The 114,777-nt window shown below is 71.1% G+C and carries 102 protein-coding genes and 1 pseudogene (2 of these 103 only partly in view); 63 read left to right on the plus strand and 40 right to left on the minus strand.

Going from position 1 to position 114,777, the window contains the following annotated elements:
• From C8E87_RS31160 to C8E87_RS31175, 4 genes are all read left to right on the plus strand, one after another.
• On the plus strand, nt 1–908 hold the 3' portion of the coding sequence (locus tag C8E87_RS31160; RefSeq protein ID WP_133876381.1) for a LolA family protein. The gene continues 223 nt to the left of window position 1, outside the view; only the last 908 of its 1,131 coding nucleotides appear in the window; the start codon falls outside the window, past its left edge; the stop codon is at nt 906–908.
• Between the two features lie 79 nt (nt 909–987).
• Nucleotides 988–2,139, plus strand: coding sequence for a tryptophan synthase subunit beta (gene trpB, locus C8E87_RS31165; protein ID WP_133876382.1), 1,152 nt, complete (start codon nt 988–990; stop codon nt 2,137–2,139).
• Between the two features lie 194 nt (nt 2,140–2,333).
• Entirely contained in the window at nt 2,334–3,122 is a 789-nt protein-coding gene (gene trpA, locus C8E87_RS31170) for a tryptophan synthase subunit alpha (protein ID WP_133876383.1), read from the plus strand.
• Nucleotides 3,123–3,150: 28 nt separating this feature from the next.
• A complete protein-coding gene (locus C8E87_RS31175; RefSeq protein ID WP_239080537.1) occupies nt 3,151–3,813 on the plus strand; it encodes a GntR family transcriptional regulator in 663 nt (220 codons plus the stop codon).
• Here the strand turns inward: C8E87_RS31175 and C8E87_RS31180 are convergent.
• Entirely contained in the window at nt 3,801–4,070 is a 270-nt protein-coding gene (locus C8E87_RS31180) for a DUF2277 domain-containing protein (RefSeq protein ID WP_133876385.1), read from the minus strand. The genes C8E87_RS31175 and C8E87_RS31180 overlap by 13 nt on opposite strands.
• A gap of 74 nt (nt 4,071–4,144) precedes the next feature.
• Between C8E87_RS31180 and C8E87_RS31185 the strand changes: the two genes are divergently transcribed.
• Nucleotides 4,145–4,528, plus strand: a complete 384-nt coding sequence (locus C8E87_RS31185) for a DnaJ family domain-containing protein (RefSeq protein WP_133876386.1) — start codon at nt 4,145–4,147, stop codon at nt 4,526–4,528.
• On the opposite strand, the gene C8E87_RS31190 is transcribed toward C8E87_RS31185, so the two are convergent.
• The 7 genes from C8E87_RS31190 to C8E87_RS31220 all read right to left on the minus strand — a co-directional run bounded on the left by C8E87_RS31190 (nt 4,517) and on the right by C8E87_RS31220 (nt 15,135).
• Nucleotides 4,517–5,947, minus strand: coding sequence for a DUF6114 domain-containing protein (locus tag C8E87_RS31190; protein WP_133876387.1), 1,431 nt, complete (start codon nt 5,945–5,947; stop codon nt 4,517–4,519). The genes C8E87_RS31185 and C8E87_RS31190 overlap by 12 nt on opposite strands.
• A gap of 5 nt (nt 5,948–5,952) precedes the next feature.
• Nucleotides 5,953–6,591, minus strand: a complete 639-nt coding sequence (locus C8E87_RS31195) for a DUF6230 family protein (protein ID WP_133876388.1) — start codon at nt 6,589–6,591, stop codon at nt 5,953–5,955.
• 313 nt (nt 6,592–6,904) lie between these two features.
• Nucleotides 6,905–9,517: a molybdopterin-dependent oxidoreductase gene (locus tag C8E87_RS31200; RefSeq protein WP_133876389.1), complete on the minus strand. Its 2,613-nt coding sequence runs from the start codon at nt 9,515–9,517 to the stop codon at nt 6,905–6,907.
• The gene (locus tag C8E87_RS31205) at nt 9,514–10,293 is read right to left on the minus strand and encodes an FAD binding domain-containing protein (RefSeq protein WP_133876390.1); all 780 of its coding nucleotides are present in this window, start codon (nt 10,291–10,293) and stop codon (nt 9,514–9,516) included. Before C8E87_RS31205 ends, C8E87_RS31200 begins: the two co-directional genes overlap by 4 nt.
• Nucleotides 10,294–10,322: 29 nt before the next feature.
• Nucleotides 10,323–11,753 (minus strand): hypothetical protein, encoded by a 1,431-nt coding sequence (locus C8E87_RS31210; RefSeq protein WP_133876391.1) that lies wholly within the window; start codon nt 11,751–11,753, stop codon nt 10,323–10,325.
• A 48-nt stretch (nt 11,754–11,801) separates the two neighbouring features.
• Nucleotides 11,802–13,949, minus strand: a complete 2,148-nt coding sequence (locus C8E87_RS31215) for an RICIN domain-containing protein (protein WP_239080536.1) — start codon at nt 13,947–13,949, stop codon at nt 11,802–11,804.
• Nucleotides 13,950–14,256: 307 nt separating this feature from the next.
• Nucleotides 14,257–15,135, minus strand: a complete 879-nt coding sequence (locus C8E87_RS31220) for an SDR family oxidoreductase (RefSeq protein WP_133876393.1) — start codon at nt 15,133–15,135, stop codon at nt 14,257–14,259.
• Nucleotides 15,136–15,254: 119 nt separating this feature from the next.
• Between C8E87_RS31220 and C8E87_RS31225 the strand changes: the two genes are divergently transcribed.
• Together C8E87_RS31225 and C8E87_RS31230 are read left to right on the plus strand one after the other, a co-directional pair.
• Nucleotides 15,255–15,833 (plus strand): TetR family transcriptional regulator, encoded by a 579-nt coding sequence (locus C8E87_RS31225; protein ID WP_133876394.1) that lies wholly within the window; start codon nt 15,255–15,257, stop codon nt 15,831–15,833.
• Nucleotides 15,834–16,356: 523 nt separating this feature from the next.
• Nucleotides 16,357–18,027: an FAD-binding dehydrogenase gene (locus tag C8E87_RS31230; RefSeq protein WP_133876395.1), complete on the plus strand. Its 1,671-nt coding sequence runs from the start codon at nt 16,357–16,359 to the stop codon at nt 18,025–18,027.
• A 181-nt stretch (nt 18,028–18,208) separates the two neighbouring features.
• Here the strand turns inward: C8E87_RS31230 and C8E87_RS31235 are convergent, their stop codons facing one another.
• On the minus strand, nt 18,209–19,207 hold the full coding sequence (locus C8E87_RS31235) for a ricin-type beta-trefoil lectin domain protein (RefSeq protein ID WP_133876396.1): 999 nt from the start codon (nt 19,205–19,207) through the stop codon (nt 18,209–18,211).
• 267 nt (nt 19,208–19,474) lie between these two features.
• On the opposite strand from C8E87_RS31235, the gene C8E87_RS31240 reads away from it, so the two are divergent.
• Entirely contained in the window at nt 19,475–21,328 is a 1,854-nt protein-coding gene (locus C8E87_RS31240) for an alpha/beta fold hydrolase (protein WP_239080535.1), read from the plus strand.
• A gap of 88 nt (nt 21,329–21,416) precedes the next feature.
• On the opposite strand, the gene C8E87_RS31245 is transcribed toward C8E87_RS31240, so the two are convergent.
• Both C8E87_RS31245 and C8E87_RS31250 read right to left on the minus strand, forming a co-directional pair.
• Nucleotides 21,417–23,843, minus strand: coding sequence for a VIT domain-containing protein (locus C8E87_RS31245; protein WP_133876397.1), 2,427 nt, complete (start codon nt 23,841–23,843; stop codon nt 21,417–21,419).
• Complete coding sequence (locus C8E87_RS31250; RefSeq protein ID WP_133876398.1) at nt 23,840–24,550, minus strand: helix-turn-helix domain-containing protein; 711 nt, start codon at nt 24,548–24,550, stop codon at nt 23,840–23,842. Before C8E87_RS31250 ends, C8E87_RS31245 begins: the two co-directional genes overlap by 4 nt.
• A 55-nt stretch (nt 24,551–24,605) precedes the next feature.
• Here C8E87_RS31250 and C8E87_RS31255 point away from each other — a divergent pair, with 55 nt between their 5' ends.
• Nucleotides 24,606–25,301 carry a cyclase family protein gene (locus C8E87_RS31255; RefSeq protein WP_133876399.1) on the plus strand — a complete coding sequence of 232 codons (696 nt, stop codon included), beginning with the start codon at nt 24,606–24,608 and terminating at the stop codon, nt 25,299–25,301.
• On the opposite strand, the gene C8E87_RS31260 is transcribed toward C8E87_RS31255, so the two are convergent.
• The 4 genes from C8E87_RS31260 to C8E87_RS31275 are packed head-to-tail and all read right to left on the minus strand — an operon-like array spanning nt 25,249 to nt 29,619.
• Nucleotides 25,249–27,597 carry an immune inhibitor A domain-containing protein gene (locus C8E87_RS31260; RefSeq protein ID WP_203720876.1) on the minus strand — a complete coding sequence of 783 codons (2,349 nt, stop codon included), beginning with the start codon at nt 27,595–27,597 and terminating at the stop codon, nt 25,249–25,251. The genes C8E87_RS31255 and C8E87_RS31260 overlap by 53 nt on opposite strands.
• Before the next feature lie 39 nt (nt 27,598–27,636).
• The gene (locus C8E87_RS31265; RefSeq protein ID WP_133876400.1) at nt 27,637–27,903 is read right to left on the minus strand and encodes a hypothetical protein; all 267 of its coding nucleotides are present in this window, start codon (nt 27,901–27,903) and stop codon (nt 27,637–27,639) included.
• Between the two features lie 37 nt (nt 27,904–27,940).
• On the minus strand, nt 27,941–28,723 hold the full coding sequence (locus C8E87_RS31270; protein WP_133876401.1) for an ABC transporter permease: 783 nt from the start codon (nt 28,721–28,723) through the stop codon (nt 27,941–27,943).
• The gene (locus C8E87_RS31275; RefSeq protein ID WP_133876402.1) at nt 28,720–29,619 is read right to left on the minus strand and encodes an ABC transporter ATP-binding protein; all 900 of its coding nucleotides are present in this window, start codon (nt 29,617–29,619) and stop codon (nt 28,720–28,722) included. The genes C8E87_RS31270 and C8E87_RS31275 overlap by 4 nt, the downstream gene beginning before the upstream one ends.
• Nucleotides 29,620–29,751: 132 nt before the next feature.
• Here C8E87_RS31275 and C8E87_RS31280 point away from each other — a divergent pair, with 132 nt between their 5' ends.
• Nucleotides 29,752–30,984: a sensor histidine kinase gene (locus C8E87_RS31280; protein WP_133876403.1), complete on the plus strand. Its 1,233-nt coding sequence runs from the start codon at nt 29,752–29,754 to the stop codon at nt 30,982–30,984.
• A complete protein-coding gene (locus tag C8E87_RS31285; RefSeq protein ID WP_133876404.1) occupies nt 30,963–31,652 on the plus strand; it encodes a response regulator in 690 nt (229 codons plus the stop codon). The genes C8E87_RS31280 and C8E87_RS31285 overlap by 22 nt, the downstream gene beginning before the upstream one ends.
• Before the next feature lie 49 nt (nt 31,653–31,701).
• Here C8E87_RS31285 and C8E87_RS31290 read toward each other — a convergent pair whose 3' ends face one another.
• On the minus strand, nt 31,702–32,880 hold the full coding sequence (locus tag C8E87_RS31290) for a dipeptidase (protein ID WP_133876405.1): 1,179 nt from the start codon (nt 32,878–32,880) through the stop codon (nt 31,702–31,704).
• A gap of 163 nt (nt 32,881–33,043) precedes the next feature.
• Here C8E87_RS31290 and C8E87_RS31295 point away from each other — a divergent pair, with 163 nt between their 5' ends.
• From C8E87_RS31295 to C8E87_RS31315, 5 genes are all read left to right on the plus strand, one after another.
• Nucleotides 33,044–34,564, plus strand: coding sequence for a CBM96 family carbohydrate-binding protein (locus tag C8E87_RS31295; protein WP_133876406.1), 1,521 nt, complete (start codon nt 33,044–33,046; stop codon nt 34,562–34,564).
• Nucleotides 34,565–34,695: 131 nt separating this feature from the next.
• Entirely contained in the window at nt 34,696–37,197 is a 2,502-nt protein-coding gene (locus C8E87_RS31300; RefSeq protein WP_133876407.1) for a putative bifunctional diguanylate cyclase/phosphodiesterase, read from the plus strand.
• Nucleotides 37,198–37,280: 83 nt separating this feature from the next.
• Complete coding sequence (gene pgi, locus C8E87_RS31305; protein ID WP_133876408.1) at nt 37,281–38,918, plus strand: glucose-6-phosphate isomerase; 1,638 nt, start codon at nt 37,281–37,283, stop codon at nt 38,916–38,918.
• 33 nt (nt 38,919–38,951) lie between these two features.
• Nucleotides 38,952–40,022, plus strand: a complete 1,071-nt coding sequence (locus C8E87_RS31310; protein ID WP_133876409.1) for a winged helix DNA-binding domain-containing protein — start codon at nt 38,952–38,954, stop codon at nt 40,020–40,022.
• Nucleotides 40,023–40,085: 63 nt separating this feature from the next.
• Nucleotides 40,086–41,408, plus strand: a complete 1,323-nt coding sequence (locus tag C8E87_RS31315; RefSeq protein WP_133876410.1) for a carbohydrate-binding protein — start codon at nt 40,086–40,088, stop codon at nt 41,406–41,408.
• 39 nt (nt 41,409–41,447) lie between these two features.
• Here C8E87_RS31315 and C8E87_RS31320 read toward each other — a convergent pair whose 3' ends face one another.
• Nucleotides 41,448–42,413, minus strand: a complete 966-nt coding sequence (locus tag C8E87_RS31320; RefSeq protein ID WP_133876411.1) for an FAD-dependent oxidoreductase — start codon at nt 42,411–42,413, stop codon at nt 41,448–41,450.
• Between the two features lie 306 nt (nt 42,414–42,719).
• Here C8E87_RS31320 and C8E87_RS31325 point away from each other — a divergent pair, with 306 nt between their 5' ends.
• Nucleotides 42,720–43,640 (plus strand): SCO2521 family protein, encoded by a 921-nt coding sequence (locus tag C8E87_RS31325; RefSeq protein WP_239080533.1) that lies wholly within the window; start codon nt 42,720–42,722, stop codon nt 43,638–43,640.
• On the plus strand, nt 43,637–44,605 hold the full coding sequence (locus C8E87_RS31330; protein WP_133876413.1) for a DUF6879 family protein: 969 nt from the start codon (nt 43,637–43,639) through the stop codon (nt 44,603–44,605). The genes C8E87_RS31325 and C8E87_RS31330 overlap by 4 nt, the downstream gene beginning before the upstream one ends.
• Here C8E87_RS31330 and C8E87_RS31335 read toward each other — a convergent pair.
• From C8E87_RS31335 to C8E87_RS31350, 4 genes are read right to left on the minus strand one after another with little or no spacing between them, the layout of a single operon-like run.
• The gene (locus C8E87_RS31335; RefSeq protein ID WP_133876414.1) at nt 44,602–45,561 is read right to left on the minus strand and encodes an SCO2522 family protein; all 960 of its coding nucleotides are present in this window, start codon (nt 45,559–45,561) and stop codon (nt 44,602–44,604) included. The genes C8E87_RS31330 and C8E87_RS31335 overlap by 4 nt on opposite strands.
• The gene (locus C8E87_RS31340; protein WP_133876415.1) at nt 45,558–46,478 is read right to left on the minus strand and encodes an SCO2523 family variant P-loop protein; all 921 of its coding nucleotides are present in this window, start codon (nt 46,476–46,478) and stop codon (nt 45,558–45,560) included. Before C8E87_RS31340 ends, C8E87_RS31335 begins: the two co-directional genes overlap by 4 nt.
• Nucleotides 46,478–48,322: an SCO2524 family protein gene (locus C8E87_RS31345; protein ID WP_133876416.1), complete on the minus strand. Its 1,845-nt coding sequence runs from the start codon at nt 48,320–48,322 to the stop codon at nt 46,478–46,480. The genes C8E87_RS31340 and C8E87_RS31345 overlap by 1 nt, the downstream gene beginning before the upstream one ends.
• A 31-nt stretch (nt 48,323–48,353) precedes the next feature.
• Nucleotides 48,354–49,133, minus strand: a complete 780-nt coding sequence (locus C8E87_RS31350; RefSeq protein ID WP_133876417.1) for an SCO2525 family SAM-dependent methyltransferase — start codon at nt 49,131–49,133, stop codon at nt 48,354–48,356.
• A gap of 682 nt (nt 49,134–49,815) precedes the next feature.
• Here C8E87_RS31350 and C8E87_RS31355 point away from each other — a divergent pair.
• The 4 genes from C8E87_RS31355 (at nt 49,816) to C8E87_RS31375 (ending at nt 54,415) form a co-directional block, all read left to right on the plus strand.
• Nucleotides 49,816–50,901 carry an LLM class flavin-dependent oxidoreductase gene (locus C8E87_RS31355; protein WP_133876418.1) on the plus strand — a complete coding sequence of 362 codons (1,086 nt, stop codon included), beginning with the start codon at nt 49,816–49,818 and terminating at the stop codon, nt 50,899–50,901.
• On the plus strand, nt 50,898–51,494 hold the full coding sequence (locus tag C8E87_RS31360; RefSeq protein WP_133876419.1) for an FMN reductase: 597 nt from the start codon (nt 50,898–50,900) through the stop codon (nt 51,492–51,494). Before C8E87_RS31355 ends, C8E87_RS31360 begins: the two co-directional genes overlap by 4 nt.
• A gap of 451 nt (nt 51,495–51,945) precedes the next feature.
• Complete coding sequence (locus tag C8E87_RS31370) at nt 51,946–52,518, plus strand: histidine phosphatase family protein (RefSeq protein WP_133876421.1); 573 nt, start codon at nt 51,946–51,948, stop codon at nt 52,516–52,518.
• A gap of 100 nt (nt 52,519–52,618) precedes the next feature.
• Complete coding sequence (locus tag C8E87_RS31375; protein ID WP_133876422.1) at nt 52,619–54,415, plus strand: laminin G domain-containing metallophosphoesterase family protein; 1,797 nt, start codon at nt 52,619–52,621, stop codon at nt 54,413–54,415.
• Here C8E87_RS31375 and C8E87_RS31380 read toward each other — a convergent pair.
• On the minus strand, nt 54,412–55,077 hold the full coding sequence (locus C8E87_RS31380; RefSeq protein ID WP_203720875.1) for a DUF3662 and FHA domain-containing protein: 666 nt from the start codon (nt 55,075–55,077) through the stop codon (nt 54,412–54,414). The two genes, C8E87_RS31375 and C8E87_RS31380, sit on opposite strands and share 4 nt — an antisense overlap.
• A gap of 267 nt (nt 55,078–55,344) precedes the next feature.
• Here C8E87_RS31380 and C8E87_RS31385 point away from each other — a divergent pair, with 267 nt between their 5' ends.
• Nucleotides 55,345–56,337, plus strand: a complete 993-nt coding sequence (locus C8E87_RS31385) for a LacI family DNA-binding transcriptional regulator (RefSeq protein ID WP_133876423.1) — start codon at nt 55,345–55,347, stop codon at nt 56,335–56,337.
• A gap of 157 nt (nt 56,338–56,494) precedes the next feature.
• The gene (locus C8E87_RS31390; protein WP_133876424.1) at nt 56,495–56,965 is read left to right on the plus strand and encodes a hypothetical protein; all 471 of its coding nucleotides are present in this window, start codon (nt 56,495–56,497) and stop codon (nt 56,963–56,965) included.
• 54 nt (nt 56,966–57,019) lie between these two features.
• Here C8E87_RS31390 and C8E87_RS43925 read toward each other — a convergent pair whose 3' ends face one another.
• Nucleotides 57,020–57,571 (minus strand): hypothetical protein, encoded by a 552-nt coding sequence (locus C8E87_RS43925; protein ID WP_166661000.1) that lies wholly within the window; start codon nt 57,569–57,571, stop codon nt 57,020–57,022.
• A gap of 179 nt (nt 57,572–57,750) precedes the next feature.
• On the opposite strand from C8E87_RS43925, the gene C8E87_RS31405 reads away from it, so the two are divergent.
• The 11 genes from C8E87_RS31405 (at nt 57,751) to C8E87_RS31455 (ending at nt 69,252) form a co-directional block, all read left to right on the plus strand.
• Complete coding sequence (locus C8E87_RS31405; protein ID WP_133876427.1) at nt 57,751–58,242, plus strand: pyridoxamine 5'-phosphate oxidase family protein; 492 nt, start codon at nt 57,751–57,753, stop codon at nt 58,240–58,242.
• Between the two features lie 104 nt (nt 58,243–58,346).
• Nucleotides 58,347–59,555, plus strand: a complete 1,209-nt coding sequence (locus C8E87_RS31410; protein ID WP_133876428.1) for an efflux RND transporter periplasmic adaptor subunit — start codon at nt 58,347–58,349, stop codon at nt 59,553–59,555.
• An 80-nt stretch (nt 59,556–59,635) separates the two neighbouring features.
• Entirely contained in the window at nt 59,636–60,388 is a 753-nt protein-coding gene (locus C8E87_RS31415) for a response regulator transcription factor (protein ID WP_133876429.1), read from the plus strand.
• A gap of 1 nt (nt 60,389) precedes the next feature.
• Nucleotides 60,390–61,928 (plus strand): sensor histidine kinase, encoded by a 1,539-nt coding sequence (locus C8E87_RS31420; protein ID WP_203720874.1) that lies wholly within the window; start codon nt 60,390–60,392, stop codon nt 61,926–61,928.
• Nucleotides 61,929–61,991: 63 nt separating this feature from the next.
• Nucleotides 61,992–63,173, plus strand: coding sequence for an efflux RND transporter periplasmic adaptor subunit (locus C8E87_RS31425; RefSeq protein WP_133876430.1), 1,182 nt, complete (start codon nt 61,992–61,994; stop codon nt 63,171–63,173).
• Complete coding sequence (locus C8E87_RS31430) at nt 63,170–63,892, plus strand: ABC transporter ATP-binding protein (RefSeq protein WP_133876431.1); 723 nt, start codon at nt 63,170–63,172, stop codon at nt 63,890–63,892. The genes C8E87_RS31425 and C8E87_RS31430 overlap by 4 nt, the downstream gene beginning before the upstream one ends.
• Nucleotides 63,889–65,088 (plus strand): ABC transporter permease, encoded by a 1,200-nt coding sequence (locus C8E87_RS31435; RefSeq protein WP_133876432.1) that lies wholly within the window; start codon nt 63,889–63,891, stop codon nt 65,086–65,088. The genes C8E87_RS31430 and C8E87_RS31435 overlap by 4 nt, the downstream gene beginning before the upstream one ends.
• A gap of 11 nt (nt 65,089–65,099) precedes the next feature.
• Complete coding sequence (locus tag C8E87_RS31440; protein ID WP_133876433.1) at nt 65,100–65,690, plus strand: hypothetical protein; 591 nt, start codon at nt 65,100–65,102, stop codon at nt 65,688–65,690.
• Between the two features lie 13 nt (nt 65,691–65,703).
• Entirely contained in the window at nt 65,704–65,883 is a 180-nt protein-coding gene (locus C8E87_RS31445) for a hypothetical protein (protein ID WP_133876434.1), read from the plus strand.
• A gap of 116 nt (nt 65,884–65,999) precedes the next feature.
• Nucleotides 66,000–68,852 carry a helix-turn-helix transcriptional regulator gene (locus tag C8E87_RS31450; protein WP_133876435.1) on the plus strand — a complete coding sequence of 951 codons (2,853 nt, stop codon included), beginning with the start codon at nt 66,000–66,002 and terminating at the stop codon, nt 68,850–68,852.
• A gap of 142 nt (nt 68,853–68,994) precedes the next feature.
• Nucleotides 68,995–69,252, plus strand: coding sequence for a hypothetical protein (locus C8E87_RS31455; protein WP_133876436.1), 258 nt, complete (start codon nt 68,995–68,997; stop codon nt 69,250–69,252).
• An 86-nt stretch (nt 69,253–69,338) separates the two neighbouring features.
• Here C8E87_RS31455 and C8E87_RS31460 read toward each other — a convergent pair whose 3' ends face one another.
• The gene (locus C8E87_RS31460; RefSeq protein ID WP_133876437.1) at nt 69,339–70,337 is read right to left on the minus strand and encodes a TerC family protein; all 999 of its coding nucleotides are present in this window, start codon (nt 70,335–70,337) and stop codon (nt 69,339–69,341) included.
• Nucleotides 70,338–70,906: 569 nt separating this feature from the next.
• On the opposite strand from C8E87_RS31460, the gene C8E87_RS31465 reads away from it, so the two are divergent.
• Genes C8E87_RS31465 through C8E87_RS31475 form a run of 3 tightly spaced genes read left to right on the plus strand, consistent with a single transcriptional unit; the run spans nt 70,907 to nt 73,718 of the window.
• Nucleotides 70,907–71,557 (plus strand): GOLPH3/VPS74 family protein, encoded by a 651-nt coding sequence (locus C8E87_RS31465; protein WP_133876438.1) that lies wholly within the window; start codon nt 70,907–70,909, stop codon nt 71,555–71,557.
• A 50-nt stretch (nt 71,558–71,607) separates the two neighbouring features.
• Nucleotides 71,608–73,122, plus strand: coding sequence for an APC family permease (locus C8E87_RS31470; RefSeq protein WP_239080532.1), 1,515 nt, complete (start codon nt 71,608–71,610; stop codon nt 73,120–73,122).
• The gene (locus C8E87_RS31475) at nt 73,119–73,718 is read left to right on the plus strand and encodes a GNAT family N-acetyltransferase (protein ID WP_133876439.1); all 600 of its coding nucleotides are present in this window, start codon (nt 73,119–73,121) and stop codon (nt 73,716–73,718) included. The genes C8E87_RS31470 and C8E87_RS31475 overlap by 4 nt, the downstream gene beginning before the upstream one ends.
• Before the next feature lie 45 nt (nt 73,719–73,763).
• On the opposite strand, the gene C8E87_RS31480 is transcribed toward C8E87_RS31475, so the two are convergent.
• The 5 genes from C8E87_RS31480 to C8E87_RS31500 all read right to left on the minus strand — a co-directional run bounded on the left by C8E87_RS31480 (nt 73,764) and on the right by C8E87_RS31500 (nt 77,672).
• Nucleotides 73,764–75,500, minus strand: a complete 1,737-nt coding sequence (locus C8E87_RS31480) for a serine/threonine-protein kinase (protein ID WP_133876440.1) — start codon at nt 75,498–75,500, stop codon at nt 73,764–73,766.
• Nucleotides 75,501–75,670: 170 nt separating this feature from the next.
• Nucleotides 75,671–76,060, minus strand: coding sequence for a VOC family protein (locus tag C8E87_RS31485; protein ID WP_133876441.1), 390 nt, complete (start codon nt 76,058–76,060; stop codon nt 75,671–75,673).
• Complete coding sequence (locus tag C8E87_RS31490; RefSeq protein ID WP_133876442.1) at nt 76,060–76,365, minus strand: ArsR/SmtB family transcription factor; 306 nt, start codon at nt 76,363–76,365, stop codon at nt 76,060–76,062. The genes C8E87_RS31485 and C8E87_RS31490 overlap by 1 nt, the downstream gene beginning before the upstream one ends.
• Nucleotides 76,366–76,410: 45 nt before the next feature.
• Nucleotides 76,411–77,226: an NAD-dependent epimerase/dehydratase family protein gene (locus tag C8E87_RS31495; protein ID WP_133876443.1), complete on the minus strand. Its 816-nt coding sequence runs from the start codon at nt 77,224–77,226 to the stop codon at nt 76,411–76,413.
• Nucleotides 77,223–77,672, minus strand: a complete 450-nt coding sequence (locus C8E87_RS31500) for a MarR family winged helix-turn-helix transcriptional regulator (protein ID WP_133876444.1) — start codon at nt 77,670–77,672, stop codon at nt 77,223–77,225. The genes C8E87_RS31495 and C8E87_RS31500 overlap by 4 nt, the downstream gene beginning before the upstream one ends.
• Nucleotides 77,673–77,895: 223 nt before the next feature.
• Between C8E87_RS31500 and iolC the strand changes: the two genes are divergently transcribed.
• The 8 genes from iolC (at nt 77,896) to C8E87_RS31545 (ending at nt 86,499) form a co-directional block, all read left to right on the plus strand.
• Entirely contained in the window at nt 77,896–78,861 is a 966-nt protein-coding gene (iolC, locus tag C8E87_RS31505) for a 5-dehydro-2-deoxygluconokinase (RefSeq protein ID WP_133876445.1), read from the plus strand.
• A 102-nt stretch (nt 78,862–78,963) separates the two neighbouring features.
• A complete protein-coding gene (gene iolB, locus C8E87_RS31515; protein WP_239080531.1) occupies nt 78,964–79,854 on the plus strand; it encodes a 5-deoxy-glucuronate isomerase in 891 nt (296 codons plus the stop codon).
• The gene (gene iolD, locus C8E87_RS31520; RefSeq protein ID WP_133876446.1) at nt 79,851–81,704 is read left to right on the plus strand and encodes a 3D-(3,5/4)-trihydroxycyclohexane-1,2-dione acylhydrolase (decyclizing); all 1,854 of its coding nucleotides are present in this window, start codon (nt 79,851–79,853) and stop codon (nt 81,702–81,704) included. Before iolB ends, iolD begins: the two co-directional genes overlap by 4 nt.
• A gap of 10 nt (nt 81,705–81,714) precedes the next feature.
• Complete coding sequence (locus C8E87_RS31525; protein ID WP_133876447.1) at nt 81,715–82,644, plus strand: TIM barrel protein; 930 nt, start codon at nt 81,715–81,717, stop codon at nt 82,642–82,644.
• Nucleotides 82,641–83,633, plus strand: coding sequence for a sugar ABC transporter substrate-binding protein (locus C8E87_RS31530; protein WP_133876448.1), 993 nt, complete (start codon nt 82,641–82,643; stop codon nt 83,631–83,633). The genes C8E87_RS31525 and C8E87_RS31530 overlap by 4 nt, the downstream gene beginning before the upstream one ends.
• 7 nt (nt 83,634–83,640) lie before the next feature.
• The gene (locus C8E87_RS31535; RefSeq protein ID WP_133876449.1) at nt 83,641–84,708 is read left to right on the plus strand and encodes an ABC transporter permease; all 1,068 of its coding nucleotides are present in this window, start codon (nt 83,641–83,643) and stop codon (nt 84,706–84,708) included.
• Complete coding sequence (locus C8E87_RS31540; protein WP_133876450.1) at nt 84,705–85,478, plus strand: ATP-binding cassette domain-containing protein; 774 nt, start codon at nt 84,705–84,707, stop codon at nt 85,476–85,478. The genes C8E87_RS31535 and C8E87_RS31540 overlap by 4 nt, the downstream gene beginning before the upstream one ends.
• 4 nt (nt 85,479–85,482) lie before the next feature.
• A complete protein-coding gene (locus C8E87_RS31545) occupies nt 85,483–86,499 on the plus strand; it encodes a Gfo/Idh/MocA family protein (RefSeq protein WP_133876451.1) in 1,017 nt (338 codons plus the stop codon).
• 2 nt (nt 86,500–86,501) lie between these two features.
• Here C8E87_RS31545 and C8E87_RS31550 read toward each other — a convergent pair whose 3' ends face one another.
• Nucleotides 86,502–86,981, minus strand: a complete 480-nt coding sequence (locus tag C8E87_RS31550; RefSeq protein ID WP_133876452.1) for an SRPBCC family protein — start codon at nt 86,979–86,981, stop codon at nt 86,502–86,504.
• Complete coding sequence (locus C8E87_RS45855) at nt 86,978–87,295, minus strand: ArsR/SmtB family transcription factor (protein WP_133876453.1); 318 nt, start codon at nt 87,293–87,295, stop codon at nt 86,978–86,980. Before C8E87_RS45855 ends, C8E87_RS31550 begins: the two co-directional genes overlap by 4 nt.
• Nucleotides 87,296–87,376: 81 nt before the next feature.
• Here C8E87_RS45855 and C8E87_RS45860 point away from each other — a divergent pair, with 81 nt between their 5' ends.
• Nucleotides 87,377–87,841, plus strand: coding sequence for a hypothetical protein (locus tag C8E87_RS45860; RefSeq protein ID WP_239080530.1), 465 nt, complete (start codon nt 87,377–87,379; stop codon nt 87,839–87,841).
• 323 nt (nt 87,842–88,164) lie between these two features.
• Entirely contained in the window at nt 88,165–91,278 is a 3,114-nt protein-coding gene (gene ileS, locus C8E87_RS31565) for an isoleucine--tRNA ligase (protein WP_133876455.1), read from the plus strand.
• Here the strand turns inward: ileS and C8E87_RS31570 are convergent, their stop codons facing one another.
• Together C8E87_RS31570 and C8E87_RS31575 are read right to left on the minus strand one after the other, a co-directional pair.
• Nucleotides 91,279–92,493: a glycoside hydrolase family 3 N-terminal domain-containing protein gene (locus C8E87_RS31570; RefSeq protein WP_239080529.1), complete on the minus strand. Its 1,215-nt coding sequence runs from the start codon at nt 92,491–92,493 to the stop codon at nt 91,279–91,281.
• Nucleotides 92,494–92,660: 167 nt separating this feature from the next.
• Nucleotides 92,661–93,257, minus strand: a complete 597-nt coding sequence (locus C8E87_RS31575; RefSeq protein WP_133876456.1) for a TetR/AcrR family transcriptional regulator — start codon at nt 93,255–93,257, stop codon at nt 92,661–92,663.
• A 73-nt stretch (nt 93,258–93,330) separates the two neighbouring features.
• On the opposite strand from C8E87_RS31575, the gene paaN reads away from it, so the two are divergent.
• From paaN to paaE, 9 genes are all read left to right on the plus strand, one after another.
• Nucleotides 93,331–95,001, plus strand: coding sequence for a phenylacetic acid degradation protein PaaN (gene paaN / locus C8E87_RS31580; RefSeq protein WP_133876457.1), 1,671 nt, complete (start codon nt 93,331–93,333; stop codon nt 94,999–95,001).
• A gap of 16 nt (nt 95,002–95,017) precedes the next feature.
• Nucleotides 95,018–96,220 carry a thiolase family protein gene (locus C8E87_RS31585; RefSeq protein WP_133876458.1) on the plus strand — a complete coding sequence of 401 codons (1,203 nt, stop codon included), beginning with the start codon at nt 95,018–95,020 and terminating at the stop codon, nt 96,218–96,220.
• The gene (locus C8E87_RS31590; RefSeq protein WP_203720871.1) at nt 96,217–96,945 is read left to right on the plus strand and encodes an enoyl-CoA hydratase/isomerase family protein; all 729 of its coding nucleotides are present in this window, start codon (nt 96,217–96,219) and stop codon (nt 96,943–96,945) included. The genes C8E87_RS31585 and C8E87_RS31590 overlap by 4 nt, the downstream gene beginning before the upstream one ends.
• Before the next feature lie 141 nt (nt 96,946–97,086).
• Nucleotides 97,087–97,950, plus strand: coding sequence for a 3-hydroxyacyl-CoA dehydrogenase family protein (locus C8E87_RS31595; protein WP_133876459.1), 864 nt, complete (start codon nt 97,087–97,089; stop codon nt 97,948–97,950).
• Between the two features lie 347 nt (nt 97,951–98,297).
• On the plus strand, nt 98,298–99,188 hold the full coding sequence (gene paaA / locus C8E87_RS31600) for a 1,2-phenylacetyl-CoA epoxidase subunit PaaA (protein ID WP_307870768.1): 891 nt from the start codon (nt 98,298–98,300) through the stop codon (nt 99,186–99,188).
• Entirely contained in the window at nt 99,185–99,481 is a 297-nt protein-coding gene (paaB, locus tag C8E87_RS31605; protein ID WP_203720870.1) for a 1,2-phenylacetyl-CoA epoxidase subunit PaaB, read from the plus strand. The genes paaA and paaB overlap by 4 nt, the downstream gene beginning before the upstream one ends.
• Nucleotides 99,482–99,488: 7 nt before the next feature.
• Nucleotides 99,489–100,400: a 1,2-phenylacetyl-CoA epoxidase subunit PaaC gene (paaC, locus tag C8E87_RS31610; RefSeq protein ID WP_133876460.1), complete on the plus strand. Its 912-nt coding sequence runs from the start codon at nt 99,489–99,491 to the stop codon at nt 100,398–100,400.
• Nucleotides 100,397–100,888: a 1,2-phenylacetyl-CoA epoxidase subunit PaaD gene (gene paaD, locus C8E87_RS31615; protein ID WP_133876461.1), complete on the plus strand. Its 492-nt coding sequence runs from the start codon at nt 100,397–100,399 to the stop codon at nt 100,886–100,888. The genes paaC and paaD overlap by 4 nt, the downstream gene beginning before the upstream one ends.
• Before the next feature lies 1 nt (nt 100,889).
• Nucleotides 100,890–101,936, plus strand: a complete 1,047-nt coding sequence (gene paaE / locus C8E87_RS31620; RefSeq protein ID WP_133876462.1) for a 1,2-phenylacetyl-CoA epoxidase subunit PaaE — start codon at nt 100,890–100,892, stop codon at nt 101,934–101,936.
• Nucleotides 101,937–101,970: 34 nt separating this feature from the next.
• Here paaE and C8E87_RS31625 read toward each other — a convergent pair whose 3' ends face one another.
• Nucleotides 101,971–102,678, minus strand: a complete 708-nt coding sequence (locus tag C8E87_RS31625) for a TIGR03089 family protein (protein WP_133876463.1) — start codon at nt 102,676–102,678, stop codon at nt 101,971–101,973.
• Between the two features lie 9 nt (nt 102,679–102,687).
• The gene (locus C8E87_RS31630) at nt 102,688–102,957 is read right to left on the minus strand and encodes a peptidoglycan-binding protein (protein ID WP_133876464.1); all 270 of its coding nucleotides are present in this window, start codon (nt 102,955–102,957) and stop codon (nt 102,688–102,690) included.
• 437 nt (nt 102,958–103,394) lie between these two features.
• Between C8E87_RS31630 and C8E87_RS31635 the strand changes: the two genes are divergently transcribed.
• Both C8E87_RS31635 and C8E87_RS31640 read left to right on the plus strand, forming a co-directional pair.
• Nucleotides 103,395–104,135 (plus strand): S1C family serine protease, encoded by a 741-nt coding sequence (locus C8E87_RS31635; RefSeq protein WP_239080527.1) that lies wholly within the window; start codon nt 103,395–103,397, stop codon nt 104,133–104,135.
• Nucleotides 104,136–104,196: 61 nt separating this feature from the next.
• Nucleotides 104,197–105,555: a hypothetical protein gene (locus C8E87_RS31640; protein WP_133876466.1), complete on the plus strand. Its 1,359-nt coding sequence runs from the start codon at nt 104,197–104,199 to the stop codon at nt 105,553–105,555.
• A gap of 231 nt (nt 105,556–105,786) precedes the next feature.
• Here the strand turns inward: C8E87_RS31640 and C8E87_RS31645 are convergent, their stop codons facing one another.
• Nucleotides 105,787–109,269 (minus strand): ATP-binding cassette domain-containing protein, encoded by a 3,483-nt coding sequence (locus C8E87_RS31645; protein WP_133876467.1) that lies wholly within the window; start codon nt 109,267–109,269, stop codon nt 105,787–105,789.
• A 2-nt stretch (nt 109,270–109,271) separates the two neighbouring features.
• Between C8E87_RS31645 and C8E87_RS46840 the strand changes: the two are divergent.
• Both C8E87_RS46840 and C8E87_RS45865 read left to right on the plus strand, forming a co-directional pair.
• A pseudogene (locus tag C8E87_RS46840) lies at nt 109,272–109,799 on the plus strand (aminoglycoside phosphotransferase family protein); the annotation flags it as partial.
• Between the two features lie 513 nt (nt 109,800–110,312).
• Complete coding sequence (locus C8E87_RS45865; RefSeq protein ID WP_341771752.1) at nt 110,313–110,615, plus strand: hypothetical protein; 303 nt, start codon at nt 110,313–110,315, stop codon at nt 110,613–110,615.
• Between the two features lie 403 nt (nt 110,616–111,018).
• Here C8E87_RS45865 and C8E87_RS31665 read toward each other — a convergent pair whose 3' ends face one another.
• The gene (locus tag C8E87_RS31665) at nt 111,019–112,203 is read right to left on the minus strand and encodes a metallophosphoesterase (RefSeq protein WP_133876468.1); all 1,185 of its coding nucleotides are present in this window, start codon (nt 112,201–112,203) and stop codon (nt 111,019–111,021) included.
• An 18-nt stretch (nt 112,204–112,221) separates the two neighbouring features.
• Nucleotides 112,222–112,902 (minus strand): nucleoside/nucleotide kinase family protein, encoded by a 681-nt coding sequence (locus C8E87_RS31670; protein ID WP_133876469.1) that lies wholly within the window; start codon nt 112,900–112,902, stop codon nt 112,222–112,224.
• 96 nt (nt 112,903–112,998) lie between these two features.
• Between C8E87_RS31670 and C8E87_RS31675 the strand changes: the two genes are divergently transcribed.
• Nucleotides 112,999–113,685: a ScyD/ScyE family protein gene (locus tag C8E87_RS31675; protein ID WP_133876470.1), complete on the plus strand. Its 687-nt coding sequence runs from the start codon at nt 112,999–113,001 to the stop codon at nt 113,683–113,685.
• On the opposite strand, the gene C8E87_RS31680 is transcribed toward C8E87_RS31675, so the two are convergent.
• Nucleotides 113,638–114,297 (minus strand): hypothetical protein, encoded by a 660-nt coding sequence (locus C8E87_RS31680; RefSeq protein WP_133876471.1) that lies wholly within the window; start codon nt 114,295–114,297, stop codon nt 113,638–113,640. The two genes, C8E87_RS31675 and C8E87_RS31680, sit on opposite strands and share 48 nt — an antisense overlap.
• Nucleotides 114,298–114,364: 67 nt before the next feature.
• Nucleotides 114,365–114,604 (minus strand): hypothetical protein, encoded by a 240-nt coding sequence (locus C8E87_RS31685; protein ID WP_133876472.1) that lies wholly within the window; start codon nt 114,602–114,604, stop codon nt 114,365–114,367.
• A 161-nt stretch (nt 114,605–114,765) separates the two neighbouring features.
• Here C8E87_RS31685 and C8E87_RS31690 point away from each other — a divergent pair, with 161 nt between their 5' ends.
• Nucleotides 114,766–114,777 carry the 5' portion of a polysaccharide deacetylase family protein gene (locus C8E87_RS31690; RefSeq protein ID WP_133876473.1) on the plus strand. 801 nt of this gene lie beyond the right edge of the window, so only the first 12 of its 813 coding nucleotides appear in the window; its start codon is at nt 114,766–114,768; its stop codon lies off the right edge, out of view.

Below are 114,777 nucleotides of genomic sequence, written 5' to 3' on the forward strand. Positions count from 1 at the left end.
TCGCCGGGCTGACCGACGACGCGTCCGGTCAGCTGGGCCTGGCCGGCCTTGTCGCGGGCAGCAACACCGCGCGGGTCTGGTACGCTGGCGAGGACAAGGCGCGGATCGCGCTGCTGGGCACCCAGGGTGAGACGGACGTCATCCGCAACGGCCCGGACGTGTGGTTCTGGCAGTCGCAGGAGAACGCGGCCACGCACCTGAAGGTGCCGGCGGGCGCCGAGAACAAGAAGCCGGAGGCGTTGCCGTCCGGCATTCCGTCCTCGCCGCAGGAGGCCGCGGACGCGGCGCTGGCGGCGATCGACGAGAGCACCGCGGTGACGACGACCGGCGCGGCCAAGGTGGCCGACCGGGACGCGTACGAGCTGGTGCTCAGCCCCAAGGCGCAGGAGTCGCTGATCGGCCAGGTGCGCCTGGCGATCGACGCCGAGAAGCACATTCCGCTCCGCGTGGACGTGTACGCCAAGCACGCCACCAGCCCGGCCGTCCGGGTGGCGTTCCAGCAGATCAGCTTCGACACGCCCGACCCGCAGCAGTTCGTCTTCAACCCGCCGCCGGGCACCAAGGTGACCGAGGCGAACAGCGCACAGCTCGAGAAGGACGCCGAGAAGGCGGGCAAGCCGACGCCCGAGCAGCAGAAGGCCCGGGCCGAGGACGCCGGTGTGAAGGTGATCGGCGAGGGCTGGGCATCGGTCGTGACGGCCAAGCTGCCGAAGGCCGACGCGGCCGCCGGTGAGGAGGCCAAGCAGGCCGACGACATGCTGGGCATGCTGCCCGAGGCCAGCGGGGCGTGGGGCAAGGGCCGGATCTTCTCCGGGTCGCTGTTCAGCGTGCTGCTGACCGACGACGGCCGGGTCTTCGCGGGCGCTGTCGCGCCGGAGACGCTGTACCAGGCGGCGGCCAAGAAGTAAGCGGTCTCCAATAGTTCTAGAACTCTCCCCGGCATCTGTGTCACACTGCCGAAGAGAGTTCTAGAACTTTGGAGGCGTGATGCCCATCCTCATGACGGAACCGGCCGCCGGTCGCTTCGGCGACTTCGGCGGCCGGTTCGTCCCCGAATCGCTCGTCCCGGCCTGCGACGCCCTGGCCGTGGCCTTCCGGGACGCCTGGGCCGACCCCGCGTTCCGGGCCGAGCTCGACGACCTGCTCGCCGTCTACGCCGGCCGCCCCACCCCGCTCACCCCGGCCCGCAACCTCTCGGCCGCCCTCGGTGTCGAACTGCTGCTGAAGCGGGAAGACCTCGCCCACACCGGCTCCCACAAAATCAACAACGTGCTGGGGCAGGGGCTGCTGGCCCGCCGCACGGGCAAGCGCCGGATCATCGCCGAGACCGGCGCCGGCCAGCACGGGGTCGCCGCGGCCACCGCCGCCGCCCTGCTCGGTCTCGAGGCCACCATTTTCATGGGGGAGCGGGACATCGAGCGGCAGCAGCTCAACGTCCTGCGCATGACCACGCTCGGCGCCACCGTCGTCCCGGTCACCACCGGCAGCCGTACGCTCTCCGACGCCACCAACGAGGCGATGCGCGCGTGGGTGGCCGACGTGGACGACGCCCACTTCCTGCTCGGCTCGGTCGGCGGACCCCACCCGTACCCGTGGATGGTGCGGGAACTGCAGCGGGTCATCGGCGACGAGGCCCGGCGGCAGGCCCCGTACGTCCCCGACGTCGTCGTGGCGTGCGTCGGCGGCGGCTCCAACGCGGCCGGGACGTTCGCCGGGTTCGAGGACACGACGGCGCGGCTGGTCGGGGTCGAGGCCGCGGGCGGCGCGGCGATGTCGTGCGGCCGCCCCGGTGTGGTGCACGGCTCCCGCTCGATGGTGCTGCAGGACCCCGACGGGCAGGTCGCCGAGGCCACCTCGATCGCCGCGGGCCTGGACTACCCGGGCATCGGGCCCGAACACGCCTTCCTGGGCTCGGCCGGCCGCGCCGAATACCACTCGGTCAAGGACGACGAGGTGATCGCGGCGGTGCGGCGGCTGGCCCGCGCCGAGGGCATCATCTGCGCCCTGGAGTCGGCGCACGCGGTGGCCTGGGTGCTGCGTGAGGCGGGCGGACCGCTGCTGCCCACCGGCTCGCGGGTGGTGCTGACCCTCTCGGGGCGCGGCGACAAGGACATGGCGACGCTGGGGGAGACGGCATGACCGACTGCACCGGAGTCAGCGCAGTGTCCGTAGGGCCAGGAGGGCATGCCCATACGCACAGCATGACCGACTGCACCGGAGTCAGCGCAGTGTCCGTAGGGCCAGGAGGGCATGCCCATACGCACGGCATGACCGACTGCACCGGAGTCAGCGCAGTGTCCGTAGGGCCAGGAGGGCATGCCCAGACGCACAGCATGACGCTCTTGGTGCCCTACCTGACCGCCGGTGTCACCGAGAACTGGATCGACCACCTGCTCGCGCTGCAGGAGGCGGGGGCGGACGCGATCGAGGTGGGGCTGCCGTTCTCCGACCCGATGCTTGACGGCGCCACGATCCAGCAGGCCTCGGGCCGGGCTCTCGCCCGCGGTGTCACTGTCGCCTCGGTCCTCGCCGAGATCAAAGACGCCCCCGTACGCGTTCCGCTGATCGCTTTCACGTACGCGAACCTGGTGTTCCGGCCGGGCGCCGCCACGTTCTGCCGCCGGCTCGCCGAGGCCGGCTTCCGCGGGCTGATCGTGCCCGACCTGCCGCTCGACGAGGCCGCCGGTGTCGAACGGGCCGCCGCCGACGCCGGTATCGAGCTGACGCTGCTGGTCGCCCCGGTGACGCCGGACGACCGGCTGGCCGAGATCGTGGCCCGCAGCCGTGGGTACGTCTACGCGGTCAGCCGCATGGGCACGACCGGCGAACGCGACTCGCTCGCCTCGTCGGCCGGCGCCCTGGCCGCCCGGATCAAGGCCGTCTCGACGCTGCCGGTGCTGGTCGGTTTCGGGGTGTCGGGGCCCGAGCAGGCGGTCGAGGCGGGACGCGCCGGGGACGGTGTCGTGATCGGATCGGCGCTGATGCGTAGGGTTCTCGACGGAGCCACGCCCGCCGACCTGGGAGCCGAGGTCGCGGCGGTGCGCGCCGCCCTCGACCACGCCGACCAGGAGGCCAGCGCTGACCACGCCTCGCACGCCGAAGTATCAGGTCATCGCGGCTGACCTGAGCGCCAAGATCCGTAGCGGGGAGTTGCCGCCCGGATCGGCCCTGCCGCCGCAGAAGGAGCTGAGCGGGTCGTACGGCGTCACGCTGGCGACGCTGCGGCAGGCGCTGCAGCAGCTCGAGGCCGACGGCCTGCTCTCGCAGCAGCCGGGCCGGGGCACGTTCGTCGCCGAGCCGCGCGCCGCCTACCGTCTGGACTCGCTGCGCGGCTTCGCCGAGGATCTGCGCGCTCAGGGGCACCTGGTGACCACGCAGATCCTCGGGCAGGCGGTGGGCACGCCCCCGGCCTGGGCCGCCGCGCACCTGGGGGAGCAGCCGCCCGCCGTACGTCTGGAGCGGCTGCGCCTGCTGGCCGGGCGCCCGGCCGTGCACCAGGTGTCGTGGATCCGCGGGGCCGCGCTGGCCGAGTCGGATCTGAGCGACACCTCGCTGTATCAGGCGCTGGCCGGCCACGGCATCGTCGTGCAGCGGGCGAGCGAGGCCGTGCGTCCGGGCTCGCTCGATCAGGCCACGGCCGCCCTGCTGCGCCAGCCGGCGGGCACCCCCGCGTTCCTGTCCGAGCGGGTCACCTATGGCCTGGACGACCGCGCGCTGGTGGCCGACCGGGCGACGATCCTCGGCACGATGATGGAGATCCGCACCGAGCGGGCCGTCACCGGGCTGTCGGTGAGCTGGGCTCAGCTGGCGTAGCGTTTCTCGGCCCGCGCCCGCGCCTTGGCCGCCTCGGCCTCGCGGTTTTTCGGCGGCGCGGTGGTGACCAGCTCGCCCAGCAGCTCGGCGGTGGCGGCGGCCACGGCGGCCACCGCCCGGTCGAACGCGGCCTGGTTGGCCTGCGACGGCCGGGTGCTGCCGGCGACCTTGCGCACGTACTGCAGGGCGGCGGCGTGGATCTCGTCGCCCGTCGCGGGCGGTTCGAAGTTGTGCAGCTGGTGGATGTTACGGCACACGGCGGGACCTCCGGGTGACGGGAACGCGACGTCAGCCAAGTTACGCCACCGGTACGACGAAATACGATGGACGCATGACGCACTGGTACGAGTCCTCCATCGACCGGCAGCTGCGTGAGGCCACCGAGCGCGGCGAGTTCGACAACCTGCCCGGCCTGGGCAAACCGCTGCCCGATCACGGCAAGGACTACGAGGAGGACTGGTGGGTCAAGGACTGGCTGGAGCGCGAGGGCGCGACCGCCGGGGTCATCCCGCCGACGCTCGCCCTGCGCCGCGAGACCGAGGAGCTTGAGGCCCGGGTCGACCGCCTGCGCAGCGAACGCGAGGTGCGCGACTACGTGGAGGACCTGAACGAGCGGATCCACCGGGCCACGGTCGGGCGGATGGACGGCCCTCCGGTGGTCCTGCGCAAGCTCCACGCCGACCGGGTGGTCGACGCGTGGCGGTCACGCCACTGAGCGGATGTTCAGCGGGTCCGCGGTCAGCGTGTCGCAGCGGACGTACGCCAGCTTGATCGTCACCTTGGTGAACCAGAGCACCGGCAGTGTCAGGGGTGGCGGCGACTCCGGTGTGAAGGTCACCGGGATCAGGCCGAACAGGTTGCCCTTGAACTCGGGCGTGTAGAACTTCACGTCGCCGTCGGTCACCAGCTCGTTGCTCTTGATGACCGTCTGTGCCCGGCCCGGCTCGTCCATGGTCAGCGTGAAGGGTTTGTTCACGGCCTTGTCCATGCTGAACTTGAGCGCCTTGAAGGTGCCCTTGGCCGTCGGCATGTCGACGACGCCGTCGTAGGTCGAGTCGTACATGGTCAGCGAGTCGACCTTCATGACCCCGGGTGTCGCCGCGACCCGCGGGATGTCGTCGGCGCTCGCCGTCCTGCCCAGCACCCGCGGGCCCAGGCAGGGGATCTCCTCGGCCGAGACGGTGGGGGTGGGGCTTTCCGTCCGGGCCGGGCTCGTCGTGGCGGCGGTCGCCGGGGCCGGGGCCGCGGGGGAGGCGGTGGGCGACGGCGTCGGCGACTCGCTCGGTGAAGGCGACGGCGACTCCTTGCCGCCGATGCCGAGCAGATCGCCCACGCCGTCGAAGAAGTCGCCGATCCCGTCGAGGAACTCGTTGCCGGCGCCCTCGTCGTCCTCCCCGCCCTCCGCGCCCGCCGGAGCGGACGCGGAGGGGGTGGGCTGCGGACTGCCGGAAACCGTGGGGGGCGGTTTCGGCGTCGCGGAGCCCGAGGGGGAGGCCGGCGCGGAGGACGTCTGCGAGGTGCGGGACGGGAGCCCCTCGGGACATTCCTCGGCGCGGGCCGGGGAACCGCTGCCTGCCACCAGCACGCCGCCGGTCACCGCCGTCGCCAGCAGGACCGCGGCGAGCGCGCGGGGGTTGTCGAACCGGCCGTCGTTCAGGCCGGGCACGATCGTGGTGTCGCCCTCCGCGCCGGCCGGGCGCAGGGGCTGGGTCGGCTCGGGGTCGCTGTTGTCCGGCGCGTCGGGGGTGGGGGCGCCGGACGGCGGGGCTGCCTTGGCGCGCGGCGGCCCCCACGCGATGACCAGCGCGCCGCCGACGATGCCGAGCAGCATGCCCACGAAGAACCCGCCGAGGTTGAGCCCGACGAACGTGTAGAGCGCGGTGAGCAGGCCGATGATGCCGTAGAAGACGCGCTGGGCCGGGCTGAACCAGGCCAGCACGCCGCACAGCAGGAGCAGCAGCGGCAGCAGGTAGGACAGGAAGCCCTGCGGGCCGAGGTGGACCTCGAGGTTGCCGAGGTTCATGTTGGCGGTGTACAGCAGCTCCAGGGCCGCCAGCACCAGGAAGAAGCCGCCCCAGAACGGCCGCGTGCGCCGCCACGTCCGGAACCTGCTCCAGAAATTGTCCTGCGGCATGATGATCAGCCCTGGTAGCACTCTTTGCCGCTGTCACCGAGGAAGAGCTTGAGGCTCATCCCGGTCAGCTTGAACGTCGACGCCGAGGTCATGTACGCCTTCTGCTTGAGCCCCACGATGGTCACGTCGGTGGCCTGCTGGCCGAACGCGCCGGCCTCGCCGTGCTGCTTCTGCCCGTCGGCGTCGAGGGTGGAGGCGTCCTGGCCGATGTCGATGTTTCCGAAGGTGGCGTCGCCGCTCAGCTCGGACATGCCGATCAGCAGGTCCTCGGCCTGGGCGGGCTTGTCCGGGTCGGTGCCGGCCTCGATGCGCAGCACGACCGGCCCGGCCGCCACCGACTGGCACAGCTTGTGGATGTCGGCCGACTTGATGCCCGACATGGCGGCCACCACGTACTTCTCGCCGGTGCTCTTCTGCACCTGCTCGGTCGGCAGCTTCTTGCTGTACTGGGTGAAGCCCTTGCCCTCGAGCCGGTCGGCGGTCAGCTTGAACTGGGTGCCCGAGACCGAGAAGCTGGCTGCCAGCGCGCCGTTGGCCAGGGCGATGACCAGACCCCCGGCGACCAGCGCGGGCACCCCCACCGCGACGGCGAAACGGCGCCAGTCGGTGCGTCCGAACTGCGGATCGCTCTGCGCGTCCTCCACGGGTCCTCCTCGTGACCTCGGGCCGGTTCGCATCGAGGGCCGCCGCTGTGGTCGCGGGCGTCGTCAGTGAGCTCCGTCGATGCCGTCCGTTAACGTCCGGGAAATGTTGCCGTCCGGGAACGTCCCCGACAAGGGGTCGGCTACTAGTCGGTAACCTAACTTGCCGGATCCATGTGACGCTGCGTGACGGCGGGCTCGGCAGCCGTACGAATTGCCTGGTGTGACGGTCACCACGCGTGAGAATCCATTGATTGTCACGGATCGGTCACAAAACCCAGCAAGTTCCCAGGAACGGGCGCCACCGGCGGTCCCGTCACTGAGCGTGGCGCAATGCCCACCAGATCCGGTCCCGTGTGAAGGGCAACTCGGTCAGCCGTACGCCGGTGGCGTCGCGCACGGCGTTGGCCAGCGCCGGGGCCACCGGGTTGAACGGGCTCTCGCTCATCGACTTCGCGCCCAGCGGCCCGATCGCGTCGTCGGTGCCGGCGAACAACACCTCCGTGCGCGGGACGTCCGCGAACGTCGGCAGGTGGTACTGCCGGAACCCGGTCGTGGTGACATGCCCGTCCGGCCCGATGTCGACGTGCTCGGCCAGGGCCGCCCCGAGCGCCTGGGCCACCCCGCCCTCGACCTGCCCCCGGCACTGCAGCGGGTTCATCACCGTGCCCGCGTCGGCGCTGTGCACGCTACGCAGGATCCGCAGCTCGCCGGTGTCCGGGTCGACCGCCACCCGGAACCACTGCACGTTGAACGCCACCGACCGCGGGCTGCCGCCCCAGTGCCCCTCGGCGGTGAAGGGGGCCGGGCGGGCGGCCAGTTCCTCCAGCACCGCCTCGGTCAGCTCGGCGTCCCCGGCCTCGGCCCGCAGCAGCGCGTGCAGGCCGCGAGCCGCGTGCAGCACCGCCTTGCCGGCCACGACCACCCCCGTCGACGCGAACGCCCCGGTGTCGTGGCGCACCACGTCGGTGTCGGACTGCCGTATCGTGACCTTCTCCGGCGTCGTGTCCAGCGCGTCCGCGGCGATCTGGGTGTGCACGGTCGTGCTGCCGTTGCCGAATTCCGCCGTGCCGACCGCGATCTCGAACCGCCCGCCGGGCAGCAGCGTCGCCGTCGCGTCCGCGTAGTGCCCGCCGGGCGGCCCGGCCGCGATCATCGCCACTGCCATGCCGTCGCCCACCAGCCATCCCTCGGGCGCCGGCTCCCCGGGCCGGGCGGCGGCTTCGCGGACGTGATCGAGGCACTGGTCCAACCCGTACGAGGCAATGGTCAGGTCCTCGGCATGGTCGCCGGGCGCCGTCAGGTGGTCGCCCGGCCGCACGATGTTGCGTTCCCGCAGCACGATCGGGTCGACGCCGAGCCGCCGGGCCAGCTCGTCGAGCGCCGACTCGACAGCGAACGAGACCTGCCCCAGCCCGTACCCGCGGAAGGCGCCCGCCGGGACAGTGTTGGTGTGGACGCACCAGGCGTCGACGCGCATGTTGGCGCAACGGTAGACCGCGATCGACTCGTGGCAGCCGTGGAACATGACGGCGGGCCCGTGATTCCCGTACGCCCCGGTGTCCGAGACCACCCGCAGCTGCAGCGCGGTGAGGGTCCCGTCGGCCCGCGCGCCCACCTTGATCCCGACCGTGAACGGGTGCCGGGTGGTGGCCGACGTGAACTGCTCGGCCCGCGTGTACTCGTGCCGCACCGGCTTGCCCGTACGCAGCACCGCCAGCGCCACGAGATCCTCGACCAGCATCTCCTGCTTGCCGCCGAACCCGCCGCCGACCCGGCCCGCGATCACCCGCACCCGATCCTCGGGCAGGTCGTAGAGCTTGGCCAGGGCACGGCGGGTCAGGAACGGCGTCTGCGTGCTGGCGCGCACCACGAGCCGGCCGTCCTCGTCGAGCCACCCCACCGCGCCGTGCGTCTCGAGGCTGGCGTGCTGCACGCGCGGGGTCCGGAACGTCTCCTCGTAGATCTCGTCGGCCTCGGCGAACCCGGCCTCCGGATCACCCAGGTCGGCGTGCCGCTCGGCGACCACGTTGCGCTCGGCCCCCGGGTGCAGCTGCGGGGCGCCCTCGGCCATGGCCGCCTCGGGCGTGAGCACAGCGGGCAGCACCTCGTAGTCGACGGCGAGCGCACGGACGCCTTCCTCGGCGGCGGCCTCGCTGGTGGCGACGACGGCGGCCACCCGCTGCCCGGCGAAGCGCACGACGTCGTCGAGCACCCGGGTGTCCCACGGGTCCTCCGAGGCGTGCTCGTGCTGGGCGGTCGAGAACCGGGCGGCGGGCGCGTCGGCGTGGGTGAGCACCAGCTCGACCCCGGGCACGGCGAGCGCGGCCTCGGTGCGTACGGCAATGACCCGGGCATGCGGATGGGGTGAGCGCAGCACCTTGAGATGCCGCACGCCGGGCACGTCCAGGTCGAAGGTGTAGCGGGCGGCGCCGGTGACGACCTGGGGGCCGGCCGGGGCGCCGAGGCTCGCGCCGACCGCTTTCCCGGCGACCGGTTCGGCCACGTTGACCACTCCGGCCACGGCGTCGGCGATCGCGCGATATCCCGTACAGCGGCAGAGGTTGCCTTTGAAGGCGCGCGGCAGGTCGGTGAGCTGATCGTCGGTCAGGGCCGCGGTCGTCATGATCAGGCCGGCCGTGCAGAACCCGCACTGGAACCCCTGCGCGTCGAGGAACCGCCGTTGCACCGGATGCAGTTCCCCGTCGGCGGCCAGTCCCTCGACCGTGGTGATCTCGCGATCGGCCGCGCGGAACGCCGGATACACGCACGAGTGCACCGGCTTGCCGTCCACATGCACCGTGCAGGCGCCGCAGTCCCCGGTGTCACAACCCTTCTTGACCCCGTACGCCCCCTCCTCGCGCAGATAGGTGCGCAGGCACTGGCCGGGGCGGGGCGGCCGGTCGTGCTCGCTTCCGTTGATCCTCATGCCAGCTCCGCCCGGATCTGCTCGGCGTACAACCGCGTGAGGTGCCGGCGCCACGCGGGCAGCCCGTGCACGTCGTCGATGTAGGCGTCCTCTCCGATCCGCTCGGTCAGCGCCACCGACACCAGCTCGGCCGAGGGCGGCTCGGGGAACCGCAAAACGTACGGCCGCCGGGTCGCCGCCGTCACGGTCAGTGTCGTGGTCGCGTCCGCGTCGCGCCGCCCGATCACCAGCACGCCCGAGCGCCCATGGGCGTGCAAAGACCCTTGCCTGTACGCCGTCACGGCGGCCAGCGCCGAAGCGGGCAGGAACATCGAGCGCAACAGTTCGCCGTCGCGCAGCACGGTGGCGCCCTCACCGGTCACGAACTCGGCGACACCGACCGTTCGTCCGCCCTCGGGGCCCTGCAGCAGCACTGTGCCGTCGAGCGCGGCGCCCAGCGCGATCATCGGCCCGGCCGGGAGCGCGGCACACAGGTTGCCGCCGACGGTCGCCACGTTCCAGATCTTGAAGGAGGCCAGGAACGCGTGGCAGCAGCGTTCGGCGATGTCGTAACCGCTCGCCGCCAGCTCGGCGATCGTGCAGGTGGCGGCGATCTCGAGGCCGTCTTCGCGCAAGGTCAGCGCGGGCCAGCCGGCCGTGGTCAGATCGAGCAGGCGGGTCACGTGCGGGCGGGGCTCGCCGAACAGCGCCGTGCCCCCGCCCAGCCACGCGTCACCCGGGCGCCACTGGCCCGGGCCGGCCGGGCTGACGACCTCGACGACGGTGTTCAGGTCCACGCACGTACGTTACGCGTGTCGTGTTTCGGTTACCGCACGATCAGGGTTGTGACGGCCACCGTGGCTGCCCACAGTGTCAACAACAACAGAGGCCGGCGCGGGGTCTCGATGTAGGGCGGTGGAGGCAGCGGGCTGAGCGCGAGGGCCCGGATCCGGGTGTCGCGCAGTGCGGCCACCAGCTGATCGGCCGTGCGCTGCTGCGACCGGGCCGGCCAGGGCGGCGGCACCGGCACGTTGAGCACGGCCTCACCCGCGGTCAGCACCACCGTGCCCTCGTCGTCGTGCACGACCGCGCTGTCGGTGGCCCACGGCTCCCGGCTGAGCCCGCGGAAGCCGACCGCCGCGACGCCGCCCGCGTGCCAGCGCAGGCGGGGCCGCAGCTGCGAGCGCCAGCCGAACTCGAACCCGGCCGCCGCGGCAACCGCCGCCACCACGATCAGCCCTCCCGGGGGCAGCCCGGCCAGGTGCGCGACCTCGGTGAGGGCCAGCGCGGCGCCCAGGCCGATGGCGATCGTGGCGGTCCAGGCCCGTTGCGGCGAGATGCGGTGCTCCCGCGGAACGAACGCGCCGGCGTCACGGTCGGCGGGCCGCAGCGCGTCCGGGTCGACCAACTGCTCCTCGTCGTCCTCGATCTCGCGGGGCAGGCCCTCGACCACGTCGTACGGGACCTCGACGACCTCGCCGACCGGGCCGACCGGCACGTGCAGCCGCCGGTCCACCTCGAGCGCGCACCAGCTGCCCGGGATCGGGTCGCCGTAGAGCACCGCGGCCTCGGTGTGCACGTCGTCCTCGTCGTGCCGGGGTTCGGGCTCGGCGACGTCGAACGCGAACTCGAGCGCCGTCCGGCCGTCCTCGGCGGGCAGCAGGACGTGCACGTGACCCTCCTGCTCGACCGCGCGTACAGAGTGCACGGGCTGGGGGACGGTGAACAGGCGGCGGAGCGCGGACTGATGGCGTACGGCCCGGGCCAGCAGCGCGCAACCCAGCGAGAAGGCGCAGATCGTGCCGGCCAGCCAGGGAACGGCCGCGTCGTCGACGGCGACCCACACCACCCCGGCCGCCGCCACCAGCAGCAGCGCGAACCCGGTCACCTCGGCCGGGGCGGCCACATGCGGGAGGGCGTACGGGGGAGGGGGTTTGCGGTGGGGGACGGGAAGCGGCGGGGGTGGCCGGTCGAGGCGTGACACCAGGATCGCGACGACCGCGTAGCCCCAGGTGGCGAAGACCGTGCCGGGGGAGCCGGCGAGCGGGGTCCAGAGCACCGCGCCGAGCACAGCGGCCCAGACGGCGGCGACCCGGTGGGCGTACACCATGAGAGCGGGCCCGATCAGCACTCCCAGCCCCACCCATCGAGCCGCCGGGGCAGGGTCGGTGGGGCCGCCGAAAACGCCGAAGACCAGCAGGAACGTGACGAGGCCGGCGACCGGAACGGCCGTGTCCACCCGCATCAGCCAGCGCATGACTCCATGGTCATGCGCCGGCCGATGTTTTGTGGCGGTTTGCAGGTGTTACGGGCCGCTGACGAGCGGCGTCATCTGGTGGCCGCTGTTCACTGTCTGACCGGTGTTGTTGATGACGCTGACGATCGTGCCGGTGCCGCCGAGCGAGACCGTCACCATGTCACGGAACCGCACACCGGATTTGACCGGCACCTCGAAGGCCCGCTGCGCCACCACCGACGGGTTGACGTTGAAGTAGCAGTAGCTGCCCAGACCCCATGCCTCGTGGGTGTTGACCGAATCGGCGACCTTGTACGCCGCCCAGCCGCGCGTCGAGCCGTTCATCCAGGCGGCCTGGTTCGGCGGGTCGTACGGCATCTCGTTCTGATAGAAGTACGTGCGGCCGCGGTCGCCGTTCCAGATCGTCTGATACTGCTGGTAGTGCTCGACGAACAGGCCGTAGAAGGTGACGTCGTTGCCGTTGACGATCAGGCCGTTGCGCCCGGTGTTGATGTTCCAGCCGTACGTGCCGTCGTTGCCGTGATCGGCGCGCCAGATCCAGGCGTGGTCACCGATCACGTGGCTGCTGTTGACCTGGACGCTGACGGTCGCCTTGCCGGCGATCGAGCCGCCGACCCGCACGAACACGTCGGACAGCACTGTCGGGTCGGCCGCGTGCGAGGCCGACGAGCCGGCCGGGCCCACCTGCAGCAGGGTGTTCGAGTTGGTGGTGCCCGCGTCGAAGAGCACCCCGGCCAGCCGTACGCCACCCACGTCGGCGATGTTCATCGCGTTCACGCCGCCGGTGGGGACGAACGTGGCCAGGCCCAGGCCGAGGATCACGGTGCCGGCCCGGGTCACGTTCAGGGGCTGGTCGATGTTGTAGACCCCCGGCGTGACGAGCAGGTTCTTGCCGGACGCGAGGGCGGCGTTGATCGTCGAGGCGGTGTCACCGGGCTTGACGACATAGAACGTGCCGATCGGCAGCGACGAGCCCGCGGGGTTGCCGTTCGCCCAGGTCGTGCCGCTCGTGTTACTGCGCAGGGCGGGCACGAAGACCTGGTACGCGCCGGTGGAGTCGACGTACAGGTAGGGCTTCTCGGCCACCAGCGGGGTGGTGTTCAGCGTCGTGAACGGCGGGGTCGGGAAGCTCTGGGCCGGGGCGCCGGGGGAGCCGACGAACACCTGGTTCCAGTTCGAGCCGTTCCAGCTGCCCATCTGCGAGTTGCGGGTCAGGAACTGCTGCTGGCTGCCGGACTGGATCTGCCCGTCGATCTTCGAGTCGGCGATGAACCCGCCCGACGACCAGCCCCCGTCGGAGAGGGCGAGGTTTCCCCGTACGTGCATCCGGCGGTACGGCGCGGCCTGGCTCACGGCCCAGCGGTCGAGGCCGTCCTGCGGGGTGACGCTGAGGCCCTCGGCGGAGCGCCAGAAGTTCTGGGTCGCGTTCTGCGAGCCGTCGGGCCACCAGTCGGCCTCGACGTGCACGTGGCCGTTGATGTTGGTCTGGTCGGGGACGAGGCCGAGCCCGGCGACCTGGGTGAAGAACCCGACGTTGACGTCGACGTTGTAGTTTCCGGGCTTGAACAGCAGGGCGTGGCGGGCGGTGCCGAACTGGTTCCTCACCTGCTGGTTGAACACCGAGTTGAGCTTGGCCTGGATGGTGACCGCGCTCATGCTCGGGTCGAAGATCGCCACGTTAGGCCCCAAGTCCGGATTTGTCGGGTTCGGGGGGACGGTGGTGGGCGGGTTCGTGGGGGTGCCGGACATGGTCCACTTCTGGTTGGCGCCGCCGCCGCACGACCACAACTGCAGCTTCGCGCCGTCGGCGAGGTTGTTGTCCTTGATGTCGAGGCACTTGCCTGCCCTGACGTTGACCAGGTCGCGGGCCGCGTTCAGGGTCCACTGCTGGCTGGTCAGGCCCGCGAAGCAATCCCACATGTGCACGACGGCGCCGTCGTTGGTCGCGCCGTTGGCCACGTCGAGGCACTTGCCGAGGCCGCGGACCGAGCCGTCGTCGCCGATCGTCCACGTCTGATTGGGGCCACCGGCGCAGGACCACATCTGGGGCTGATTGCCGTTGGCCGTGCTGCCGTTGGTCACGTCCAGGCACTTGCCGTTGGCGGCGGAGGTGATTGCCCCGGTCGTCGCCGCGAACGCCTGCCCCGCTCCCGTGACAGCCAGAGCCGCGGCCACGACAGCAACCATCGCAGTCATAGCCGCACCCATCCTGACCCTCCTGGGCGCCGAAGTCCCTGGCGTCGCGATCCTTATCGCGGCGGTCCTCAATCTCGCCGCCCAAGGCATGACTTCTCGTTTCATTTCCGGCACTCCTCTGTGGATGCCGGCAGGGGGATGCTTCTGTGCATGGGGATCTCCCGAGAGTGGGGACGGGGAACCGGAAAGTGAGTTAACAGTTCCCACCCGGGGAGATCCCGGTCAAGCTGATATCGACGTACTTAAGAATCCCTTAATGGTTCCGGAACAAGAGAGCGCTCTCTTAGTTCTTGCCTTGGTTCCTGGCTTAGTTGAAGTAGTGGCCGGCTTCGAGATCCTCCATGAGCGTCGGCCCCGCCGGTTCCCAGCCGAGCAACTCCCGGGTGATCGTGTTGGAGGCGGGGCTGTCCAGGGCGAACATGGGTCCGATCCACCCGAGGTCCTCCGGGCCGGCCGGCTCGGCCGGAACCCCCAGCCCGCGCCCGATCGCCTCGGCGATCTCGCGGGCAGTCACCGATTCCTCGGCGACGGCATGCAGGACTGCGCCGGCCGGGGCCTTCTCGATCGCGAGCCGGAACACCGTCGCGGCGTCGCTGCGGTGAACGGCGGTCCACCGGTTCGCGCCGTCGCCGGCATACCCCGCCGTCTTGCGCTCGCGTGCCGCCTTGATCAGCGCGGGCACGAAACCGCCGTCGCCCTCGCCGTGCACCGTCGGGGCAAGCCGTACGACCTGAGCCCGCACACCGCGCTCGACCAGCGCGAGCGCTGCGTCCGCCGACTGCTGGCGCGGGTGGGCCGTGGCCGGGTCGGGCCGGTCGCGTTCGGTGATCACCTGGCCCGGCAGCACGCCGAGGGTGCCCGAGGCGATGGCGAACGGCCGGCCGCTGTCCTCGAGGGCCTCGCCGATGGCCGCGATGGCCGCTCGGTCCTTGCGCAGCGACTCCGCGAAGTTCCCGAAATCGTGCACGAACGCCAGGTGGATGACGGCGTCGGCGTTGCGGGCGCCGTCCCGCAGCAGGTCGAGCGAGTCGAGGTCGCCGCGCAGAACGTGGGCGCCGGTCGCGGCGACGGCTCGGGCCTTCTCGGCTGAGCGGGCCAGGCCGACCACCTCGTGGCCGCGGGCGATCAGGTCGGGCACCACGGCCGAGCCGATCCAGCCGGAAGCGCCGGTGACGAAAACGCGCATGACAGTTCCTTCTCTCTGTTGCATGTCAGCGACTGACATCACCGTACGCTTCATGTCAGCAACTGTCATCAGATCCGGCAATGTGATGTCAGAGACTGTCATCGGGTAGGATGGCGGTCGTGGGACGCTGGGAGCCGAACGCGCAGGCCCGCCTCCGCCAGGCGGCGCTCGACCTCTACTCGTCCCGCGGTTTCGAGAACACGACGGTCGCCGAGATCGCCGAGGCCGCCGGCCTCACCGAGCGCACCTTCTTCCGGCACTTCACCGACAAACGCGAGGTGCTGTTCGCCGGCTCCGAGCGGCTGCAGCAACTGCTGGCCGAGACCGCAGCCGCGTCCTTCGAGGCCGCCGGCCCGTCCGGCGCGGTGGCCACCGCCTTCGAACACGCCGCCCAGACGTACTTCCCCGAACTGCCCTATGCGCGCCAGCGCCAGAGCATCATCGACGCCAACCCGCCCCTCCAGGAACGCGAGCTGGCCAAACTCAACGGCGTAGCCGCCGCGCTGGCCGAGGTGCTCCGCGGGCGCGGGGTGCCCGAGCCGTCCGCCGCCGTGGCCGCCGAGTCGGGCGTGGCCGCCTTCAAGGTCGCGTTCGCCCGCTGGGTGACCGACCCGGCTGACCGCGCCCTGATCGACCACATGCGCGAGGCCTTCGACGCCCAGCGACTCCTTTTCGCCGCACCCACCCCAACCCGATAGGCCGCCCCGACCCCGGCCACCTCCTGCCACCCTGCCTGACGCGCACCGGGCCCACCCGCGAGAACGCGTGCTTCTACGGCACTCGCTCGCAGCGCCTCGCCTCGTTCCCGCCCTGTCGCTGCCGTCGAGCTGACCCCACCACCGGCCGAGGCTGCCCGGCACCTCGCCGTGGCCGGTGACCTGCTCTGCCGGGGCCGGTGATCGGCTCTGCCGTGGCCGGTGACCTGCTCTGCCGTGACCGGTGACCGGCTCTGCCGCGGCCGGTGACCTGCTCCGGGCACGCCTCGCCCGGCCGCAATGCCGGCGCGTCCAGCCGTGGCCGGTGACCGGCTCTGCCGCGGCCGGTGACCGGCCCTGGGCCGCGACGCGCAGGCCAACCGGTCCGCTGATCGCGCCGCCGGCCAACCGGTCCGCTGATCGCGCCGCCGGCCAACCGGTCCGCTGATCGCCGTCGGCCACAGCGTCTCGGGTCGGCGGCACCTAACCTGAGATTTTCTCGGGATTTCCGGTACCCTGCCGGACCATGGACGCAGACGTCATCGTTGTCGGAGGCGGGCTCGCCGGGCTCGCCGCGGTTCACGAGCTCACCCGGGCCGGCAAGCGGGTCCTGCTGGTCGACCAGGAGAACGCGGCCAACCTCGGCGGGCAGGCGTTCTGGTCCTTCGGCGGCCTGTTCCTCGTCGACACGCCCGAGCAGCGGCGCATGCGTGTCGCCGACTCGTTCGATCTGGCCTGGAGCGACTGGCAGGGCAGCGCGGGCTTCGACCGGCTCGACGACCAGGACTCCTGGAGCTACAAGTGGGCCCGCGCCTATGTGGAGTTCGCGTCCGGTGAAAAGCGGGCCTGGCTGTCGTCGCTCGGCCTGTCCTGGTTGCCGACCGTCGGCTGGGCCGAGCGTGGCAGCCTGCGCGCAGACGGCCACGGCAACTCGGTGCCACGCTTCCACGTCACGTGGGGCACGGGCACCGGCGTGGTCGCACCCTTCGTCCGGTCGATCGAGGACGCGGCGGCCCGCGGGCTCGTGACGTTCCGCTACCGGCACCGCGTCGACGAGCTCATCGTGGACAACGGCGCGGTCACCGGCGTACGGGGGAAGGTTTTGGCTCCTGCCGACGAGGCCCGCGGCGAGCCGACCAGCCGCGAGGAGACCGGCGACTTCAGCCTGACGGCGCAAGCGGTGGTGGTCGCGTCCGGTGGCATCGGCGGCAACCACGACCTCGTACGCAAATACTGGCCCGACCGGCTGGGCACGGCGCCCGCCCAAATGATCACGGGCGTTCCCGCGTACGTCGATGGCCGCATGCTGGAGATCTCGGCGAGTGCGGGAGCGAGGCTCGTCAACCGGGACCGTATGTGGCATTACACCGAGGGCATCCAGAACTGGAACCCGATCTGGCCCGGCCACGGCATCCGCATCCTGCCCGCGCCGTCGTCGATGTGGTTCGACGCCCTCGGCCGGCGCCTGCCCGCGCCCTGCCTGCCCGGTTACGACACGATGAGCACACTGCGGCACCTGCGGACGACGCCCGACATCGCGCAGTACGACCACTCCTGGTTCATCCTCACGCAGAAGATCATCGAGAAGGAGTTCGCGCTTTCCGGCTCCGAGCAGAACCCCGACATCACCTCCGGCGACAAGCGGGCCTTCCTGCGTGAACGCCTGCTCGGCAAGGGCGCCCCGGCCCCGGTCGAGGCGTTCAAGCGCAAGGGCGCCGACTTCGTGGTCGCGTCCAACCTGGACGACCTGGTCGCCGGGATGAACAAGCTCACCGACCAGCCCCTGCTGGACGCGGCCCGCATCCGCAGCCAGATCGAGGCCCGCGACCTGCAGATGGCCAACCCGTACTCGAAGGACGCGCAGGTCCAGGGCATCCGCAACTCGCGGCGCTACCTGGGCGACCGGATCGGGCGGACGGCCACCCCGCACCGCATCCTCGACCCCGCCGCGGGCCCGCTGATCGGCATCAAACTGCACATCCTGACCCGCAAGACCCTGGGCGGCATCCAAACGGACCTGGACTCACGCGCCCTGACCGCCGACGGCACCCCGATCCCCGGTCTTTACGCCGCGGGCGAGGCAGCCGGTTTCGGTGGTGGCGGCGTTCACGGCTACAACGCGCTGGAAGGCACCTTCCTGGGTGGCTGCCTCTTCACCGGCCGGAACGCCGGCCGCCACCTCTCCCGGACCTTGTAGCCAACCCGACCCCGATCGGTGTCCCCGGCCCGGCGCATGGTGCGCCCGCGACCGGTGCGTCGAACAGCCCCCCGGTCGCCCGGATGGGGTGCGAGACGCATCTTGCACAGCGCGGAGAGGCGGTCGGGCTCGTCGTACCGGGTGGCCGGGCTGGATCGGGTGGCCGGGCCGCATCGGGTTGTCAGGGGAACGACCAGCGCTGGCTTGCGGAGCCTGTGCAGTCGGTGACGAGGACGCGAGTCCCGGACTTGCGGCCCGCGGACGGGTCGGTCAGGCAGCCGTTGTTCGCGGCGTTGAGCAGGCGCTGCCCCGAGACACGCCACTGCGCTGTGGTTCGTCCGTCGCAGCCGACCACCTCGACCGCGCCGCCACCCACGAGCAGGGCGCATTTGCCCATGACTCGCAGGGTGCCGTCCCTGGCCAAGGTCCAGCTCTGCGCGACCGAGTTGTTGCACTCGAAGGCGAGCACGAAGTTCCCGTCGAGGGGCAGAGCGCCGTTGAGGTCGAGGCACAGGCCGTTCTGGCCGCGGATCACGCCCGTGCGGTCGTTCGGCGGCGGCTCGGGCGCCACCAGCTGCGGGTTGCCGGTCGGCGTGGTCTTGTTGCCGCCGGTTGCCGAGGGGGTCAGCGAGATCGGGGTCGGCGGGCTGCCGGCGCTGGGCGGCGACGATCCGGACGGCGGCGCGCCGGCGCTCACGGAAGCAGAGGCCGATGTCGCGGCGGCGCCTGTGCTTCCGGGGCGGGCTCCCCGCCCAGCCGGAGCGCCCGCGACCGGTGGCGTGACGGGGGCACTGGTGGTCAGGGGCGCTTCAGCCGCAGGGATCTCGGCGCCGGGCTCGGTGGCGACCGAGGGCCGCACGTCCTCGGAGCGCAGCGTCGCATAACCCGCCGCGGTCGCACCCAGCACCACCGCGGCAGCGGCCGCAGCCATGACGATCAACCGCCGGCGACCCTGATTGCCGGAGCCGGCCCCGCGCGGAGCGTGTTTGCGCTTGAACGGCAGATGCAGGATCGCGGTCGGCGCGTCGGAGCCCTCGAGCGCATGCTGCGATCGCACCTCGCGGGTCGACGCCGCGGGCCAGGTCTGGGTCGACTCGTCGTCGAGCGCTCCGGAATCGCGCAGCACGAACGGCCGTACGAGCAGGGGATCCTGCTCGTCGTTCTGGTCACCGTCCGTCACGCTTCACCCGCCGCCATCGAGTCTGCACAAGACGATCGGCCGCCCAAGATACCCGTGATGATCGTGATTCCGCCGTCCCGTGAACATCCGACTTTCCGCCCGTTGCGGCCGTCCGGGCAGTGATCGATCACATTGAGTCGGCTTGGCGACAGTTGACCCGGCAGCAACTTCCCAGCTCCACAACGGCGAACCGACTTGATCTCCAGCGAACCTACCTTTCAGCTCATCCGGGCGCGACACGGGCACCGGCTGATCTGAAAGGTCCCCATGTCGCTTTCCTCCCGCCTGCTCGCCGCCGGTGTGGCGGGCCTGGTCATGGCCGGTGCGTTCGTCCCGCCGGCCACCGCCACGGGCCGTTCCCCTGGCTCGGCCGCGCCGGGCCGTTCCCCTGGCTCGGCCGCGTCGGGCGCCTCCGACGTCGTGGCCGCGTCGGGCGCCTCCGATGTCATGGCTGCGTCGGGCGCCGCCGACGTCGTGGCCACGGCTAAGACCGCACGAACCTCCGCCCGGGAGCGTCGCCGTGTCGACTCGGTGGCCTCCCCGAAGCTGCACTGGTATTCGTGTTACTCGTGGGCGCAGTGCGCGACCGCGAAGGTGCCGCTCGACTACGACCGCCCCCACGGTCAGCAGGTAACGCTGGCCCTGCTGCGCATCAAGGCCCGCGACCAGCAGCACCGGATCGGCAGCCTGTTCGTCAACCCGGGCGGCCCGGGCGCCTCGGGCGTCGGGCTCGCGCTGGCCGCGCCGTACTTCATGAGCGACTCGCTGCTCGAGCGCTTCGACATCGTCGGCATGGACCCGCGCGGCATCGGGTTCAGCGACCCTGTCAACTGTTTCGGCGACCCCGGCCGTCAGCAGCCCGTCATCGCCAAGCTCAACACCGGTTTCCCGTACGGGGTCAAGGAGGAGAAGGCGTTTCTGAAGGCGGCCGCCAAGCAGGGCCGGGCATGCTCGACCGCCGGGCGTCAGCTCGCCGGCTCGATGTCGACGGCCGAGGTCGCGCGGGACATGGACGTCATGCGCCGGGCGGTCGGCGACAGCAAACTCACCTACCTGGGTTTCAGCTACGGCACCGCGCTCGGGCAGTACTACGCCAACATGTTCCCCGACCGCTTCCGCGCCATCGCCGTGGACGGCGTGATCGACCCCCGCGCCTGGGTCGGCAGCCGCCGCACGGCCGGCCAGGTGCAGGACGACCGGCTGCGCTCGGCCGACGGCGCGTGGAAGGCGCTGCAAGAGATCATGCGCCGGTGCAACGCGGCCGGTCCGGACAGGTGCGAGTTCTCCGGTCAGGCGCTGCGCCGCTTCCGGATCATCGCGAACCGCCTCAAGGCCGAACCGCTGACCGTCGGCGGACAGAAGATCACCTACGCCGCGTTCGTCAGCATGGCGCTCAGCTCGCTGTACGACGTCGAGGCGGGCGCCGACCTGACCGAGATGGCCGCCGCGTTGTGGCGCCTGACCACCCCCGGCGCCAAGGCCGCCGGAACCGAGGCCGCCGTCGTCCAGCGGGCACACCGGAAGGCCGTCGGTCGTGCGTTCCCGTACGACAACTCGTTCGACGCCTACGCCGCTGTCATGTGCACCGACGGACGTCATCCCGCTCGCGGCTCCGCCTGGGTGAAGGCGGGTGCGAAGGCCGACAAGCGCGCCCCGTACTTCGGCCGCGCCTGGGTCTGGGCCAGCGCGTCGTGCGCCCGCGACTCGTGGACGGTCCGCGACGAGGACGCCTACACCGGACCGTTCAACCGCCGCTCCAAGAACCCTGTCCTGGTCGTCGGCAGCTACTGGGACCCCGCCACGAACTACGCGGACGCGGTCACGTCGTCCGAACTGATTCCGCACAGCCGACTCCTCTCGAGCACCAACTGGGGCCACACGGCCTACGGCACCTCGGCCTGCGTGACCGGCGCGATGGACCGCTACCTGCTCACGCGGGCCCTGCCCGCCCGGGGCAGGACCTGCGTCGGCGACATCCAGCCCTTCCGGACGCCGCTGAGCGACAACCCGGACGAGACCGTTAAGGACGCGTTCGACCTCAACACCGCCACCCCGGCCGAGATCGCCGCCCACGGCCTCCCGGCTCGGAACACCCCGAAGGTCCTGCCACCCGTCCGCTGACACGCCACCAGCTCCCCGTCGTGCGCGTGCTTCCGACGCCCCGGTTCGGCGTTGGCGGGCGGATCTCGGGGAGCTGGGTGCTGTGGTGTCAGCGTTTCCAGAAGGCCTTTCGCTCGGGTGCGGTGTTTGACGACGGCGGTCCCTCGGCGGAGGTGGGTGGTGTGGCGTCGCCCGCGAAAGCGGTCAGGACTTCCACTGCGGCCGTCCATTTCTCGGCTGTGGTGGCGTCGGAGCGGAGCTTGATGATGAGGTCTTTCAGCGGTGCGAACGCCGGGTCGTCGAGCCCGCCGGTCAGCACATCGAGGCGGCTGGCCAGGTCGTCCAGCAGGTCGCGGCGCTCCCAGTCGGGCAGCCCGGCGGCGTCGCGGAGGCGCTGAACCTCGGTGGCGGCCAGAGCGCGCACCTCGTCGAGGCTGAGCGTGCTCCCGAACGACGCCTGCGCCTTGGCCCGCATCATCGCCGGCCGTGCGGCCGCGCGGCCAGCCCGGAAGCCGCCGGCCCCGCTCGCGCCGCCCGGGCCCCCCGAATCGGCCGGGGCGGCGAACGACTCCAGAGTGGCCGGCGCGAACCGGGCCGGGGCGGCCGGTGGTGCCGGCATCGGCGCGGCCGCGGCCGCGGCCATCGGCATGTAGCCGGCCGATGCTTCCTCGGGCGCCGCCCAGCCGTCGGGGAACTCGACCGGCTGGGTCACTCGGCGGGTCTTCCCGCCCTCGTTGACCACCCGGCTGTCGACGGCCACGAACGCCGTGAACCGGCACAGCACCCCGTAGCGCAACGAGGTCGCGACGATGCGCTGCTCGAGCCCGCGGTCACCCGCGGCGTACGCGTCCTCGAGATCGCGCAGCCGCGCCCGTGCCCACTGCGCCTCGAACGCCGTCTCGTGGCGCTCATGCACCGGGACCGTCGCGCGAAACTCACGATCGTCGCGTGTGCAACCGGTGACCACGAGCTCGCCACCGGGTCGGCCGGTGTAGCGGCCGCTCACCACGAGCGGGACACCCGGGTAGAGGCCGGGCAGCCGAGCCGGTGTCGTGTCCTCGTCGACCAGGGTCAAGCCCGTGGCCTCGACCCGCAGGCCGGTGACGACGGGAGCGCCGATGCGGCGGTGGATGTGCTCCATCGCCTCGTCGAGACGGTCCTCGCTCTCGACCAGCTCGGCCCGGCCGGCGCCGAGCGCGGCGAGCCGCCCCAGGAACCCGGCGTTGACCGCACGGTCGATGCCGATCGTGTGGATGCGTGTGGTGCCGATCAGCGGCGTGACGTCGTGGACGATCTGGTCCTCGTTGCCGACCTGGCCATCGGTGACCAGCACGAGCACCCGGTCACGACCCTCGCTCGCCCGCAGCAGCTCCAGCCCTTCGCGCAGCGGACTGAGCAGCTCTGTGCCGCCGCGGGCGTCCGCCTTGGCAAGGTGCTCGACCGCGCGGAACCGGTGCCGGTCGATCGCCTCGGCCAGACCGGAGGGCAGGTCGTCGGGCCGGTCGACCTGATGGTCGAACGTGAGCACCGCGAAGCGGTCGGCGGCGGTCAGCGTGTCGATCACCCGGGCCGCGGCCCGGCGTGCGGCCACCATCTTCCAGCCGCCCATGCTGCCCGAACGGTCGAGCAGCAGGACCACGTCTTTCGGGCGTGCCGGCGTGGAATCGGCCGGCGGCAGCACGACCAGCTGGAAAACGCCCTCGGGCTCCTCGGCTGTCTCGTCGGCCACGGCGATCGCGGTCTGGCCGCCGCCGGCGTAGGGCAGGCGGAGGATGAAGTCGCGGTTGGCCCGCTCGTCGGGACCGATGGTCAGCACACCGTCGCGATTGATGACCGTGTGCAGGCTGGATCGCACCTCGCCCAGCTCGAGGCCGGCCGGGTCGATCTCGACGGAGACGCCGAGCCGCAACGGATTGGGGAAGCCGGGCAGCAGGACCGGGGGAGTGATGCGCGAGGCGTCCGGCACGGCATCGGTGTCGGGCGCCCAGCCGTCACCCACCGACCGGCCGGGCAGCGGAGTGCCGGGAATGTAGCGCGGCGCCACCACCAGTGGGAACCGGAACGTGGCCTCACCGTCTTCGAACGGCAGCGGCCCGACCATGCTCAGCTCGACCGTCACGCGCTCACCGGGGACGATGTTGCCGACCCGCATGGTGAAGACGTCAGGCCGCTCCTCCTCGGCGATCGACGCCCGGCGGCCGGAGGCGATCGCCTGGTCGTAGGCCTCCCGCGCCGCCCCGCGTTCCTGCAGCTCGGCCGTGACCACGCGATCGTCGCAGGTCATCGTCATGCCGGTGACGGCGGCGCGGTCGGGCAGCGGGAAGACATAGGTCGCCTCGAGAGCGTCGTCGTGCACGTTGACGAACTCGGTGGTGACCACCGTGCGCGCGACCAGGCCACTGATGCGGGCGCGCACGTCGAGACGGTCGAGCGGCAGGGCGCCGCGGTCGGTGCGCAGCATGCCGAAGCCGGCGTCGGGGAGGATCCGGATGCGGCTGATCTCCCCCGGCGCCATCGGGGTGACGGAAAAGGTCATGACGGACTCCCATCGATCAAGCCGTCGGCGGAGGTGAGGCCTCGGGCGGTGAGCAGGTCGAGCAGGGGTGCGGCGGCCTCGGCGATGGCGTCGCGGTCGCGGTCGGACACGGGGCCGGGGACGAGCAACAGCACGTCACCCCCAAGGGCCACGCCGGTGAAAGCCTGAGTCGTCGCAGCGGAACGGCGGGCGGCCGGCGGACGTGACGCGGGCGGTTTCGGCACGTCAGCTGGTGACGCGGCCGGAGGCACGGGATCGTGCGACGGCCGACCGTGGCCCGGCGGTGTGGGCCGGGGCGGATGGGTCTCGGGCGGATGGGTCTCGGGTAGGGGGTCGGCCCAGAAGCGGGCGCGCTCGGCGTGATGCTCCAGGGCGTTGTCGTCGATCGTGACCAGCAGGCGCGGCGGCACGTGGGAGATCTCGGTCAGGGCGGCCGGCGAGACGGCGGTCAGCTCCTCCTGGATCTGGGCGAGGGTGAGGCCCTCGGCCTGCCGCCGCTTGATGGCGACCAGCTGCTGCAGGTGGCGCGGACCGTAAAGAGCCGTGCGGCCGCGCATGCCGAGCGGCTTGTCGACCAGGCCGATCGTCGAATACCACCGGATCGCCCGGCGATCGGGCAGGTCGCGGACGCGGCCGTTCGGCGCACCGGGGTATTCGGCCTCGAGGGCTTCACGTACCCGTTCTACCAACTCGTCGAGCGTCCACATGCCAAGAAGCATGACACTGTCACGATGACACTGTCAATGGGCTATGGTGTCCGGCATGCAGCTGGTCAGCCTCTCCCACGTGCACGACCCCGCCACGACGAACGTCTACCCCGGCGACCCGCCCTTCGAGCTCGAGACGGTGGCGACAATTGACAAGGACGGCTACTACCTGCGCGCAGTCCGCCAGGGCGAGCACACCGGCACCCACTGGGGCGCGCCCGGCCACTTCAATCACGGTGAGCCGCTGGCCGACGAGCTGGACGTGGAAGACCTGTATCTGAAAGCTGTCAAGATCGACGTACGGGAGAAATGCGCCCGCGATCCCGATTACGCCGTCACGATCGCTGACATCGAGTCCTGGGAGGCGACGCACGGGCGCGTTCCCGACGAGTCCATGGTCATCCTCTGGACGGGTTGGGACGCCAAGTGGGGCACGGCCGAGTTCACCAACGCCGGCGCGGACGGCGCGCTGCACCATCCCGGGTTCGCCGTCGAGACCGCGCGCTGGCTGATCGATACAGGTCGCCTCGGTCACCGCGGCGGCACGGGCACCGACGCGTTCAGCCCCGACGTGGGCGCCGACGCAACCTACACGGTGTCGCACCTGGTCCATCGCCGCCACCGCATCAGCCTCGAGGTGCTCGCCAACCTGGCGGCGCTGCCCGAGACCGGCGCCCACATCCTGTGCGGCGGCCAGATCAATCGCGCGGGCTCGGGCTCGCCGGCGCTGATCTACGGCCTGCTGCCCTGAGCTGCGGGCCGGAGTCCGTGGCCGGTGGCGGCGCAGATGTCGAGGGGGAGGACGGGGGATGAGTCGGTGCAGGACCGGAGCCGCCCGGCTGCAGGCGGCCGTTGGCGATCAGGCGATAGGGCGCGAAACGCTTCTCGGACTCGGCCGGCTCGTCGTGCGAGATGACGGCGACGACGCGGGGATAGGAAGCCAGACGCCGAAAACGCGTCAACGGGACGACCTCGGCGCGTCCGGGAGCCAGCCCGACCAGGCGGACGTGCCAGGCGTGCACAGGGGTGCGCCGCACGGCGGTCGGGGAGGTCCACCCGGTCAGCGAGGTGCCGTCGCTGAGCTCGCGGCCGGCGAGGGTGATCGTCCCGATGCGCCAGCCACCCTTCGACGTCGCCGCATCCGTCACGTACCGCAAACCGAGCAAGACCTTCCTTCCCGCGTACGCCTTGAGGTTGTACTCGGCCGTGACGACCCCGTTGCCGGCGCCGGTCAGGGCGGGGCCGAGCGGGCCGGGAACGGTCCGGTCACCGGTGACGGCGTGATACGTGCGCCCGCCGTTGTTCGAGATCATCACGTAGGCGTGGTCGTAGCGCTCCTCGGCGGCGTAGGACGTCTCCAGCCGCAGCACAGGCTCGCCGGCCGGAACGGTCACCGGCCTGACGGCGTACGCGTCGAGGTTGTCGGTGTTGCCGGAAAAGAGGGTGCCTCCGGCGATCGTCCACCCGATCGGCAACGGATCCAGCGTGGAGGCGCCGCGGAACGAGACCGACTTGAGAGGTGTCGGCAGTGGCACGTAGTCCGCGCCGTTCGGGGCCGCGCCCGGCATGTCGTAAGCGGCCGCGTTCTCGAGGTTGATCGTGGAGCGCAGCGACGCCGCCCTCACCCGCTCGGCTGCGATCCCCGCGACGGGACCGTCCACGTCGTCGACCAGCGTCATCAGCTGGAAATCGTGCAGCACGTCGTAAAGCGCGACCCCGACCGGCAGCGCTGCCTGCACGCCCGCCAGCCCTTGCCGCTGCCCGTCGCGATGCAGGGCGGACACCACCTCGATGCCGAAACGGTCCCGCAGATAAAGCATGAACTGATAGACGTTGCCGTAATCGGCGAGCACCTCGCTCGGCGCGCCCTCGTCCCACAGGTTCAGCGAGTTCTGCGGGCCGCCACAGGCGCGCGGGTTGATGTTGTAACGCGTCCGCACGGACCCCCAGCCCTGGAAGCACATGAGATGCACATCGTTGCCCGGCTCGTGGACGCGGGCGCGGGCGTCGACATAACCACTCACCGTCGACGCGAAGTCGGCCAGGCCCTCGTTGACCCAGGTCGTCTCGTTCGGGTCGGCGTAGTACTCCAGCAGGTGCTGCCACTCGTGGGCGAACGTCGCCTCGTACATGCGCGGGCGCGCGGGCCGGCTCGTGCAGAGGTCGTCGGTGGGGTCGTCGGCCGGTGCTGCCCCGAGGCGGTGTTTCCAGTCGTAGGCGTCGATGGTCATGACGTTGCGGTCGAAGAGCTCGTTGAGCTCTCGGGAGAAGAACCCGGCGACATAGGTGACAGCCTTGGGAAAGGTGTAGTAGTTGGCGTCGCGGATGTTGTCGACCAGGGTGACCGTCTTGTCTCCGTCACCGGTGAAGTCGCCGTCCATCGTCGCTGCCGCGCCGTTGCGCTCGGGCGGGGTGCTGAAGACGGCCGTCTCCTTCGGATAGATGGTGCCGTCGAACTCGCGCACCAGGTCGGCGATGTTCCGGTCGGTCACCTCGATCGAGTTCTTGCGGCAGTCGGCGGCGGGAAAGGCGAGATCGTGAGCGACCCATACCTCGATGTGCCGGCCGACCGCCTTCAGCGTGTAGTTCTTGCGATACAGCTTGCCGGTTGTGTCGTCGAGCCCGACCCATTCCCGTACGGTCCCGACCGCCGGTGTGCCCTCGGCCGCGACCCGCCCGTGCGGCCGGGCCTGCGGGCGGCGGCTCGGCGGAAGCGGGCGGCCGTCGAGCGTGAACCGCGTTCGGCTGAGCTCGCGGACGTCGGAAGCCGGCCCGGGGCCTCGGCCTGCGCGTCGGGTGTGAGCGGCGGTCCCGATTCTGGCAGTGGCGAAGCCGGCGGAATTCGGCGAGTCCGCGGCAGTGGGCCAGGCGGCAGTGGCAGTTGGCCAGGCGGCAGAGGCAGTTGGCCGGGCGGCAGAGGCAGTTGGCCGGGCGGCAGAGGCAGTTGGCCAGGCGGCAGCGGCGCGTGAATGGGTGTGGATCGGGGTGGGGGGCGTGCCGAGTAACAGGGCGGTGGCGACAAAAGCTGCAAACCCGGCATGGCTCATGAAAAGGGACGCTACCCGTGGCGGGTGGCGTCCCGGTGGCTATTCGAAGAGGGAGTGGTCTTGGCCGTTCTCGGTGCGACGGCGGGCTCGGCGGCGCAGTTGCACGACGATCATGTCGATCACGGCCACCGCGGCCCAGGCCAGCAGGAGCCAGCCGGGCACCGCCCAGCCGGATCGCAGCAGCAGGATCCCCAGGACGGCGCAGATGACGAAGCCGAACGCGGCGAGGATCAGTCGCAGGTTGAGCGCGCTGTACGGTTTCTCGACCGTGCCGCGCCGGCCGGGCGGTTGGGCGCCGATGGGCATTGTCCTCGCCTACCCCCGCCCGGCGGTGGGCAAACCCTCAGTTCACCTCACGGCGCAGCACTCGCAGGATGCCCGCCACCAGCGGCAGCAGCACCCACACCGCGGCCGAGACGCCGACCCGGGCCCATTCGTCGCCGGTCATCCCCGGCTCGCCCATGGCGGCGGTCGTGGAGTTGATGTCGAGCCAGCCGGCCGCGTCCCGCAGGGCGCTGATCGTGCCGCCCAGGATGCTCCACACCATCGGCAGGGCCAGGTACAGCACGATGGCCAGCGGCGAGTTGAGCAGCAGCGCGCCGAACGCCAGGCCCATCAGCACCAGCAGGATCTGCATGACGAAGCCCTGCGCGACGAGCGAGCCGGCGATGTCCCAGCCACCGTCGGCCCCGAGCGCCCCGGCCAGCAGGTTCGCCACAGCCGAGATCGCCAGCATGGCCAGGGTCGACACCACCGCGATCAGGGCGCCCGCGATCAACTTGGCCACGATCACCCGCTCGCGCGCCGGCACCAGCGTGAACGTGGTGAGCGCGGTCCGTTGCGACCATTCGGCGGTCATCGACAGGATGCCCAGCACCGGCAGCAGGACCGCCGACGGCAGCAGCGCGAAACTGAAGAATCCCTCGAGGTGCTGGTCCTCGTCGGGCGCCCAGCCGAGCAGGATCACCGAGGTGCCCACGGTGGCCAGCGCGATGGCGATCAGCATCCACATCCCGGCCCGCGTGTCGCCGAGTTTGCGCAGCTCGACGCGGGTGAGCCGGCCGATCCCGGGCGGGCGGTGCCGCACGCGTACGGAGGAAACGGGGGTTTCGAGAACGGCGGTCATCGGACAGCCTCCTTGACTGATTCGCCGGCGGTCAGGGTGAGGAACATCTGCTCGAGGCCACCGGAGCCGGCGGGCCTGAGTTCGAGGAGCACGAGCCCGGCGTCGGCGGCGGCGCGGCCGATCACCTCGGAGCCGGCCGGAACCACGAAGCCGCCGTCGGTGGTCCTCGTCCCGGACAGGCCGGCGCGATTGAGCACCATCTCGAGCGCGGCGGGGTCGGCCGCGCGAACCAGGGTGCCGGTCTGGGCCAGCAGCTCGGCCTTGCCGCCCTGGGCGACGATCTTGCCGCCGCCGATGACGACCAGCTGGTCGGCCACGGCCTCGACCTCACGCAGCAGGTGGGAGGAGAGCAGCACCACGCCGCCACGGTCGGCGAAGTCGCGCAACAGGCCGCGCATCCAGTAGATGCCCTCGGGGTCGAGCCCGTTGGCCGGCTCGTCCAGGATCAGCACCGCCGGGTCGCCGAGCAGCGCCAGGGCCAGGCCGAGGCGTTGCCGCATGCCGAGCGAGTAGGCCCGGACGCGTCGCTTGCCCGCGGTCGTGTTCAACCCGACCCGGTCGAGCGCGCGGGGCACCTCCTTGGTGTCGATGCCCATGGTCAGGGCGGCAACGGTCAAGACCTCCCTTCCCGTACGCCCGGGGTGCTGAGCCGACGCGTCGAGCAGCACGCCCACCTCCCGGCCGGGGTTCCCGAGCCGGCGGTAGGGCACACCGCGAACGGTCGCGGTGCCGGACGTGGGTGTGGAAAGACCGCAGATCATGCGCATGGTGGTCGACTTGCCCGCACCGTTGGGGCCCAGGAACCCGGTCACCGTGCCGGGCTCGCAGGTGAAGGACACGTCGTTGACGGCGGCGTGGCTGCCGTACCTCTTGGTGAGATTCTCGACCGTGATCATGCCGTCAAGCCTGCGGGCGCCGGGTGGCTGCGCGCTTCGGCCGGAGGTCGGCCACCCAGAACCTTGGTATGCCCCTGACCCCCGACTTTGGTAGGTATCCGGGCCGTCACGCGCGCCCGTAGAGTTTTGGACGTGGGAAAGCTCAGTCAGGATTACCGGTGGCTGCTGCCCTCCGCGCTCGAAGCGTCGGATCCGGGCCGCAGGTCGACCCGTGACTGGCTGGTCGACACCCTGGTCTTCTGCCTCGCAGTCGGCTTCACCGTCTACGGCACGTGGGATCTCTTGCAGCCGGAGCCGTCGTTCCTGGTCGCGCAGGGAGGCTCGCCGGCGTGGCTGATCTGGACAGACTTCTGGTGCGCCATGATCGGGGCGATCGGGCTGTGGTGGCGGCGCACCCGGCTTCTGATCCCGTTGGCGATCTACTGCCTGGTCCTCTCGACTTTCAGCGTGGCGGCCAGCGTCACGATGGTCGCCGTGGTCTTCACCGTCGCCGTGCATCGCAGGTTCCCGGTGCTTGCGGTCTTCTTCCTCGGCACTGCGGCGACCAACATCGTGTTTCCGATCATCCGTCCCGAGGAGGGCAACAGCTATTGGGAGACGACCGCGTGGGGTCTGGTCTTCCTTCTCATCGCTTGTCTGTGGGGCATGGTGGTCCGCGCCCGGCGCCAGCTCGTCGCGTCGTACCGGGACCGCGCCGAACGTGCCGAGGCCGAGCAGCAACTGCGCGTGGCCCAGGCCCGTTCGACCGAGCGCAACCGCATCGCCCGCGAGATGCACGACGTGCTCGCCCACCGCATCTCGCTGCTGAGCCTGCACGCGGGCGCGCTCGAGATCAAACCGAACGCCACGCCCGACGAGGTCACCACGGCCGCCGGGGTCATCCGGGCCAGCGCCCACCAGGCGTTGCAGGACCTGCGCGAGGTGATCGGCGTCCTGCGCGACGACCGGCCCGAGGGCGCCCCCGAGCCGCCGCAGCCGACCCTGGGCGAGCTGACCTCGCTGGCCGAGGAGTCACGCTCGGCCGGCGTCAAGGTCGACCTCGACGTGGCGGTCGAGCCCGAGACGGTTCCGGCCGGCACGGGGCGCACCGCCTACCGCATCGTGCAGGAGGGTCTGACCAATGCGCGCAAGCACGCGCCCGGCGCTTACGTGCGGGTCAATGTGGCCGGGTCGGCCGGCGAGGGACTGGTGATCGACATCCGTAACCCGTGGCCGATCGGCGGCACGGGCACGTCGATCCCGGGCACGGGCACAGGGCTGATCGGCCTGACCGAACGGGCGGCGCTGGCCGGCGGCCGTCTCAGCCACGGCCGCACGCCGGAGAACGAGTTCGCTCTGACAGCATGGCTGCCATGGCCGACGTGATCGAGGACGACGAGAAAGAGCGGGTACGGGTGCTGATCGTCGACGACGACGCGCTCGTGAGGGCCGGGCTCAGCATGATCCTCTCGGCGGCTTCCGACATCGTGGTGGTGGGCGAGGCGGTCGACGGCGCCGAGGTGCCCGGCGCTGTGTCGAAGCACGAGCCCGACGTCGTGCTGATGGACATCCGGATGCCGCGGGTCGACGGGCTGGCCGCCACCGAGTCGCTGCGGGCCCGGTCCGGCGCGCCCGAGGTGCTTGTGCTGACCACGTTCGACGCCGACGAGTTCGTGCTGCGCGCGCTGCGGGCCGGGGCCAGTGGTTTCCTGCTCAAGGACACGCCGCCGGCCGAGATCCTGCGAGCCGTACGCCGAGTGGCCGCGGGCGAGGCCATGCTGTCGCCCACGGTCACCCGGCGGCTGATCGCGCATGTCGCCGCCCCTGCCCCGCCCTCGCGCGCCCGCGCCGCCGACAGGCTCGCCCAGCTCAGCGAGCGCGAACGCGACGTGGCCCTGGCCCTGGCCCACGGCCGCTCGAACGCCGAGATCGCGTCCGACCTGCACATGTCCGTGGCGACTGTGAAGGCCCACGTCTCCCGCCTGCTGATCAAGCTCGAGCTCAACAACCGCGTTCAGGTCGCCATCCTCGTCCACGACGCCGGCCTCGTCTGACCACGACGCCGGCCTCGTCTGACCACGCCGGACGCCGTCGTAACGGGGGTCAGCGGGCGGGAGTGAGGGGCCAGAGGGGTTCCTCGGCGAGACGCTCGGCTTCGCGGAGGGCTCGGAGGATGTTGCGGTTGGCGAGTTTGGCGAGGTCGTCGTCGGACCAGCCGCGGCCGGCGAGCTCGGTCATCAGCAGGGGGTAGCTGGACACGTCGCCCATGCCGTCGGGGAGTTCGGGGGTGCCGTCGTAGTCGCCGCCCAGGCCGATGTGGTCGACCCCGGCCACGTCGCGGGCGTGTTCGACCTGGTCGGCGACGTGGGCCACGGTCACCGGCGGGCGCGGGTTGGCGGCCAGCCACGCCGCGAACTCGGGTTCCACCACGCGGTCGGGGCCGGGCCACTCCGGCAGCGTGGCCGGGTCCTCGCCGGGGCGGGGCGCCCGTGGCCACTCGGCCGGGCGCGGCGGCGGGCCGAGCCGCTCCCACTCCTCGTCGGCCGCTGCCATCCACGCCCGCGACTCGGCCGACAGGAACGGGGCCACGAACGTCAGCTGGATGACGCCGCCGTTGTCGCGCAGCCTCCTCAGCACGTCGTCGGGGACGTTGCGGGGGTGGTCGTGCAGCGCGCGCACCCCGGAGTGGCTGAAGATGACCGGGGCGAACGCCGTGTCCAGGGCCGCGTGCATGGTCACCGGCGCCACGTGTGACAGGTCCACCAGCACGCCGATGCGCTGCATCTCGCGTACGACGGCTCGCCCTTCGTCGTTGAGGCCGCCGACCCGGGACTCACGCACGGCCGAGTCGGCCCACGACAGGTTCTCGTTGTGGGTCAGCGTCACGTAACGCACGCCGAGACGCGCGAACGCCCGCAGCACGCCGAGCGAGGTGGCCAGGCTGTGCCCGCCCTCGATCCCGATCAAGGAGGCAACCTTGCCGGCGGCCATGGCCTGCTCGACGTGGTCGGCGCTGTACGCGATCGCGAAGTCGTCCGGGTACGCCGCCGCCATCCGGTACACGGCGTCGATCTGTTCCATGGTCGCCACGACGGCTTCGGGCTCGCTCAGCTCACCCGGCACGTAGACCGACCAGAACTGCCCGCCGACCCCGCCCGCGCGCAGCCGGGGAATGTCGGTCTGCAGCGAAGGCTGCGGCTCGTCCAGGCCGTCGACCCGGTATCCGAAGCGTCCGCGCAGCTGCATGGGCAGGTCGTTGTGCCCGTCGATGATCAGTTCCATCCTGTCTGGCTACCCCGCGAAAGCGCCGGATGGCAAGACTTGAGGAAAACAACCCCCGCAACCCGACCGCACCGCCGCGGGCACCGGCCGCGCACCGAGCGTCCCGGAATCTCTTTCACATGCCCGGCTGACAACGGCCGGACGGAGTGGGGGAGAGCAAAAAGTGCGTCGTTCGAAGCTGAAGAAGTACTCGGTGCTGACCGCGGTGCTCGCCGGTACGGCGGGTGTGGCGGCCACGGCCCCGGCCCAGGCCGTTGCCGCCGGGACCACCTTGAAGCTGGCCGCGGGCCACGACGCGTACGTCTCGAACGTCCGCACCGGTGTCGTCTTCGGCAACGAGACCAAGCTGGTCGCCGGCATCGCGGGCAAGGAGACGAAGACCTCGTTCCTGCAGTTCGCGGTCCCGGCCGGCACCAAGGTCGCCGGCGCCCGCCTGAAGCTGACCACGCAGGCCCAGACGACCAGCACGGTCACGCTGCGCCAGGTGGCGAAGACCAACTGGACCGAGGCCAAGCTCACCGCGGCCAACGCTCCCGCGCTCGGCTCCGTGCTGGCAAGCGCCGTCCCCGGCACGACGGTCAGCTTCGACCTGGGCAAGGTCGTCAAGGGCCCCGGCACGTACGCGTTCGCCCTGTCCTCGACCGGCGCGGCGGTGCGTTTCCAGTCGGCCGAGGCCGGCAGCGGCGCCCCGGTCCTGGAGGTCACCACGCAGGGCGACGTGTCGCCGCCGGTGGCCAAGCCGGCCGGTGACTGCGTGACCGACGCGAAGCTTGTTCCCTCGTGTGGCGTGCTGTGGGGCGCCGCGGCCGGTGGTTTCACGACCGCGCCGCGCGACCAGGCCCTCAAGGACTGGGAGAAGCTCAGCGGCCGCACCTCGACGATCTACCACACCTACCACAAGGGTGACGAGAACTTCCCGACCAAGGCCGAGATCGCGATGACCGGCGACTCCGCCAACCCGCGGGTGCTGCTGACCAACTGGAAGATCGCGTACGGCTCGACGTGGGCGAAGGTGGCCAAGGGCGAGCAGAACAAGCGGATCGATGCGTTCGCCGCGCGCGCCAAGACGTACGGGAAGAAGTTCTTCCTGGTTCTGAACCACGAGCCGGAGAACGATGTTGTGGCCAGGGCCGGCTCGGGCTTCGAGGCGAAGGACTTCGCCGCCATGTACCGCCACACGATCCTGCGTCTGCGCTCGCAGGGCGTCACCAACGTCGTCAACGTGATGGCGTACATGGGTAACGAGAAGTGGATGGCCCAGTCGTGGTGGAAGGACCTGTACCCCGGTGACGACGTCGTCGACTGGATGGGTCTCGACTCGTACGTGAGCGTCGAGCCCGGCTACTACCACTTCGGCAAGTTCAACGACCTGCTCGACCGCGCGCCGACCGGTGGTGGCCTGGGCTTCTACGAGTGGTCCACCACCAAGCACGCCGCCAAGCCGATCATGGTCGCCGAGTGGGGCGCCTACCACCGCGTCAACAAGGTCACCGACAAGTCGGCGATGTTCAACAGCGTGCTGCCCGAGCTGGCCAAGCGTCCGGCCGTGAAGGCGATCGTGTACTTCGACACCAAGAAGGACGACGAGGGCGACCGCGACATCAGCATCAACAGCACGCCGGCCGCGCTGGCCGCGTTCAAGAAGCTGGCCGCGGACCCGATCTTCAAGGTGAAGCTGGGCTGACGCTCCGCAGGTGACGGCGGCTTCCCCGTACGGGGGAGGCCGCCGTTCCTGTTTCCCGGGGTTTTTCTCAGGTGGCCGTACGCGAACCCGAAAAGCTGAACGCCGTACGCGAGGACAGGGGGAGGGCCGCGATGACGTCGGGCACCGCCCTGGTCGCCTTCGGTGTCGCCGTCGTGGCGGTGCTGGTGGGGCGCCGCCGTACGTCCCGGGTCCGGCTCGCCTGGTTCGGTCTCGGCGCCGGCGCCCTGTCCGAGGCCGTCGGCCTCCTCGCCGAGGGGCCGCGGAACGCCGGTCACTTGGCGACGGCCGTGTTCGTCACGCTCGCGCTGCTCGCCCTCCCGCAACCTCAGCGGTCCTGGATGAGCCGGCTGCGCGGCGTCGTGGACGCGCTGCTGATCGCCAGTTCGCTGCTGCTGGCCAGCTGGAATCTCGTGCTCGCCCCGGCCGGGCCGGGCGGCGACCCGCTGCTGACGGCTCTGCCGATCGCCGATGTGGTGCTCGGCACCGTCGCGATCGTCGCGATCGCCCGCCGGCGCCGCGGTTGGCGGGAGTCCTCCACGCTCATGCTGATGTGCACCGGTCTGCTCCTGATCGCGGTGGGTGACAGCGTCGCCGTCCGGCTGGCGGTCGAGGACGTCACCGGCTGGGCGGCGTTGCCCCAGGCGGGTGGCCTGGCCGGTTACGGGATGCTGCTGCTGGCCGCCGTCCGCGCGGCGGGCATGAACCTCCGCGACGAACGCGAACCGGACGTCGAGACGGTCGTGACCCCGCGATCGGCCGGCCTGCTGCTCCCGTACGTGGTCGTGCTCGCCGCCCTGGTCCCCGGCACCTTGTGGCTCGCCACCGGGGATGCGAGCTCGGCCGGCTTCGTGTGGTGCCGGTCGGTGACGATCGCCCTGATCGTGCTGCGCGGGCTGATCCTGGTGCTCGACAACCGTCAGCTGGCTCGTCGCCTCGAGGAAAGCGTCACCGGCCGTACGGCGGAATTGGCCGGCAGCGAGCAGCGCTTCCGTGCCCTGGTCGAGCAGAGCTCTGACTCGCTGGCGATCCTCGAGGCCGACTCGACCGTGCGCTATCAGAGCTCGTCGGTGGAGCGCATCTTCGGCTATCCCGCGTCGGTGCTGGTCGGCCTGCGACTCGTCGACGTCGTCGGCAAGCGGGCCGCACCGAGGATCCTGGCCGGGATCGAGGACGTGCTCGGCCGCCCCGGCAGCGTCAGCACGTTCCCGGTGACCTTGCGCCACCGGGACGACACCTGGCGTCTGGCCGAGATGACCGTCACCAATCTGCTCGACGACCCGTACGTGCGGGGTCTGGTCTTCAACACCCGTGACCTGAGCGAGGCCGAGCGGCTGCAGGACCAGCTCCGGCACGAGGCCCATCACGACGCGCTGACCGGGCTCGTCAACCGGGTGTTGTTCCGCGAGCGGCTGGCCTCGGTGTTCGGCGACGGGGTGGCGATCCTCTTCCTCGATCTGGACGGGTTCAAGCAGGTCAACGACATCCTCGGGCACGCGGCCGGTGACCAGTTGCTGGTGCGGGTGGCCGCGCGGCTGGTCGAGGTCGTCCCGGATCCGGGCACGGTGGCCCGGCTCGGCGGGGACGAGTTCGCGGTGATCACCGATGCGTCCGAAGCGGAGTCGCTGGCCGCCCGCATCCTGCGACGCCTCGACGAGCCGTTCGTGGTGCACGGGCGTGAGCTGCACGTGGGGGCGGGCATCGGGCTCGCGTCCGCCGCCGACGCCACCGACATCGAGCAGCTGCAGCGCAACGCCGACCTGGCCATGTACAAGGCCAAGGAGGCCGGCGGCGGGGTCTACGCGACCTACGACCCGGCGATGCACGACGCGCTGACGCAACGGCTGTCCCTGGCCGGCGATCTGCGCCGCGCGCTGGAACGCGACGAGCTGGTGCTCCACTATCAGCCGACCGTCGACCTGGCCACGGGTGAGATCAAAGGCTTCGAGGCCCTCGTACGGTGGGAGCACCCCACCCGCGGCATGGTGCCGCCGCTCGATTTCATCGGCATCGCGGAGTCGACCGGCCTGATCGTGCCGCTGGGCCGCTGGGTGCTGGCCGAGGCGTGCCGCCAGGCGGTGGCTTGGGGACGCCCGCTGACCATGGCCGTGAACGTGTCGGTCCGCCAGTTCGAGGCGGGTGACCTGGCCGCGACGGTGGCCGAGGTGCTGGCCGAGACCGGGATGCCGGCCGGTCGGCTGTGCCTCGAGATGACCGAGAGCGTGCTGCTCACCGACACCGACGAGAACCTGTCGCGAATCGTCGGCCTGAAGGCGCTCGGCGTCATGCTGGCCATGGACGACTTCGGCACGGGCTACTCGTCGCTGGCCTACTTGCGGCGCTTCCCGATGGACGTGCTCAAGATCGACCGGTCCTTCGTCGACCGGCTGGGCGAGGGCGACGCCGAGGACGAGACGCTGGTCCGGACCATCGTACGGCTGGGACACCGCTTCGGGATGAGGACGGTGGCCGAGGGCATCGAGAACGAGGCGCAGATGTCGGCGCTGCGCGGGATGGGATGCGATTTCGGCCAGGGTTACTTCCTGTCGCGGCCGCTGCCCGCCCGGCAGGCCGGAGCGCTGCTCGAAGCCGGAGTGCCCGCCTCCACCCCGTGATTCGCCCCGCGTCGCCGTCGCATCGCTGCGATTCGTGCCAGGATGAAGGCGAGAGTCCGGGTTCAAGGAAGAGACTAGGGCAAATGAGCGAACACGTTTCTGACAGCGCCGAGTGGCTTGCGCTGCAGGGCCACGCCGAGAAGTTCAACGGGGTGCACCTGCGCGACCTCTTCGGCAGCGACCCGAATCGCGGCGAGCGCCTGACCGCGCGGGTGGCCGACCTCACCGTCGACTACAGCAAGAACCTGGTCGACGACGAAGTGCTGACCGCTCTGCTGGCGCTGGGCGAACGGGCCGGGCTGCGCGAGCGTACGGCCGCCATGTTCGCCGGCGAGCACATCAACATCACCGAGGACAGGGCCGTGCTGCACACCGCCCTGCGCCTGCCGCGCGAGGCCACGCTCGTGGTCGACGGGCAGGACGTGGTGGCCGAGGTGCACGAGGTGCTCGATCGCATGGGCGCCTTCAGTGACCGCGTACGGTCGGGGGAGTGGACCGGGCACACCGGTCAGCGCATCAAGACCGTCGTGAACATCGGCATCGGCGGCTCGGACCTCGGCCCCGTGATGGCGTACGAGGCACTCAAGGCCTTCAAATCGCCCGAGATCGAGTGCCGGTTCATCTCCAACATCGACCCCACCGACCTCTATCAGAAGACGCACGACCTCGACCCGGCGACGACGCTGTTCATCATCGTCTCCAAGACGTTCGGCACGCAGGAGACGCTGACCAACGCGACTGAGGCGCGCAACTGGCTGCTGGCCGGCCTGGGCGAGGGCGCGGGCGCGGACGCGGTCGCCAAGCACTTCGTGGCGGTGAGCACGAACGCCAAGCGGGTCAGCGACTTCGGCATCGACACCGCCAACATGTTCGGCTTCTGGGACTGGGTGGGCGGTCGCTACTCGTTGCCCTCGGCGGTCGGCCTGTCGGTCATGGTGGCGGTCGGCAAGGAGAACTTCGCCGACATGCTCGCCGGTTACCGCGCCGTCGATGAGCACTTCCTCAACACGCCGCTGGAGTCGAACGTCCCGGCGCTGCTCGGCCTGCTCAACGTCTGGTACGACACGTTCCTGGGCGCCCAGTCGCACGCCGTCCTGCCGTACTCGCAGTACCTGCACCGCTTCGCGGCCTACCTCCAGCAGCTCACCATGGAGAGCAACGGCAAGTCCGTACGTCTCGACGGCTCGCCCGCGTCGTTCCAGACCGGCGAGATCTTCTGGGGCGAGCCCGGCACCAACGGGCAGCACGCGTTCTACCAGCTCATCCACCAGGGCACCAAGATGATCCCGGCCGACTTCATCGGGTTCAGCAAGCCCAACCACGACATCGGCGAGATGCACGACCTGTTCATGTCGAACTTCTTCGCCCAGACCGGGGCTCTCGCTTTCGGCCGTACGCTCGACCAGGTGCTCGCCGAGGGCACCTCGCCCGAGATCGCGCCGCACCGGGTCATGCAGGGCAACCACCCGACGACCACCATCCTCGCCGAGGAGCTGACCCCGTCCGTCCTCGGTCAGCTGATCGCGCTCTACGAGCACATCACGTTCACCCAGGGCACGATCTGGCAGATCAACTCCTTCGACCAGTGGGGTGTCGAGCTCGGCAAGGTGATGGCCAACCAGCTCGCGCCCAAGCTGACCGCGTCGTCGGCGCCGGCCACGGACGACGACTCGTCGACCAACGCCCTCATCAAGCTCTACCGCTCGCAGCGCGGCCGCTGATTTTTGTCGGACCCGGGTTCTAGGGTCGTCGTCATGGACTCGACGACGGCCCTGGGCCTGCGAATGACCAGCCTGCTGCTGCGGGGCAACGCTCCCGGCTCGGTGGCGGGCATCGTCGAGTGGTTCGGCGCGATGCAGGCTCAAGATGTCAACAGCGGCCTCTGGTCACTCGGCCGCCGCCTGCCCGGCTGGACGCTCGAGCAGGTCAGCGAGGCTCTGGAAGAGAAAACCGTCCTGCGTACGTGGCCCATGCGCGGCACGGTGCATTTCGTGCCCGCGGCCGACGCGCACTGGATGCTCGACCTGATGGGCGTCCGCGCCCTCGCCGGGGCGGCCAAACGACGTGAGACCCTCGGGCTCGACGAGGCGACCGCCGACCTCGCCGTCGAGGTTCTCGGCGCGGCGCTCAAGGGTGGCGGCCGGCTCACCCGGGCCGAGTGCATGACGGCGCTGGCCGACGGCGGTGTCGAGATCGCCGGTCAGCGGGGCTATCACCTGCTCTGGTACGCGTCTCAGCGCGGCGTCACGGCCATCGCGCCCCACGTCGGCAAGGAACAGACGTTCGTGCTGCTCGACGAGTGGGTGCCGGCGCCTCGCCGTCCCTCCCGCGAGGAAGCGCTGGCCACCGTCGCGCTGCGCTACTTCCGCAGCCACGGCCCCGCGACCCGCAAGGATTTCGCTGGTTGGACGGGCCTGACGATGACCGACTGCCGCGCGGGCATCACGGCCGCCGGCGATCAGCTGACCACGGTGGACGTCGACGGCGTCGAGATGACCATGGCAGCGGACGCTCCCGACCTCGGGGCGGGGGAGTGGCTGGCGTTGCCCGGCTTCGACGAGTACATGCTGGGCTACAAGGACCGCTCGCTGTTCACCGACAACGTCGACGCGATCGTGCCCGGCGGCAACGGCGTGTTCCGCTCGACACTCGTCCAGGGTGGCCGGGTGCGCGCGACGTGGACCCGCACCCTCACCCGCAAGGGCGTCACCGTGACCGTCGAGCCGTTCACGGATCTCACCGCGCGCGACCGTGAAGCCGCGGCCGAGGCGCTCGAGCCGTACGCGGCCTATCTCGGTTTGCCACTGACTGTTAAGAACCCTTGATATTTATATATGTGAACTCCATGATGTGCGTAACGCAGGCCACAGACGCATCGAGGAGTCGCCATGGGTGTCCGTCGGAGAGTGTTGGCGCTGGCCGCAGCGCTCGGAGTGGCCGCGGGCGGGTTCGCCGTCGTCGTGGCCGGCGGGGGTGTCGCGTCCGCCGCGGTGACCTGCTCGAGCACGACCTGGCGGGAAGGCCCGACGTACACCGCCGGCCAGCAGGTCACCTACAACGCCCACCTCTATCAGGCGCTCGTCACCCACACGGCCTGGGCGGGCACGGGCTGGAACCCGGCCGCCACGCCGACGCTGTGGACCGACCTCGGCGCCTGCACGGGCGGCCCCACGACCCCGCCCCCGACCACCGCGCCCCCCACCACCCTGCCTCCGACCACCCTGCCTCCGACGACCCCGCCGCCGAGCTCGCCGCCGCCGGGTTGTGCCGTGCGCGGTAAGCCGGCGGGCAAGGTGCTGCAGGGCTACTGGGAGAACTGGGACGGCGCCGCCAACGGCGTGCACCCCGGCATGGGCTGGATCCCGATGAACGACAGCCGGATCACCCAGCACGGCTACAACGTGCTCATGGCCGCCTTCCCGGTGATCCGCTCCGACGGCACGGTGCTGTGGGAGAACGGCATGGACGCCGGTGTCCGGGTGCCCACCGCCGCCGAGATCTGCGCGGCCAAACAGCAGGGCGCGACGATCCTCATGTCGATCGGCGGCGCCACCGCGGGCATCGACCTCAGCTCGGCCGCCGTCGCCGACCGGTTCGTCACCACGATCGTGCCGATCCTCAAGCAGTACAGCTTCGACGGCATCGACATCGACATCGAGACCGGCCTGACCGGCAGCGGCAACATCAACCAGCTGTCGACCTCGCAGGCCAACCTGATCCGCATCATCGACGGCGTGCTCGCCGCGATGCCGTCCAACTTCGGCCTGACCATGGCGCCCGAGACCGCGTACGTGACCGGCGGCAGCGTCACCTACGGCTCGATCTGGGGCTCCTACCTGCCGATCATCAAGAAGTACCTGGACAACGGCCGCCTGTGGTGGCTGAACATGCAGTACTACAACGGCTCGATGTACGGCTGCGGCGGCGACTCGTACAGCGCCGGCACGGTGCAGGGCTTCACCGTCCAGACGCAGTGCCTGGCCAACGGCCTGACCATCCAGGGCACAACCATCCGCATCCCGTACGACAAGCAGGTCCCCGGCCTCCCCGCCCAACCGGGCGCGGGCGGCGGCTACATGACACCGGCGCTGGTCACCCAGGCGTACAACAGCGTCCCCGGCATCAAGGGCCTGATGACCTGGTCGATCAACTGGGACGGCTCCCGAGGCTGGACCTTCGGCGACAACGTGAAGCGCCTGCAGGGCCGCTGAGGCAGGGCCGGGCCGGTGCGGCAACACCGGCCCGGCCGTTCAGTGCCCGAGCAGGGGTGCGCACAGCCGGGCCACCTCCTCGGCGCAGCCCCACGAGAGGCTCACCCCTGCCCCGCTGTGGCCGTAGTTGTGGACGATGTGGCGGTTGCCGAGGTCATCGTGCTCGAGGCGGACCTCGGGCCGGGACGGGCGGATCCCGGTGCGGTGACCGATGATCGTGGCGTTGCGGATCGCGGGGAAGATCTGGCTGCACCGGTCGACGATGGCCTGGGCGATCTGACGGTCGGGGACGGGCTCGGCCTCGCCTTTCTCGGCGCTTCCGCCCAGCAGCAGCACGTCGCCCTGGGGCAGCAGGTATGTCATGTCGCCCAGTTCGTCGGTGTGCTCGGCGAAGAAGTCGGTCAGGCCGGGGTTCCGAACGGCGACGAGCTGCCCGCGGATGGGCTCGACCTCCGGGTCGGGAACCAGTTCCCGCGCGCCCACTCCGCTGCAGTTGATCACGACGGGCGCGTCGGCGAACCCTTCGCTCAGGCTCTGCAGCCGCTCCCCGAAAAGCAGCTCCCCGCCGGCCGCGGCCAGCCGTCGCTGCAGTTCGTCGAGGTAGGCGGGCATGTCGATGATCGGCGCTGTGTAGTGCCAGCCATGGACGAAACCACCGGGGAGCTCCTCCGGCGCGCACTCGCGATAGCCCGGCAAGCTCAGCGCCCACCCCGGAGTCGCCATCGGTATCCGTGATGCCTCGACGCCGTCGAGGACGCGAACCCCGGGGAAGTCACGGCCGGCCAGGTCGACGAAGACGTCGTAGGACCGGGCCGCCCACACCTGGACCCGGGGATGGTTGGCATAGATGGGGTCCCAGATCGCGCCCGCGGCTGCCGAACTGCTCTCCGCAGGTTCTCGCTCGGCGCGTATCCGCACCCGGATGCCACTCTCGGCCAGACATACGCCCGTGGTCAGCCCGGAAACACCGGCACCGACGACTAGCACATCGGTGTCGGAGGTCATCTTTCGAACGCTAACGGGCTTCGATGTCACAGTGCTTCGTGGACGGTAATTATGCGATGCGTGCAGACAACGGCGTACCTCCCTTGTCGTTGTCCGGCGGCGATGTTATCGACACGTAGGGCTTTCGTTCGATCACGCGTTGTTGCAATCCGCGCGCCTATGCGTTCCAATCGACAGGCTGGTGCAGCGCGGGCGAGACGCGCCGCGGGGGCGCAAGGGTCATCGGCGACCAGCGCATGCCACGCCTCCGCCCGGGGTCCCCGCGCCGTCGAGAATGGGGGCGCCTACGTGCTGATGGTGGGTGTGGTGGACACGGGTCTGCTCCGCGGACGCGACCCGTCGGCCGGTGACGACGGCCGGCGTCTCGTCGACCTGGTGGCGGGCGAACAGGTCCTGGTCTCCACCCGTCCGCGATCAAGCCTGCGATCACCCGAGCGGCTGGTCGGCGTCGACTGCCCGCTCGGTCCGCCCGGCGGCCGGCAGGTTCGGGGGATCGGTACGGTCCGGCAGCGTGCCCTGATCACGGACCATGAGGTCGTTCAGGGCTCGGCTTTCGTGAAGGTCGTCCCGGCTCCGTACTCGTCCCGGCAGTCGTGGTCGCACTACCTGGCCCGACCGGGGGTGATCGAGACGGTGGGCCGGGCTGACGCCCACGAGCTCGACGCCGCGCTCGCTGCCGCGCGCAGGGCCCCGTCCACCCTCGACCTCGGCACGATCGCGGAACGTGTCACTGACGAGGTGCAGTCGGCGACGCGTGGAGGGAGCAGGGAGCCGTTCCGGGCGGCCCGGGTGCGGCTGCGGTGGGTTGCCCGGATGACAGGCGAGGACGACACGCTCTCCGAAGTCCGTTTCGACGCCGTCGACGACCGGTTGCGCGTGTTGCGTTTCATTGTTCCCGGCGGCACCCCACCCGGGCCGGTTGCCGCGGTCTGCGAGGACGTCGCCCTGCACGACTGGCTGCTCACCACGCTGATCGCAAACGTGCGCAAGGCTGCGATCGGGCTCGAGACCCGGGCCGAGACCCTCAGGCGCCTGCTTCCGGCCATCGATCACCTGTTGCACGTGTGGATGCCGGCCGCCCGCGCTGACGACCTGACGGAGCGAATGTGGATCGCATTGGAACGGCACGCCGGATTTACCCGGCAGTGGAACACCCTGGTCAACCGGATCCGGGATCAGCTGTCGGTCGGCGTCGCCGAAGCCCTGTCCGCCGCGACGCGGACGTGACCGGAGAGACGCCGGCCCGCACGCTGGCCGAGGGGCAGAGCGTGGTCAAGACCGCCGGACTCACCCTTGCCACCGGCGCCATCACGTACCTCGTGACCAACGGGCTGAACCAGCCGCCGGCAACCAGCATCATGCTGTCCATCCTCATCGGCGGGATCACGCTGATGGTGCGCTTCCTGGTCGACTTCGAGAGGCGGCTCGCCTCCGTCGAGAAGCTGGAGCGTGACGGTATGGCGGACATGAAGAAACTGGTCGGCGACGCCTTCTCGAAGATCAACGAGGCCACCGAACTGTTCGGGTCCGTCGAGGCGTCGGCGTTGCAGACCGATGTGGTCACCCAGCTGGTGCGCCACTCCACGCAAATCTCGCCGAGTTCGCCGCCGATCGTCTACAAGTTCGTTCAGACCCGCATCAAGGACATGTCCGACTTCCTCAAGCAGCTCTCCGAGGGGGGCACCGCCACCTACTACGGTGAGGATCGGGACTGGCTCCTCGGTCTGACCCGCGCCGCCACCACCAGCGTGGACGCCATCAGCCTGGACGCCGTCGACCACGGCCTCTGGCAGAGCGAGATCGGCCAGCGCTACCTCGACGCCCAGCGTCTCGCCGCCCGTGCCGGCCGCCGGGTGCGGCGCATCTTCGTGCTCGAATCCTCCGACATGGAACATGACCCCGACCTGCAGCGGGCATGCCGCGATCAGCAGGAGATGGGGATAGAGGTCCGGCTGCTCGACCGCACCTCGGTGCCGAGCCCCTTGAAGATCCAGGTTCGTGACCTGGTCCTCTTCGACGACATCCTGGCCTACGAGACACTGCCGACAATCTCGGAGCCGAGCGTGTCCCACGTCGCCGAGACCCGCCTGGTGCTGACCGAGAGCCGGGTCAAGGAGTGCTCGCAGCTGTATCGCGAGCTGTGGGAGGTCTCCCGCGCGCCACGGCCGGACGACTCACCGTCCGGTCCCTAGACGAAGGCGTACGCGATCCGGTCGACCGGCTCGATCGGCAGGTTCAGCCCTTCTCGCCGGGCCCGTTCGGCAATCGGAGTCGTGACCGCGGTGTCGACGGCCACCTGTCCCAAGATTGTGCGCACCGCGAGTTCCACGGGCAGGAACCGGGCGTCGAGCGCGGTGAACGTCCGGTAGGCACGGAACGGCCCCGCGGACGGGTTGAGCTGAACCACGGCCGGCATGCCCTCCCACTCCCGAGGCAGATCGGACGGCGTGGCCGGCACCGGGTCGGCGATCGGTTCGCCCAGGTTCCGCAGCAGCCCCAGGCGCTGCAATTGCCAGACTGCGGCCAGGAACGGGCAGGACCACAGGCGTCCGCCCGGACCGTCGCTCCAAAGCTCAACGTCGACGAAGATGGAATGATTACGCCGGGCACTCTGCCGGGGCGGCCGCCAGCCGGGCTCCGGCGCCGACATCGCCGACCCACCGCTGGCCGGGGAGCGCTCGCCGTTGGCGAGCCAGCCGGTCCGGGAGGCCGGTGGACGCCCACCGTTGGAACCCTCGACCGGTTCGTCGACGAGATGCTGCTGGACGATCGTCGCGACGTCCACCTCGCCGGCGCGCGCACAGCCCGACTCACGCGCCACGTAATCGATGGTCAGGCCGCATTCCGCGGCTGTGGCCACCAGCGCCGTGACAACCTCCGGCGGCGAGCTGAACTTCGTGAAGTAGTCGTCGATCAGGAAGCAGGTGCTGATCCGCGGCTTATGGCCGGGCGGCAGTCCACGGACGGCGCTGTCGACGGCGGGTCTCACCCAGGGGGCGACTCGCCGGAAGTGCTCCCGCAGTCTTTCCTCGCCCGCCTCGAAGTCCTCGAAATAGAGGTGGCCGAGCTCGACCGACAGATGAGCCAGGGGAACCGACCGCACCGCCGGAACGGCGCTCACCTCGGTGAACGCGTCGGCTGCGGTCACAGTCCCTCCCACGCGGTCTCGTCGACGATCTTCTTGGCCAGTTCCTCGAGTGCGCTGACCGTGCGCTCGTTGGCCGTCCGGTACATCCACACGTCGTCGTTGGAGAGCAACTGCTCCTGCCACTGCAGCACAGGGTCGAGCGGCACCTCGCCCAGCAGCTTGGCCTGACCCACTCCGTTACGGCTGGCCAGGCTCTGCAGGCGCCGGTTGCAGACGTCGAGCCAAGCGAGCTGCTCGGGTCGCAGGCCGGCCTGCTCGGGGGCCGCCGGGTCCAGCACCGCCGTACGCACGAAGCGGATCCGCTCGGCCAAGCTCGCCCGGTCGTGGCCCTTCTGCTCGGCGGTGTCGAGAATTCCCTGCGGACCTTCGACGAGGCTGCTGGCCGCGATGATGTGCTGTTTGGTCCAGCGGTGGAACACGATCCAGCGGGACACGACGTCCTCCGGCAGGCGACCGGGTGCGGTGGCGGCCAGGACGATCTCGGTGGCGTACGAGCGACCCGCACTCAGGTCGACGAGCACGAGGTCGTACTCCTCGTCGGCGCGTCGCAGCAGCGCGGCGCACCGATCGACGATGTCCGGAGTGGAGCCGAACTCGCCGTGGCCCCGATCGCCGGGAAACAGTATGAGCTCGCCGGCGCCACCGGGCCGGCCCCGGAGCACCTCGCGCTGGGAATTGGCCCACACGTTGATCTGCCGTGGGGCGGCGCCACCGGAGATCAGGTGGCTGTGCAGGCCGCCCTCCTCCACACCGGCCAGGGCGTCCGGGAGGTCGAAAATCGCCCCGGCCGTGGGCGAGCCGAAGTCGAAGTCCAGATAGCAGGCGTCCTTGCCCTGGAGCGCGTGCCGGTACGCCACGTTGCAACTGGTGACCGATCGGCCGGTGCCGCCCTTGTCGGACGTCGCAAAGATCAGCATCAGGTCACCCCGCTGTCGGCTCGCCGGGCGGCCGAGAGACGGTCAAGCCGCCGCAGCACATCCTGGACGAGCGAGACGGCCACACCGGGGCGTTCCGCGTGGACAGTGCGAGCGCGGCGCAACTCGGTGCCGATGCGTTCGAGTTCGGCCCGCAGGGCCTCGCCGCGCGTGGTGGTGCCGTTGAGCAGTTCCCGGTCGAAGAGGTGCTCGGCCTCGTTCAGCAGATCCTCGGCCATCTGGCCGAGCAGTGCGCTGGGCGGCGGCGACTCACTGATCATTTGTGCCGCGGTGACCAGACAGTCCACGACGCGCTTGGTGAAATACCAGGAGACCCGTTCGCCGGTGTCAGGCAGGTAATGAAACACACCCGAGGGCCTGTCCCACAACCCGCGGTCGGCGCCCTCGGTGATGCTGCGCTGGCTCAGGTGGGACCAGATCGCGTTCGAGAGGCTGAGCAGGCGGTTGCGGGCGGAGCCCTCGCCGAGTGAGGACGCCAGGTTGATCGTGCGCCGGAAGAGCGTGGGCGCGATGTCGGCCACGGTCCACGCCAGCACCGGACCGCCGTCTTCGTCGCTGCCCTCCAGCACGAACTCCAATCCGGGCGCGTGCACGTTGATGGCGGTCTCGGGCTCGCTGGAACGACGGGTGATCCGGCTCCGGTTGGCGATCTCCTCCAGCACCGCGGCGACCCTTCGCCGGTCGGTGTCGGAGGTGCGGACCACCTGCATGTTCTGCAGCACCATGCCGCTGACGAGGAGGCTGAAATAGTCGGCCTCGACGCCGTCGGTGGTCCGCCAGGGCAGGTCCTCCAGCGGCCAGCGGCCATTGCCGAACGTGGCGACGGCCGACCAGTACGACCTGGTCAACTCGAACCGCAGTTGCAGCGACTGTGCCAGCCTGGCCTGTTCGGGATCGAGGAGGCCGAGGAGCCGGGTGCGTTCGGACGAGAGCGCCTGAATGGCGTCCATGGCCACGCTGGTGAAATACAGGTAGGGAGCGTTCTGAGCCACACCGGTCCGTTGCACGCCCAGGTCGATCGTGGTCTCGATCTCGGGTGCGTCCTCGACGATGCCCCAGGACCATCCACATTCGAACAGCCGGTTGGGATTGTCGAGTTCGCCCTCGGTGGCGCCGGATCCGATGGTGACGTCGTCGCGGAGCCGGGCGTTGATCTCGCGCAGGGCCTCCCGCAGTTCATCCACGATCTGATGGGTGGGGCGGGCCTCCTGGTTGACGGTGCGTATGAGCTCCTGCCCGACCTGGCTGTCCGAGGGGAACACGTTGATGGCGAAGCTGCGGAGCAGGCCGGCCATGGCCGCCGAGAGCCGCCGGTTGGCCATGCGCTCCAGCGTCTCGACCTCTTCGATGAGCTTGGGACGAGTGATCACCTGACGGAAGATTCTGGTGAAGCCGATGATGGCGAGCATCAGCGTGACCGAGATGGAGAACGAGTCCACCACGTCCAGGTCGCGCTGCGCCTGCTTGATTTCCTCGCCCTCTACTGCGGACCGGAAGTAGCCGTTGCCGGAGAATGCCGGCGTGCCGTCCGGACCCGTGTAGCGCTCGATGTAGCTGGTAAGGGCGTGAATGAGGTTCTGCGGGACCTGCCGGTTGTCACCGAGGGCGTGCAGAGCCTCGAGCACGTCGCTCGCGATGGCGTCGGGACGGTCGAGGCGGAACAGCGGGATCTCGGTGGCCGGCGCCATGATGCACAGCAACTGTTCCGCATCGCTGATCGAGTTGACGCCGTGGCGACCTTCCGGAGTCCACACACCGTCGTTCAAGGACACTCGCGCGGTTGCCTGCCAGATGTCGAGCAGTTGTTGACGTGGCTGGATCTGCATAGGTGTGCCGTCACCCACCCGTCCGTCGGTCTTACTGGAGCTTCCTCCACCCCGTAGCCACGATCATCCCGCTGTATCCCTCGCGAAGGTCGTGACTGTCTACCTTGTCAATGTGGCGGATGCGTGCCACCGAGGCAAGGCATGACTCCACGTCCGAGGGGCCGATCGAGTAGGCAGGGAAGTGCTGTCCGCCGACCGTGTAGCCGTCGGAGCGGCACATGAACGCCGCAGCGAACGGGGCCCCGGGCACCAGCGAGTTGACAAACTTCTGAGTGGCCAGGCGGAACTCACGCTCTCGGCTCGTGATCGACTCGGCGACGAAGAACATCGTGCCGAGGTCGTACTGCGCGCGCTCCAGCTCGTAGACGTTGCCCTTGACGACCTTGGCGGTGCGCAGGAGCACATCGAGCGGCTTCCGGAATCTCTCGTACGCCTTCCGGCCGCGGGCGATGGTGTGCCAGAACACCTGCCACGAGTCCTGCGGCTTCCTCAGCGTGGCCGTCAGCCAATCGCGATTGCTGAAGGCTCGTTCGAACAGGATGAGCTCGGCCGCGTACGGCAGCATGATCATCGCTGGATACAGGTTGGTGCCGGTGCCGACGTCGATGGCCCGCCCCAGCGTCTTCCACCTCTGGGAAGCGAAGAAGTTGGCGACGATATTGATGATCTCGGCGTCGTCGTGGCGCAAACGCCCGTAGTTGTGCTGGAAGTAGTCCTGCGAGTCGAAGTAGTCCCAGTCTATGTCGGCGTTGAGCAGGATGTCGTCAACCGAAGCGGTCGGGCCGCCGGACGAACCGCTACTGCCGGTCACCGACACTCCTCCAGTCGTCACCTTCTGCTTAACGAGCGGGTCGAGTGCTGGGAAGCGCCAGAATTCGGCCAGTCGTCAGACTAGGATGGCCCCTAGTCGTGGCGCAATCCCCCGTATGGCCGCAGAGGCGCGCCGTTGCACTTTAGGACATCGTCTCTCGTTTTCGATTCGTCCACACGCGGGATTGCCAAATTGTTCACCTAGGCGGTATTGGGGCCCGCGGGTGAGGCGCTCTGCCACGTCTCCTCGAAGCGCCGGCGCCGGCGCTCGACCCGCTCGGCGTTGATGCCACCGGCGATCGCGGTGGTGACGATCTCTGCCAGATCTGCACGATGTTCCCCTCGGCGGAGGACGGCGCCCGCACCATCCGAGTGAAGCGTCCCGGCGCAACCCCCAGCATCATCACCTTCGATGTCTGTCACCTGTCGGGGCGACGGCAGCACTCCGATTTCACCCTCCAGCATCCCGGTCGGGCGTTATGGCCCGGTGTTCCCGCCGGGCCGGAGACCCCGGTTCGGGAGGGGGTGCGGTTGAGGGAGGCGCCGAGGCGTACAGGAAAAGGGGGTTGACTGTGACCCGCGCCGCAGCGGAAGTTGTTTGATTTTGAAATAGTTGCGGGGGCAAAGAGGTTGTGGTGGCAGTACGCGGGGCGCAACGGTCCCGGAGGCAGAGGGAGCGGATCATGCAGTTCGGCATTTTCAGCGTCAGTGACATCACGACCGACCCGACGAACGGGCAGACGCCGACCGAGCACGAGCGGATCAAGAACATCGTGACGATCGCCAAGCACGCGGAGGAGGTCGGGCTTGACGTCTTCGCGCTGGGGGAGCACCACAACGAGCCGTTCTTCTCGTCGTCGCCGACCACCACGCTCGGGTACATCGCCGCGCAGACCGACAAGCTTCTGCTCAGCACCGCGACCACGCTGATCACCACCAACGACCCGGTGAAGATCGCTGAGGACTACGCGATGCTGCAGCACCTCTCGGGCGGGCGCGTCGACCTGATGATGGGGCGCGGCAACACCGGGCCGGTCTACCCGTGGTTCGGCAAGGACATCCGGGCCGGCATCCCGCTCGCGATCGAGAACTACGCGCTGCTGCACAAGCTGTGGCGGGAGCACGTGGTCGACTGGCAGGGCAAGTTCCGTACGCCGCTGCAGTCGTTCACCTCGACCCCGCGCCCGCTCGACGGCATCCCGCCGTTCGTGTGGCACGGCTCGATCCGCAGCCCCGAGATCGCCGAGCAGGCCGCCTACTACGGTGACGGCTTCTTCGCCAACCACATCTTCTGGCCGGCCTCGCACACGCAGCGCATGGTCGCGCTCTACCGCGAGCGGTTCGCGCACTACGGCCACGGCGACCCCGACCAGGCCATCGTCGGCCTCGGCGGGCAGGTGTTCATGCGCAAGAACAGCCAGGACGCGGTCAACGAATTCCGGCCGTACTTCGACAACGCGCCCGTTTACGGCCACGGCCCGTCGCTGGAGGACTTCACCAGCCAGACGCCGCTGACTGTGGGCAGCCCGCAGCAGGTCATCGACCGTACGCTCGGCTTCCGTGACTATGTGGGCGACTATCAGCGCCAGCTGTTCCTGGTCGACCACGCCGGGCTGCCGCTGAAGACCGTGCTCGAGCAGCTCGACCTGCTCGGCGGGGAAGTCGTGCCGGTGCTGCGTAAGGAATTCGCGTCGCTCAAGCCGGCGCACGTGCCGGACGCCCCCACCCACGCGTCGCTCCTGGCGCGGTCCACCGAGGTGAACGCATGATGCAGCGCAATCTGGTTGTTGTCTCCGCGGGTCTGAGCCAGCCGTCGTCGACCCGGCTGCTGGCCGACCAGCTGGCCAAGGCCGTCGTGGACGGCAGCGACATCGAGTTCACGGTCACCGTGATCGAACTGCGGGACCTCGCCCACGACATCGCCAATCACCTGCTGACCGGCTTCCCGCCCGCGGCCCTGAAAGAGGCACTGGACGCGGTGGCCGGCGCGGACGGCTTGATCGCGGTGACGCCGATCTTCTCGGCCAGTTACAGCGGGCTGTTCAAGTCGTTCTTCGACGTGCTCGACAAGGACGCGCTGGCCGACAGGCCGGTGCTGATCGCGGCCACCGCCGGGACGGCCCGTCACTCGCTGGCCCTGGAACACGCGTTGCGTCCGATGTTCGCCTATCTGCGCGCGGTGGTGGTGCCCACGGCGGTGTTCGCGGCCACCGACGACTGGGGCGCCGACTCGTCGGACGGGTATCTGCAGTCGCGCATCAACCGGGCGGCCGGGGAGCTTGTGGCCGAGGTGGCGCGTCGCGAGCCGGCCGTGATCGCGGATCCGTTCGCGCTCACCGTCGATTTCAAGGACCTGCTTTAGCCCGTACGGGGTCTGGCGGGGAGAGTGCTCACCTGCCCGCGGCAACCGGGCACCGAGTTTGCCAGCAGCCCACCCGACATCTCCGATTAGGCGGCGTTCATCCTGTGGGTGGCGCCGCCTATTGCCGGTACGGGCTGTGCTGTGCTCTGGGCGTGCGGCGTGGGGCGTGGGGCGTGCGGCGTGGGGCGTGCGGCGTGCGGCGTGCGGCGTGGGGCGTGCGGCGTGCGGCGTGGGGCGTGCGGCGTGCGGCGTGGGGCGTGCGGCGGTGGCCGGGCCGGCGGCTCAGCTGCTGTGGACAACTCCGCCGGCGGGCTTGACAAGGGCGTAAGGTCCACCCCATTTCCCGGGGAGGGTGGGGGAGGTGGTGGCGAGTACACCACTACAGCGATCTTGGAGTGTGCGACGCGGGGCGCGGGGTACACAAGATCCAGCCGACTGAGGAGTCACCGTCATGGGCGAGATCGTGCTGGTTCGGCACGGGCAGACCGAGTGGAGCGCGAACGGCAGGCACACCTCGTACACCGATCTCGACCTGACGGCGGACGGTGAGCGCCAGGCCCGCGCCGTGGCCGAGCGGATCGAGGGGCGGCGGTTCGCGGCCGTGATCTCCAGCCCCCGGCGGCGGGCGTTGCGTACGGCCGAGCTGGCGGGGCTCGCCGTCACCGAGACGACCGAGGATCTGGCCGAGTGGAACTACGGCGAGTACGAGGGCATCACCTCCGCCACGATCCACGAGACGGACCCGGACTGGTGGCTCTTCCGCGACGGCGCCCCGGGTGGCGAGTCGCCGGAGCAGATCGGCGAGCGGATCGACCGCGTACTGGAAAAGGTCCGGCCCCTGCTCGGCGACGGGGATGTGGCGCTGATCGGGCACGGTCACGCGTTGCGGGTCGTCGGGGCGCGGTGGCTCGGGCTGCCGGCCGAGTACGGTGGCCGGCTGAAACTGGGCACGGCGACGCTGTCGGTCCTGGGGTTCGACCACGGGCGTACGGCGATCGACGTGTGGAACTCGCCCTGCGGGTGAGCCGATGCCGTGCGGGGCTCGGCGGCGCGACTCAGGAAGATCACGCAAGCTTCGGCTGGACGCTGCCTGATGTTGCCGTGCGGCCGGGATATTGACGGGCGTGGAACGAAGGAATCTGCTCAGAGTAGCCGTCGGCGCACCTGCCGCAACACTCGTCACGACCGCCGGCGCCGCGCCCGCGCAAGCCACGTCCGGCCGGTTCGACCAGGACAGCCCGCGCTTCGCGATCGCCGTGCTGCCGGACACGCAGTATCTGTTCGACGCGGACAGCTCCGACCCGGACCCGTTGCGCGAGACGTTCAGCTACCTGCTGGGCCGGCGGGCCGAGGACAACATCGCCTTCCTGACGCACCTCGGGGACGTCACCGAGCACGGGACCGAGCACGAGATCACGCTTGCCGGGAAGACGTTCACGAAGATCGACGGGAAGTTGCCGTACAGCGTCCTCGCCGGCAACCACGACATCGACGGCTCGAAGGATGATCAGCGCGGCGACAGCGCGTACCTGCGGGAATTCGGCCCGCGCAGGCACAGCGGGTCCAGGACCTTCCTCGGCGCCTCGAAGGACGGCTACAACAGCGCTCACCTGATTCCGGCGGCCGGCCGGAACTGGCTGATCCTGGCCTTGGACTGGCGCATCTCGGACGGCGGCCTGGAATGGGCGCGCGGCGTTCTCGCGAAGCACCCGGGCGCCCCCGCGATCGTCACGACCCATGACCTCGCGTACGCCGACGACGCCGGGCAGGCCTTCCTGTCGGGCCACGGGCAGCGGCTCTGGGACAATCTGATCAAGGACAACGATCAGATCTTCCTGACCCTCAACGGGCACTACTGGCCGCCTGGACGCACCACCCTTCGCAACACGCGGGGCAACGACGTCCATGTGCACATCACCAACTATCAGGACCGCTACTACGGCGGCGCCGGCATGATCCGGCTGTACCGGTTCGACCTGGCCCGCAACCGGATCGACGTCGAGACGTTCGCGCCGTGGTTCCTGGCCCGCGACGCCGCGAAGCGGACCCCGCTCGAGGCTGAGACGGTCGAGTTGACCGGCGACGTCGACCGGTTCAGCCTGGAGTTCGACTTCGACGCCCGGTTCCCCCTGCCCAAGCCCGGCCCGCGTCCGGCGGCCCAGGTCGTGGACCGCCACACGGCCGCGTACTGGCGGTTCGACGAGCCCGGCCAGAGCGTCGCGGACGGCGCGACCGTGCGCGATCTCAGTGGCAAGGGCAACCATTTGACCGTACGGCGTCTGGCGAACAGCACGCCGGAGACGCTCACCCTCTCCGGCGAGCACCACGTCGGCGCACCCGCCCACGCCAGCCTGCGCTTCGACGGCGGCAAGAACCCCGACCGCGGCGCGATCCTGCGGACGGCCGACGACGCCCCGCTCAACAGCGCGAAGTTCCTCGGCGGCTACACGATCGAGGCGTTCATCAAGCTGCCCGAGCCGTTCGTGGGCGACCACGCGTGGATGGGCATCCTGAGCTGGGAGGGCCGCGCGGGCGACGCCGGCAAGCACAGCGGCTGGTCCGACCTCGAGCCGACGTGCAGCCTGAACATCTCGGGTGAGCGGTTCCTGCAGTACGTGCTCTACTCCGAGGTCGGCGACCACAACCCGACGTCGTGGAGCCATGCCCTGCCGACCGGCGTCTGGCAGCACCTTGCCGTCGTCAACGACGGCCGGCGCTCGACCGTCTACGTGAACGGCTCGAAGATCGCCCGGAACCCGGCCCGGTCCGCTCGCGGCATCGCCACCCTGGGCCGCCCCTTCGTGATCGGCGCGACCTCGTTCGACCTGAAGTACGGCCAGGGCTTCTACGGCTGGATCGGTGATGTCCGCATCACTGCCCGCGCCCTGCCCCCGGCCCAGTTCCTGCCCGGAGGCTTCTAGCCCGAGTGCAACGTCAGCACGCTGCCGCCCACCTCGATCACGTCGCCGGGGCGTAGGTCGACCGTGGCCACCGGGTGGCCGTTGACCCGGGTGCCGTTGTGGGAGCCCAGGTCGGTCAGGGTGACCCGGTCGTCGGTGACCTCGACGATCAGGTGGCGGCGGGAGACCCCCGGGTCACGCAGCCGTACGCCGGACGCACGGTCGCGGCCCAGCACCGTCAGCCCGGGGGAGAGCGGCCACTCCTGCCCCTCGGCGCTCACGAGCAGCGCCACGGTCTCGTCGCCGGTGGCGGCTGTGGGGACCAGGGCGGGTGGGTCGGGTTGCAGCAGGGCGGCCACCCGGAACGTGCCCGTGTCGAGGTCGTCGAGCACGAACACCTCGACCGAGACGTCGCCGTAGACGATCCAGGCCTGGTCGGCGATCAGGGAGGCCTGGCGAACCGCCAGTTCCTGCGCCAGCTGCGTGGCGTGCGGGGCCCAGCGGCGGTGGTCGTAAGCCGACAGGCCGACCGTGTAGCGGTTGGGCACCAGCGTGCGGCCCTCACCGAGCAGGGCCTTGTGCCGTTCCGCCTCGCGCCGCATGGCCTCGAGCACGTTTTCCGGGCGCACCGCGCAGTGGAGCTCGATGTCCTCGAGCCCCAGGCGTTCCGGCGCAGCGGTCACGGCTTCATCCCGACGGGTCGTACGTCACGGCAGGTGACGAGTATGCCAGGAGTGGCCGCGACGATCGGGAAACTGTCGCGCGGATGTCGCCGAGCCCGCGCGTGACGAGCCGGCCGGCCCCCGAAGGTGACTCCACGTTCCGCCGCCACCACATTCGGCGATCGGCGCGCAGGGCCACCGTCGTGCGGAAAGTCCGGTAGGTCGAAGGCCTCGCAATGGTTACACGTGTAAGTTGGGAGGCGTCAGGACGAGGAGGCCGCGATGGGCATGAGCGAGTCAACCACCAAACGGATCACCAGCGCCGACGTCGCCCGGCTGGCCGGGGTGTCGCGGGCCACGGTCAGCTACGTCCTCAACGACACACCCCGTCAGACCATTTCGGCCGGCACCCGCACCCGCGTGCTCGACGCGGCCCAGCGTCTGGGCTATTCCCCCTCGGCGGCCGCCCGCACCCTGCGCACCGGCCGCTCCGACGTGGTGCTCTGCCTGTTGCCGGACTGGCCGATCGGTCCCGAGGTGGGCTTGATGCTGGGCGAGCTATCCTCCGCGCTCACCCGCCACGGCCTCACCCTCGTCGTGCACCCGGGCAACCGCGAGGAACGCCCGATGCACGAGCTGTGGAAGGCGATCACCCCGGCCGCCGTGATCGCGTACACGGAGTTCTCCGAGGCCGACATCGCCGCCATGCGCTCGGCCGGGGTCGCCGTCGTCGAGGCGGTCAGCCGTCGCAAGGGGCGGTCGCTGGCCGTGCCGCAGGAGCTCATCGGCCGCCGTCAGGCCGAGCACCTGACCCACGCCGGTCACACCCGTCTGGGCTTCGCCTACCCCGACGACCAGCGCCTCCGGTTCTTCGCCGAGCCGCGGCTGGCCGGGGTGCGGGCCGCCTGCGCCGCCCTGCGCCTGCCCACCCCGGTCGGTCTGACCGTCCCGCTCGACCCGGTGGCCGCCGCCGAGGCCGTACGCCGGTGGCGCGCGACCGGGGTCACGGGCGTGTGCGCGTACAACGACGAGGTGGCGCTGGCGGTGCTGGCCGGCGTTCGGGGGGTCGGTTTGTCGGCCCCGCAAGACCTGGCGGTGATCGGCGTGGACGACATCCCGCCGGCTCGGCTCGCCGCCCCGCCGCTCACCACCGTCACCACCGATCAGGCGATCGTCGGGGCGCACCTGGCGGCCACCGTGGTCGCCACGATCAGCGGGCGCGCCGTCCCCGACCTGCCCGCGTCCGACATCGTCCGGGTGGTGCCCAGGGCCTCCGCGTGATCGGCGGGGCGCGGTGCGGGTCGTGGGCAGAGCTTCCGGCCCGGTTGGCGGGCGTCGATGAAGCTGCCAACAAACGCACAGGTGCAGCACACGGGCGACTCAGCCGGCGGGCGAATCGTGGGGGGTGTCCGAACGGCTCGCACACAGGGGGAGCGCCATGCTCGTTCAGCTCGACAGCAACACCGGTACCCGCGACTTCACCGCCACCTCGACCGGCCTGCCGATCAACCCGGCCAACCTTCCCCGTACGCGGGGACCGCTGCCCGCCGTGGCGGTCCTCGGCCATCCCGGGCGCGTGGCAGGCCTGGCCGCACATCTGCCGCACGGCTGGTCGCTGCGCCGGGCCGCCGGCCTTGAGGACGTGCTTTCCGGCGAGATCGTTCTGTTCGCCGGGGCCACCGAGCGTGAGATCGCCACGGCCCGCCGGGTGCTCGCGTCCCGCACGACGATCGTCGCCGTGGTCGACGAGGTGGCTCCCGCCGAGCTGGTCGCCGCGGTGCTGACCGCCGGAGCCGACGCCTGCGTGCGGAGCGGGCAGCCCGCGATCCTGGCCGGGCACCTGGTCGCCTGCCGCCGCCGCGACCTGACCGGCCGTTGGTCCGGCCTGAACATTCAGGGCCGCCGGTAGGCCGCGCCGGCGTGCCGGAAACGGGGGTACGGCGACGCCGGCGCGGAGATCGGGTCAGGCCGTGGGAGTGGCCGAGGGCCGCAGGATCTGGCAGGTCTCGATCGCCTTCTGAACGGTCGCGTCGCCCGGGTCCGGTTTCGACGGGTCGGCGACCCCGTTCTCCTTGAGGCAGTTCTGATAGGCGGTGTTCTGGCCGTCGCCTGCCGGGCGGCCCGAGGGGCGCAGGGCGGAACAGGCCTCCTGCGCCTTCTGCCAGGTGGCGTCGTCAACATCGTCGGGCTTGCTCATCATCCCGCCGCCTCCAGGAAGCCGGCCGCCGTCCGGCCCGCCTGGCCAGGCGCTTCCGGAAGGTCGTGGCATTCCGGACGGGAACCCGCCCGGCGCGCCCGAGGGCCGGCCGCCGCGTTCGCCAGAGCCGCGCGATGGCATCGTGACCGTGACGCCGTTGGCGGCCAGGCAGTCCGTATAGGCCGTGAACGCGCTGTTCCCGCCGCCGCCGTCGGCGTCCGTGTCACCGGATCCGCCCCCGCAGCCCGCGGTCAGCGCGATCGTGGCAGCCGCTGCCAGCAGCCCTGCCGTCCGGAGGTGTTCCCTCTTCCCGACCACGATGCCGTCCTTCCGCGCTGCCGGTTTCCGATGCCGATCACCCAAGCCGCCCCACCTCGTCACCGCGTCGGCGCCGCCTCGGAGTTCGCTCGGAGCGCCTGTGCCGAGCCTGTGGCCCACATTCCGGGAAAGCTCCGCCGCGGATGTCGAGATCGCCGGACCCGCTCCGTTCCCGGGGCATGGAACGACACGAGATCACCGAAGTCCTCAACCGCCCGCTCAGCCAGGAGCTGCTGGCCCGCGACCTGACCCGGCTGGCTTACGTGGCCAAGGACGGCACCCCGCGGAGCATCCCGATCGCGTTCACCTGGAACGGCTCGCAGATCGTGCTCTGCACCAGCAAGAACGCTCCGAAGCTGTCCTCGCTGCGGCACAACCCGGCGGTCGCGCTGACCATCGACACCGAGGTGCACCCGCCCAAGATCCTGCTCATCCGCGGACGGGCCGAACTCGACGTGGCCGACGGCATCCCGGCGGAGTATCTGCAGATGAACGGCAGCTACACGATGACGCCCGAGCAGCGCGTCGAGTGGGAGGCCGAGGTGCGTTCCCTGTACGACGGAATGGTCCGCATCGTGGTCGAGCCGACCTGGGCCAAACTCATCGACTTCGAGACCACCCTGCCGACCGCGGTCGAGGAACTCGTCCGCGAGCGCGCCGCCCGGACGTAAGGGAGGGCGGCGGCCGACAGGCCCCAGGCCGGTGCGGCAGCTCCGAGGCAACTCCGAGGTGGGTTGAAGGCCGTCGCGAGGACCGGCGGCCACACTTGGCTGCCATGGGTGAAGCACGGGCCGGTCGCCGGCGCTGGGTCCGGGGTGCGGCGGCGGTCGTCGTGTCGGCGTTGATCGCCTTCGGGGTGGGGCGCGCCCTGACCGCCGGCGCCGAGACGAAGCCGGTCGCGGCGGCGACGGTGGCGGCCGACCGGGGCGCGGTGACCAGCGAGGTCGCGACCACCGGGACGGTCCAGCCGGCGCAGACGCACAGCCTGTCGTTCGGGGTCGCGGGCACGGTCGAGACCATCGCCGTACGGGCGGGAACCGCGGTCACGGCGGGGCAGGTTCTCGCGCGGGTCGACGACGCCGACGCTGCCGAGGCCGTGGACGACGCGCAGGATGCCCTCGACGACGCCGAGGACGCCCTGGCCGAGGCCGAAAAGAGCGCTGCCGCTCCGGCCACCTGCGGGTCGAACGTCGCGGCGGCCTACACGTCGCCGTCGGCCGGCCTCAGTCCCACCTCGGCAGTCCCGGCCGTCACGCCGTCGGCCCGCCCCACAACCACCGGCCCGGCCGCGGCGCCTTCCCGGACCACATCACCCGCCCGTACGCCGGCCGGTAGCGCCCCGACGTCCGGAACCTGTGCCGGTGATCGCGGGCAGCCGGGCGGCGACGCCGTCCTCAGTGCCCAGCAGCGGGTCAACCAGGCCACGGTCGCGCTCGACAAGGCCGAGAAGGCCCTGGCCGGCGCGACGCTGAAGGCGCCCGTCGCCGGGCGGATCCTCAGCGTCGCCGGCAAGGTCGGCAGCCGGGTGAGCGCAGGTAACGCATTCATAACGCTGGCCGACGTCCAGGACATGCAGATCAGCGCGAACTTCCCCGAGGCCGACGCCGATCGGCTGGCCGCCGGGCAGAAGGCTGTGGTCGCGCCGGCCGACCGGGCCGGGCAGTGGCTCCCGGCGACCGTGGTCCAGGTCGACCCGGTCGGCACCGGCGACGGCGCCATGGTCCGGTACGGCGTATTGCTGTCTTTCGATGCGGCGCCCAAGGATCTGCTGGTCGGGCAGAGTGCCTCGGTGCGCGTGACCACCGGCTCGAAGGCGGAGGCACTGCGTGTGCCGAGCACCGCCGTGCACGACGTGTCGGGTGATCAAGGCACGGTGCTCAGGAACGGCGCCCCCACCAAGGTGGTGATCGGCCTGCGCGGCGATCAGTACACCGAGATCGCCGGGGGCCTTTCGGAGGGGGACGAGATCGTCCGTTCGTGGTGACTGTCAGCGAGTTGCCAGGACCCAGGTGACTCAGCACAAGTTCATAGGCAATTCCTAGGTGGCGTTGATACTCCTTCGGGGTGCTGACAGATTCCCGCTACCCGACGGCCCTCGGCGAGGCCCCGGCCCGCGCCGCGAGGGTGCTCGTCGTCGACGACGAGCCGAACATCTCCGAGTTGCTCAGCGCGACCTTGCGCCTCGTCGAGTTCGACGTGCGGGTGGCCGGGACCGGTCTTCGTGCGCTGGTCGCGGTCGAGGAGTTCGAGCCCGACCTCGTGATCCTCGACGTGATGCTGCCCGACCTGGACGGCTTCGAGGTCGCCAAGCGGCTGCGGGCGGCCGGCTCACGCGTGCCGGTGCTGTTCCTGACCGCGCGCGACGCCCTGGAGGACAGGTTGTCGGGGCTCTCGGCCGGCGCCGACGACTACGTCACCAAGCCGTTCAGCCTGGAAGAGGTCGTGCTGCGGATCCGGGCGATCCTGCGCCGCGTCCAGCCCGGCCTGGAAGCGCCGGGCGCGCGGGGCGTGCTGCGTTACGCCGACCTCGAGATGGACGAGGACGCCCACGAGGTGCGCCGGGCGGGCCGTGCCGTCGACCTCTCGCCGACCGAGTTCAACCTGCTCAGATACTTGCTGGTCAACGCGGGGCGGGTGGTCAGCAAGGCTCAGATCCTGGACCGGGTGTGGAAGTACGACTTCGGGGGCGACGGCCGCATCGTCGAGTCGTATGTGTACTACCTGCGCCGCAAGATCGACAAGGCCGGGCCGCCGCTGATCCAGACCGTGCGCGGCGTCGGCTACGCGTTACGCCTGCCCCGCGGCAGCGACGACTGAGATGATCACTCAGCGGGGGCGATCGGCGGGACTACGGCGCTGGCGGCACTGGACGCTGCGCGCGCGGCTCGTGCTGGTGGTGGGCGCTCTGGCCGCACTCGCGCTGATCGTCGCCAACGTCGCCGGGCTGGTGCTGATTCGCGATTACCTGCAGGACCGCATCGACGGCCAGTTGCGCGCGGCGCGCGTGCCACTGTCCCACCAGCCACCGCCCAGCCTCGACCCGTCGGATCAGCGTCTCGCCCGGACGGCCGAGGGCTCCGGCGGCGGCTTGCGCGGCATGAAGAGCCTCGGGCCGGGCCAGGTGACGTACTGGTTCCACCCGAGCGGCCTGGCCGAGTCGGTCCGTCTCGTCGCTCCCGAGACCGCCTCGGTCGCGCTTCCGGCGATTCCCGCCCTGCACCGCGCGGCCGACATTCCGGTGCTCAACGAGCCGTACACGGTGGTCGCGGCGGACGGCAGCGCCTGGCGGATGATCGCCGTCCCCAACTCGCTCACCGGCGGGTACACGGTCGGCGGTGTCTCGCTGGCCGAGCTCGAGCAGACCTCCGACCGGCTGCTGCTGATCGACGCCGCGGTGAGCCTGCTCGTGCTGGCGCTGCTCGGTGTCGGGGCGGCCTTCGTCGTACGGCTGGGTCTGCGGCCCCTCGACGACATGGAACGCCTGGCCACCGACATCTCCGGTGGCAACCTCAGCGGCCGGGTGGCCGGCGCCGACCCGCACACCGAGCCGGGCCGGCTGGGCCTGGCCCTGAACTCCATGCTGGGCCGGATCGAGGCCGAGGTCAGCGCGCGCACCGCGTCCGAGAGCCGGATGCGGCAGTTCCTGGCCGACGCCTCGCACGAGCTGCGCACCCCGCTCACCTCGATCAAGGGGTTCGCCGAGCTGCACCGCCGTGGCGGGGTCGCGCCCGGCCCGGCGCTGGACCGCATCGAGTCCGAGGCCGGCCGGATGAGCCTGCTGGTCGAGGACATGCTGATGCTGGCCCGGCTCGACCAGCAGCGCCCGCTCGACCGCAAGCCGGTCGACCTGCTCGCGGTCGCCGTGGACACGGTTCGCGACGCGCACGCCCGCTCGCCCGAGCGCGTGGTGCACCTGTCCGGGCTGAGCGAGGACGATCCGTTCGAGCCGCCTGTCGTCCTGGGGGACGAGCACGCGCTGCGGCAGATCGCCGCCAACCTCGTGGTCAACGCGCTCCAGCACACACCGTCCGGCACCGAGGTCACCGTACGGGTGGGGTTGTTCGCGCCGAGGCTGCCCGCGCCCGGCGTCGTCGTCTCCGGAACGGCTGTGCCCGCGGCCGAGCGGTTGGCGGTGCTGGAGGTCAGCGACAACGGTCCCGGCATCGCGCCCGAGCACGCCCCGCGCGTCTTCGAGCGGCTGTACCGCGCCGACCCCAGTCGCCATCGCGGCCAGGGCGGCGGCTCCGGGCTGGGCCTGTCGATCGTGGCCGCGTTCGTGCACGGCCACGGCGGCTGGGTCGAGCTGGAGCCGGCGCCGGGTGGCGGGGCGACCTTCCGGGTGCTGCTGCCGACCTGATTTCGAGCTTGCTCCCAGGTTGCCCGGAAGCTGCTCCGAGGCCGGTCCGCCACAGTGTCCGGCATGCCAGTCCGCCTCGACCTGCGACGCCCCGTGGCAGCGGTCAACACCTTCCTCGTCGTCGCCTCCGCCGCCGGGGGGTTCTGGGCCTACCAGAGCCTCGCCGGCACGGACGCCACCCCGGCCGCGAACGCCTCGACCCGTACGATCGCCGTCCGGCAGGGCACCGTCACCAAGACCGTGACCGCGGACGGGACGGTCGAGAGCGCGAGCACGGCGACCGCCAGTTTCGTCACCGGCGGCACGGTCACCGCGATCAACGTCCGGGTCGGGCAGAAGATCGCCAAGGGGCAGGTGCTGGCCAAGGTCGACCCGGACGACGCGCAGCGCTCGCTGGACGCGGCCCGGGCCGACCTGGACGCCGCGGAGGACTCGCTCGACCGGGCCGAGGACGCCGGCTCCGACACGTCCACCGCCGGGAACGCGGTCCAGCAGGCGGAGCTGGCCGTCGACGAAGCCGAGGCGGCGGTCGACGGCACGGTCCTCCGGGCGCCGATGGCGGGCACCGTCACCGCGATCAACGGCACCCTCGGCAGTTCCTCCTCCGGCACAGGCTCCAGCAGCCAGGGCAGCTCCCAGCCCGGCGACTCGACGGCGGGCGACAACAGCACCAGCGGCAGCGGGTTCATCGAGCTTCAAGACCTGACGAAGATGCAGGTCACCGCGGCCTTCGCCGAGGCCGACGCGACGAAGCTGAAGGAGAAGCAGACCGCGACGGTCACCTGGAACGCGCTCAACGCCGCCACGGCCACGGCCCGGGTCAGCGCCGTCGATCCCTCGGCGACGACGTCGGACAACGTGGTGACGTACGGGGTCACCCTCTCGCTCGACAAGGTGCCCAGCGGGGCCAAGGCGGGGCAGACGGTGAGCGTCGCGGTCACCACCGGCCGCGTCGAAAACGCGGTGCTGGTCAACCCGGCCGCCATCACCACGGCCGGCAACCGGCACACGGTCACGGTCGTCGCCGGCGGCGCTCAGGAGGTGCGCCAGGTCGAGATCGGGCTCGAGGGCGACAGCGCCACCCAGATCACGTCCGGGGTCGTGGCGGGCGAGCAGGTGGTGCTGACGACCACGTCGACCACGACCGGCGGCAACCAGGGCGGGTTCCCCGGCGGCGGCCTCGGCGGCGCGCCGGCCGGCGGCGGGCCGGGCGGTGGCAACTTCGGCGGCGGAGGCGGCCGATGAACCGGCCCGTTCTCGACGTCCGTGACCTGAAGAAGATCTACGGCGAGGGGGAGGCGACCGTCCACGCGCTGCGCGGGGTGTCGCTGACCGTCGAACGCGGCGACTACGTGGCGATCATGGGCTCGTCCGGCTCCGGCAAGTCGACCCTGATGAACATCCTGGGCGCGCTTGACGTGCCCACCTCGGGCACGTACCTGCTCGACGGCGTCGACGTCAGCCGGCTGGCCGATCGGCAGCTCGCCCTGGCCCGTAACCGGCTCATCGGGTTCATCTTCCAAGCCTTCAACCTCATTCCCCGTACGTCGGCAGTGGCCAACGTGGAGCTCCCGCTGGCCTATGCCGGGGTGCGGGCCCGGGAGCGCCGCCGCCGGGCGATGGCCGCGCTCGACATGGTCGGCCTGGCCGACCGGGCGCGGCACGAGCCCAACCAGCTCTCCGGGGGCCAGCAGCAGCGCGTCGCGGTGGCCCGCGCACTCGTCACCGAGCCCGCTCTGCTGCTGGCCGACGAGCCGACCGGCAACCTGGACACCCGTTCGACCGAGGACGTGCTCGCTGTCTTCGACCAGCTCAACGCGTCCGGCCGCACGATCGTGCTGATCACCCATGAGCCCGAGGTCGGCGACCGCGCCAAACGCCTGATCCGGCTGGTCGACGGCCGGGTCGTGCACGACGTCCGGCAGGCCCCGGTGGCCGCCCTCGCGGGAAGGCACGCCCGGTGAGTTTCTTCGAAGTGGTCAGGTTCGCTCTGCGCGGTCTGTCGGCCAACAAGCTGCGGTCCGCGCTGACCATGCTCGGTATCCTGATCGGCGTCGCGGCGGTGATCCTCCTGGTTGCGGTGGGCAACGGCTCGGCGCGGGCGGTCAGCGACCGGATCGAGGCCCTCGGCACCAACACCATCACCGTGCTGAGCGCCGGCCGCGGCGGCCAGACCAGCACGGCGCTCACCAAGGAGATGGCGACCGCCCTGGCCGACCCGGTGCTCGCGCCGGACGTGAAGTCGGTGTCGCCGGTGGTCAGCGCGTCGGCCACGGTCACCTATGAGGGTGCCGAGCACGCCGTCGGCTCGTTCGTCGGCACCACGCCGGGCTGGTTCACCGCCTCCAACACGCCGGTCGGCCGCGGTGCCGCCTTCACCGCGGACGACGAGGCCCAGGGCCGGCGGGTGGTGGTGATCGGGCCGACCGTGGCCGAGGAGTTGTTCCCCGGCCTCGACCCGATCGACCAGCAGGTCACCGTGGGCGGCGCGCTGTTCACCGTGATCGGCGTGCTCGACGAGAAGAGCTCGACCGGCTTCCAGGACGCCAACGACACCGCGATCGCGCCGCTGACCGCCGTGCGTCAGGTGCTCACCGGCTACGGCGCGCTGACCTCGATCCTGGTCGAGGCGGCCGGCTCGGACCGGGTCGACGCGGCGCAGTCCCAGGTGGCGGCGATCCTGAACCAGAAGATGGACGTCGGGGCCGGCTCGGCCACCACGCCGTACCGACTGCAGAACGCCTCCCAGCTCCTCCAGACGCAGACCGAGACTGCCGACACCTTCACCACCCTGCTGGGGGCGGTGGCCGCGATCAGCCTGCTCGTCGGCGGCATCGGCATCACCAACATCATGCTGGTCACCGTGACCGAGCGGACGCGCGAGATCGGCATCCGCAAGGCGCTGGGCGCACCCCGCCGGACGGTCCTGACCCAGTTCCTGATCGAGGCCACGCTGCTCAGCGCGCTCGGCGGCGCCCTCGGGGTGGCGGCCGCGCTGATCGGCAGCAGCTTCGAGATCGCCGGGGTCGAACCGGTGATCGTGCCCAGCTCGGTCGGGCTCGCCCTGGGCGTGTCGATCGCGATCGGACTGTTCTTCGGCGGGTTGCCCGCCGCCCGCGCCGCCCGCCTGCGTCCCATCGACGCACTGCGCTACGAGTGAGGACGCCTGCCGTGACTTCTTCGAACGACGACACCGCCGTGATCGAGATCGTGCCGGCCGGACCGCGCGACGACGACCTCGCCGCCGAGCTGGCCAGGGCGGCCCCGCGGCGCTGGTGGAACCGGGGCACCGTCGTGCTGGGCGCGATCGTGCTCGTGGTGGGTGGCTTCGCCGGCGGCCTGCAGGCGCAGAAGCAGTGGGGCACCGCCGCGACACCGGCCGCCGGGCGGGCCTTCGGCGGGCAGAATCCGGGCGGCTCCGCGGCAGCAGGCGGGATGCCGGACTTCGGCGGTGGTCAGGCGCGGGGCGGTCAGGCACAGGGCGGTCAGGCCCAGGGCGGGACGGCACAGGGCGGGACAGCTCCGGGCGGGACGGCCGCCGCGGCCGCCACGGGCAAGGTCAAGCTGGTCAACGGCACGACGATCTACGTGGAGACGGCGGACGGCCAGGTGGTGACCGTGAAGACGGACAGCCGGACGAGCGTGTCGACGGCCACGAAGGGCAAGGTCTCCGACGTCAAGGCCGGCCAGTCGGTGACGATTCAGGGCAGCGCCGGCTCGGACGGCACGGTCACAGCGACCTCGGTGACCGCCGCCGGATGACAGAATGCGGGCCATGGACCAAGAGACTCGTGAGCGCGATGAAGCCGGGTTCAACCGGCGTGCCTTCTTCGGCCGGGCGCTGCTGCTGGCGGGCGGTGCGGCCACCGTGCTGACCCTGTCCGGCTGCCCCGGCGGCAACGGTGACGGCGACGACGACGATGACGATGGCGGTGACGACGGGGACGACGACTGAGGCCGCGCTATCGCGGTGATAGGTGACGACTGATATGACGTCGTCATATGTGAATCCATTGATGAATCACCCCGCCACTTCTTAGTCTGAGTCGGGCTCGGACCTGGGAGGGCGGCGTGCAGTCCGACGTGAGTGCCCTGCGTGGCCGAGGCGAGCTCCTCGCGACGATCGAGGGCCGCCTCGGTGTGGGCGGCGGGGTCGCCGTTCACGGCCCGGCCGGCATCGGCAAGACGGCGCTGCTCGACGCTGCCACCTCGGCCGCGCGCGCCCGGGGTGAGCTGGTGGTCGGCTTGCGGCCCGTGCGTTCCGAGCGCCTGATCCCGTACGCGGGCATCGCCGACCTGATCCCGCAGCTGCCGCGACCGGCCCACGAGGCCCTGCCACCGGCCCAGCGTCGTGTCCTGGCCGCTCTGCGGCAGGGGGTCACCCCGCGCGCCGGCGCACCCGCCCTGGCCCTGCGTCTCGTGCTGCCGCTGCTGCTGGTCCACAGTGCCCGCGAGCGCCCGGTCCTGCTGGTGCTGGACGACTGCCAGTGGCTCGACGCCGCGTCGGCCGAGCTGATCGCGTTCGCCGTGCGCCGCCGGCCCGGTCCGCGGGTGCGGGTGATAGCCGCCGAGCGCCGGCCCTACGCGGGTTCCGCGTCACCGATTCTTCCCCGCGCCGCCGGCGTGTCCACCGGCCGCCGGGTCTACGCGGACGGCCGATCGCCGAGCCGTCCGCTCGCCGCCGGCGCGTCCGCAGGCCGCCGGGCTGTGCGGCTCTGCCCGGCGCCCGCGCTCGAGCTGGCCGTCCCGCCGCTGCGGGCCGACGACCTGACCGAGTTGCTGGAGGCGCGCGGCCTGCCCTGCCGCACGGCCAGCCGGCTGCACGAGACCAGCGGCGGCAACCCGTTCCTGGCCCTCACGCTCGGCGCCGCCCAGCCGCCGGGCGAGGCTTGGCGACCTGCGCCGCTGCCCGAGGCCGCCCGGGAACTGTTGCGTGACCAGCTGGCCGCCCTGCCCGCCGACGTCGCGCACACCCTGCTGGTGGCCGCGCTGGCCACCGACCCCACGGTCACGCTGCTGCGCCGCGCGGGCCGCGAGGACGCCGTACGGGATCTGCGGGTCGCCGCCGCGGCCGGTGTCGTCGCGGTCGCGGGCGACCAGGTCCGGTTCACGCCGCCCCTGCTCGCCACCGTTGTCGCCGAGGACGCGCCGGCCGGGGACCGCACCGAGGCCCACACCGCGCTCGCCGCCGGGGCCGCCGACCCCGTGCAGTCCCTGCGCCACCGGGCCCTGCGCAGCTCGGTGCCCGACGCCGCGGTCGCCCGTTCGCTGGCCGCCGCGGCCGGGCGTGCTTCCGGGCGTCTGGCCGCCGAGCTCTATCTGCTGGCCGCCGACCGCTGTCCCCACACGCACGCCGACCGGCGGCTGGACTGGCTGGTCGCCGCGGCCCGCGACGGGCTCGCCGGAGGAGCCGCCGCCCTGGCCGGACGGGCCGCCGAGGCCGTGCTGGCCGTGACCGACGCGCCCGCCGCTCATCGGGTCCAGGCCCGCCTGGTGCTGATCGACCTCGCCGGGCAGGGTCTGGCGGGCATGGGGGAAATGTTCGCCGCCGCCCTGGCCGAGGCGGGCGACGACCCGGCCCTGATCGCGCCGGTGCGGTTGCGCCGCACCTGGGCCGCCCTGCTGACCGGCGACCCCGACCGCGCGGCCGACGAGGCGGCCCGCACGGCCCTGGCCGCCCGCGGGGCCGGGGACCCGACCACCGAGGCGATGGCGCTCAGCGTGCTGGCCCAGATCGAGCGGCTGCGCGGCGAGCCCGGCTGGGCCGACACCCTGACCCAGGCGCTGGTCCTGCCGGCCACCCCGGCCCCGGACTGGCTGCACTACGGCCCGCGGTACGTGGCGGCCCGGTTCGCCCTGATGGACGACCGGCTGGAGGAGGCCCGCGCCGCGCTGCTCGGCCTGCTGGCCGTGGCCGAGCAGGACCGTATCGGCGAGGCGCGGGTCGAGGTCTTGCGCAGCCTGTCCGAGGTGGCCACCCGGGCCGGGCGCTGCCGCGAGGCGCTCAGCTATGCGCACCGGGCTGTCCGCGCCGCTCAGCGGGCCGGCCTGAGCCCCGGCCCGACCTGGTACACGGCGGCGATCGCCGAGCTGGCCGGGGGCAGCCTGGCCGCGGCGGCCGGGTTCGCACGCCGCGGGGTGCGCGCCTCCGAACAGGAGGGTGACACCCTCTATCTGCGCCGCAACCTGCACGCGCTGGGCCAGGCCGAGCTGCGGGCGGGGGAGACCCGGGCCGGGGTCGCGGCGCTGCGGCGGCTGCGCGATCTGGAGGCCGGTTTCGCCGGGGCCGACCCGATGATCGCGCGGTGGCACGGCGACCTGGCCGGCGGGCTGGCCGCGCTGGGGGAGCACACCGAGGCGGTGGCCACGCTGGTCGCCGCGCGGGCCGCAGCCGAGCGCCTGGGCGAGAACCCCGGCCTGGCCGGCTGTCTGGACAGGGCGGCGGCGGTGGTGCTCTCGGAGAGTGGGCAGGCCGATTCGGCAGTGCTGCTGTCGGCCTCGGCGGCCGAGCACTTCGAGCAGTTGCAGCAGCCGATCGAGCAGGCCCACGCGCTGCTCGTGCAGGGCAGCGCCGAGCGTCGCCGCCGCCGGTACGCGGCGGCCCGGCTCGCGATCGGCGCCGCGCTGGCGATCTTTCTGGCCGCCGAGGCCAAGCCGTGGGCCGAGCAGACCGAGCGTGCGCTGGCCGGCGCCTCCGCCGCGGGCACCCCGTTCGATCTGGGGCTGACCTCGACCGAGCTGCGCATCGCCGTGCTGGTGCGCGACGGCGCGAGCAACCGGGAGATCGCCGGGCGGCTCTATCTGAGCGTGAAGACAGTGGAGGCGACGCTGACCCGCGTCTATCGCAAGCTCGGGGTGCGGTCGCGGACGCAACTCTCGTCCCGGCTCCCCGCGGTGGTGTCCGAGGTCACCACGAGTGTCTGACCTGCGGCCTCCGACCGTGGCCGCGGTCACTTCCGTCGCGAAGGTTTTACCTGCGTGATCCGGGTATGAAAGGCCGTTCGCGGATCGTTGTAAAAGAAGGCGACGAGGCCTTTCGCCATCACTATCCGTTAAGGAGACGGCCATGCAGTTCACGACCACGCTTCGCGACGCGCGCACGGCGCTGGCGAACCGCCGCACCATGCGTGTCGCTCACCGCCGCCTCGCCGAGGAGCTGGCGTCGTTCCGTTCCACCGCCGAGCGGGCCGAGCTCGACGAGCTCCTCAGCCGGCACAGCGCCGAGGAGACCGAGCAGATCCGCGCGATCCTCCACCGCCAGGACGTGGTGCGCCGCCAGCGCAGCGAGCGCCAGACCGCCGGCCTGGGCGGATACCTGGGCTGAACCTGGCCCCGACGAGCGCCCGGCCCCGGAGATTCTCCGGGGCCGGTTTTTTGTTTGCCCGCTTTTCGCTGTCAGCCTCCCGCCGGTCAGCGGCGGCGGTCCTTGTCGTGGGCGCGGAGGCTGCCGGCGTGGGCCTTGAGCTCCGGGTCCTTGCGCGACTTGAGCAGGCTGGCCACGGTGGTGAGCGCCAGGACCCCGACGATGACGACAAGCGAGAGCGTGGTCGGGATCTCGGGCGCCGACTTGGTGATGTCCTCGTGCAGCCAGTGCAGGATCAGCTTGACGCCGATGAAGGCCAGGATGACCGACAGGCCCGCCGAGAGGTAGACCAGGCGGTCGAGCAGACCCTTGACGAGGAAGAACAGCGCACGCAGGCCGAGCAGGGCGAACGCGTTGGCCACGAACACGATGAACGCCTCGTTGGTCACGCCGAACACCGCGGGGATCGAGTCGAGCGCGAACAGCAGGTCGGAGCTGCCGATCGCGATCAGCACGATGAACATCGGTGTGACCACCCGGCGCCCGTCCACCTTGGTGATCATCTTGCCGCCGATGTAGTCGTCGGTGACCGGCAGGAACCGCTTGCTGGCCTTGACGAGCGCGTTGTCCTCGATGTCGGGGTCCTCGTCGCGATGCCGGAACAGCTGCACCGCGGTGAAGATCAGCAACAGGCCGAACAGCAGGAACATGAAGGAGAACGCGTTCAGCAGCGTCGCGCCCAGGGCGATGAAGATGACCCGCAGGACCAGCGCGATGATGATGCCGAAGGTCAGGACCTCCTGCTGGTACTTCTCCGGCACCGCGAACGTGGTCATGATGATCACGAAGACGAACAGGTTGTCGACCGACAGGCTCTTCTCGACGATGTAGCCCGCGAAGTACTGCGCGCCGAAGTCCCAGCCGGCCACCTGTCCGAACACGATGCCGAACACGACGGCGACCGCGATGTAGAAGACGGACCAGGCAGCGGCCTCACGGAAACCGACAGCGTGGGGCCGGAACACACCGAGTGTCAGGTCGAGGGCGAGCAGGGCGACGATGACCCCGATGGTCAGCGTCCAGCCGAGCGCGGTGACCTCAAGCATGGTGAAGGAACCTCCGGGCGACTAGCGGGCAACCTGGTGATCGTCCTTGGCTGACCTGGGAAGTTGCTGAGCGGAGCCCTTCCTGCCTGGAGTCTAGACCGCGCGGCGGGTCATGCCGGTGACATAGCCGGTTCCGCCGGGACAGGTTCGGCCGCCGGGGCGTTCAGGCCGGCCTCGGTAACTACAGAGAGTGCTGATGCATTCTTACCAGCACTATCCGTCATGGTTACTCGGGCGGCCGCCGGCCTCGCTCCGGGGGTACGCCAAATGCATCGACAGGCGTACATCAAAAGGTTAAATCGGTATTTCCCTACAGTCGTTCGGTGCCGAAAGATACCTGGTCAACGTCTTGCTGCAGGATGCATTCTCGTAAAAACCACATCGGACGGAAATTAAGTCCCAAGAGGACGTTGCGCCGAGTTGACCTCGCTGGCATGCTACGCGATGTCGTTCTGGGGGACGCACACCGTAACGTTGGCTATTAGCTGTAAGCATCACTTTCGGTAATCACGGGGCGAGGTTAGCGCGCGTCACCCCGCGTGAATACCGGAGTGGAGAGGAGAAGTGCCGTGACGGCATCGGCACAACTACCCCTCGCCGACGATCTCTTCCTCACCGCACACGACACGGTCAAGGGCAAGTGCTTGCTCTCCCCGGCGACGCTCGGCCTCGGTATGGCCGCGGCCCTCATCGGAGAGCTCGTGCTCTGGCGCCGTCTCGACGTGGTGGACGGAAAACTCCAGATCATCGACGACCGTCCCACCGGCGACCCCGCCGCGAACGCCGTTCTCGACCAGCTCCTGCGCGAGGGCCACCACCGGCTCGTCCGGGACTGGATCTCGTTCCTCGCCACCGGCGTCGCGACCGACCTGGTCGAGCGCCGCCTGGCCCGCGCCGCTCTCGTTCAGCGGCAGGAGAAGAGGGGCCTGTTCGGCAGCAAGGTGTCCTTCGTGCCCACCGACTCGATGATCGCCGGGTGGCCCGCCACCCGGATCCGCACGTTCGTCGGGCGGGGCGAGCTGCTCGACATCCCCGACCTGGTCCTCACCGGACTGATCCTGGCCACCGGTCTCGACCAGCACGTCTTCCTCACCCTCGACACCCGCGACCGCGAGGCGTTGTTCGACCAGCTCAAGCGCCGGCTTCCCGCCATGCTGCTCGAGCTGATCGGCCAGGCCGAGGCCGCGGTGGGCGACGCCGTGATGGCCCGGCGCGCCTGACTTCCCGACCCCTTCTCGCAGCCCCTTCTCAACCCCCTCCTGGAGACCGCGTGTCCGCCACCACCACCAAACCCCCGCAGAGCCAGCTCTCCACAGCATTGGCTCGAGACCGCCTCGGCGTCGCCGCGGTGGTCTTCTTCGTCATGTCGGCCGCCGCGCCGCTCACCGTCGTCGCCGGCGTCGTCCCGACCGGCATCGCCGTCACCGGCCTGACGAGCATTTCCATCGCCTTCGTGGCGGTCGCCGTCGTTCTCGCGATCTTCGCGGTCGGCTACGTCGCCATGGCCCGGCACATCGCCAACGCCGGCGCGTTCTACGCCTACATCTCGCAGGGCATCGGCCGCCCGTTCGGGGTCGGCGCGTCGTGGGTGGCGCTGCTCGCCTACAACATGTTCCAGATCGCCGCGTACGGCGGTTTCGGCGCCATCGCGTCCCCGCTGTTCGACAAGTGGTTCGGCCTCGACGTCTCGTGGTGGGTGCTGGCCCTGTGCGTCTGGGCGCTGACCGCCGTGCTCGGCGTGCGTGACGTCGCCGTCAACGGCAAGGTCCTGGCCACGCTGCTGGTCGCCGAGATCATCGTGGTGTTCGTGTTCAGCTTCGCCGACATCTTCTCGCCGAACTTCGAGGCCTCGTCGGCCCCGGTTGACGTGACCAGCCTGGTCGGCGCGGGCTCGGGCGCCCTGCTCGCCATGGCCATCACCGGATTCGTCGGCTTCGAGCAGTCCGTGGTGTTCAGCGAGGAGTCGCGCGACCCGCGCCGCACCGTGCCGCGCGCCACCTACATCTCCATCTCGCTGATCGCCGTCCTCTACGGCTTCGCCGCCTGGACGATGATCTCGGGCGCCGGTGACGACGTCGTCGGCCGCGCCGGCGCCGAGGGTCCCGACCTGTTCTTCAACGTCGCCGCCGACCAGCTGGGCGGCGGCGCCGTCGACCTCGGTTACGCGCTGTTCCTGACGTCGCTGATCGCCGCGATGATCTCGTTCCACAACATCATCTCGCGGTACATGTTCTCGCTCGGCCGCGAGGGTGTGCTGCCGCGCGCCTTCGGCCGTACGGTGCCCGGCACCGGCGCCCCCAAGAACGGCTCGCTGATCCAGAGCGCGCTCGGCCTGACCGTGATCGTGGTCTACGCCGTGGCCGGCTGGGACCCGCTGGTCAACCTGTTCTTCTGGGGCGGCAGCGGCGGCGGCATCGGCGTCCTGCTGCTGGTCACGCTGACCTCGCTCGCGGTCATCGGCTTCTTCGCCAAGCGCCCCGAGGGCGAGGACTTCTGGCACCGCCTCGGCGCGCCCGTCCTCGGCTCGATCCTGCTGCTGATCATGTCGTACCTGGCCCTCAGCAACATCGCCACCCTGTTCGGCGTCGAGCCCGGCAGCAAGCCGACCTGGGTCGTTCCGCTGGCGTTCGTCGTGCTGATGGTGGCCGGCATCGTGTGGGCGCTGATCCTGCGCGGCAGCCGCCCCCAGGTGTACGAGGGCATCGGCCTCGGCGCGCGCAGCGCCACCACGGCGGGTGGCTTCTCGGCCGCCCTCGCCTCCACCGACACGAAGGACCACCAGTGACGTTCCCCGACATCCGCCCGGCCCGCGACGAGGAGATCCCGGCTGTCGGTCATCTGATCAGCCACTCCTTCTTCGACCTCGACGCGAACAACTACCTCGTGCCGTCTCTCGACGACCGGCTCAAGGTGATGGCCGACTTCTTCACGCTGCTGACCGAGCACGCCCAGAAGTACGGCCGGGTCGACGTCATCGACCTTCCCGACGGCGGCGGCCTGGCCGCGACCGCGGTGTGGTTCGACTACACCAAGGAATCGCCGGAGCCCGAGGCGTACGAGGAGCGGCTGAAGGCCCTGGCCGGCGAGTACATCGAGCGGTTCGTCGCGCTGGACCTGCTGTTCGAGAAGCACCACCCGCACGACCCGCACTGGCACCTCGCGTTCCTGGCGGTGCACCCCGACCACCAGGAGCACGGCCTCGGCAGCAAGCTGATGACCCGTACGCACGAGGAGCTCGAAAAGACCGGCACGCCGGCGTATCTCGAGGCCACGAACCACAACAACGTGCGCCTCTACCGCCGCTCCGGGTACGTCGACATGGAGCCGTTCGAGATGCTGTTGCCCGACGGCACGCCGTTCTATCGGATGTGGCGCGCCTGACGGTGGTGTGACGGGGCGCGGCCACCGTCCGGCCGCGCCCCCCGCTCACCACGTGAACTCCGGCCCCCGCGCGGTGCCGCCCGGAATCAGCGGGCGTTGCGTGTACTCCCACGTCAGCACCAGCACCAGCCGGTGCCCGTGCGGCGGGCGCAGGTCGACCGGCCCGCACGCGTGCTTGAGCGCGAAGTCGGTGAACATCAAGGCCTTGCACTCGTGCGGCCCGGCCAGCACCTCGTTGCTCCTGGCGTCCCGCAACGTCAGCGCGATGTCGGCCTGCACACCGGGCATCGCCTCCATCTGACCCACCACCCGTACGCCGTCCTGGCCCAGCGCGTGGCAGGGGCGCGCCAGCACGGGGTGACCGAGGTCCCACTCGTACTGGTCGCCGCAGACCCAGGGGCCGAACGTGGCCTCGGCCCGCGAGTCACCGGGCCGCCGCTGGTTGTCGGCCCCCGCGCCGACGTCACCGCCTGGACCGGCTCGGCCCGAGGACGCCGCCGTGGGGGCCGCTGCCGACGGCAACCCACCGCCCGTGAGCGCCGGGAGGCCGGGAGCCGCTGTCGTCGTTCCGGGCAATCCGGCAGCCGCGCCCGATGGAAGGCCGCTCCGGCGGGGTGCACCGCTGGGCCCCAGCCCGCTCTCGCCGCCCAGGGGCTCCTGCGACGTCTGCGGCGCGGCGGCCGCCGGGGCACCGCCCTGCCGCAGCAGCTGCCACGCGTTGAAGCCGCTCACGCCGGACATGATCAGCACGCCCGCCATCAACGCGACCACCGCCCATGGCCGCCGCCACATCCACGAGCGAGGGCCGTTGCGGGGACGCTTGCGCGAGGACACGGGACGGATCGACGGGTGGGCCACCCCACGGATGCCCAGGTGGGGAGTGGCCGTGGCCGAGGGCTCGTGCTCCTCCTCGGGGGCGGCCATCGCGGGCACACCGGCGGTCGCGCGGGTCAGCTCCCGCAGGGCGACGCCCAGCTCGGCGGCGGTCGGGCGGCGGCTCGGGTCCTTGTCCAGGCACCAGGTGATCAGCTCCCACACCGGCTGCGACATGCCGCCGGGGCGGGACGGGGTCTCGTCGAGGTGCCCGCGCAGCACCGCGAGAGGCTCTCCCGCGTACGGGGGAAGGCCTGTCACCAGCTCGAAGAGAACGATGCCGGCGGAGTAGACATCGGACGCCGGCACGGCCTCGCCCTGGATCGCCTCGGGGGCCATGTAGTGCGGCGTGCCCACGATGGCCTGCGGAGTGGTCAGCCCGGCGTTGTCGAGCACCCGGGCGATGCCGAAGTCGGTGAGGCGCACCTCGAAGCGGCCCGCGTTCTCCTGCAGCAGGATGTTGTCGGGCTTGACGTCGCGGTGCACCACCCCCAGCTCGTGCGCCTGGGCGAGGGCCGCGGCGACCTGAGCCATCAGATCGGCCGCGGCGGACGGAGCCAGCGTGCCCTCGGCGCGCAGATGGTTGCGCAGGCTGCCGCCGGCCACATAGTCCATGACCAGCGCGAGCGACCCGCCGACGCTGAACAGGTCGCGCACCCCGACGATGTTCTCGTGGCGCATCATCATCAGGATCGTGCGCTCCTGCACGAACCGGATGACCAGCTTCGGTTGCCGCAGCAGGCCCTCGTGCAGCAGTTTGACCGCCACGTCGGCGCCCGACGACCGATCGATGCCGCGCCAGACCGTGCCCGTGGCGCCGTGACCGACCGGGCAGACCAGGACGTACGAATTGCCGACGCACCGACCGCTGAGATCGGCGGTGGCCGCCTCGTTCAGGTTGCCGGTCATGGAGGGGAATGACTGCACGTGACGTCGAATCCTTCCGATCGGGGTCGGGCCGACGACGATCGTCCGGATCAGTCCCGATAAGGGCAACCTTTCGACGCCCGATCGTTCACACACGGTCAGTCGGCCGTCGAGCCCGTCACCGCACGGGGAGCGACTCGTTTCCCCTCCGACTACTCCTTCATCTGCACGATCTGGATGAGGTTGCCGCAGGTGTCGTCGAGGACCGCGGCGTAGATCGTGCCCAGGTCGGCCGGCTCCTGGGTGAACCGGACGCCGAGGCCCCGCAGCCGCTCGTGCTCGGCGTGCACGTCCTTGACGGTGAACTGCGTGAACGGCACCCCGTCGGCGACGAGGGCGGCCTTCCACGGCTTTGCGGCCGGGTGGCCCTCGGGCTCGAGCAGCAGCTCGCAGCCCTCCGGGTCCTCGGGGGAGACGACGGTCAGCCAGCGGGCCTCGCCGAGCGGGATGTCGTGCTTCTTCACGAAGCCGAGGACGTCGACGTAGAAGCGCTCGGCCTTGGCCTGGTCGTCGACGATGACGCTGGTGATGGTGATCCGCATCAGCTCTCCTGGGTGTCGTCCCGGCGGCGCCACCGTTCGGTGAGGCGCCGCAGGGGAGTGGTGTCGAGGTAGTGGAACTTGTAACGCCCGTCCCTGCGGGTGGTGACCAGTCCGGCGGCGCTCAGCACGTCGAGATGCTGAGAGATCGCCTGACGGGACGACTGGACCTGATATTTCATGGCAAGGCGGGCGCAGATCTCGAACAGGGTCTGGCCGTCGCGCTCGGTGAGCTCATCCAGAATCTTGCGCCGGGTCGGGTCGGCCAGCGCCTTGAACACGCTCTCCTCGGCCGCGGACTCGCTCACGGAGGAATAATAGGCAAGTGTGTACTTGCCTATCAAGAGGCCGGGTCAGAGCGCGCCGCTGCGGGCGGCCTCGTAGATGGTGCTGATCGTCGGTGTGAAGCCGAGGCCGCGGGCGAGGCTGACATCCATCTGCCCCCTCCACGGCTGGCTGAGCGGCGCGGCCGAGTCGCCGTAGGAGTAGCCGACGATCTGGGACATCTCGTGGATGCTCAGGGATGACTCGTCGGCGATGTTGACCGTGCGGTGGTCGAACGCGCCGCCGAGGGCCAGGGTGAACGCGGTGGCGATGTCGGCGTGGTGGACGACGCTCAGCCTCTGTGCCGGGTGCCACCCCATGCCGGCCGCGAGCTCGGGCAACGACTCGAGGTGCCCGTCCCGGTCGCCGTAGATGAACGGGAGCCGAAGGATGCCCCAGGTGAGCCCGCTGGCGCGGAGCAGCTGCTCGGCTTCGACCTTGCTGGCGGGGTAGGCGAGCGCCGGCGCGACGGGGTCGTCCTCGCGGCCGGGGTGCGGGTTGTCGGCGTCGTAGACGTGGGCGGTGCTGGCCAGCAGGAACCGGGCCTCCGGCGCGTGCTGCTCGACGGCGGCGATCAGGTTGCGGGTGCCGTCACGGTTGACGGCCCAGATCTGGTCGTCGTCGCGGGTGCGGAAGACGGCGGCCAGGTGGATGACCGCGGAGACGCCTTTCACGGCTGCCGGCAGGGTGTGGGGATCGAGGATGTCACCCTCGGCGCGTTCCACGCCTTCGGGCACGTCCTTTCCGGGACGGACGAGGGCACGGCACTCGACGCCCGCCGCGGTGAGGCGGCTGAGCAGGCGGGGGCCGACCAGGCCGGTCGCGCCGGTCACGAGAATCGTCATGATCCGTTCTCTTTCCTGTAGTCGATGAGTCGTCTGGTCGCGCCGCTGAGGACGCGGTTCATGGTTTCGATGTCCGCGGGGTCGACCCCGCCGAAGGCGACCTCCGCGATCAGCGCCATCGGATCGGGGAGCGAGTGCCACAGGGTCACGCCGGCCGGGGTGATGTGCAGCAGCTTCTGACGCTGGTCAGCCGGGTCGGCCGTCTGTTCGATCAGGCCTTTGCGCACGAGCGCCGCGATCACTGCGCTGAGGGTCGCCCGTTCGACCTCGAGTTCGCGCGTGAGGTCCCGCTGGCCGACAGGGCGGCCGCCGCTCAGCCGGTACAGCACGTACCACTGCGTGTTCCCGAGATCGAAGGGGCGGAGCACGGACTCCATCAGGGCCCGGCTGGCGAGGACGTATTTCTTCGCCCAGGCGCCCGGAGGGTCGAGCTCGTGCGGTCTCATTTCGTTAGGCACCTGACAAGACTGTCAGGTGCCTAACGAAAAGGCAAGTCGTCGGAGAGGCCGGACATTGACGTACGCGGCGGCAAGTTATTACATCGAAGGCAGCAGACCCAGGTCGCCGATCGGCTGCAACGAGTTTCCACCGCGCCGTAACGAGCACGGCATCCGGTGCGCGCCAGCGTGCCCCAACCTCGCGATCGTCAACAGGGCCGGAGGCCGCCGCATGCCTGCCGACGAGGTGCTGACAATGGGACGCATAGGCGTCGACCTGTACCCGCAACAGACCGGGGTGTCTTTGCGGGAGGTCCGCACCTTCGAGAAGTTCCTCGGTGGGAGCGCGTCCAACGTGGCGGTGGCGGCGGCTCGGTACGGGCGGCGCTCGGCGGTGATCACCCGTACCGGCGACGACCCGTTCGGCGAGTTCCTGCACGACGCGCTGCGGGGCTTCGGCGTCGACGACCGGTACGTGACGCCGGTGCCGACGCTGCCCACGCCGGTGACGTTCTGCGAGATCTTCCCGCCCGACGACTTCCCGCTGTACTTCTACCGGTTCCCCAAGGCGCCCGACCTCGAGATCCACCCGTCCGAGCTGGACCACGACGCGATCCGGGCGGCCGGGATCTTCTGGGTGACCGGCACGGGGCTGTCTCAAGAGCCTTCCCGTACGGCGACACTGACCGCCCTCAGATACCGCGGCAAATCCGGTGTCACGGTGTTCGACCTCGACTACCGGCCCATGTTCTGGGCTTCACGGGAGGAGGCCCGGCACTGGTACGCGCAGGCGCTCCCGTACGCCACGGTCGCCGTCGGCAATCTCGACGAGACGCACACCGCCGTCGACACCCGTGAACCCGTCGAAGCCGCGCGGCGCCTGCACACGGCCGGGATCGAGCTGGCGGTGGTGAAACAGGGCCCGGCGGGGGTGCTGGCCTCCGACGGCACGACCCGGACGGAGGTGCCGCCGGCGCCGGTCGACGTGGTCAACGGCCTGGGCGCCGGTGACGCGTTCGGGGGCGCCCTCTGCCACGGGCTGCTGGCCGGATGGGAGCTCGAGACGACGATGCGCTTCGCCGGCGCCGCCGGAGCCATCGTCGCCTCGCGACTGTCCTGCGCCGACGCCATGCCGACCGAGGCCGAGGTCCGCGCCCTGCTCGAAAAGGCCGCGAACCGGGAGGCGACCGATGGCTGACCTCGACGACCTCACGGCGCAGGGGCTGGTCGTCGGGCGGTCGCTGCGGTACCCGGCGAGCGGTTCGGCGAGCGACGCCCTCGATCGGCCGGTGAGCCTGCTGTGAGCGCCCGGGTGAATCCGCTCATGCCCAACGGCAGCACCGCCGACAAGCCGTTCGACGTTTTCGTCACCCCCGAGAACGCCGGGTGGAGGTACAGCGGCCTGCGCGTCCTCGACCTGCCGGTGGGATCGCGCGCCAAGTTCCTGACCGGTGACGACGAGATGCTGGTGCTGCCGCTCTCCGGCGGTTGCGACGTGGCCTGCGACGACGAGCGGATGACGTTGACCGGCAGACGGTCGGTCTTCTCGCGGGTGACCGATTTCGCCTACGTGCCGCGCGATTCCACGGTGACCGTGCGGGCGCCCAGCGGTGGACGGTTCGCGCTGCCGTCGGCGCGGGCGACAAGACAACTGCCTTTCCGGTACGGGCCGGCCGAGGACGTCGCTGTCGAGTTGCGCGGCGCGGGACAGGCCAGCCGGCAGGTCAACAACTTCTGCACGCCCGAGAGGTTCGAGGCCGACCGGCTGATCGCGTGCGAGGTCCTCACCCCGGGCGGCAACTGGTCGTCGTACCCGCCGCACAAGCACGACGAGCCGGGGGAGAAGGAGTCGGCGCTCGAGGAGATCTACTACTTCGAGGTCGCGCCGTCGCCGAGCGGCAGCCCGGGGTGCGCCTATCAGCGGGTGTACGGGCACCCCGACCGCCCGATCGACGTGTGCGCCGAGGTGCGCAGCGGCGACGTGGTGCTCGTCCCGTACGGGTGGCACGGGCCGTCGATGGCCGCGCCGGGTTACGACCTCTACTACCTCAACGTGATGGCCGGGCCCGGCGAGCGCGAGTGGCTGGTGCGCGACGACCCTGCGCATGGCTGGGTGCGGGCGTCGTGGACCGGCGTCGACGTCGATCCGCGTCTGCCCCTGACGTCCAGCAGAGAGAGGACCCGTCCGTGAGACTCACCGTGGGGCAGGCCGTGGTGCGGTTCCTGGCCAATCAGTGGACCGAACGTGACGGCGTCGAGCGCCGGGCGGTCGCGGGCTGCTTCGGGATCTTCGGGCACGGCAACGTCGCCGGGCTCGGCCAGGCCCTGTTGCAGGCGCAGCGCACCGGCGAGGCCGACCTGCCGTACCGGCTCGCCCGTAACGAGCAGGCGATGGTGCACGCGGCGGCCGGGTTCGCCCGGATGAGCAACCGGCTGCGGGCGTACGCGTGCACCGCCTCGATCGGTCCGGGTTCGACGAACATGCTGACCGGCGCGGCCCTGGCCACGGTCAACCGCTTGCCGGTGCTGCTGCTGCCGTCCGACGTCTTCGCCACCCGGGTCGCGCCGCCGGTGCTGCAGGAGCTGGAGGATCCGAGGGGCTTCGACGTGTCGGTCAACGACGCGTTCCGCCCGCTGTCGCGCTTCTTCGACCGGGTGTGGCGTCCCGAGCAACTGCCGGCGGCCCTGCTCGGCGCCATGCGCGTCCTCACCGACCCGGCCGAGACGGGCGCGGTCACCCTCTGTCTCCCTCAGGACCTTCAGGCCGAGCCGTACGAGTTCCCCGACGCGTTGTTCGCCAAGCGGGTCTGGCACGTCGCCCGCCCGCCGGCCGAGCCGTCCTTCGTGTCCCGCGCGGCAGCCGTCCTCCGCGACGCACAGCACCCGTTGCTCATCGCGGGCGGCGGTGTCATCTACTCCGAGGCGTCGGCCGAGCTCGACCGGTTCGCCCGTGCGACCGGCATCCCGGTGGCGGACACCCAGGCAGGCAAGGGCGCGCTGCCCTGGGACCACCCGCAGGCCGTGGGCGGTGTCGGCTCGACCGGCACCCCGGTGGCCAACCGCCTGGCCCGCGAGGCCGACGTGGTCATCGGGGTGGGCACGCGCTACAGCGACTTCACCACGGCCTCCCGTACGGCGTTCCAGCACCCGGACGTCAAGTTCGTGAACATCAACGTGGCCGCGTTCGACGCCGCCAAGCAGTCCGCGTTCCCGATCGTCGCCGACGCCCGTACGGGGTTGGACGCTCTGCTCGCGGCCCTCGACGGCGCGTCCTGGTCGTTCGACCTCGCCGCCGAGGTGGCGTCCTGGCAGGCTGCCGTCGACCACGCGTACCACCTGGGACACGGACCCCGCCCAGCTCAGACCGAGGTGATCGGGGCCGTCGACGAGGCCTGCGGCCCGCGGGACGTCGTCGTGCAGGCGGCCGGCAGCATGCCCGGTGACCTGCAGAAACTGTGGCGGGCCCGCGACCCCGGGCAGTACCACGTCGAGTACGGGTACTCGTGCATGGGCTTCGAGATCGCCGGGGCGCTCGGCATCAAGCTGGCCGACCCGAGCCGCGAGGTCTTCGCGCTGGTGGGCGACGGGTCGTACCTGATGATGGCGCAGGAGATCGTCACCGCCGTGGCCGAGGGCGTGAAGCTCATCGTCGTGCTCGTGCAGAACCACGGGTTCGCCTCGATCGGCGCGCTGTCGGAGTCGCTCGGGTCGCAGCGCTTCGGCACCAGCTATCGCTACCGCGGCCCGGGTGGCGACTACGGCGGCGGTCACCTGCCGGTCGACCTGGCCGCCAACGCCGCATCGCTGGGCGCCGCGGTGATCCGGTGCCGCACGATCGCCGACCTGGCCGACGGGCTCAAACGCGCCCGGGAGTCCGACCGGCTGACCGTCGTGCACATCGAGACGGATCCGCTCGCCCCGGCGCCGTCCTCCGACTCCTGGTGGGAGGTGCCCGTTCCGGGTGTCTCCGCCCTGTCCTCGACGCAGGATGCCCGCGCGGCCTACGAGACCGCCAAACGCCGTCAACGACCGTATTTGTGAGGCCGGTGCCATGGAGATCCGTCACTTGACCCTCGGCAGCTGTCCCGACTCGTGGGGGGTGTGGTTCGCCGACGATCCCCGGCAGACGCCGTGGCCGCGGTTCCTCGACGAGATGGCCGCGGCGGGGTATTCGTGGCTGGAGCTCGGGCCGTACGGGTATCTGCCGACCGACCCGGCCCGCCTCGCCGACGAACTCGCGCAACGGGGCCTCAGCGTTGCCGGGGGGACGGTCGGTGGCGTGGGCGGGCCGCACAAGGACTTCGACGCCGTCCTGGCCGAGACGCGCAAGGTGGCCGCGCTGGCGTCGGCGTTAAGATCGCGAAATGTCGTATACGTTCCTGTGCCGGGCTATCGCGACGACGTCACCAACGCCTATCTGGAGCCGGCCGAGCTCGACCCCGGCGCCTGGCGGGCGCTGGTGACCAACACGAACACGCTCGGCCGGATGGTGTTCGAGGAGTACGGCGTCCATCTGCGCTTCCACCCGCACGCGGACTACCAGGTCGAGACGCAGGCCCAGACCGAGCGCCTCCTCGACGACACCGACCCCCGGTACGTCTCGCTGTGCCTGGACACCGGGCACCTGGCGTACCGCAAGGCCGATGTCCCGGCGATCATCCGCAAGTACCCGGACCGGATCGGTTACGTCCACATCAAACAGATGGACCCGGTGATCGCCGAGCGGGCGGCCCGCGAGGACCTGGCGTTCGGCCGGGCCGTGGCGCAGGGCGCGAGCGTCGAACCCCCGGCCGGCGAGCCCGACGTGCCCACTGTGCTCGCCGCGCTCGGCGAACTCGGCACCGAGCTGTTCGTCGTCGTCGAGCAGGACATGTACCCGGTCGAGTTCGACGTGCCGTTGCCGATCGCGCGACGCACCCGCGCCTACCTCAATTCCGTCGGCCTCCACTCCCGTCCCACCACCTCAGGAGACAAGACATGACCGCTCGGAAACGCACCTTCCGGATCCTCGCCGCCGGTGCGGCAGCGCTGCTCGCCGCGGCCGCGTGCAGCGACGGCGGCCGCGAGAAGACCGAGGACTCCGGCACGTCCGGCGGCAACGCGCCCGGCAGCTCGGGGTACACGATCGCCTTCATCACACACGAGACGCCGGGCGACACCTTCTGGGACAAGGTCCGCAACGGCGCCGACCAGGCGGCCAAGGACACCGGCGTGACGTTGAAGCACTCCAACGACCCGGAGGCGCCCAAGCAGGCCGTGCTGATCCAGAACGCGGTCGACTCCAAGGTCAACGGCATCGCCACCACGCTGGTCACCCCGGACGCGCTGGCCGGCTCGGTCAAGGCGGCCCGGGACGCGGGCATCCCGGTCGTCGGGCTCAACGCCGGCATCGACGACTATCAGCGGCTCGGCGCGCAGATGTACTTCGGCTCGGACGAGTCCCTGGCCGGCACCACCGCCGGCAAGCGCCTCGCCGAGCAGGGCGTCAAGCACCCGCTGTGCGTGATCCACCAGACCGGCTCGGTCTCTCTCGAGGCGCGCTGCGCCGGGGTCAGGAGCTCCGTCGCGGGCACCGAGAACATCCAGGTCAACGGCGCCGATGATGCCGCCGTGACGGCGACGCTGCAGGCCAAGCTGGCCCAGGACAAGTCGATCGACGCGATCGTGACGCTCGGCGCCCCGCAGGCCCTCGACGCGATCAAGGCTCAGGAGCAGGCCGGCACCCAGGCCAAGCTGGTCACGTTCGACCTCAACGAGCAGGCCGCCACCGAGATCAAGAGCGGCAAGATCCTGTTCTCGATCGACCAGCAGCCGTACGTGCAGGGCTACATGGCGGTCACGTCGCTCTACCTCAACCTCAAGAACGGCAACGACATCGGCGGCGGCAAGCCCGTGCTGACCGGCCCGTCCTTCGTGGACGCGTCGAACATTGACAAGATCATCCCGTTCACCAAGAACAACACCCGGTAGGCCCCCCGTGAGCCAGACCGTCGAGGCGCCCGCGCCGGCGCCGTCAGAACCCCCCGGTCACGTACGCCTGGGGCTCGCTCAACGGGTGCTGTCGCGCCCCGAGGTCGGCGCGCTCGTCGCCGCGCTCATCATCTTCGTCTTCTTCCTGGTGAGCGCGCCGTCGTTCCGGTCGGCCGAGTCGTTCTTCACCGTGCTCTACCAGTCGTCGGTGATCGGCGTCGTGGCCGTCGGCGTCGGCCTGCTGATGATCGGCGGCGAGTTCGACCTCTCGGCCGGCGTCATGGTCTACACGGCGGGCCTGGTCACGTCGTTGTTCTGCTGGTACTACGGCGTCAACCTGTGGGTCGGCGCGATCCTGTCGCTGGTCTTCTGCCTGGCGCTCGGCTTCGTCAACGGCTATCTGGTGACGCGTACGGGGATCCCGAGCTTCCTCATCACGCTGGGCACCTTCTTCGTGCTGCAGGGGGCCAACCTCGGCGTCACCAAGCTGGTGACCGGCACGGTGTCGAGCCCGGACATCAGCGACATCGACGGGTTCGGCTCCCTCGGCCGGATCTTCTCGTCCAGCTTCAAGATCGGGCCGGTGACGGTCTGGGTGTCGGTGCTGTGGTGGGTCCTGTTCGTCGCCCTGGCCGTGTGGACCCTGCAGCGCACCCGCATCGGCAACTGGACCTTCGCGGTGGGCGGTAACCCGGACAGCGCCCGTGCGGTCGGGGTGCCGGTGGTCCGTACGAAGATCGGGCTTTTCATGACGGTGTCGTTCCTGGCCTGGTTCGTGGGCATGCACCAGCTGTTCCGGTTCAACACGCTGCAGGCCGGCGGCGGCGTCGGCAACGAGTTCCTGTACATCATCGCGGCGGTCGTCGGCGGCACGCTGCTCACCGGTGGCTTCGGCAACGCGATCGGCGTCGCGATCGGCGCCTTCATCTTCGGCATGACCAGCCTCGGCATCATCTACGCGGGCTGGGACCCGAACTGGTTCAAGGCCTTCCTCGGCGTCATGCTGCTGCTCGCCGTGCTGGTCAACCTCTACGTCAAACGGATGGCCACGGTGCGGAGGTGGGACAGGCGATGAGCGACGCGCTCATAGAGATGCGGGGGATCGGCAAGGCGTACGGGGCGATCCAGGCCCTGCAGGGCATCAACCTGCGCGTCGGCGCGGGCGAGACGACCTGCGTGCTCGGCGACAACGGCGCCGGCAAGTCGACCCTCATCAAGATCATGTCCGGCCTGAACCCGCACACCGAGGGCAGCCTGCGCGTCGACGGCCAGGAGGTCACCTTCTCGTCACCGCGTGAGGCGCTCGCCCACGGCATCGCCACCGTCTATCAGGACCTGGCGGTGGTGTCGCTGATGGAGGTCTGGCGCAACTTCTTCCTCGGCTCCGAGCTCACCGCGGGCCGGTACCCGCTGGCCGGGCTCAAGGTGAAGCAGATGCGCCGGATCGCCGATCAGGAACTGCGCAAGATGGGCATCGCCGTCGCCGACATCAACCAGCCCATCGGCACGCTCTCCGGCGGTCAGCGGCAGTGCGTGGCGATCGCCCGCGCGGTCTACTTCGGCGCGCGCGTGCTCATCCTCGACGAGCCGACCGCCGCGCTGGGCGTGAAACAGTCGGGCGTGGTGCTCAAGTACGTGGCCGCGGCCCGCGACGCCGGGCTGGGCGTCGTGTTCATCACGCACAACCCGCACCACGCCTACCTGGTCGGCGACCACTTCGTGATCCTCAAGCTGGGGCGGATGGCGCTCGACAAGACCCGTACGGAGGTCGGCCTGGACGAGCTGACCCGGCAGATGGCCGGCGGCGACGGGCTGGCCGAACTGTCGCACGAGCTGAAGCGGTGACGGCGTGCTCAGCGTCGGGGTCATCGGCACGGGCATGATCGGGCGGGATCACATCAGGCGGATGACCTCGGTGCTGGCCGGGGTGCGGGTCGCCGCCGTCACCGACGTGGACTTCGACGTCGCGCGCTCGGTCGCGGCGTTCACGGGCGCTGCTTTCCGGGATTCCGGCGAGTCGCTGATCACCGATGCGTCGGTCGAGGCGGTGGTGGTCTGCTCGTGGGGGCCGACCCATGAGCAGTACGTGCTGGCCGCGATCGCCGCGGGCAAACCTGTGTTCTGCGAGAAGCCGCTGGCCCCGAGCCAGGAGGCGTGCCTGCGGATCGTCGAGGCGGAGGCCGCGCACGGCAGCCGGCTCGTGCAGGTCGGCTACATGCGGCGGTACGACCCGTCGTACCGGGCGCTCAAGGCCGTGCTGGCCACCGGCGAGCTCGGGGCGCCGCTGATGATGCACTGCGCTCACCGCAACGCGAGCGTGCCCGGCTTCTACGGCAACGAGATGGCGATCACCGACTCGGCCGTGCACGAGATCGACATGGTCCGCTGGATGTTCGGCGAGGAGATCACGGCGGTCCAGGTGCTGCGGCCGCGGCGCAACTCCCACGGCGGCGAGCTGCAGGACCCGTTGATGCTGCTGTTCGAGATGGCGAGCGGCGCGATCGTCGACGTCGAAACCTCGGTCAACATCCGGTACGGCTACGACATCCGCGGCGAGATCGTCGGCGAGAACGGGACGGCGTCGCTGGGCTCGCTCAGCCCCGTGCGGGTGCGGCTGGGCGGGAAGGCCTCCGACCCGGTGCCGGCCGACTGGCAAGAGCGCTTCCAGACCGCGTACGACGTGGAGTTCCGGGAGTGGATCGACGCGCTTCGCTCCTCCGGGCGCACCTCGGGGCCGAGCGCGTGGGACGGCTACGCGGCCGCCGTGGTCTCCGACGCGGGTGTCACCGCCCTGCGCACCGGCGAACGGGTTCCCGTCGTCCTCGCCGAGCGCCCCGAGCTGTACGCGCCGGAGACCCCCACCTAGTTTCAGTCCGCCGTCGCCAGGTCGGCGTAACGCTGCAGGTAGAGCGGCCAGCCCTGGTCGTCGGCGACACCGTCGCGCAGCGACTGCCAGCCGGGGCCGTGCCGGTCGAGGTGGCGGTGCTCCAGCTCGACGCGGGTGCTCTCGGGCCCCTCGGCGACGAAGCGGACCTCGACCTCGCTCGTGTTGGCCAGATCCTCCTCCAGCGTCCACTGCACCCCGATGTCCCAGCTGAAGACGACCCGGTGCGGCGGATCGCAGGCCAGCACACGCGCCCAGGCGCACACCCGCCCGTCCTCCACGACGTCGTAGATGCGGCCGCCGACGTGCCGTTCGAACACCGTCTCGACGATCGGTGAGTCCAGCAGATTGTGCTCGCGTGGCTTGATGTCGCCGAACCGCGTCGTGAACAGCTCGAACGCGCGCTCGAGCGGCGCCTTCACGACGACCTGCCGCAGTACCGCCGGCGCCGTTGCCTCGGTCATGATTTCTCCTCGTCCTCGACAATTTCCTCGAAACCCCGCAGCGTCCGCTTCCAGAACATGTCGAGCTGGTCGCGGAGCGCGGAAACCCCCGCCGGGTTGAGCCGGTAGACCCGCCGCGTGCCGGCCGCCTCGTCGTCGACCAGCCCCGCGTCCTTGAGCACCCGCAGGTGCTGCGACACGGCAGGCCGGCTGATCGGCAACAACTCGGCCAGCTCGCCCACGGCCCGGGGCCGCTCGGCCAGGCACTCCACGATGGCGCGCCGGCTCGGATCCCCGAGAATCTCCCACCCGTCGGGCCTTTGGTAAGTACCCACGAACGGTAAGCTACGACTTACCGAAGCGTTGGTCAAGCCCCGGGATCGACGATCGTGGCCGGGTCGGGCAGCATGCCGTGCATGGCGGGAGAGACGTGGGCGGCGCTGACATCGCTGGGTGGGGTCGCGCTCGGCGGCGGGCTGTCGTATCTGGTGCAGCGCACCACGCAGCAGACAGCGGCGCGCCTCGAGAAGTTCAAACAGGAACGTGCCGAGAACGCGGCGCGCCGTGGCGAACGCCTGGCGTTGCTGGAGCGCTTCGTCACCGTCGCGGCCGAGGCGGAACGGCAAGCCTTCGACCGTCCGGCGCAGTGGGTGGAGGGCGACGAGTGGCATGCCCCGACCCAGGCCGTGATGAAGCGCTTCTGGGTCGAGGAACGCATGATCCGGGTGTTGTTCCCGGACTACGTCCACCAAGCCGCCCGCGCCTACTTCCTCGTGCTGAACGGCGCCGTGTGGGAGGGCCTGCCCGAGGGGCGCACCGTGGCCGACGTGATCGAGGAGCCCCACCTGAGATTCCTCGACGCCGCCCGGGCCGCCCTCTGACGCCACGTTTCGCCGGACTGCGGCAAACCTCGTGGCGCGCCCCGCGCCGGGGCCGGTACTATCGTCGGCGCAGGGCGCTGATGGGGACGAGTAAGGCCGTACGCAGCCAGGAGAGACCCGGGGACGGTGGAAGCCCGGGGGTGTGCGCGGCCCGAAGATCACCCCGGAGCCGCCGGAGGAAAGATCGCGCGAGCGGTTGAGTAGAACCGGCAGCAACCCACTTCGAGTGGGCCGCGGGCAGTTCCGCCGCGGTCAAAGAGGGTGGTACCGCGGGGTGATCCTCGTCCCTCTGTCGAGAGAGCCGTCCGACGGAGGAGTACGCCTTGTATCGCCAGGTTCCCGCGCAGGTCGACCTGCCCGCGCTCGACCACGACGTCCTGCGGTTCTGGCAGGACAACAAGATCTTCGCGCGCAGCCTCGAGCAGTCCGCGGGCCGCCCCGAGTGGGTCTTCTACGAGGGCCCGCCCACCGCCAACGGCATGCCCGGCGCCCACCACATCGAGGCCCGCGTCTTCAAGGACGTGTTCCCGCGCTATCGCACGATGAAGGGCTACCACGTCGCCCGCAAGGCGGGGTGGGACTGCCACGGCCTCCCGGTCGAGCTCGCTGTGGAAAAGGAGCTCGGTTTCAGTGGCAAACAGGACATCGAGGCGTACGGGGTGGCGGAGTTCAACGCCCGGTGCCGCGCCTCCGTCACCCGGCACACCGACGCGTTCGCCGAGTTCACCGAGCGCATGGGCTACTGGGTCGACATGGCCGACGCGTACCGGACGATGGATCCCGACTACATCGAGTCGGTCTGGTGGTCGCTGCGGCAGATCTTCGACAAGGGCCTGCTCGTCGAGGACTTCCGGGTCGCGCCGTGGTGCCCGCGCGACCAGACCACGCTCTCCGACCACGAGCTCGCCCAGGGTTACGAGACCGACGTCGACCCCGCCGTCTACGTCCGGTTCCCGCTCACCTCGGGCCCGCTGGCCGGCAACACCTCGCTGCTGGTCTGGACGACCACGCCCTGGACGCTGGTCTCCAACACGGCCGTCGCCGTCAACCCCTCGGTCCAGTACGTGGTGATGACCGACGGAACCGAGCGGCTGGTGCTGGCCGAACCGCTCGCGGGTCAGGTGCTGGGCGAGGGCTGGACGCCGACCGGCGAGACTTTCGGAGGCTCCGAGCTCGAGCGCTGGACCTACAAGCCGCCGTTCCAACTGGTCGAGGTGCCCGACGCGCACATCGTCATCCTGGCCGGCTACGTCACCACCGACAGCGGCACCGGGCTCGTGCACCAGTCCCCGGCGTTCGGCGCCGACGACCTCGCGAGCTGCCGGGCGTACGGGTTGCCGATGGTCAACCCGGTGCTGCGTGACGGCACGTTCGCCCCCGAGGTGCCGCTGGTCGGCGGGCTGTTCTTCCGTACGGCCAACGAGCCGCTGGTCGAGGAGCTGCGCCGCACGGGCCTGCTGTTCCGGCTCGACCCGTACGAGCACCAGTACCCGCACTGCTGGCGCTGCCACACCGCGCTGATCTACTACGCCCAGCCTTCCTGGTACGTGAAGACCACCGCCGTACGGGATGCGCTGTTGCGCGAGAACGAGAAGACGACCTGGCAGCCCGAGACGGTGAAACACGGCCGGTACGGCGACTGGCTCAACAACAACGTCGACTGGGCGCTGTCCCGCAACCGCTACTGGGGCACCCCGCTGCCCATCTGGCGCTGCGCCGAGGGCCACCTGACCTGCATCGGGTCGCTGGCCGAGCTGAGCGAGCGGACCGGTCGTGACCTGTCCGGGCTCGACCCGCACCGGCCCTACATCGACGAGGTGACCTTCGCCTGCCCGCAGTGCTCGGCGACGGCCACCCGTGTGCCCGAGGTCATCGACGCCTGGTACGACTCCGGCTCGATGCCGTTCGCGCAGTTCGGCTACCCGTACAAGAACAAGGAGCTGTTCGAGCAGCGCTTCCCCGCGCAGTTCATCTCCGAGGCGATCGACCAGACCCGCGGCTGGTTCTACACGCTGATGGCGGTGAACACGCTGGTCTTCGACCGGTCGGCCTACGAGACCGTCGTCTGCCTGGGCCACATCCTCGCCGAGGACGGCCGCAAGATGTCCAAGCACCTCGGCAACATCCTCGAGCCGATCCCGCTGATGGACACGCACGGCGCCGACGCGGTCCGCTGGTTCATGGCCTGCGTCGGGTCGCCCTGGTCGGCGCGCCGGGTCGGGCACACCACGCTGCAGGAGGTCGTGCGCAAGACGCTGCTGACCTACTGGAACACGGTAGCGTTCCAGGCCCTGTACGGCCGGTCCTCGGGCTGGACGCCGTCGGCCGACGACCCCGCGCCGGCCGAGCGCCCGCTGCTCGACCGCTGGGTGCTGTCCGAGCTGAACGAGCTGGTCCGCAAGGTCGACGCGGCCTTCGCGGGTTTCGACACGCAGGAGGCGGGCCGGCTGCTCGCGGCCTTCGTCGACGACCTGTCCAACTGGTACGTCCGCCGCAGCCGTCGCCGGTTCTGGCGCGGTGACCGGGCGGCGCTGGCCACGCTGCACGAGGCGCTGCGCACGGTGACGCTGCTGATGGCGCCGGTGACCCCGTTCGTGACCGAGCGGGTGTGGCGCGACCTGGTCGTCGAGGTCGACCCGCAGGCGCCGGAATCGGTGCACCTCGCCGCGTTCCCCGAGCCGGACGAGTCGCTGGTCGACCCGGCGCTGTCGGCGCAGATGGCGCTGGTGCGGCGGCTGGTCGAGCTGGGCCGGGCCGCGCGGGCCGAGTCGGGCATGAAGGTGCGCCAGCCGCTGTCGCGGGCGCTCGCCTCGGCGTCGGGTTTCGACGACCTGCCGCCCGGCCTGCTCGCCGAGATCGCCGCCGAGCTCAACGTGGGCGAGGTCACCTCGGTCGCCGGCTCCTTCGTCGACACCACCGCCAAGGCCAATTTCCGTACGCTGGGCCGGCGGTTCGGCAAGAAGGTGCAGCTCGTCGCCCAGGCGATCGCGGCGGCCGACGCGGCCGAGCTCAAGGACGCCCTCCGCGCCACGGGTGCGGCGTCGCTCGAGGTCGACGGCGAGCAGATCACGCTGGGCCCCGACGAGGTCGTGATCACCGAGACCCCGCGGGCCGGCTGGGCGGTCTCCTCCGACTCGGGCGCCACCGTCGCGCTCGACCTGTCGCTCACCCCGGAACTGCGCCGGGCGGGCATCGCGCGTGACGCCGTACGCCAGATCCAGGAGGCCCGCAAGGCGAGCGGGCTGGAGGTCTCCGACCGCATCGAGCTGCGCTGGTCCGCCACTGGTGAGACGGCTCAGGCCCTCGCCGAGCACGCCGCGCTGGTGGCCGACGAGGTGCTGGCCACGGCGTACGGGGAAGGGGAGGCGACCTGGCCGGGGGCGCAGACGTTCACCGACGAGTCGCTCGGGCTGACGTTCGCGCTGCGGAAGGCCTGATCAGCTGCAGCGCAGCAGACCCGCCTTCTCCTTGGTCCGCAGGACGCGGCGGGCGGCGTCGTCGACCCGGGAACGGAAGGACTGATCGGATTCGGACTTGGCGATCAGGGCGCCGGCCATCGGGGCGGCGTCCGCGGGCACGATCGTCAGCACCATGTCGCCGCCCGCGCCGATGAACCGGGTCGCTCGCTGCGCGGGCGGGACACCGGTGACGGCGCGGGCGGCGCCCAGGTCGTCCGAGATGATCAGGCCGTCGAAGCCGAGCCGGTCGCGGAGCAGGCCGGTGATGATCGGCTGCGAGAAAGCGGCGATCGCGTCCGGGTCCAGGCGCGGGTAACGGGCGGACGAGATCATGACGGCGGCCGTCCCGGCTTGGATCCCGGCCTCGAAGGGGCCCAGGTACGGGTCGGTCGCCGTGGCCGTGTTGTCGGTGGCGCCGCGGGAGGTGTCGGTGTTGACCCGCACCCGGCCCAGGCCGGGGAAGTGCTTCAACGTGGTCAGCACCCCGGCGTCCTGCGAGGCGGGGACGACCGTACGGATGTCGGCGGCCACCCGGGCGGGATCGGAGCCGAACTGACGGCGGAAGGCGCCGATCGGCGGGTTGGCCTCGCCCACGTTCGCCGGGACGGTGTCGGCGACCGGGGCCAGGTTGAGGTTCACGCCGATGCCGGCCAGGCGGCGGGCGCTCCCGCGGGTGGTGTCGCGCAGCGCCGTCCGGGAGCCTTCGCCCAGCCGGTACGCGGAGGGCAGCCGGGGAAAATCGGGGCCCTTGAGGGTCTGCACGCTCCCGCCCTCCTGGTCGACGGCCACGAGCATCGGCAGCGCGGCGGTCCTCTGCAGGCGGGCGACGTCCGACTTGAGCTTGGCGGCGGTGTGCGTGCTGCGGCCGCGCAGGAAGGCGCCGCCGACGTGGTAGCGGCGCAGGGTGTCGCCGGCGCCGCTGGGGGCGTTCACGGCAACGCCGATCATGAGCAGCTGGCCGACGCGCTTCTGCAGGTCGAGACCGTCCAAGGTGCGGGTCACGCAGTCGCCGGCGTCCCCGCCGGTTTCCGGGGGCGCGCTGCTCCGCGCGGGTCTGCTGCTCTGGCTGGGCGCGCTGCTCTGCGTCGGCGCGCTGCTTGCCACTGCCGGGCCGGCCTGCGGGGATTCCTCAGTGGAGCATGCGGTCGGGGCCAGGAGCACGGCGACCGTCAGGGCGGCCAGACTTCGCTTCATCGGGGCCCACGCTAGTCAATCCCCCGCGTGCCGCAACCGTCCGTGCGCCGATCGTGGAGGGCTCGCGGAGATCTTGTGAAGCGTGTCAGGTGTATCGGATTTGCCGGGCCCACTGCCCTTTTCGGCCGCACCCCCTCTTGCCGGGAGCGTCGGCCGTCGTCGGTGTGTCAGGCGCGTAGGCCGTCGAAGGCCAGGGCGGTCACGGCGTCGGCGATCGACTCGGCGCCGCCGGGGCGGGGCCGATACCACTCGGTCAGCGAGTTGACCATGCCGAGCAGCAGGCGCGCCGCCGTGCGGGGATCGACATCGGGGCGTACGCCGCCCTCGGCCTGGGCCTGCTTGACCAGCTCGGTGACGAGCGCGTCGAACTCGCGCCGGCGGGCCAGGGCGTGCTGCTCGACCTCGGTGTTGCCGCGGACCCGCAGCAGCACCGTCACGTACTCGAAGCGCTCGGACAGCACGATCACGCTGCGCCGGATCAGCTGCTCGAGCTTTTCCAAGGCCGGGACGTCGAGCCCGCGTACCTCGCCGGCCGCCTCGAACAGGCCGTCGAGCGCCCTGTCCACCGCCATCTGCAGCAGCTGCTCCTTGCTGGCGACGTGGTGATAGACGCTCGATTTGGTGATGCCGAGCGCCACTGCCAGGTCGTACACGCTGGTTTTGTCGTAACCGCGCTCGTTGAACAGCCGCACCGCCGTGGCCAGCACGGCGGCCTGGTCATGCCCGGGGCGTCCGCGCCGGCGGGGCTCCGCTGGAGGTGCCATTCTCGCTCCCGGGGTTGATTACCTACCGAACGGACGGTAGATAATTAGGCACGCGAGCGCAAGGGAGCGCAGGATGACCACCCCCGCCGAGTTCTACGAGAAGCACACCGAGCTTCTCGACCAAGCCGTCCGGGCGACGGCCGTCCGCGACTACTGGTCGGCTTTTCCCGAGTCCCCGAGCAAGTCGGTCTACGGCGAGACCGCTGCCGGTGAGGGCGAGCGCGCCTTCCAGGCCCTGCTCGGCCGGCCGTTCCCGATCGAGGTGCCGGGCGCCGTCGGCAGTGTCTCCACCGAGCACTCCCCGTGGGGCCTCGAGCTGGGTGTCAGCTATCCCAAGGCCGACCCGCCGGCCCTGGTCGCCGCGGCCCGGGCCGCCACCCCGGCCTGGCGTGCGGTCGGGCCCCAGGGCCGCGCCGGCGTCGCAGCCGAGATCATCAAGAGGATCAACGCGCGCAGTTTCGAGCTGGCCCACGCCGTGCAGCACACCACCGGCCAGGCCTTCGTCATGGCGTTCCAGGCCGGCGGCCCCCACGCGCAGGATCGCGCGCTCGAGGCGGTGGCCTACGCGTTCGCCGCCACCACCCGCATCCCGGCCACCACCGAGTGGAGCAAGCCTCAGCGCGGTGGCGACCCGTTGCGCCTCAGCAAGACCAGCACGGTCGTCGGCCGCGGCGTCTCCCTCGTCATCGGCTGCACCACCTTCCCCACTTGGAACAGCTATCCCGCCCTGTTTGCGAGCCTCGTGACGGGCAACCCTGTGATCGTGAAGCCGCACCCGGGCGCCGTGCTGCCGCTCGCCATCACCGTGCAGATCTGCCGCGAGGTGCTGGCCGAGGCGGGCCAGAGCCCCGACCTGGTCACCCTCGCCGTCGAGGAGCCAGGCGACGGCATCGCGGCGACGCTGGCCACCCACCCCGACGTGCGCATCGTCGACTTCACCGGCTCCAGCGATTTCGGCAACTGGCTCGAGGCCAACGCACGCCAGGCCGTGGTCTACACCGAAAAGGCCGGGCTCAACACGGTCGTCGTGGACTCCACCGACGACTACAAGGGCCTGCTGCGCAACCTGTCCTTCTCGCTCTCGCTCTACAGCGGCCAGATGTGCACCACCCCGCAAAACATCCTGGTCCCGGCGGGCGGCATCGACACCGACGCCGGTCACCGCAGCGTCGAGGAGTTCGGCGCCGACCTGTCCGCGGCGCTCGGCAAGCTGCTCGGCGACCCGGCGCGCGCGGCCGGCACGCTCGGCGCGATCGTCAACGACGGGGTCCTGGCCCGGCTGACCGAGGCCGGGAACGCGAGCGGTGTCGTCCACCCCTCCGCCGAGGTGGCCGACGAGCAGCACCCGGGCGCCACCATCCGGACGCCCGTGGTGGTCCGCCTCGACGCCGCCGACGAAAAGACGTACACGCGGGAGTGGTTCGGCCCGGTCTCGTTCCTCATCACCACCGAGTCGACCGAGCACAGCCTGCGCATCCTGGTCGAGACCGTCCGGGCGCACGGGGCGCTCACCGCCCTGGTCCACTCGAACAGGCCCGAGGTGCTGTCCGCCGCCCGCGAGGCCGCGCTCGACGCCGGTGTGCACCTCGCCGAAAACCTCACGGGTGGCGTGTTCGTCAACCAGACCGCCGCGTTCAGCGACCTGCACGGCTCCGGCGCCAACCCGGCGGCCACGGCCTCGCTGAGCGACGACCACTTCGTCACCGGCCGGTTCTTCACCCTCCAGTCCCGTCACCACATCTGAGCAGCGGAGGATCACGATGGCCGAGGCCTACCTCGTCGGCGGCGTCCGCACCCCTCAGGGCAAGTACGGCGGCGCCCTCGCCGGCGTCCGTCCCGACGACCTCGCCGGTCTGGTCGTCCGTGAGGCGGTGGCCCGCGCCGGTGTGCCCGCCGACGAGATCGACGAGGTGATCCTCGGCGCGGCGAACCAGGCGGGCGAGGACAACCGCAACGTGGCCCGCATGGCGGTGCTGCTCGCGGGCCTGCCCGACACCGTCCCGGGCTACACGGTCAACCGGCTCTGCGCGAGCGGCCTGACCGCGGTGGTGTCGGCGGCCAACCAGATTCGGGCCGGTGAGGCCGACCTGATCGTGGCCGGTGGCGTCGAGTCGATGACCCGCGCGCCCTGGGTGATGCAGAAACCGGGCACCCCGTGGGCCCGCCCCGGCGAGGTGGCCGACACCTCGCTGGGCTGGCGGTTCACCAACCCCGCGTTCAAAGAGCACGACCGGGGCGCGGGCAGCGGTCCCGGCGATCGCCGCGTCACGCTGAGCATGGGCGAGACGGCCGAGGAGGTCGCCGCGCTCGACGGCATCACCCGCGCCGAGAGCGACGCGTTCGCGCTGCGCAGCCACGAGCGGGCCGTCGCCGCGATCGACGCGGGCCGCTTCGCCGGTGAGATCGTCCCGGTCGGCGACACGACCACCGACGAGATCCCGCGCCGCGGCTCCACCCTGGAAAAGCTGGGCAGCCTGCGGCCGGTCTTCCGCAAGGACGGCGTGGTCACGGCCGGTTCGTCGTCCCCGCTCAGCGACGGCGCGGCCGCGCTGGTCGTCGCGAGCAAAGAAGCGGTCGAGCGGTACGGGTTGACCCCGCGCGCCCGCATCGTCACCGCGGCCAGCGCCGGCGTCTCCCCGCAGCTCATGGGCCTCGGCCCGGTGCCGGCCACCGACAAGGCGCTCGGCCGGGCCGGCTGGGCGGCCGGTGACCTCGACGCCGTGGAGCTCAACGAGGCGTTCGCGGTGCAGTCGCTCGCGGTGATCCGCCGGCTCAAGCTCGACGAGCAGCGGGTCAACGCCGACGGCGGCGCGATCGCCCTGGGCCACCCGCTGGGTTGCTCGGGCGCGCGCCTCACGGTCACGCTGCTCGGCCGCATGGAACGCGAGAACGCCCGCCGCGGCCTGGCCACCCTCTGCGTCGGTGTCGGCCAGGGCGTCGCGATGCTGGTGGAACGGCCGTGACCACCCTCGCCGTCGAGGAGCTCGACGACCGTCTGGTGGTGACGTTGCGCCGGCCCGAGGCCCGCAACGCCATCAATGCGGCCATGGTCGGCGAGCTGCACGATGTATGCGCGGCCCTCGAGGAAAAACCCCGCCTGCTGCTGATCACCGGTGACGGGGGCACGTTCGCCGCGGGGGCAGACATCGGCGAGCTGCGTGACCGCGGGCGCGACCAGGCTCTGCAGGGCATCAACCGAGCGGTGTTCGACCGGGTGGCCAAGCTCCCGCTGCCGACCGTGGCCGCCGTCGACGGCTATGCGCTGGGCGGCGGCGCCGAGTTGGCGTACGCGTGCGACGTGCGCCTGGCCTCGCCCACCGCGGTGTTCGGCAACCCCGAGCCGGGGCTGGGCATCCTCGCTGCGGCCGGCGCGTCCTGGCGGCTGCGTGAGCTGGTCGGCGCCTCGGTCGCCAAGCAGGTGCTGCTCGCGGGCCGGCGGATCGACGCCGACGCGGCGCTGCGGTTCGGGCTGGTGGCCGAGGTGGTTCCGGCAGGGGAACTACTCGGGCGGGCTCACGAGCTGCTCGATCGGATGGCACGCTCGGGCGCGCTGGCGCTGCGCCTGACGAAACTGGTCGCTGACGGCGGCGGCCATCCGCTGACCGACGACCTGGCCCAGGCCATCCTCTTCGAGTCCGACGAGAAACGCGTGCGCATGGATGCCTTCCTCGCCGGGGGCCGCTCATGATGCCGGCCGTGCCCGAGCTGGGCGTCTCCCTGCCGGAGGGCTGGCTGCTCGCCGTGCCGGAGCTGGGCGTCTCCCTGCCGGAGGGCTGGCTGTGACGCCCCGCGTGCCCGAGCTGGGCGCCTTTCCTGCCGGGGGCCGGCCATGACGCCCGCCGTTCCGAAGCTGGTGGCCGTCGTCGGCGGCGGGCGGATGGGGGCCGGCATCGCGCAGGTCTTCGCCGTCGCCGGGTCGGCGGTGTGCCTGGTCGAACGTGACCCGGCGACCGCCGCGGCGGCCCGCGACAGGGTGGCCATGGGTCTGCGGCGAGCGGCGGAAAAGGGTGTGCTCGACGAGCCGTCCGACGCCGTGCTCGAGCGGCTGCGCCTGGTCGACGAGGTGGGCGGGCTCAGCGCCGACACCGACGTGGTGATCGAGGCCGTGCCCGAGGACGCCGCACTCAAGATCCAGGTGCTGGCGGCGGCCGAGCGGGCGGTGGGGGAGCAGACGGTTCTCGCCAGCAACACCAGCTCGCTGTCGATCACCGGGCTGGCAGACGGGCTGCAGCGCCCGGAACGCTTCCTCGGCATGCACTTCTTCAACCCGGTCCCGGCCAGCAGGCTGGTCGAGATCGTGAGCAGCCCGTCGACCGCCGGGTCGGCTCGTGATGCGGCCCGTTCCTGGGTGGCGGCGCTGGGTAAGAGCGAGGTAGTGGTCCGCGACTCACCGGGCTTCGCTACCAGCCGGCTGGGGGTGCTGCTCGGCCTCGAGGCGATCCGCATGCTCGAGGAGGACGTAGCCGACGCCGCCTCGATCGACCGGGCGATGGAGCTGGGTTACCGGCATCCGATGGGCCCGCTGCGCTCGACCGACCTGGTCGGCCTCGACGTGCGGCTGGCCATCGCCGAGCACCTGCACCGCGAGCTGGGGGAGCGGTTCGCCCCGCCGCGGCTGCTGCGCGACAAGGTGGCCCGCGGCGAACTGGGCCGCAAGACCGGGCAGGGCTTCTTCAGCTGGGAGGCGTCATGAGCGACCATGTCCCCGACGGCACGGGCACGGCGGCCGTCAGCGCGACGCCCGCTGCCGGGGAGCGGGTTCCCGCCGGCCCGGCCGGGCAGGATCGGCGGGTTTCGGCTGGTTCGGCCGGGCAGGATCGGCGGGTTTCCGTCGACTCGGCTGGGCAGGATCGGCGGGTTTCCGTCGACTCGGCTGGGCAGGATCGGCGGGTTTCCGTCGACTCGGCTGGGCAGGATCGGCGGGTTTCCGTCGACTCGGCCGGGCCGGATCGGCAGGTCACCGACGACCCGGTCGAGAGCGGCCAGCGGGTTTTCGACGAGACGATTGCCAAGGATCAGCGGGTCGAGCCGCGTGACTGGATGCCCGAGGGGTATCGCAAGACCATGATCCGGCAGATCGCGCAGCACGCGCACTCCGAGATCATCGGCATGCAGCCCGAGGGCGCCTGGATCACCCGCGCGCCGTCGTTGCGGCGTAAGGCGATCCTGCTGGCCAAGGTGCAGGACGAGGCCGGCCACGGTCTCTACCTGTATTCGGCGGCCGAGACGCTGGGCGCCGACCGGGGCGACCTCACCCGCCGGCTCATCGAGGGGCGGCAGAAGTACTCGTCGATCTTCAACTATCCGACGCTGACGTTCGCCGACGTCGGGGTGATCGGATGGCTGGTCGACGGGGCCGCGATCTGCAATCAGGTGCCGCTGTGCCGCAGCTCGTACGGGCCGTACGCGCGGGCGATGATCCGGATCTGCAAGGAGGAGTCGTTCCATCAGCGCCAGGGTTACGAGCTGCTGATGACGATGATGCGCGGCACGCCGGAGCAGCGCGAGATGGTGCAGGACGCGGTGAACCGCTGGTGGTGGCCGTCGCTGATGATGTTCGGCCCGCCCGACGGTGAATCGCCGAACACGGCCCGGTCGATGGCCTGGAAGATCAAGCGGCACACCAACGACGAGCTGCGGCAGCGGTTCGTCGACATGAGCGTGCCGCAGGCCGAGGCGCTCGGGGTCCGGCTGCCCGACGACGACCTGCGGTGGAACCCCGTACGCGAGCACTACGACTTCGGCGAGATCGACTGGTCGGAGCTCAAGCGGGTGATCTCGGGCGACGGCCCGATGAACGCCGAGCGGATTGCGCACCGGCGGCGGGCCGACGAGGAAGGGGCGTGGGTGCGGGAAGCGGCCGCCGCCCACGCGGCAAAGAGCCGGGCAGCCCTCGGGGAGCCGGCGGCGACGACGGGAGCACGGGCATGAGCGGCGAGATCCGGCACGAGTGGCCGCTGTTCGAGGTGTTCGTGCGGGCCAAGCGCGGCCTCAACCACGTGCACGTCGGGTCGCTGCGGGCGGCCGACCACGAGATGGCGCTGCACCACGCGCGTGACCTCTACACCCGGCGGAACGAGGGCGTGAGCATCTGGGTGGTGCGATCCGACGACGTGGTGGCCTCCGGCCCGGACGAGAAGGATGCGTTCTTCGCGCCCAGCGGCGACAAGGTCTACCGCCACCCCACGTATTACTCCATCCCCGACTCCGTGCCGCACATCTGAGGCCGCCATGTCCTTCGACGACGCCTATCAGGCTCTGACCGACCACGACGACGACGCGCGCTGGGCGTACGGGACGGGGTTCTCCGACCCGCTCGCCGGGGTGCCGACCGCCCTGCCCGAGGGAGTGGACGCCGGCGACCTGGCCGCGTACTGCCTGATGATCGGCGACGATGCGCTGGTCATGTCGCACCGGCTGCAGCAGTGGGTGACCCGCGCCCCCGAGCTGGAGGACGAGATGGCGATCGCGAACATCGCGCTCGACCTGCTCGGCCAGGCCCGGCTGCTCCTGACCCGCGCGGGCGAGGCCGAGAACAGCGGGCGCGACGAGGACGCCCTGGCCTACCTGCGTGACCCGGAGGACTTCCGCAACGTCCGGCTCGTCGAGCGCGTCGACGCCGACTTCGCGCAGCTGGTCGTCCGGCTGCTTGTGTTCGCGACGTGGCGGCTGGCCCTGCTCGACCGGATGGCCGCGAGCCGCGACCCGGTGCTGGCGGCCATCGGCGCCAAGGGCGTCAAGGAGGTCGCCTACCACCGGGACTACGCGGCCGGCTGGGTCGTGCGCCTCGGCGACGGCACCGAGCTCTCGCACCGGCGCGTGCAGGACGCTGTCGATCATGTGTGGCCGCTGACGGGCGAGCTGTTCGTGCCGCACGAGGTCGAGCTGCGCCTGGCCGCCTCGGGGGTGGCCGTCGATCCCTCCTCGTTGCGCGAGGAGTGCGACGCCGTGTTCGCCGAGGTCCTGCGGGTGGCCACGCTGCGTCGCCCGGAATCGCCACCGCTCGAGGCGGCCCGGAGCGGCGACGGCGATCAGTCGCGTGCCGGCGGGCGTGGTCGTGACGGTGTGCACGGCGAGGAACTGACCGAGATCCTGAACGAGATGCAGGGTCTGGCCCGCGCGACCCAGGGCGGTGTGTGGTGACCACCGCGGCCGAGGTGGCGGCCACGGTCACCGATCCCGAACTGCCGTTCCTGACGCTGGCCGACCTCGGGATCCTGCGGGACGTGCGGGAGACCGACGACGGGGTCGAGGTCACCATAACGCCGACGTACTCGGGTTGCCCGGCGATGGGGGCGATCGAGACCGACCTGCGGCGCGCGCTGCACCGGGCCGGATACGAGCGCGCCCGGGTGCGGACGTCGCTCGCCCCGGCCTGGACGACCGACTGGATCTCGGACGAGGGCAAGGCCAAGCTCGCCGCGGCCGGAATAGCCCCGCCCGGGCCCGCTCCGCAACGCCGGCAGGGACCCGTGCCGCTCACCCTCGGCATCCGGGACGACCGGGTCGCCTGCCCCCGCTGCGGCGCCGGGAACACCGAGCGCCTTGCCGCATTCGGTGCGACCGCCTGCCGCGAGCTGCGCCGATGCCTCTCCTGCCGGGAGCCCTTCGAGCACGTGAAGGAGATCTGACGTGCGCGCCTTCCACGCCCTCCGGGTGGCCGAGGTCGAACGGCTCTGCCCCGACGCCGTCGCCGTGACCTTCGACGTCCCCGACGACCTGGCGGGCGTGTACGCGTTCCGGCCCGGCCAGTCGCTGACCGTTCGTCGGCCCGGCGACGACCGCGACGAACGACGGTCCTACTCGATCTGCGCCCCGGCCGGCGCCCGCCCGCGGATCGGCGTGCGGGAAGTGCCCGGGGGTCTTGTCTCCGGCTGGCTCGTGCATGACGTACGGGTCGGCGACACGGTCGAGGTGGCCCCGCCCTCCGGCACGTTCACGCCCGACATCGAGGCCGGCGGCAGGCACGTGATGATCGCCGCCGGGTCGGGGATCACGCCGGTGCTCTCGATCGCGGTCTCGCTGCTGCGCAACCCGGCCGCGCAGGTCGCTGTCCTTTACGGCAACCGGCGCGCCGACACGGTCATGTTCGCGGAGGAACTGGCCGACCTGAAGGACAGGCACCCGTCGCGGGTCGAGCTCGTGCACCTGCTCTCCCGCGAGGCGCGCGAGGTCGACCTGCTCAGCGGCCGGCTCGACGGGCCGAAACTGCGGTCGCTGCTTCCGGTGCTGTTCGACGTCCCCGCTGTCGACCATTGGTGGCTGTGCGGCCCGTACGGGATGGTCGTCGACGCCACCGAGGTGCTGGGCGAGGCCGGGGTCGCGCCGGAACGGATCCACCGGGAGCTCTTCTGGGTCGACGAGGCGCCACCTGAGCCCGTACGGGATGATCTGCGGCTCGAGGGAAGCGAAGTGACCGTGCAGTTGGACGGCCGCTCGACGACGGTGACGATCGCCAAGAGCGACACCGTGCTCGAGGGCGCGCAGCGCAGCCGGCCCGACCTGCCGTTCGCGTGCAAGGGCGGGGTGTGCGGCACGTGCCGGGCGAGGGTGGTCGAGGGCGAGGTGGTCATGCGGCGCAACTTCGCTCTGGAGAAAGCCGAGGTCGACGCCGGTTTCGTGCTGACCTGCCAAGCCACGCCGGTCACCGACAAGGTCATAGTCAGCTTCGACGACTGAGACCAGCCGGCACGGGCTCGGCGGGCGGTGGGGCTCAGCGGAGGACCTGGGTGATGCCTTCGCGGGCGATGCGGTCGTCCAAAAGGGAGGCGTCGAGGTGGGCGCAGAGCACGATGGAGGCGCCGACCGAGAGCGGGCCCAGCAGCCAGATCAGCGGCTGCTCCTGCTCGGCGGTGTCGATCAGCACCCGGTCGCCCGAGCGGATGCCGTTGCGCTCGGCGACCGCGGCGGCGGTCTGCGCGTACTCCCGGTACGTCGTGCCGTCGGCCACGGCGGGCAGATGCTCCTGGAACTCGTGCCGCGGCGGGTGCACCCCCAGGTAGGGACGCAGCGAGCTGGTGTAGTCCCGATAACCCGGGGGCACGTCACCGGTCGCTTCGCCGTGCGGGGCCAGGCCGAGCACGAACTGATGCCGGCCGTCGGGCACCTCGTCGAGCCAGTTGCCGACGCGGCGCCGTTCCACGAACGTGACGTCGAGAGGGTCACCCGCCGGAGTGAGGCCGGCGGTCGCCCAGCCCCGGATCGACAGTCTCATCCCGGCAGACCACGCCCCGAGCAGCACGGCCGCGGTCTGCCAGTGCGGCGGCAGCAACACCGCCGCGGTGTCGCCCGGACCGAGCCCGCAACCCTCCGTGAGCAGCGCGGACGTCGCCGCCGTCCAGGCGCCGAGCTCACCGGGAGTGAGGCCGAAACGCTCACCGGTTCGATCGTCGTAGTAGGTGAGGAGGTCGCCGGACGTCACCGGCTCAGGCTACGCCGCCGTACGAAGACGTTGCTGCGTGGCGTAACGCGACAGCAGGTGCACCGTGCGCGGGCCGGCGACACCGTCCTCGACGAGACCGGTGCGAGCCTGGAAGAGGCGTACGGTCCTGGTCAGCTCCTCATCGGTGTCGCCGGGCACCATGCCCAGCTCGGCGAAGAGCTCACGGACGCACTCGGGGTCGGGCGGCGGGGGAGCGTTCCAGCCGATCACGCCGCCGACCGCGGTGCCGACCACTGAGAGCAGACCTCGTGCGGACATCTCGTGCCTCCTGCTGGTCGTTGGGGTGTCTCCAGCATCCGGCGGCGGCCCGGGCGCGACATCGGACCGGCGTCCCGGAACCCGGGTCCCCGCTCCGACTTTCGGCTGACCCCGCAGTGTGGCCCAGGTCAGGTGCGCGGGGACGGGACCGTACGTCAAGGCCGCCGCCGCGCGCTTGGCAGGTCAGGCCCGCGCGGGCACAGGGCGTACAGGGAACCCACAGACGACTCACCGGTTGCCGACAAGGTGCGGGGTCACTGTTGGCTCATCAGCCAACGAAGCGAGGCGTCGCCATGACCGACCTGATGACCCGGCCCCACCACACCCGCGACGACCACGGGACACTTCCTCCGCCGCCCGGCCCTCCGTTCGTACCTTCGGAACCGGCGTCACCAGGTGACCGCCGGTGGCCGCGCCGGTTGGCCGGTGGGGCCGCCGTGCTCGCGTTGATCGCCGCCGGCGGCACCGCCGGGGGAGTGGCCGCCGAGCGCTACCTGACCGACTCCCGCAGCACCAGCACCAGCACCGCAACCGCCCCTGCCACCATCACCGAGGGCGACGACCTGGCCGCCATCGTCAAGCAGGTGCAGCCCAGCGTGGTGACCGTGCTCGTCGACGGCGCCCGCTCGTCATCGCTCGGCTCCGGGGTCGTGATCAGCTCGGACGGGCTGGTGCTGACCAACAACCACGTCGTCGCGAGCGACGGAACGGTGAGCGTACGGCTGTCGACCGGTCAGACCGTGCCGGCCCGGGTCGTCGCCACCGACACCACCCACGACCTGGCCCTGGTGCAGGCGACCGGGGTGTCCGGCCTGACCCCGGTCACGTTCGGCACCGACGACAGCGTCGCCGTGGGTGACACCGTGCTGGCCTTCGGCGCGCCGCTGGGCCTCGAGAACACGGTCACCTCGGGCATCGTGTCCGCGGTCGGCCGCAGCATCGACACGGCCACCAGTGCCGGCAGCGAGCAGCTGAGCGGCCTGCTGCAGACCGACGCCCCGATCAACGAGGGCAACTCGGGCGGCGCGCTGGTCGACCTGTCCGGGCATGTGATCGGCATCAATGTGGCCATCGCCACGGCGAGCGACTCCTCGACGGGCAGCATCGGGGTCGGCTTCGCCATCCCGGCCGACACCGTCGCCGCGGCCGTCAAGCAGATGCGGTCCCAGATCAACTGACGGACGGAAGTCTGGCCGTCCGGGGCTGCCGGGCGGGGTGCGGGGCCCGTACGGTGCGCTGGTGACTTCGGCACCCGTCCTCGAGAACGCCCCGCCCACCCGGCCCGCGGTGGTCACCGTCGCCTACCGGCTGCAGGTGGCCCTGGTCGCGGCCCTGCTGATCGTGGTGGTCGTGTCGATCCTCGACGCCGTCCACTACAACGGGCTGATCAACGAGGCCGTACGGACGACCTCCGAGCCCGACATGACGGCGGTGAGCTGGGAACGCGAGGACAACATCGCGGGCCTGCTGTTCGTGGGCGTGCCGCTGTTCGTGCTGGCCGTCTGGCTCGGCATCAGCGCCGTCCTCGTGCGCCGCGGCAGCAACGTCGGCCGCGTGCTGACCTGGGTCGGTGTGGGCGCGCCGAGCCTGTGCGTGCTGATGTCCTGCTTCCTGGGCGTCCTCGGCGTCTTCGCGTTCGCCATGATCGCCCTTCCGTTCGGGGACCCGGCGGTCTACGAGGACGACCCGGACCTCACCGGCGACTTCACCGGCGACGCCTTCACCGAAACCGTCTACTCCGCCGACAGCGGCGGCTGGTCCCTCGCGTACGACATCATCACCACCACCTGCCTCATGCTGGCCCTGCTGCTGGCCGTCGCCGTGGTGGTGCTGCTCGCAACACCCCCGTCCGCCCGCTACTTCCGCCGCGGCGAGCCCGTTCCCCCCGCCCCGGTTCCCCGGCAATTCCCTTCCCCGTACGCCACCACGCCCGCCCCGAATGCCGCGACGCCCTTCCCGTACGCCACCGCGCCTGCCCCGTACGCCGCGACGCCCTACCCTTACGCCACCGCGCCTGCCTCGTACGCCGCGACGCCCTTCCCGTACGCCGCCGCGCCTGCCTCGTACGCCGCGACGCCCTTCCCGTACGCAGCCACGCCTGCCCCGTACGCCGCGACGCCCTACCCGTACGCCGCTGCGCCTGCCCCGTACTACCCGGCCGCTGCCAGCCCGTTCCCTCCAGCGCCCGTGCCGATGTATCTGCCCCCTGACCCCGCCTCGACCGACCCACACCCAGCCCCCGGTTCCGCGTCCGAGCCCCCGTCTTCGGGCCCGATGTATCCACCCTCGACCGTCGGCCCGACGTATCCGCATCCGCACGCTGCGCCGTCCGCGCCGTGGGGGATGCCGTCGCCGTCGCCGCACCCCGCGGCAGCCCCGATGCGGGCCCCCTCGGTCGATCCCACTCTGCCCGCGGCGGAGTCGACGGTTCCCACTGCGTCTGCGGCGGAGTCGACGGTTCCCACTGCGTCTGCGGCGGAGCCGACGGTTCCCACTGCGCCTGCGACCGAGCCGACCGCTCCCACACCGGATGCGGGTCCGGGCGCCCCGGCCGACGGAAGCCCTCCGGCTTCATCAGGCCCTGATGCAAGCGCGTAGCCGTTATCAGATGTGAGTTGCTGGAGTGCTCCGGTCGTTGAGGTCTTGGGGTGTTGCCCTGGTCACGAACCTGCGGCCCCGAGCCTGTCTCGCGGACCGGCAGCACCGCAGACGTGACTCTGCCTCACATCCGAGGAGCCGAACCGCGAGGGTGAGCCCCCGCGAGGGTGAGCCCCCGCGAGGGTGAGCCCCCGCGAGGGTGAGCCCCGCGAGGGTGAGCCCCCGCGAGGGTCAGCCCGCCAGGTGGCCCCAGCGGTCCTCGAGCTCCTTCCATGTGCCCTGATCCTCGACCCGGCCGGCGATCAGCACGACCACTCGGTCGGCCCGGCTCAGCGCCGCCCGCTTCGAGGTCGAACCGACCACCGTCACGCCGTGCTCACGCAACGCCCGCCACAGTTCCAGCTCGGTCGTCACGTCGAGCGCCGAGGAGACGTCGTCGGCGATCAGCAATTCCGTACGGGGGGCCAGCGCTCGCGCCAACGCCAGGCGCTGCAACTGGCCGCCGGACAACCGGGTGCCCTTGTGCCCGATCAGCAGCTGAAGGCCGCCGCCCGCCGCTGCCAGGTCGTGCTCGAGCTGGGCCGTCGACACCGCGTCGGCCGCGTCCACCTCGTGCCCGAGCTGGATGTTGTCGGCTACCGTGCCGGACAGCACGCGCGGCAGCTGGGCCACGTAGCCCACCTGGTTGGGCCGCAGGAACACCTCCGGCTCGTCGACCGGCACGCCGTTCCACCGCAGTTCGCCCGCGTGGTGGACGATGCCTGCGAGCGCGCGCAGCAGCGACGACTTGCCCGAGCCGACCGGCCCCACCACCAGTACGAGCTGGCCACGCTCCACGGTGAGGTCGACGTCCTGCGCTCCCACCGTGCCGTTCTCGTGCACCGCGCTGAACCGGCGTAGCTCCAGCGTGCGCAGCGGGTTGCGCGGCGCCGTCGGGGGCGCGGGGGCGGTGCCGGCCGAGAGGTCGACGCCGTCGACGTCGGAGGAGTAATCCGGCACGCCCGTCATCGCCACCGTGCGGCGGGTCCACACCCGGGCCGAGGGCAGCTGGCTGACCAGCGACGCCGTGGTCCAGGCGAACCAGCGCGCGGCGCCCAGCGTCGCCACCGCGATGAGGGTGGCGGCGGCCGACAACGAGCCCGCCAGGTACATGGCCCAGGCGGCGATCGGCAGCAGGCCGCTGGCGATCGACGGCGTCGAACGCGCCCACACCTGGATGGCGATCTCGCGACGCTGCAGCTCGCTGCGCGCGCCGTCGAGGCGGGCCAGGTGGGCCAGCACCGGCTCGGTGGCGCCGGCCAGCTTCACCGTACGGGCGGCCGACAGCGACGACACGAGCGCAGTGGCGAACGCCGCGCGGGCTGCCACCGTACGGCGGGCGGCCTTTTCCAGGCGTGGACCGAAGAGCGTCGCCGCGAGGCCGGACACCACCATCGTCCCGAGGAAGAACAGGGCCGGCACGATCGACTGGGACGCCCACGTCATCGCGACGATCATCACGAGGCTGGTCGCGTTGTCGATGAGGTTGTCGGCCAGCATGACCACACGTTCGGTGTCGCCGCCCTGGGCCACCACCTCGGCCGGGGTGTGCTTGCTGATCCGGCGCGGGCCGATCTGGCCGTGCACCAGGCGCATGCTGATCCGCAGCATCTGCCGCACCCACCACTCGGGGAACCAGGCGCCGGTGTAATAGAGCGTCGGGATCGCGAGCAGCAGACCGGCCGCGATGCCGATGGCGGGGTAGAGCGGGCTGCCCAGGCCGTCGACCACGTTGGCCCAGAGCAGCGGCAGGATCGCGCCGTCGAGGCCGAGCAGCACGAGCACCACGAACAGCCCGACCGCGGCCAGCCCGTACCGTTTGTCGTTCAACGCCAGACGCAAGATCTCACGCATCGTACGGGCGGGTGGTTGCTCGGGCAGCGGCGGCGGCTCGACCGGCGGCAGCTTGTTGGCCAGCGCCTCGGCGCCCAGTTCGACCTGGGCGGCCGTGTCCCAGTCGCGATCCTCCTCGACCAACGCCACGCCGCCGCCCACCGTGGCCGGCACGGAGAGGGCGCTGCTGGCCATGAGCTCGGCGAAGCGCCGCGACTCGCGCAGCGGCCCCGACTCGAGCACCTCGCCGTCGGAGAGCACCACGACCTCGTCGCAGCGCTGCACCGACGACAACCGGTGCGCGACGATCACGCCGATGCGCCCGGCCAGCAGGCGGTCGGTGGCGCGCTGCACCCAGGACTCGGTGACCGGGTCCATCCGCGCCGTGGCCTCGTCGAGGATCACGACGTGGGGGTCGCGGACCAGGATGCGGGCGAAGGCGACGAGCTGTTCCTGCCCGGCGGAGAGCTTGTAGCCGCCCTCGCCGAGCTTGGTGTCGATGCCGTCGGGCAGGCCGGCCGCCCACGGGCTCAGGCCCAGCTCGTCGAGCGCGCCCTGCGCCTTGGGCAGCAGGTCCGGGTCGAAGAGCGCGATGTTCTCGGCCAGGGTGCCGGCGAGGATCTCCGTACGCTGCGGGACGATCGCCGTCCAGCGGCGCAGGCCCTCGACGGCCAGGTCGTTGAGGTCGACCCCGCCCAGGAAGACCGTGCCGCGGGGCACGTCGACCGCGCGGGTCAGCACCTTTGCCAGCGTCGACTTGCCCGATCCGGTGCGCCCGATCAACGCGTACGAACGTCCGCGCGCGAAGGTGAGGCTGACGTCCTTGAGGGCCGGCGGGCGGCCGCTGTCGGACTCGCCGTAGCGGAACGTGAGGTTGCGGACGACCAGGTCACCGTCGACCGGCGGCAACCCGTCGGTCGGTTCCTGCGCCACGTCCTGCAGCAGCTGCACGCGGCTCCACGCGCCCAGCGCGTTCTGCAGCTCGGGCACCATGCGGGTGACGTGTTCGAGGGTGCCGCCGAAGCCGAGCGCGAGCAGCCACACGGCGGTCAGGCGGGCGCCGTCGATGTGGTTGTTGATCAGTGCCCACGCGCCGACGACCACGAGGACCGCGATGAGCGTACGGGTGATGGCGCCGGCGCCCATGGTGATGCGCGCCGACGAACGCCAGACGAGCCGCCCGCGCCGCAGCACCTCGGCCGCACGCTGGGCGTAGAGGCGCCGCACGTAGGGCGCGGCGAGACTGGTGCGCACGTCGTCCTGCCCGTGGATGGATTCCTCCATCGCGGCGGCGAGGTCGGACCAGGCCTCCTCCTCGGCGATGCGGCGCGCGGAGATGCGCTGGATCGGCTTGTTCATGGTGACGTAGAGCAGAATCGACACGAGCACCATGCCGACGCCGGCGGGCCACCACACGAAGAAGGCCGTCACGATCGAGAAGACCGCGACGGCCACCGACTGGGCGATCCGCACCCCACTGCCGCGCAGCTGGGAGCCGACCTCGTAGACATCGGAGTCGATCCGGTCGAGCAGCTCGCCGACCGGCGTGTTCTCGAGCGTGGGCACGTCTTGACCGAAGGCGACCCGGTTGAGCTCGCGGCGGACGCGGGCCGCCCAGTCGGCGGTGAGCCGGGCGGCGACCAGCCCGACGAAGACGTCGGTCAGCACGGACACGACGAGCGCGGCCGCGAGCACGACGAACAGCGGCATGGACCGATTGACGAGAACCTGGCCCGACAGAGCCAGCGCGCCCGCCGATCCTGCTGCACCGAGCAGGATGAGGGTCGCCACGAGGGCCGAACGGCTCCTCGAGGTGGCCCACAGATCGCGAAGCAGGCGCATTGATGAGTTCCTCTGATCGGTGGGGAGGGGTCCCACCATCCTCATCCGCGGGCAGAAGGTCTTCAACGGAATTACGTGGCCCACGGGCATGGCGCCTGTCACCCTTGACCGCTGTGAAAAATCTTCCGTCCCCCGTACGCGAGAAGGCCCTGAACGCCGGCGCCGAGGGGTGGCTCGAATCCCTGCCCGATCTCGTGCGCGAACTCTGCGAACGGTGGGATCTCACCCCGGGTGAGGCGTTCCCCGACGGCACCGAGGCCTACGTCACCGCCGTGACCCGTGCCGACGGCAGCCCCGCCGTGCTGAAGCTGCACGTTCCCCGCCCCGGCCACGCCGCCCGCCACGAGATCACCGTGCTTCGCCTGACCGCGGGGGTGGGCTGCGCTCGCCTGCTGGCCGCCGACGAGTCCCGTGGCGCCCTGCTGCTGGAACGCCTCGGCCCCGCGATGTCCGGCCTGTCCCTGCCCCAGCCGACCCGGCTGGCCCTGCTCACCGACCTGGCCGCCGCGATCTGGCGCCCCATTCCGCCGGCAACGCCCGCCCCCGATCCAACCCTCCCGGCGGACTCATCTGTCCCGGCCGCGCCGCCCTTTCCTGCCGCGCCGCCGCTTCCCACCGCGCCGCCCGCTTCGACCGTGCCGTCCTCCCGCATCGCGCCGTCCCTCCCGACCGGGTCGTCCCCTCCGATCGGGTCGCCTCTTCCGGCCGGGTCGCCTCTTCCGGCTGGGTCGCCTCTTCCGGCTGGGTCGCCTCTTCCGGCTGGGTCGCCTCTTCCGGCTGGGTCGCCTCTTCCGGCTGGGTCGCCTCTTCCGGCCGGGTCGCCTCTTCCAGCCGGGCGGTCCCTTCCGACCGGGCCGTCCCTCCCCTCAATGCCTCTCCCCTCCGGTGCCGACAAAGCAGTTCAGTTGTCCTCATATATGCGATTAAAATGGGACGGGCTGGGTCGGCCGTGCAGCAGAGCGGCCGTCGATCAGGCGCTGGCTGCCGCCGAGAGCCGCCGCCGAGCACACGACCCGGCCCGCGCAGTCCTGAATCACGGGGACGTGCACCAGTGGAACGCCCTGCGCGCGGGCGACGGGTTCAAGCTCGTCGACCCCGACGGCCTGTGGGCCGAACCCGAGTACGACCTCGGCGTCCTCATGCGTGAGGACCCGCTTGAGCTGATGGCCGGCAACCCATGGGACCGTGCCCGCTGGCTGGCCGCCCGCACCGGCACCGACCCCGTGGCGATCTGGGAATGGGGCCTGGCCGAGCGGGTGAACACCGGCTTGGTCCTGACCGCAGTAGGTCTGCAACCCCTCGCCGCCCAAATGCTCGCCGCGGCCGACGCGGTCACGTCCGCATGAAAGCCGATAAATCCGGCGAATTGTGGCGTAAGGCGGGGTCTTGGTGGCGGCGTTCGGCGTGAGTTGCCGTCCGGCGGCAAGCCGCTCGGCGTCGAGCGGCTCGGGTGTCGGGCGGCTCGGGTGTCGGGCGGCTCGGGTGTCGGGCGGCGCAGGTGTCGGGTCGGGTGTAGGGCGGCGCGGGCGTCGGGTCGGGTGTTGGGTGGCGCGGGCGTCGGGTCGGGTGTTGGGTGGCGCGGGCGTCGGGTCGGGTGTTGGGTGCGCGGGCGTCGGGTCGGGTGTTGGGTGGCGCGGGTGTCGGGTCGGGTCGGGTGTTGGGTGGCGCGGGTGTCGGGTCGGGTCGGGTCGGGGGCGGCGCGGGCGTCGGGTCGGGTCGGGTGTAGGGCGGCGCGGGTTTCGGGTCGGGTCAGGCGGACCGTAGCGTCAGCAGGGTGATCTCGCTGGGGGCGAAGATCCGGAACGGCGGCCCCCAGAAGCCGGTGCCCCGGCTCGTGTAGAGCTGGGTGTGCTCGGAGTGGCGCGACAACCCCTGCAGCACCGGCTGGTCGAGACGCACCAGGTAGTGGAACGGCCACATCTGGCCGCCGTGGGTGTGGCCGGAGATCTGCAGGTCGACGTGGTGGGCGACCGCCCCGGCGATCTGGGCCGGCTGGTGGGCCAGCAGCACGATCGGCAGGCCGGGGCCGGCGCCGGCCAGCGCGGCCTCATGGTCGGCGTGGTGGCCGGGCACTCCGGAGCCCGCGGCCGTACGGTCGTCGACGCCCGCGATGACGAGCGTCGCGCCGCCGCGGGTGACCGTCACGTGGCGGTTGTGCAGCGCCTCCCAGCCCAGTTCGGTCATGTGGTCGACCCAGCCCTGGGCGCCGCTGAAGTACTCGTGGTTGCCGGTCACGTAGACCCGGGCCATCGACGCCTGGATGTCGGCCAGCGGCGCGGCCTGGCTGCGGCGCTGCTCGACCAGGCCGTCGGCGATGTCGCCGGTGTGCGCGACCACGTCGGCGTCGAGCGTGTTGACCACTTCGGTGACCCGGCGCGACCAGCGCGACCGTTCGATCGGGCCGTAGTGCGTGTCGGTCAGCAGCACCAGCCGCAGGCCGTCGAGGCCCGCGCCCAGCCGGGGCAGCGGCACCTCGACCCGGCGCACCCGCGGCACCCGCCGGGCCTCCGCGTAACCCCACACGAGCAGGACCACCGAGACGGTCAGGACCGCCACCGTGGCGATGCGGGAGCGGGCGGGGCTGTCGACGCCGAAGGCCCAGAGCACCGCGGCGAAGAGCTGACCGATGATCGACCAGACGAACAGAACCCAGACCACACCGAGCATCGTGTCGGCGATCACAGCCGGGCCGTCGCGATGGTGCCGGCCGTGACCCGAGAACATCAGGAGCGGGAACGCGGCCAGGGCCAGAGCGAACACGACTGTGGCGATCACCCGGACCGGGCCGGGCCAGGCGTTGCCCGAGCCGGCCAGCGTCCACCACGGAACGCCGAACAGCAGCAACAGCACCCCGCCGATGGTCAGCGCGAACCGGATCACGCGCCCCGGCCGGCGGCGGCGCGGCTCGGTCTCGACTGCTTCACCCACGGACACGCGTTGAACTATGACACCTCAGCCGGGCGGATTGCCGACGCTGTGGACAACCGCGGCCGGCACGATCAGATCGGCCCGTTCCCGCGCCGCCTCGATCAGGACAGCGTTGCGCTCGTCCGTGCCGGTGGCCCATTCGATCGCCGTGGTCTCGTCCTTGCCGAAACGCACGTGCCGGTCGATCAGCCGGCGCAGGCGTTCCGGGTGGTCGAGGTCGGCGTACCAGACCTCGGCGAACAGTTCGCGTAGCGGGCGCCACGCCGGGTCGTCGAGCAGCAGGTAGTTGCCCTCGCTGACGATCAGCCGGGCCGTACGGGGAATCGGGATGGCCCCCGCGATCGGCTGCTCGATGACCCGTTCGAACCCGGGCGCGTAAATGATCTCGTCCTCGTCGGCGAGCAGCCGCCGCAGCAGGGCCGCATACCCGAGCGGGTCGAACGTGTCCGGCGCGCCCTTTCTGTCCCGCCGTCCGAGCCGCTCCAGCTCGACGTCGGCCAGGTGAAACCCGTCCATCGGCACGTGCGCGACCCAGGCGCCCGCGGCCGGCCCGTACGGCGGTTCCGGCCCCAGCGCCGCGACCAGCTCCTCGGCCAGCGTGGTCTTGCCGGCGGCGGGCGGCCCAGCGATGCCGAGGACCGCGCGACGGCCACCGCTGACCAGGCCGCGGGCGCGGGACACCAGCGAGTCGAACGTGAGCGTCATGTCGATCACCGTACGCGGTCGGATCGACGACTCAGCGGGACCGCCGGGCGCGGGAAGGCCCTATACCGGTGCGGGGGAAGCAACGGGGGAAAGCACATGATCACTGGATCGATCGCGGCCGTCGCACTGGCCGCCACGTTGGCGGGCGCGCCGCCGGTCGAGCCGCCGGCGGCCGGGCCGTTCGACACCGCGTCGGATCGCCGGGGCCGGGTCTACGTGGCCGAGGGGGACACGTTGGTCCGGCTCGCGCCGCGGGGCCGGCGGACGACCGTGGCGTCGTTCCCGAGCCGGGTGGTGCCGGCGCCCGCCCGGCTGCCCGACGGCACACCGCGGGGCGGGCCGGTGCGCATGCCGCCGGCGCCGAGCGCGGTCACCCTGGGGCCGGACGGCGCGTTCTACGTCGGGGAGCTGACCGGTTTCCCGTTCCCGCCGGGCCGGGCGCGGGTGTGGCGGGTCGTGCCGGGCCGGCCGCCGGAGGTGTTCGCGGGCGGGTTCACGGCCGTGGTCGACCTCGAGTGGGGGCCGGGCGGGCTCTACGTCCTCGAGCTCGCCCGGCACGGCCTGCTCAGCGGCGACCGCACCGGTGCGCTCGTCCGCGTCGAGGGGCGCGGACGGCGAGCCACAGTGGTTTCGTCCGGGCTGACCGCGCCGTCGGGTTTGACCATCAGTGCCGGCGTCGCCCACGTGACCGTCTGCGGGGACTGCCCGGGGGAGGGGAGCGTACGCAGTTTCCGGCTAACGGCCGCCCAGCCCGAGACGCAGCCCGGCCACCCCGGCCGGTGACAGCGGCCGTGCGGTCGCGCGAGAGAGCTCATCCCGTACGGTGGCCGGAAGCTCGTCGGCCAGCGAGCGCAGGCGGGGATAGAGGTCGAGCACGTCGCGGTGGGTCAGCGCGCCCACGCCGATCAGCAGGCCGTTGACCGCGCCCGGCGTGTGCACCAGCTCGGCGCAGAGCGCGCGGCGCCAGTGCGGGTCGTCGACCCGGGTGGCGAACTCGCGGGCGATCCGGTTGCCGGCGGGCGACGGCTCCTCGGGGGCGGCGTGCCGGCCGGCTCGGGCGGGCACCGGGGCGAGGCGGCAGGCGATGCCGAGCAGCCGGGCGAGCTCGGGTACGGTGAGCACGTCGAGCCCGGTCGCGCAAGTCTCGCAGAGCCGGTAATAGGTGGCCGCGTGCACCAGGGTGGCCGGGCGCGGGCAGTCACCCAGCGGGCCGCACAGCCGGTCGAGGATGATCTCGGCGAGGGTGCCCTCGTGGTCGAAGCGGCCCACCCCGAAATAGGCGGCGGGGGCGCTGCGATATCGGGTCAGCGCGGTCCGGGCGCTGGCGTAGCCGTCGGAAGCCACGCTGATGCGCGGAACGCCGCTCTCGGCCTGCATCTGGATCAATCGGAACATATCCCGTCGCCCCCGGGTGGTGAAGGACCGTCGTCGACCGGGGGTACGGGCCGGGCGATCCCACGGTTCACTCGTCATGGGCGCCGGTGGAGAAAATCTGCCGGTCACGGTGCCGGATGAGCCGGAACGAGTCGAACGTGACCGCGTGCAAGGCATAGATCGCGGCCGAGATGACCACGAACATCGCGGCCAGCACGGCGGCCAGGCTGCCGTCGAGGGTCTGCCAGGCGGCCGGAACGAGGGTTGCCCCTAGCACGACGGCCGCCTGACAAGTAGCCTCCGCGCAGCGCAACGGATCGAATGTCATAGCCTTCACCCTTCCGGGTGGTGATCCCTGCGCGCCTCTGCCCGGAGCGGGACTTCGCCTACGACTTTCGGCAGAGGGACGAAAGTGAAGTTTCCGCAACCCTGCGCAAGGGTTCCACCTAGCGTGGAACCTCAGACCACAAGCCGTACGAGGACGACCGCGTGACCGTGACG

It is taken from the genome of Paractinoplanes brasiliensis, from assembly GCF_004362215.1.
In the GTDB taxonomy this organism is placed as follows: domain Bacteria; phylum Actinomycetota; class Actinomycetes; order Mycobacteriales; family Micromonosporaceae; genus Actinoplanes; species Actinoplanes brasiliensis.

What these genes read in the sequence shown, in the direction of transcription:
- trpB (WP_133876382.1), top strand. Translation starts at nt 988, where the DNA reads ATGCCCATCCTCATGACGGAACCGGCCGCCGGTCGCTTCGGCGACTTC.
- trpA (WP_133876383.1), top strand. Translation starts at nt 2,334, where the DNA reads ATGACGCTCTTGGTGCCCTACCTGACCGCCGGTGTCACCGAGAACTGG.
- C8E87_RS31185 (WP_133876386.1), top strand. Translation starts at nt 4,145, where the DNA reads ATGACGCACTGGTACGAGTCCTCCATCGACCGGCAGCTGCGTGAGGCC.
- C8E87_RS31190 (WP_133876387.1), bottom strand. Translation starts at nt 5,947, where the DNA reads ATGCCGCAGGACAATTTCTGGAGCAGGTTCCGGACGTGGCGGCGCACG.
- C8E87_RS31200 (WP_133876389.1), bottom strand. Translation starts at nt 9,517, where the DNA reads ATGAGGATCAACGGAAGCGAGCACGACCGGCCGCCCCGCCCCGGCCAG.
- C8E87_RS31210 (WP_133876391.1), bottom strand. Translation starts at nt 11,753, where the DNA reads ATGCGCTGGCTGATGCGGGTGGACACGGCCGTTCCGGTCGCCGGCCTC.
- C8E87_RS31215 (WP_239080536.1), bottom strand. Translation starts at nt 13,949, where the DNA reads ATGACTGCGATGGTTGCTGTCGTGGCCGCGGCTCTGGCTGTCACGGGA.
- C8E87_RS31220 (WP_133876393.1), bottom strand. Translation starts at nt 15,135, where the DNA reads ATGCGCGTTTTCGTCACCGGCGCTTCCGGCTGGATCGGCTCGGCCGTG.
- C8E87_RS31230 (WP_133876395.1), top strand. Translation starts at nt 16,357, where the DNA reads ATGGACGCAGACGTCATCGTTGTCGGAGGCGGGCTCGCCGGGCTCGCC.
- C8E87_RS31240 (WP_239080535.1), top strand. Translation starts at nt 19,475, where the DNA reads ATGTCGCTTTCCTCCCGCCTGCTCGCCGCCGGTGTGGCGGGCCTGGTC.
- C8E87_RS31245 (WP_133876397.1), bottom strand. Translation starts at nt 23,843, where the DNA reads ATGACCTTTTCCGTCACCCCGATGGCGCCGGGGGAGATCAGCCGCATC.
- C8E87_RS31250 (WP_133876398.1), bottom strand. Translation starts at nt 24,550, where the DNA reads ATGTGGACGCTCGACGAGTTGGTAGAACGGGTACGTGAAGCCCTCGAG.
- C8E87_RS31255 (WP_133876399.1), top strand. Translation starts at nt 24,606, where the DNA reads ATGCAGCTGGTCAGCCTCTCCCACGTGCACGACCCCGCCACGACGAAC.
- C8E87_RS31260 (WP_203720876.1), bottom strand. Translation starts at nt 27,597, where the DNA reads ATGAGCCATGCCGGGTTTGCAGCTTTTGTCGCCACCGCCCTGTTACTC.
- C8E87_RS31265 (WP_133876400.1), bottom strand. Translation starts at nt 27,903, where the DNA reads ATGCCCATCGGCGCCCAACCGCCCGGCCGGCGCGGCACGGTCGAGAAA.
- C8E87_RS31270 (WP_133876401.1), bottom strand. Translation starts at nt 28,723, where the DNA reads ATGACCGCCGTTCTCGAAACCCCCGTTTCCTCCGTACGCGTGCGGCAC.
- C8E87_RS31275 (WP_133876402.1), bottom strand. Translation starts at nt 29,619, where the DNA reads ATGATCACGGTCGAGAATCTCACCAAGAGGTACGGCAGCCACGCCGCC.
- C8E87_RS31285 (WP_133876404.1), top strand. Translation starts at nt 30,963, where the DNA reads ATGGCTGCCATGGCCGACGTGATCGAGGACGACGAGAAAGAGCGGGTA.
- C8E87_RS31290 (WP_133876405.1), bottom strand. Translation starts at nt 32,880, where the DNA reads ATGGAACTGATCATCGACGGGCACAACGACCTGCCCATGCAGCTGCGC.
- C8E87_RS31300 (WP_133876407.1), top strand. Translation starts at nt 34,696, where the DNA reads ATGACGTCGGGCACCGCCCTGGTCGCCTTCGGTGTCGCCGTCGTGGCG.
- pgi (WP_133876408.1), top strand. Translation starts at nt 37,281, where the DNA reads ATGAGCGAACACGTTTCTGACAGCGCCGAGTGGCTTGCGCTGCAGGGC.
- C8E87_RS31310 (WP_133876409.1), top strand. Translation starts at nt 38,952, where the DNA reads ATGGACTCGACGACGGCCCTGGGCCTGCGAATGACCAGCCTGCTGCTG.
- C8E87_RS31315 (WP_133876410.1), top strand. Translation starts at nt 40,086, where the DNA reads ATGGGTGTCCGTCGGAGAGTGTTGGCGCTGGCCGCAGCGCTCGGAGTG.
- C8E87_RS31320 (WP_133876411.1), bottom strand. Translation starts at nt 42,413, where the DNA reads ATGACCTCCGACACCGATGTGCTAGTCGTCGGTGCCGGTGTTTCCGGG.
- C8E87_RS31340 (WP_133876415.1), bottom strand. Translation starts at nt 46,478, where the DNA reads ATGCTGATCTTTGCGACGTCCGACAAGGGCGGCACCGGCCGATCGGTC.
- C8E87_RS31345 (WP_133876416.1), bottom strand. Translation starts at nt 48,322, where the DNA reads ATGCAGATCCAGCCACGTCAACAACTGCTCGACATCTGGCAGGCAACC.
- C8E87_RS31355 (WP_133876418.1), top strand. Translation starts at nt 49,816, where the DNA reads ATGCAGTTCGGCATTTTCAGCGTCAGTGACATCACGACCGACCCGACG.
- C8E87_RS31360 (WP_133876419.1), top strand. Translation starts at nt 50,898, where the DNA reads ATGATGCAGCGCAATCTGGTTGTTGTCTCCGCGGGTCTGAGCCAGCCG.
- C8E87_RS31370 (WP_133876421.1), top strand. Translation starts at nt 51,946, where the DNA reads ATGGGCGAGATCGTGCTGGTTCGGCACGGGCAGACCGAGTGGAGCGCG.
- C8E87_RS31385 (WP_133876423.1), top strand. Translation starts at nt 55,345, where the DNA reads ATGAGCGAGTCAACCACCAAACGGATCACCAGCGCCGACGTCGCCCGG.
- C8E87_RS31390 (WP_133876424.1), top strand. Translation starts at nt 56,495, where the DNA reads ATGCTCGTTCAGCTCGACAGCAACACCGGTACCCGCGACTTCACCGCC.
- C8E87_RS31405 (WP_133876427.1), top strand. Translation starts at nt 57,751, where the DNA reads ATGGAACGACACGAGATCACCGAAGTCCTCAACCGCCCGCTCAGCCAG.
- C8E87_RS31410 (WP_133876428.1), top strand. Translation starts at nt 58,347, where the DNA reads ATGGGTGAAGCACGGGCCGGTCGCCGGCGCTGGGTCCGGGGTGCGGCG.
- C8E87_RS31420 (WP_203720874.1), top strand. Translation starts at nt 60,390, where the DNA reads ATGATCACTCAGCGGGGGCGATCGGCGGGACTACGGCGCTGGCGGCAC.
- C8E87_RS31425 (WP_133876430.1), top strand. Translation starts at nt 61,992, where the DNA reads ATGCCAGTCCGCCTCGACCTGCGACGCCCCGTGGCAGCGGTCAACACC.
- C8E87_RS31430 (WP_133876431.1), top strand. Translation starts at nt 63,170, where the DNA reads ATGAACCGGCCCGTTCTCGACGTCCGTGACCTGAAGAAGATCTACGGC.
- C8E87_RS31445 (WP_133876434.1), top strand. Translation starts at nt 65,704, where the DNA reads ATGGACCAAGAGACTCGTGAGCGCGATGAAGCCGGGTTCAACCGGCGT.
- C8E87_RS31455 (WP_133876436.1), top strand. Translation starts at nt 68,995, where the DNA reads ATGCAGTTCACGACCACGCTTCGCGACGCGCGCACGGCGCTGGCGAAC.
- C8E87_RS31460 (WP_133876437.1), bottom strand. Translation starts at nt 70,337, where the DNA reads ATGCTTGAGGTCACCGCGCTCGGCTGGACGCTGACCATCGGGGTCATC.
- C8E87_RS31480 (WP_133876440.1), bottom strand. Translation starts at nt 75,500, where the DNA reads ATGACCGGCAACCTGAACGAGGCGGCCACCGCCGATCTCAGCGGTCGG.
- C8E87_RS31485 (WP_133876441.1), bottom strand. Translation starts at nt 76,060, where the DNA reads ATGCGGATCACCATCACCAGCGTCATCGTCGACGACCAGGCCAAGGCC.
- C8E87_RS31495 (WP_133876443.1), bottom strand. Translation starts at nt 77,226, where the DNA reads ATGACGATTCTCGTGACCGGCGCGACCGGCCTGGTCGGCCCCCGCCTG.
- C8E87_RS31500 (WP_133876444.1), bottom strand. Translation starts at nt 77,672, where the DNA reads ATGAGACCGCACGAGCTCGACCCTCCGGGCGCCTGGGCGAAGAAATAC.
- iolC (WP_133876445.1), top strand. Translation starts at nt 77,896, where the DNA reads ATGCCTGCCGACGAGGTGCTGACAATGGGACGCATAGGCGTCGACCTG.
- C8E87_RS31525 (WP_133876447.1), top strand. Translation starts at nt 81,715, where the DNA reads ATGGAGATCCGTCACTTGACCCTCGGCAGCTGTCCCGACTCGTGGGGG.
- C8E87_RS31530 (WP_133876448.1), top strand. Translation starts at nt 82,641, where the DNA reads ATGACCGCTCGGAAACGCACCTTCCGGATCCTCGCCGCCGGTGCGGCA.
- C8E87_RS31540 (WP_133876450.1), top strand. Translation starts at nt 84,705, where the DNA reads ATGAGCGACGCGCTCATAGAGATGCGGGGGATCGGCAAGGCGTACGGG.
- C8E87_RS31550 (WP_133876452.1), bottom strand. Translation starts at nt 86,981, where the DNA reads ATGACCGAGGCAACGGCGCCGGCGGTACTGCGGCAGGTCGTCGTGAAG.
- C8E87_RS45860 (WP_239080530.1), top strand. Translation starts at nt 87,377, where the DNA reads ATGGCGGGAGAGACGTGGGCGGCGCTGACATCGCTGGGTGGGGTCGCG.
- C8E87_RS31570 (WP_239080529.1), bottom strand. Translation starts at nt 92,493, where the DNA reads ATGAAGCGAAGTCTGGCCGCCCTGACGGTCGCCGTGCTCCTGGCCCCG.
- C8E87_RS31575 (WP_133876456.1), bottom strand. Translation starts at nt 93,257, where the DNA reads ATGGCACCTCCAGCGGAGCCCCGCCGGCGCGGACGCCCCGGGCATGAC.
- paaN (WP_133876457.1), top strand. Translation starts at nt 93,331, where the DNA reads ATGACCACCCCCGCCGAGTTCTACGAGAAGCACACCGAGCTTCTCGAC.
- C8E87_RS31585 (WP_133876458.1), top strand. Translation starts at nt 95,018, where the DNA reads ATGGCCGAGGCCTACCTCGTCGGCGGCGTCCGCACCCCTCAGGGCAAG.
- C8E87_RS31595 (WP_133876459.1), top strand. Translation starts at nt 97,087, where the DNA reads ATGACGCCCGCCGTTCCGAAGCTGGTGGCCGTCGTCGGCGGCGGGCGG.
- paaA (WP_307870768.1), top strand. Translation starts at nt 98,298, where the DNA reads ATGCCCGAGGGGTATCGCAAGACCATGATCCGGCAGATCGCGCAGCAC.
- paaB (WP_203720870.1), top strand. Translation starts at nt 99,185, where the DNA reads ATGAGCGGCGAGATCCGGCACGAGTGGCCGCTGTTCGAGGTGTTCGTG.
- paaC (WP_133876460.1), top strand. Translation starts at nt 99,489, where the DNA reads ATGTCCTTCGACGACGCCTATCAGGCTCTGACCGACCACGACGACGAC.
- C8E87_RS31630 (WP_133876464.1), bottom strand. Translation starts at nt 102,957, where the DNA reads ATGTCCGCACGAGGTCTGCTCTCAGTGGTCGGCACCGCGGTCGGCGGC.
- C8E87_RS31645 (WP_133876467.1), bottom strand. Translation starts at nt 109,269, where the DNA reads ATGCGCCTGCTTCGCGATCTGTGGGCCACCTCGAGGAGCCGTTCGGCC.
- C8E87_RS31670 (WP_133876469.1), bottom strand. Translation starts at nt 112,902, where the DNA reads ATGACGCTCACGTTCGACTCGCTGGTGTCCCGCGCCCGCGGCCTGGTC.
- C8E87_RS31675 (WP_133876470.1), top strand. Translation starts at nt 112,999, where the DNA reads ATGATCACTGGATCGATCGCGGCCGTCGCACTGGCCGCCACGTTGGCG.
- C8E87_RS31680 (WP_133876471.1), bottom strand. Translation starts at nt 114,297, where the DNA reads ATGTTCCGATTGATCCAGATGCAGGCCGAGAGCGGCGTTCCGCGCATC.
- C8E87_RS31685 (WP_133876472.1), bottom strand. Translation starts at nt 114,604, where the DNA reads ATGACATTCGATCCGTTGCGCTGCGCGGAGGCTACTTGTCAGGCGGCC.